At 71.0% G+C, this 110,696-nt stretch carries 116 protein-coding genes and 1 other RNA gene (1 of these 117 running past the window's edge); 70 read left to right on the top strand and 47 right to left on the bottom strand.

The features are described from left to right. Positions 1–156: 156 nt before the first annotated feature. The gene (locus tag DAETH_RS09220) at positions 157–1,377 is read right to left on the bottom strand and encodes a type II secretion system F family protein (RefSeq protein WP_264774606.1); all 1,221 of its coding nucleotides are present in this window, start codon (positions 1,375–1,377) and stop codon (positions 157–159) included. 70 nt (positions 1,378–1,447) lie between these two features. On the opposite strand from DAETH_RS09220, the gene DAETH_RS09215 reads away from it, so the two are divergent. The 4 genes from DAETH_RS09215 (at position 1,448) to gatA (ending at position 5,027) form a co-directional block, all read left to right on the top strand. After that, positions 1,448–2,059: an L-threonylcarbamoyladenylate synthase gene (locus tag DAETH_RS09215; protein ID WP_264774605.1), complete on the top strand. Its 612-nt coding sequence runs from the start codon at positions 1,448–1,450 to the stop codon at positions 2,057–2,059. After that, the gene (gene scpB / locus DAETH_RS09210; RefSeq protein WP_264774604.1) at positions 2,056–2,601 is read left to right on the top strand and encodes an SMC-Scp complex subunit ScpB; all 546 of its coding nucleotides are present in this window, start codon (positions 2,056–2,058) and stop codon (positions 2,599–2,601) included. The genes DAETH_RS09215 and scpB overlap by 4 nt, the downstream gene beginning before the upstream one ends. A gap of 112 nt (positions 2,602–2,713) precedes the next feature. Beyond that, positions 2,714–3,475, top strand: a complete 762-nt coding sequence (locus DAETH_RS09205) for a DUF4388 domain-containing protein (protein ID WP_264774603.1) — start codon at positions 2,714–2,716, stop codon at positions 3,473–3,475. A gap of 70 nt (positions 3,476–3,545) precedes the next feature. Further along, complete coding sequence (gene gatA, locus DAETH_RS09200; protein ID WP_264774602.1) at positions 3,546–5,027, top strand: Asp-tRNA(Asn)/Glu-tRNA(Gln) amidotransferase subunit GatA; 1,482 nt, start codon at positions 3,546–3,548, stop codon at positions 5,025–5,027. 6 nt (positions 5,028–5,033) lie between these two features. Here gatA and DAETH_RS09195 read toward each other — a convergent pair whose 3' ends face one another. Together DAETH_RS09195 and truB are read right to left on the bottom strand one after the other, a co-directional pair. Next, a complete protein-coding gene (locus tag DAETH_RS09195; protein WP_264774601.1) occupies positions 5,034–5,906 on the bottom strand; it encodes an alpha/beta fold hydrolase in 873 nt (290 codons plus the stop codon). A gap of 19 nt (positions 5,907–5,925) precedes the next feature. Continuing rightward, positions 5,926–6,858: a tRNA pseudouridine(55) synthase TruB gene (gene truB, locus DAETH_RS09190; protein ID WP_264774600.1), complete on the bottom strand. Its 933-nt coding sequence runs from the start codon at positions 6,856–6,858 to the stop codon at positions 5,926–5,928. A gap of 79 nt (positions 6,859–6,937) precedes the next feature. Between truB and DAETH_RS09185 the strand changes: the two genes are divergently transcribed. From DAETH_RS09185 to rnpB, 5 genes are all read left to right on the top strand, one after another. Continuing rightward, the gene (locus tag DAETH_RS09185; protein WP_264774599.1) at positions 6,938–7,786 is read left to right on the top strand and encodes an MFS transporter; all 849 of its coding nucleotides are present in this window, start codon (positions 6,938–6,940) and stop codon (positions 7,784–7,786) included. Beyond that, positions 7,723–8,154: an MFS transporter gene (locus DAETH_RS09180; protein WP_264774598.1), complete on the top strand. Its 432-nt coding sequence runs from the start codon at positions 7,723–7,725 to the stop codon at positions 8,152–8,154. Before DAETH_RS09185 ends, DAETH_RS09180 begins: the two co-directional genes overlap by 64 nt. Before the next feature lie 29 nt (positions 8,155–8,183). Then, a complete protein-coding gene (locus DAETH_RS09175) occupies positions 8,184–8,555 on the top strand; it encodes a hypothetical protein (protein ID WP_264774597.1) in 372 nt (123 codons plus the stop codon). Beyond that, entirely contained in the window at positions 8,552–9,319 is a 768-nt protein-coding gene (locus DAETH_RS09170; RefSeq protein WP_264774596.1) for a pseudouridine synthase, read from the top strand. The genes DAETH_RS09175 and DAETH_RS09170 overlap by 4 nt, the downstream gene beginning before the upstream one ends. Before the next feature lie 108 nt (positions 9,320–9,427). Further along, positions 9,428–9,875, top strand: an RNA gene (gene rnpB, locus DAETH_RS09165) — RNase P RNA component class A. A 115-nt stretch (positions 9,876–9,990) separates the two neighbouring features. On the opposite strand, the gene DAETH_RS09160 is transcribed toward rnpB, so the two are convergent. Together DAETH_RS09160 and DAETH_RS09155 are read right to left on the bottom strand one after the other, a co-directional pair. Then, positions 9,991–10,344 carry a DUF423 domain-containing protein gene (locus tag DAETH_RS09160; protein WP_264774595.1) on the bottom strand — a complete coding sequence of 118 codons (354 nt, stop codon included), beginning with the start codon at positions 10,342–10,344 and terminating at the stop codon, positions 9,991–9,993. A 53-nt stretch (positions 10,345–10,397) separates the two neighbouring features. Continuing rightward, the gene (locus DAETH_RS09155; RefSeq protein ID WP_264774594.1) at positions 10,398–11,138 is read right to left on the bottom strand and encodes an SGNH/GDSL hydrolase family protein; all 741 of its coding nucleotides are present in this window, start codon (positions 11,136–11,138) and stop codon (positions 10,398–10,400) included. Positions 11,139–11,636: 498 nt separating this feature from the next. Between DAETH_RS09155 and mraZ the strand changes: the two genes are divergently transcribed. The 7 genes from mraZ (at position 11,637) to DAETH_RS09120 (ending at position 18,521) form a co-directional block, all read left to right on the top strand. Further along, positions 11,637–12,065 (top strand): division/cell wall cluster transcriptional repressor MraZ, encoded by a 429-nt coding sequence (gene mraZ, locus DAETH_RS09150; protein ID WP_264774593.1) that lies wholly within the window; start codon positions 11,637–11,639, stop codon positions 12,063–12,065. Positions 12,066–12,070: 5 nt separating this feature from the next. Beyond that, positions 12,071–12,973 carry a 16S rRNA (cytosine(1402)-N(4))-methyltransferase RsmH gene (rsmH, locus tag DAETH_RS09145; protein WP_264777419.1) on the top strand — a complete coding sequence of 301 codons (903 nt, stop codon included), beginning with the start codon at positions 12,071–12,073 and terminating at the stop codon, positions 12,971–12,973. After that, positions 12,970–13,326, top strand: a complete 357-nt coding sequence (locus DAETH_RS09140) for a hypothetical protein (RefSeq protein ID WP_264774592.1) — start codon at positions 12,970–12,972, stop codon at positions 13,324–13,326. Before rsmH ends, DAETH_RS09140 begins: the two co-directional genes overlap by 4 nt. Then, positions 13,317–14,672 carry a peptidoglycan D,D-transpeptidase FtsI family protein gene (locus tag DAETH_RS09135; RefSeq protein WP_264774591.1) on the top strand — a complete coding sequence of 452 codons (1,356 nt, stop codon included), beginning with the start codon at positions 13,317–13,319 and terminating at the stop codon, positions 14,670–14,672. Before DAETH_RS09140 ends, DAETH_RS09135 begins: the two co-directional genes overlap by 10 nt. A gap of 416 nt (positions 14,673–15,088) precedes the next feature. Beyond that, entirely contained in the window at positions 15,089–15,778 is a 690-nt protein-coding gene (locus tag DAETH_RS09130) for a 3D domain-containing protein (RefSeq protein ID WP_264774590.1), read from the top strand. Positions 15,779–16,037: 259 nt separating this feature from the next. Next, positions 16,038–17,210 carry an ABC transporter permease gene (locus DAETH_RS09125; RefSeq protein WP_264774589.1) on the top strand — a complete coding sequence of 391 codons (1,173 nt, stop codon included), beginning with the start codon at positions 16,038–16,040 and terminating at the stop codon, positions 17,208–17,210. A 288-nt stretch (positions 17,211–17,498) separates the two neighbouring features. Then, the gene (locus tag DAETH_RS09120; RefSeq protein ID WP_264774588.1) at positions 17,499–18,521 is read left to right on the top strand and encodes a PEGA domain-containing protein; all 1,023 of its coding nucleotides are present in this window, start codon (positions 17,499–17,501) and stop codon (positions 18,519–18,521) included. 51 nt (positions 18,522–18,572) lie between these two features. On the opposite strand, the gene DAETH_RS09115 is transcribed toward DAETH_RS09120, so the two are convergent. Together DAETH_RS09115 and DAETH_RS09110 are read right to left on the bottom strand one after the other, a co-directional pair. Next, positions 18,573–19,196 (bottom strand): NUDIX hydrolase, encoded by a 624-nt coding sequence (locus DAETH_RS09115; RefSeq protein ID WP_264774587.1) that lies wholly within the window; start codon positions 19,194–19,196, stop codon positions 18,573–18,575. Further along, entirely contained in the window at positions 19,193–19,846 is a 654-nt protein-coding gene (locus DAETH_RS09110; RefSeq protein WP_264774586.1) for a MazG family protein, read from the bottom strand. Before DAETH_RS09110 ends, DAETH_RS09115 begins: the two co-directional genes overlap by 4 nt. Positions 19,847–19,974: 128 nt before the next feature. Between DAETH_RS09110 and DAETH_RS09105 the strand changes: the two genes are divergently transcribed. From DAETH_RS09105 to DAETH_RS09095, 3 genes are all read left to right on the top strand, one after another. Then, positions 19,975–20,466, top strand: coding sequence for a hypothetical protein (locus DAETH_RS09105; RefSeq protein WP_264774585.1), 492 nt, complete (start codon positions 19,975–19,977; stop codon positions 20,464–20,466). A 92-nt stretch (positions 20,467–20,558) separates the two neighbouring features. After that, a complete protein-coding gene (locus tag DAETH_RS09100; RefSeq protein ID WP_264774584.1) occupies positions 20,559–20,795 on the top strand; it encodes a hypothetical protein in 237 nt (78 codons plus the stop codon). Positions 20,796–20,872: 77 nt separating this feature from the next. After that, entirely contained in the window at positions 20,873–21,592 is a 720-nt protein-coding gene (locus DAETH_RS09095; protein ID WP_264774583.1) for an SDR family oxidoreductase, read from the top strand. Between the two features lie 149 nt (positions 21,593–21,741). On the opposite strand, the gene DAETH_RS09090 is transcribed toward DAETH_RS09095, so the two are convergent. The 4 genes from DAETH_RS09090 to DAETH_RS09075 form a co-directional block, all read right to left on the bottom strand. Further along, positions 21,742–24,546, bottom strand: a complete 2,805-nt coding sequence (locus tag DAETH_RS09090) for a M16 family metallopeptidase (RefSeq protein ID WP_264774582.1) — start codon at positions 24,544–24,546, stop codon at positions 21,742–21,744. 216 nt (positions 24,547–24,762) lie between these two features. Next, on the bottom strand, positions 24,763–26,415 hold the full coding sequence (locus DAETH_RS09085) for a VOC family protein (protein ID WP_264774581.1): 1,653 nt from the start codon (positions 26,413–26,415) through the stop codon (positions 24,763–24,765). A 52-nt stretch (positions 26,416–26,467) separates the two neighbouring features. Next, positions 26,468–26,974 carry a MarR family winged helix-turn-helix transcriptional regulator gene (locus tag DAETH_RS09080; RefSeq protein WP_264774580.1) on the bottom strand — a complete coding sequence of 169 codons (507 nt, stop codon included), beginning with the start codon at positions 26,972–26,974 and terminating at the stop codon, positions 26,468–26,470. A gap of 94 nt (positions 26,975–27,068) precedes the next feature. Next, entirely contained in the window at positions 27,069–28,361 is a 1,293-nt protein-coding gene (locus tag DAETH_RS09075) for an aminotransferase class I/II-fold pyridoxal phosphate-dependent enzyme (RefSeq protein WP_264774579.1), read from the bottom strand. Between the two features lie 174 nt (positions 28,362–28,535). Between DAETH_RS09075 and DAETH_RS09070 the strand changes: the two genes are divergently transcribed. Together DAETH_RS09070 and queA are read left to right on the top strand one after the other, a co-directional pair. After that, positions 28,536–29,090, top strand: a complete 555-nt coding sequence (locus DAETH_RS09070) for a LabA-like NYN domain-containing protein (protein ID WP_264774578.1) — start codon at positions 28,536–28,538, stop codon at positions 29,088–29,090. Positions 29,091–29,100: 10 nt separating this feature from the next. Further along, positions 29,101–30,210 (top strand): tRNA preQ1(34) S-adenosylmethionine ribosyltransferase-isomerase QueA, encoded by a 1,110-nt coding sequence (queA, locus tag DAETH_RS09065; protein ID WP_264774577.1) that lies wholly within the window; start codon positions 29,101–29,103, stop codon positions 30,208–30,210. A gap of 33 nt (positions 30,211–30,243) precedes the next feature. Here the strand turns inward: queA and DAETH_RS09060 are convergent, their stop codons facing one another. Then, on the bottom strand, positions 30,244–31,266 hold the full coding sequence (locus DAETH_RS09060) for a GNAT family N-acetyltransferase (RefSeq protein WP_264774576.1): 1,023 nt from the start codon (positions 31,264–31,266) through the stop codon (positions 30,244–30,246). A gap of 104 nt (positions 31,267–31,370) precedes the next feature. Between DAETH_RS09060 and DAETH_RS09055 the strand changes: the two genes are divergently transcribed. Both DAETH_RS09055 and DAETH_RS09050 read left to right on the top strand, forming a co-directional pair. Then, positions 31,371–33,431, top strand: coding sequence for a M3 family metallopeptidase (locus DAETH_RS09055; RefSeq protein WP_264774575.1), 2,061 nt, complete (start codon positions 31,371–31,373; stop codon positions 33,429–33,431). A 118-nt stretch (positions 33,432–33,549) separates the two neighbouring features. Further along, positions 33,550–34,041, top strand: a complete 492-nt coding sequence (locus DAETH_RS09050) for a CAP domain-containing protein (protein WP_264774574.1) — start codon at positions 33,550–33,552, stop codon at positions 34,039–34,041. Positions 34,042–34,079: 38 nt separating this feature from the next. Here DAETH_RS09050 and DAETH_RS09045 read toward each other — a convergent pair whose 3' ends face one another. The 6 genes from DAETH_RS09045 to DAETH_RS09020 all read right to left on the bottom strand — a co-directional run bounded on the left by DAETH_RS09045 (position 34,080) and on the right by DAETH_RS09020 (position 40,019). After that, complete coding sequence (locus tag DAETH_RS09045; RefSeq protein ID WP_264774573.1) at positions 34,080–34,847, bottom strand: 3-hydroxybutyrate dehydrogenase; 768 nt, start codon at positions 34,845–34,847, stop codon at positions 34,080–34,082. A 23-nt stretch (positions 34,848–34,870) separates the two neighbouring features. After that, positions 34,871–35,620, bottom strand: a complete 750-nt coding sequence (locus DAETH_RS09040; protein WP_264774572.1) for an AfsR/SARP family transcriptional regulator — start codon at positions 35,618–35,620, stop codon at positions 34,871–34,873. Between the two features lie 198 nt (positions 35,621–35,818). Further along, positions 35,819–37,852, bottom strand: coding sequence for a MalT transcriptional regulator family protein (locus tag DAETH_RS09035; protein WP_264774571.1), 2,034 nt, complete (start codon positions 37,850–37,852; stop codon positions 35,819–35,821). A gap of 217 nt (positions 37,853–38,069) precedes the next feature. After that, on the bottom strand, positions 38,070–38,594 hold the full coding sequence (locus DAETH_RS09030; protein WP_264774570.1) for a chromate transporter: 525 nt from the start codon (positions 38,592–38,594) through the stop codon (positions 38,070–38,072). Further along, positions 38,594–39,178 (bottom strand): chromate transporter, encoded by a 585-nt coding sequence (locus tag DAETH_RS09025; protein WP_264774569.1) that lies wholly within the window; start codon positions 39,176–39,178, stop codon positions 38,594–38,596. The genes DAETH_RS09030 and DAETH_RS09025 overlap by 1 nt, the downstream gene beginning before the upstream one ends. Positions 39,179–39,269: 91 nt before the next feature. Then, positions 39,270–40,019, bottom strand: coding sequence for a spermidine synthase (locus DAETH_RS09020; RefSeq protein WP_264774568.1), 750 nt, complete (start codon positions 40,017–40,019; stop codon positions 39,270–39,272). Positions 40,020–40,170: 151 nt separating this feature from the next. Here DAETH_RS09020 and DAETH_RS09015 point away from each other — a divergent pair, with 151 nt between their 5' ends. The 4 genes from DAETH_RS09015 (at position 40,171) to DAETH_RS09000 (ending at position 43,811) form a co-directional block, all read left to right on the top strand. Continuing rightward, entirely contained in the window at positions 40,171–41,181 is a 1,011-nt protein-coding gene (locus DAETH_RS09015) for an ABC transporter ATP-binding protein (RefSeq protein ID WP_264774567.1), read from the top strand. Positions 41,182–41,253: 72 nt separating this feature from the next. Further along, positions 41,254–42,051, top strand: coding sequence for an ABC transporter permease (locus tag DAETH_RS09010; protein WP_264774566.1), 798 nt, complete (start codon positions 41,254–41,256; stop codon positions 42,049–42,051). 67 nt (positions 42,052–42,118) lie between these two features. Then, entirely contained in the window at positions 42,119–42,922 is an 804-nt protein-coding gene (locus tag DAETH_RS09005; RefSeq protein ID WP_264774565.1) for an ABC transporter permease, read from the top strand. 100 nt (positions 42,923–43,022) lie between these two features. After that, positions 43,023–43,811: an ABC transporter permease gene (locus tag DAETH_RS09000; protein ID WP_264774564.1), complete on the top strand. Its 789-nt coding sequence runs from the start codon at positions 43,023–43,025 to the stop codon at positions 43,809–43,811. Between the two features lie 103 nt (positions 43,812–43,914). Here the strand turns inward: DAETH_RS09000 and DAETH_RS08995 are convergent, their stop codons facing one another. Continuing rightward, positions 43,915–44,331 carry a GNAT family N-acetyltransferase gene (locus tag DAETH_RS08995; RefSeq protein WP_264774563.1) on the bottom strand — a complete coding sequence of 139 codons (417 nt, stop codon included), beginning with the start codon at positions 44,329–44,331 and terminating at the stop codon, positions 43,915–43,917. Positions 44,332–44,410: 79 nt separating this feature from the next. Here DAETH_RS08995 and DAETH_RS08990 point away from each other — a divergent pair, with 79 nt between their 5' ends. Continuing rightward, entirely contained in the window at positions 44,411–45,538 is a 1,128-nt protein-coding gene (locus DAETH_RS08990; protein ID WP_264774562.1) for an NADH:flavin oxidoreductase/NADH oxidase, read from the top strand. Further along, positions 45,535–45,900 (top strand): hypothetical protein, encoded by a 366-nt coding sequence (locus DAETH_RS08985; protein ID WP_264774561.1) that lies wholly within the window; start codon positions 45,535–45,537, stop codon positions 45,898–45,900. The genes DAETH_RS08990 and DAETH_RS08985 overlap by 4 nt, the downstream gene beginning before the upstream one ends. 69 nt (positions 45,901–45,969) lie before the next feature. Here DAETH_RS08985 and DAETH_RS08980 read toward each other — a convergent pair whose 3' ends face one another. After that, positions 45,970–46,656, bottom strand: coding sequence for an ABC transporter ATP-binding protein (locus DAETH_RS08980; protein ID WP_264774560.1), 687 nt, complete (start codon positions 46,654–46,656; stop codon positions 45,970–45,972). A gap of 296 nt (positions 46,657–46,952) precedes the next feature. Next, positions 46,953–48,260 (bottom strand): S8 family serine peptidase, encoded by a 1,308-nt coding sequence (locus DAETH_RS08975; RefSeq protein WP_264774559.1) that lies wholly within the window; start codon positions 48,258–48,260, stop codon positions 46,953–46,955. 206 nt (positions 48,261–48,466) lie between these two features. On the opposite strand from DAETH_RS08975, the gene DAETH_RS08970 reads away from it, so the two are divergent. Continuing rightward, positions 48,467–49,159, top strand: a complete 693-nt coding sequence (locus DAETH_RS08970) for a Crp/Fnr family transcriptional regulator (protein WP_264774558.1) — start codon at positions 48,467–48,469, stop codon at positions 49,157–49,159. 63 nt (positions 49,160–49,222) lie between these two features. Here DAETH_RS08970 and DAETH_RS08965 read toward each other — a convergent pair whose 3' ends face one another. Beyond that, complete coding sequence (locus DAETH_RS08965) at positions 49,223–50,410, bottom strand: class I SAM-dependent rRNA methyltransferase (protein ID WP_264774557.1); 1,188 nt, start codon at positions 50,408–50,410, stop codon at positions 49,223–49,225. A gap of 97 nt (positions 50,411–50,507) precedes the next feature. Between DAETH_RS08965 and DAETH_RS08960 the strand changes: the two genes are divergently transcribed. From DAETH_RS08960 to DAETH_RS08925, 8 genes are all read left to right on the top strand, one after another. Beyond that, entirely contained in the window at positions 50,508–51,068 is a 561-nt protein-coding gene (locus DAETH_RS08960) for a hypothetical protein (protein WP_264774556.1), read from the top strand. A 38-nt stretch (positions 51,069–51,106) separates the two neighbouring features. Beyond that, complete coding sequence (locus DAETH_RS08955) at positions 51,107–51,409, top strand: inorganic pyrophosphatase (RefSeq protein WP_264774555.1); 303 nt, start codon at positions 51,107–51,109, stop codon at positions 51,407–51,409. 10 nt (positions 51,410–51,419) lie between these two features. Next, complete coding sequence (locus DAETH_RS08950) at positions 51,420–52,121, top strand: SDR family oxidoreductase (protein ID WP_264774554.1); 702 nt, start codon at positions 51,420–51,422, stop codon at positions 52,119–52,121. Between the two features lie 2 nt (positions 52,122–52,123). Next, positions 52,124–53,053, top strand: coding sequence for an NAD(P)/FAD-dependent oxidoreductase (locus DAETH_RS08945; protein ID WP_264774553.1), 930 nt, complete (start codon positions 52,124–52,126; stop codon positions 53,051–53,053). After that, complete coding sequence (locus tag DAETH_RS08940) at positions 53,050–53,709, top strand: HAD family hydrolase (RefSeq protein ID WP_264774552.1); 660 nt, start codon at positions 53,050–53,052, stop codon at positions 53,707–53,709. The genes DAETH_RS08945 and DAETH_RS08940 overlap by 4 nt, the downstream gene beginning before the upstream one ends. 111 nt (positions 53,710–53,820) lie before the next feature. Further along, a complete protein-coding gene (locus DAETH_RS08935; protein WP_264774551.1) occupies positions 53,821–54,381 on the top strand; it encodes a GNAT family N-acetyltransferase in 561 nt (186 codons plus the stop codon). Between the two features lie 78 nt (positions 54,382–54,459). Then, positions 54,460–56,961, top strand: a complete 2,502-nt coding sequence (hrpB, locus tag DAETH_RS08930; protein WP_264774550.1) for an ATP-dependent helicase HrpB — start codon at positions 54,460–54,462, stop codon at positions 56,959–56,961. A 1-nt stretch (position 56,962) separates the two neighbouring features. Continuing rightward, positions 56,963–57,484 carry an AAA family ATPase gene (locus tag DAETH_RS08925; protein WP_264774549.1) on the top strand — a complete coding sequence of 174 codons (522 nt, stop codon included), beginning with the start codon at positions 56,963–56,965 and terminating at the stop codon, positions 57,482–57,484. Between the two features lie 131 nt (positions 57,485–57,615). Here the strand turns inward: DAETH_RS08925 and ddrA are convergent, their stop codons facing one another. Both ddrA and DAETH_RS08915 read right to left on the bottom strand, forming a co-directional pair. Beyond that, positions 57,616–58,221, bottom strand: coding sequence for a single-stranded DNA-binding protein DdrA (gene ddrA / locus DAETH_RS08920; protein WP_264774548.1), 606 nt, complete (start codon positions 58,219–58,221; stop codon positions 57,616–57,618). 100 nt (positions 58,222–58,321) lie between these two features. Next, positions 58,322–59,566 carry an MFS transporter gene (locus DAETH_RS08915; RefSeq protein WP_264774547.1) on the bottom strand — a complete coding sequence of 415 codons (1,245 nt, stop codon included), beginning with the start codon at positions 59,564–59,566 and terminating at the stop codon, positions 58,322–58,324. 214 nt (positions 59,567–59,780) lie between these two features. On the opposite strand from DAETH_RS08915, the gene hisB reads away from it, so the two are divergent. The 5 genes from hisB (at position 59,781) to DAETH_RS08890 (ending at position 64,288) form a co-directional block, all read left to right on the top strand. After that, complete coding sequence (hisB, locus tag DAETH_RS08910) at positions 59,781–60,368, top strand: imidazoleglycerol-phosphate dehydratase HisB (protein WP_264774546.1); 588 nt, start codon at positions 59,781–59,783, stop codon at positions 60,366–60,368. A gap of 47 nt (positions 60,369–60,415) precedes the next feature. Further along, positions 60,416–61,249, top strand: coding sequence for a hypothetical protein (locus tag DAETH_RS08905; RefSeq protein ID WP_264774545.1), 834 nt, complete (start codon positions 60,416–60,418; stop codon positions 61,247–61,249). Continuing rightward, a complete protein-coding gene (gene hisH / locus DAETH_RS08900; protein WP_264774544.1) occupies positions 61,246–61,872 on the top strand; it encodes an imidazole glycerol phosphate synthase subunit HisH in 627 nt (208 codons plus the stop codon). Before DAETH_RS08905 ends, hisH begins: the two co-directional genes overlap by 4 nt. A gap of 113 nt (positions 61,873–61,985) precedes the next feature. After that, positions 61,986–64,028 carry a 1,4-alpha-glucan branching enzyme gene (locus DAETH_RS08895; protein WP_264774543.1) on the top strand — a complete coding sequence of 681 codons (2,043 nt, stop codon included), beginning with the start codon at positions 61,986–61,988 and terminating at the stop codon, positions 64,026–64,028. Continuing rightward, on the top strand, positions 64,025–64,288 hold the full coding sequence (locus tag DAETH_RS08890) for a hypothetical protein (protein ID WP_264774542.1): 264 nt from the start codon (positions 64,025–64,027) through the stop codon (positions 64,286–64,288). The genes DAETH_RS08895 and DAETH_RS08890 overlap by 4 nt, the downstream gene beginning before the upstream one ends. 135 nt (positions 64,289–64,423) lie before the next feature. Here the strand turns inward: DAETH_RS08890 and DAETH_RS08885 are convergent, their stop codons facing one another. Then, positions 64,424–64,558 carry an antibiotic biosynthesis monooxygenase gene (locus tag DAETH_RS08885; protein WP_264774541.1) on the bottom strand — a complete coding sequence of 45 codons (135 nt, stop codon included), beginning with the start codon at positions 64,556–64,558 and terminating at the stop codon, positions 64,424–64,426. 165 nt (positions 64,559–64,723) lie between these two features. Between DAETH_RS08885 and DAETH_RS08880 the strand changes: the two genes are divergently transcribed. The 8 genes from DAETH_RS08880 (at position 64,724) to DAETH_RS08845 (ending at position 71,725) form a co-directional block, all read left to right on the top strand. After that, complete coding sequence (locus DAETH_RS08880; RefSeq protein WP_264774540.1) at positions 64,724–65,695, top strand: FAD:protein FMN transferase; 972 nt, start codon at positions 64,724–64,726, stop codon at positions 65,693–65,695. A gap of 100 nt (positions 65,696–65,795) precedes the next feature. Then, complete coding sequence (locus DAETH_RS08875) at positions 65,796–66,362, top strand: DUF2271 domain-containing protein (RefSeq protein WP_264774539.1); 567 nt, start codon at positions 65,796–65,798, stop codon at positions 66,360–66,362. Beyond that, positions 66,340–66,978, top strand: coding sequence for a PepSY-associated TM helix domain-containing protein (locus DAETH_RS08870; RefSeq protein ID WP_264774538.1), 639 nt, complete (start codon positions 66,340–66,342; stop codon positions 66,976–66,978). The genes DAETH_RS08875 and DAETH_RS08870 overlap by 23 nt, the downstream gene beginning before the upstream one ends. A 175-nt stretch (positions 66,979–67,153) precedes the next feature. Beyond that, on the top strand, positions 67,154–68,596 hold the full coding sequence (trpE, locus tag DAETH_RS08865) for an anthranilate synthase component I (protein WP_264774537.1): 1,443 nt from the start codon (positions 67,154–67,156) through the stop codon (positions 68,594–68,596). Further along, the gene (locus DAETH_RS08860) at positions 68,596–69,060 is read left to right on the top strand and encodes a GNAT family N-acetyltransferase (RefSeq protein WP_264774536.1); all 465 of its coding nucleotides are present in this window, start codon (positions 68,596–68,598) and stop codon (positions 69,058–69,060) included. The genes trpE and DAETH_RS08860 overlap by 1 nt, the downstream gene beginning before the upstream one ends. Further along, a complete protein-coding gene (locus DAETH_RS08855) occupies positions 69,057–69,665 on the top strand; it encodes an anthranilate synthase component II (protein WP_264774535.1) in 609 nt (202 codons plus the stop codon). The genes DAETH_RS08860 and DAETH_RS08855 overlap by 4 nt, the downstream gene beginning before the upstream one ends. Beyond that, positions 69,665–70,678 (top strand): anthranilate phosphoribosyltransferase, encoded by a 1,014-nt coding sequence (gene trpD, locus DAETH_RS08850; protein ID WP_264774534.1) that lies wholly within the window; start codon positions 69,665–69,667, stop codon positions 70,676–70,678. The genes DAETH_RS08855 and trpD overlap by 1 nt, the downstream gene beginning before the upstream one ends. Positions 70,679–70,873: 195 nt before the next feature. Further along, positions 70,874–71,725, top strand: a complete 852-nt coding sequence (locus DAETH_RS08845; protein WP_264774533.1) for a HEAT repeat domain-containing protein — start codon at positions 70,874–70,876, stop codon at positions 71,723–71,725. Between the two features lie 6 nt (positions 71,726–71,731). On the opposite strand, the gene DAETH_RS08840 is transcribed toward DAETH_RS08845, so the two are convergent. Next, complete coding sequence (locus DAETH_RS08840) at positions 71,732–72,193, bottom strand: Lrp/AsnC family transcriptional regulator (protein WP_264774532.1); 462 nt, start codon at positions 72,191–72,193, stop codon at positions 71,732–71,734. 159 nt (positions 72,194–72,352) lie between these two features. Here DAETH_RS08840 and kamA point away from each other — a divergent pair, with 159 nt between their 5' ends. The 4 genes from kamA (at position 72,353) to DAETH_RS08820 (ending at position 76,318) form a co-directional block, all read left to right on the top strand. Then, positions 72,353–73,780 (top strand): lysine 2,3-aminomutase, encoded by a 1,428-nt coding sequence (kamA, locus tag DAETH_RS08835; RefSeq protein WP_264774531.1) that lies wholly within the window; start codon positions 72,353–72,355, stop codon positions 73,778–73,780. A 157-nt stretch (positions 73,781–73,937) separates the two neighbouring features. Next, entirely contained in the window at positions 73,938–75,296 is a 1,359-nt protein-coding gene (locus tag DAETH_RS08830) for an acetyl ornithine aminotransferase family protein (RefSeq protein WP_264774530.1), read from the top strand. Positions 75,297–75,404: 108 nt separating this feature from the next. Then, positions 75,405–75,893: a Panacea domain-containing protein gene (locus DAETH_RS08825; RefSeq protein ID WP_264774529.1), complete on the top strand. Its 489-nt coding sequence runs from the start codon at positions 75,405–75,407 to the stop codon at positions 75,891–75,893. Positions 75,894–75,910: 17 nt separating this feature from the next. Next, entirely contained in the window at positions 75,911–76,318 is a 408-nt protein-coding gene (locus DAETH_RS08820) for a hypothetical protein (protein ID WP_264774528.1), read from the top strand. Here DAETH_RS08820 and DAETH_RS08815 read toward each other — a convergent pair. Then, on the bottom strand, positions 76,305–76,784 hold the full coding sequence (locus tag DAETH_RS08815) for a peroxiredoxin (protein ID WP_264774527.1): 480 nt from the start codon (positions 76,782–76,784) through the stop codon (positions 76,305–76,307). The two genes, DAETH_RS08820 and DAETH_RS08815, sit on opposite strands and share 14 nt — an antisense overlap. Positions 76,785–76,819: 35 nt before the next feature. Here DAETH_RS08815 and tilS point away from each other — a divergent pair, with 35 nt between their 5' ends. Beyond that, complete coding sequence (gene tilS, locus DAETH_RS08810; protein WP_264774526.1) at positions 76,820–78,415, top strand: tRNA lysidine(34) synthetase TilS; 1,596 nt, start codon at positions 76,820–76,822, stop codon at positions 78,413–78,415. A gap of 9 nt (positions 78,416–78,424) precedes the next feature. On the opposite strand, the gene DAETH_RS08805 is transcribed toward tilS, so the two are convergent. Next, on the bottom strand, positions 78,425–78,739 hold the full coding sequence (locus tag DAETH_RS08805; RefSeq protein WP_264774525.1) for a hypothetical protein: 315 nt from the start codon (positions 78,737–78,739) through the stop codon (positions 78,425–78,427). Between the two features lie 192 nt (positions 78,740–78,931). Here DAETH_RS08805 and proB point away from each other — a divergent pair, with 192 nt between their 5' ends. The 6 genes from proB (at position 78,932) to DAETH_RS08775 (ending at position 84,485) form a co-directional block, all read left to right on the top strand. After that, entirely contained in the window at positions 78,932–80,023 is a 1,092-nt protein-coding gene (gene proB / locus DAETH_RS08800; RefSeq protein ID WP_264774524.1) for a glutamate 5-kinase, read from the top strand. 89 nt (positions 80,024–80,112) lie between these two features. Continuing rightward, positions 80,113–81,396: a glutamate-5-semialdehyde dehydrogenase gene (locus DAETH_RS08795; RefSeq protein ID WP_264774523.1), complete on the top strand. Its 1,284-nt coding sequence runs from the start codon at positions 80,113–80,115 to the stop codon at positions 81,394–81,396. Between the two features lie 124 nt (positions 81,397–81,520). Beyond that, positions 81,521–81,973 (top strand): hypothetical protein, encoded by a 453-nt coding sequence (locus DAETH_RS08790; RefSeq protein WP_264774522.1) that lies wholly within the window; start codon positions 81,521–81,523, stop codon positions 81,971–81,973. Between the two features lie 87 nt (positions 81,974–82,060). Then, positions 82,061–83,002 carry an SDR family oxidoreductase gene (locus DAETH_RS08785; protein WP_264774521.1) on the top strand — a complete coding sequence of 314 codons (942 nt, stop codon included), beginning with the start codon at positions 82,061–82,063 and terminating at the stop codon, positions 83,000–83,002. Then, positions 82,995–83,618 carry an MBL fold metallo-hydrolase gene (locus tag DAETH_RS08780; protein WP_264774520.1) on the top strand — a complete coding sequence of 208 codons (624 nt, stop codon included), beginning with the start codon at positions 82,995–82,997 and terminating at the stop codon, positions 83,616–83,618. Before DAETH_RS08785 ends, DAETH_RS08780 begins: the two co-directional genes overlap by 8 nt. 9 nt (positions 83,619–83,627) lie before the next feature. Next, positions 83,628–84,485: an SDR family oxidoreductase gene (locus tag DAETH_RS08775; RefSeq protein WP_264774519.1), complete on the top strand. Its 858-nt coding sequence runs from the start codon at positions 83,628–83,630 to the stop codon at positions 84,483–84,485. 61 nt (positions 84,486–84,546) lie between these two features. Here DAETH_RS08775 and dxs read toward each other — a convergent pair whose 3' ends face one another. From dxs to DAETH_RS08755, 4 genes are all read right to left on the bottom strand, one after another. Beyond that, positions 84,547–86,454, bottom strand: coding sequence for a 1-deoxy-D-xylulose-5-phosphate synthase (gene dxs, locus DAETH_RS08770; RefSeq protein ID WP_264774518.1), 1,908 nt, complete (start codon positions 86,452–86,454; stop codon positions 84,547–84,549). 72 nt (positions 86,455–86,526) lie between these two features. Continuing rightward, a complete protein-coding gene (locus DAETH_RS08765) occupies positions 86,527–87,198 on the bottom strand; it encodes a hypothetical protein (RefSeq protein WP_264774517.1) in 672 nt (223 codons plus the stop codon). A 128-nt stretch (positions 87,199–87,326) separates the two neighbouring features. Then, on the bottom strand, positions 87,327–88,004 hold the full coding sequence (locus DAETH_RS08760) for a PspA/IM30 family protein (RefSeq protein ID WP_264774516.1): 678 nt from the start codon (positions 88,002–88,004) through the stop codon (positions 87,327–87,329). A gap of 173 nt (positions 88,005–88,177) precedes the next feature. After that, complete coding sequence (locus DAETH_RS08755; RefSeq protein WP_264774515.1) at positions 88,178–88,987, bottom strand: hypothetical protein; 810 nt, start codon at positions 88,985–88,987, stop codon at positions 88,178–88,180. Positions 88,988–89,104: 117 nt separating this feature from the next. Here DAETH_RS08755 and DAETH_RS08750 point away from each other — a divergent pair, with 117 nt between their 5' ends. Beyond that, positions 89,105–90,133, top strand: coding sequence for a PIN/TRAM domain-containing protein (locus DAETH_RS08750; protein WP_264774514.1), 1,029 nt, complete (start codon positions 89,105–89,107; stop codon positions 90,131–90,133). A gap of 85 nt (positions 90,134–90,218) precedes the next feature. Here DAETH_RS08750 and DAETH_RS08745 read toward each other — a convergent pair whose 3' ends face one another. The 4 genes from DAETH_RS08745 to aroA form a co-directional block, all read right to left on the bottom strand. After that, positions 90,219–91,064 (bottom strand): DegV family protein, encoded by an 846-nt coding sequence (locus tag DAETH_RS08745; RefSeq protein WP_264774513.1) that lies wholly within the window; start codon positions 91,062–91,064, stop codon positions 90,219–90,221. 101 nt (positions 91,065–91,165) lie between these two features. Beyond that, on the bottom strand, positions 91,166–92,266 hold the full coding sequence (locus tag DAETH_RS08740) for a PQQ-dependent sugar dehydrogenase (RefSeq protein WP_264774512.1): 1,101 nt from the start codon (positions 92,264–92,266) through the stop codon (positions 91,166–91,168). A gap of 55 nt (positions 92,267–92,321) precedes the next feature. After that, the gene (locus tag DAETH_RS08735; protein ID WP_264774511.1) at positions 92,322–92,564 is read right to left on the bottom strand and encodes a hypothetical protein; all 243 of its coding nucleotides are present in this window, start codon (positions 92,562–92,564) and stop codon (positions 92,322–92,324) included. Positions 92,565–92,581: 17 nt separating this feature from the next. Then, positions 92,582–93,907, bottom strand: coding sequence for a 3-phosphoshikimate 1-carboxyvinyltransferase (gene aroA, locus DAETH_RS08730; protein WP_264774510.1), 1,326 nt, complete (start codon positions 93,905–93,907; stop codon positions 92,582–92,584). Between the two features lie 110 nt (positions 93,908–94,017). Between aroA and DAETH_RS08725 the strand changes: the two genes are divergently transcribed. After that, a complete protein-coding gene (locus tag DAETH_RS08725) occupies positions 94,018–94,272 on the top strand; it encodes a hypothetical protein (RefSeq protein WP_264774509.1) in 255 nt (84 codons plus the stop codon). 71 nt (positions 94,273–94,343) lie between these two features. Here DAETH_RS08725 and DAETH_RS08720 read toward each other — a convergent pair whose 3' ends face one another. Beyond that, positions 94,344–94,904 carry a DUF1572 domain-containing protein gene (locus tag DAETH_RS08720; protein ID WP_264774508.1) on the bottom strand — a complete coding sequence of 187 codons (561 nt, stop codon included), beginning with the start codon at positions 94,902–94,904 and terminating at the stop codon, positions 94,344–94,346. Positions 94,905–94,925: 21 nt separating this feature from the next. Beyond that, entirely contained in the window at positions 94,926–95,213 is a 288-nt protein-coding gene (locus tag DAETH_RS08715) for a hypothetical protein (RefSeq protein WP_264774507.1), read from the bottom strand. Positions 95,214–95,400: 187 nt separating this feature from the next. Between DAETH_RS08715 and DAETH_RS08710 the strand changes: the two genes are divergently transcribed. Next, a complete protein-coding gene (locus DAETH_RS08710) occupies positions 95,401–96,621 on the top strand; it encodes a saccharopine dehydrogenase family protein (RefSeq protein WP_264774506.1) in 1,221 nt (406 codons plus the stop codon). 130 nt (positions 96,622–96,751) lie between these two features. Here the strand turns inward: DAETH_RS08710 and DAETH_RS08705 are convergent, their stop codons facing one another. After that, positions 96,752–97,759 carry a DHH family phosphoesterase gene (locus DAETH_RS08705; RefSeq protein WP_264774505.1) on the bottom strand — a complete coding sequence of 336 codons (1,008 nt, stop codon included), beginning with the start codon at positions 97,757–97,759 and terminating at the stop codon, positions 96,752–96,754. 75 nt (positions 97,760–97,834) lie between these two features. Between DAETH_RS08705 and DAETH_RS08700 the strand changes: the two genes are divergently transcribed. From DAETH_RS08700 to aceA, 3 genes are all read left to right on the top strand, one after another. Beyond that, on the top strand, positions 97,835–98,497 hold the full coding sequence (locus DAETH_RS08700; protein ID WP_264774504.1) for a hypothetical protein: 663 nt from the start codon (positions 97,835–97,837) through the stop codon (positions 98,495–98,497). A 62-nt stretch (positions 98,498–98,559) separates the two neighbouring features. Beyond that, the gene (locus DAETH_RS08695; RefSeq protein ID WP_264774503.1) at positions 98,560–99,189 is read left to right on the top strand and encodes an HAD family hydrolase; all 630 of its coding nucleotides are present in this window, start codon (positions 98,560–98,562) and stop codon (positions 99,187–99,189) included. A 260-nt stretch (positions 99,190–99,449) separates the two neighbouring features. Further along, positions 99,450–100,760, top strand: coding sequence for an isocitrate lyase (gene aceA, locus DAETH_RS08690; RefSeq protein ID WP_264774502.1), 1,311 nt, complete (start codon positions 99,450–99,452; stop codon positions 100,758–100,760). Between the two features lie 856 nt (positions 100,761–101,616). Here aceA and DAETH_RS08685 read toward each other — a convergent pair. From DAETH_RS08685 to ybeY, 6 genes are all read right to left on the bottom strand, one after another. Beyond that, positions 101,617–101,880, bottom strand: coding sequence for an AbrB/MazE/SpoVT family DNA-binding domain-containing protein (locus tag DAETH_RS08685; protein ID WP_264774501.1), 264 nt, complete (start codon positions 101,878–101,880; stop codon positions 101,617–101,619). Between the two features lie 27 nt (positions 101,881–101,907). After that, positions 101,908–102,339: a cytidine deaminase gene (gene cdd, locus DAETH_RS08680; RefSeq protein WP_264774500.1), complete on the bottom strand. Its 432-nt coding sequence runs from the start codon at positions 102,337–102,339 to the stop codon at positions 101,908–101,910. Continuing rightward, complete coding sequence (locus DAETH_RS08675) at positions 102,332–103,678, bottom strand: hemolysin family protein (protein ID WP_264774499.1); 1,347 nt, start codon at positions 103,676–103,678, stop codon at positions 102,332–102,334. Before DAETH_RS08675 ends, cdd begins: the two co-directional genes overlap by 8 nt. Further along, positions 103,678–103,857 carry a hypothetical protein gene (locus tag DAETH_RS08670; protein ID WP_264774498.1) on the bottom strand — a complete coding sequence of 60 codons (180 nt, stop codon included), beginning with the start codon at positions 103,855–103,857 and terminating at the stop codon, positions 103,678–103,680. Before DAETH_RS08670 ends, DAETH_RS08675 begins: the two co-directional genes overlap by 1 nt. Before the next feature lie 96 nt (positions 103,858–103,953). Then, positions 103,954–104,331, bottom strand: a complete 378-nt coding sequence (locus DAETH_RS08665) for a diacylglycerol kinase (RefSeq protein WP_264774497.1) — start codon at positions 104,329–104,331, stop codon at positions 103,954–103,956. 10 nt (positions 104,332–104,341) lie between these two features. Then, entirely contained in the window at positions 104,342–104,809 is a 468-nt protein-coding gene (gene ybeY / locus DAETH_RS08660; RefSeq protein WP_264774496.1) for an rRNA maturation RNase YbeY, read from the bottom strand. 246 nt (positions 104,810–105,055) lie between these two features. Between ybeY and DAETH_RS08655 the strand changes: the two genes are divergently transcribed. After that, positions 105,056–106,264, top strand: coding sequence for a cysteine desulfurase-like protein (locus DAETH_RS08655; protein ID WP_264774495.1), 1,209 nt, complete (start codon positions 105,056–105,058; stop codon positions 106,262–106,264). 18 nt (positions 106,265–106,282) lie between these two features. Here DAETH_RS08655 and DAETH_RS08650 read toward each other — a convergent pair whose 3' ends face one another. Next, positions 106,283–107,191 carry a transglutaminase-like domain-containing protein gene (locus DAETH_RS08650; RefSeq protein WP_264774494.1) on the bottom strand — a complete coding sequence of 303 codons (909 nt, stop codon included), beginning with the start codon at positions 107,189–107,191 and terminating at the stop codon, positions 106,283–106,285. Between the two features lie 110 nt (positions 107,192–107,301). Here DAETH_RS08650 and DAETH_RS08645 point away from each other — a divergent pair, with 110 nt between their 5' ends. After that, on the top strand, positions 107,302–109,344 hold the full coding sequence (locus tag DAETH_RS08645; RefSeq protein WP_264774493.1) for a thioredoxin domain-containing protein: 2,043 nt from the start codon (positions 107,302–107,304) through the stop codon (positions 109,342–109,344). Positions 109,345–109,759: 415 nt separating this feature from the next. On the opposite strand, the gene DAETH_RS08640 is transcribed toward DAETH_RS08645, so the two are convergent. Further along, positions 109,760–110,696, bottom strand: the 3' portion of a protein-coding gene (locus DAETH_RS08640) for a PIG-L deacetylase family protein (protein WP_319993709.1). 32 nt of this gene lie beyond the right edge of the window; the window shows 937 of its 969 coding nt (coding positions 33–969); its start codon lies off the right edge, out of view; it ends in the stop codon at positions 109,760–109,762.

The raw sequence follows: 110,696 nt of genomic DNA, 5'->3' as shown, positions 1-110,696 counted from the left end.
GATCCCGCCGGTGAGCCTGGGCGGCTCCAGCGGGACGGGAGCAACTGACTTCCCATCGAGCCATGTTCTCTCGAACCTGCCGCCCGCTCAACTCGCCTCTTCTCTTAAACGAAGGAGGCTCCTCGCTCGCAAGTGGTGTCGTAAGAGCCGCTCAGTTCACTTGCTCAGCTGGCCGATGATGCTGAACATCGGAAGGAACATGCCCGCCACGATGGTTCCGACGATGCCGCCCAGGAAGACGATCATCAGGGGTTCGATGGCGGCGGTGAGGCTTTCGACGGCCTCGTCCACCTCGCGGTCGTAGAAGTCACCCACCTTGCCCAGCATGTCGTCGAGTGCGCCCGTCTCCTCGCCGATGGCGACCATGCTGACGACCATCGGCGGAAAGACCTTGCTCGTCGCCAGACTCGCGCTCATGGGGTCGCCGACCATCACGACGTTCTTGGCGTTCTCGATGGTCTCCTCCACGATGGCGTTGCCCGCCGTGCCCTTGGTGATCTCCAGGCTCTCGATGATGTTCACGCCCGAGCTGATCAGGAGCCCGAAGGTGCGCGCGAAGGAGCTGATCGCGCTCTTTTGCAGCAGGCCGCCGAAGACGGGCAACCGCAGCTTGAGGCGGTCCACGACCACGCGCCCCTTCGGCATCTTGTAAAACCAGCGGTAGGCGAACACGATGACGGCGATGAAGACGAAGATGAGCAGCCCGGAGTTCCTGAGGAAGTCCGAGACGGCCATCAGCATCTTGGTGATGAAGGGCAGCGGCGCGTTGAGCTGCGCGAGGATGCCCGCGAACTGCGGCACAATGGTGGTGAGCAGGAAGTACGTGATGCCGATGGCAAACACCAGCACGACCACCGGGTACGTCAGCGCGCTCTTGAGCTTGCCGCGCAGGGCGAGTTCCTTTTCCTGAAAGGCGGCGATGCGCTCCAGGATGCTGTCGAGCGTGCCGCTCGTCTCGCCCGCGCGCACGAGGTTGATGTACAGGCGGTTGAAGACCTTGGGGTGCTTGACGAGCGCCTCGCTGAGGGGGGTTCCGCTCTCCACGTCCGCGCGCAGACTCTTGATGATGCCCTGGAGGGTCTTGTTCTCGATCTGACGTTGCAGGATGGCGAGCGACTGCACGAGCGGCACGCCCGCGTTGATCAGGGTGGCGAGCTGCTTGGAAAACACCGCCACCTGCTTGAGGTTGGGCGGACGGTCGCTCATGCCGGGGATCTTGATATCGGCGTTCAGGCCGGTCTTGGGCGGCTTGATCTCGACGATGAGGAGGTTCTTGGCCCGCAGGGCGTCGCGCACCTGTGCCTGGGTCTCGGCCTCCATCTGGGACTTCAGGACCTTCCCGGAACGGTCCCGGACGCGGTATTCGTAGACCGGCATGGGCGCGAGTATAGTCAGGGGCGTCTTGCGTCCGCCTTACAGGCCGGGCGCGTGGGAAAGGTGCGGGAGCGTGAAGCAGGACTGGATACACGAGGTCGGGCGGGCCGCGCGGGTCGTCTCGGCGGGCGGGGTGGTGGGCTACCCCACCGAGACCGTCTGGGGGCTGGCCGCCCTGCCGGACAGGGTGGACCGCCTGTACGCCCTCAAGGGCCGCGACCCGGACAAACCCGTGCAGGTCTCGTGTGCGGACGCGGAACGTGCCCGCGCCCTGACCCTCGGCGGCGCGGCCTTCAACGCCCTGGTGGGGTTCTGGCCCGGTCCCGTCACGCTGGTGCTTCCCGCAAGTCCCGCCTGTCCGCCCGCGCTCTCGCCCGGGGGCTGGGTGGGGGTGCGGGTGCCCGACCACCCGGTCGCGCTCGCCCTGCTGCGGGAGTGCGGGGGCATCCTCGCCACGACCAGCCTCAACCCGAGTGGGGCGGAGGCGGCCCGGACCCCCGAGCAGGCCCGGGCGTATGCGTTGGCGGACCTCCTGTTGCCGGAGGGGGCCGTTCCCGCCTCGGGGAGGGCGAGCACCGTCGTCCGGGTGTGGCCGCAGGGCGGGGAGGTCGAGGTGCTGCGCGAGGGGGTCGTGCCCGCCGCCCTCGTTCGGGAGCGGCTGGGGGCCTGCGGGGTGGGCCCTTGACGGCCCCAGAGCGGCCCCCAACTCCCTACGCCCTGATCGGTGCCGCGCTTCTCGCCGCCGGTCGTCCGGTCACCCGGCGCGAGGTCGCCGAGCTGCTCGGCCTGCCCGAGGAGGCTGCCGAGCGGGCGGTGCAGGCCTTCGGCGAGGCCGTGGAGGGGGCGGGCCTGGGCTTCGTGGTGGAGGCGGTGGCGGGGGGCTACCGGCTGGTCGTGCCGCCGGGGCTGGCGGGGCACCTCGCGCCCCTTCTCGCGCCGCCGCCGCTGCCCCCCCTCAGCCCCGCCGCGCTGGAGGTGCTCGCGGTGATCGCCTACCGCCAGCCGGTCACCCGCGCGGAGATCGAGGCGATGCGCGGCGGCAGCGCGGGCACGGTCGTCACCCTTCAGGAGCGCGAACTCGTGAAGGTTGTGGGCCGCAGCCCGGCCGTGGGGGGGCCCCTGCTCTACGGCACGACCGAGAAGTTCCTGCTGGAGTTCGGCTTGAGGAGCCTGCACGACCTCCCGCCCCTCGACGGCTCGGACTTCTCGCACCTGCTGCGCGGGTAGGAGGCCCGGGACCGGGGCGTCACCCCCCCCGTCGGGCCGATTGTGTGTCCCCGGCCCGCGTGCGAGAACTGGGAGTCGCCGGAAGGGGCCCGCGCCCCGCCCCCATTCACCCATGACCCAGTCCTCGGCCAACCTCGAAACCTTCGACTTCCTGGAGTTGCTCGTGCTGCTCGCCGGGCAGGGCCGCACGGGCGCGCTGCGGGTGGAGCGCCCCGACGGGACCTTCCAGGCATGGCTGGAGGGTGGGCGCCTGCGCCACCTAGGGTTCGGGGAGCGGCAGGGCGCCGCCGCGCTCGTGCACCTGCTGCGCGAGCCCCGGGGCCGCTTCGGGTTCGACGAGGGCCTGCGGCATCTCGGCCCCGGCCTCGACCTGAGTGTGGACGAGGTCGCGCTGGAGGCGCTGACGGCCCTGCCCGTCCCCGAACTGCCCTTCGGCGGCCCGGCGCGCGTCACCTCCCCGGAGCGCCTGGCGCGGCTGCGCATGACCCTCCGGGAGCAGGCCCTGCTCGGGCAGATCGAGCGGGGCCGCCCCCTGTCGGAACTCGCGGGGGACCCGGCGGCCCGGGGCCTGATCGCGGGGCTGGTGCGGCTGGGGCTCCTCGCCCGCCGGGAGGTGCGAGTCGCCCGCCTGACCGTCACCGTGACGCGGGAGGTGACGGGCGTCGCCGTGCTCGACGGCGTGATCTGGGACCGCTGGCGGGACGATCTCGGGCGCCCCTTCGCCCACGTGGCGGTGCGCGCCCCGGCGGGCGCGGTCGTCACCCTGCCCGTGCGCGGGGGGGCGAGCCTCGGCGCCCAGCTTCTCGTGCCGCCCGAGGTGCTCCTGCGAGCCGGGTGGCGGGCGGGGGAGAGCGTGCTCGTGCGGCCCATCTGAGCGGGCAGGCCTGCGGCCGTCTGAGGTGCGCCCGGCCGCGCTTCCCGGCGGCGCGGCTAGACTGGGCCCCATGCCCGAGGCCCCCCCCACCGCCGCCGACCTCGCCCGCGCCGTGCGGGCGCGCGAGACGACCCCGCAGGCCCTCCTGGAGGCCGCCCGTGCCCGCGCCGAGGCCGTCCGCGACCTGAACGCCCTGATCAGCCTCAACGAGCGGGCGGGCGAGGGGGCCGAGCGGGTCCGGGCCCGGCTGGAGGCGGGGGAGACCCTGCCCCTCGCGGGCGTGCCCGTCGTCGTCAAGGACAACATCAACGTGACGGGCACCCGCACGACCTGCGGCAGCCGCCTCCTGGCGAACTACGTCTCGCCCTACGACGCGACCGTCGTGGAGCGTCTGACCGCCGCCGGGGCCGTGATCGTCGCCAAGGCGAACATGGACGAGTTCGCGATGGGGTCGAGCAACGAGAGCAGCGCCGCCGGGCCCGCCCTCAACCCCTGGGACAGGGCGCGCGTGCCGGGCGGCAGCAGCGGGGGAAGCGCGGTCGCCGTCGCCGCCACCATCACGCCCGTCAGCCTCGGCAGCGACACCGGGGGCAGTGTCCGCCAGCCCGCCGCCTTCACCGGGGTGTACGGCCTCAAGCCCACCTACGGGCGGGTCAGCCGCTACGGCCTCGTCGCCTTCGCCAGCAGCCTCGACCAGATCGGCCCCTTCGCGCGCACGGCGGAAGACCTGGCCCTGATGATGAATGTGATCGCCGGGCACGACCCCCGGGACGCGACCAGCCTGGGCGCGCCCCCCGCCTTTCGCGCGGGAACCCCGGACGACCTGCGGGGGTTGCGGGTCGGTGTGGTCCGCGAGAGCCTGAACGGCAACACGCCGGGGGTGGAGGCCATGCTGGAGGAGACGCTGGCCGCCCTGCGGGGCGCGGGCGCGAGCGTCACTGAGGTGAGCGTCCCCACCGTGCGGCACGCCATCGCCGCCTACTACCTGATCGCCACCCCCGAGGCGAGTTCCAACCTCGCCCGCTACGACGGCATGGTGTACGGCGAGCGAGTTCCGGCCCCCGACGTGGTGACCAGCATGACGAGGGCGCGCGAGCAGGGCTTCGGGCCCGAGGTCAAACGCCGCATCCTGCTGGGCACCTACGCGCTCTCCAGCGGGTATTACGACGCCTACTACTCCAAGGCGATGAAGGTCCGGCGCCTGATCGCGGGGGACTTCGCCCGGGCGCTGGCGGACGTGGACCTCCTCGTCACCCCGACGAGCCCCTTCCCCGCCTTCCGGCGCGGCGAGAAGACGAACGACCCGCTCGCCATGTATGCCGCCGACGTGGACACGGTGGCGATCAACCTCGCGGGATTGCCTGCGCTGAGCGTCCCCGCCGGGTTCGAGACGGTGGACGGGGTGAGGCTCCCCGTCGGCATCCAGTTCATCGCCCCCGCCCTCAAGGATGAACTGCTGATCACGCTGGCGGGCGGGCTGGAGGGCGTGGGAGCGGTGCGGGCGGAGGTGGCGCCGGGGTACGCGCTCACGTCCAACGCGGTGGGCGGGTAGACCTGCTCAGGCCAGACTGCGGCGCAGGAAGTTCCGCACCACGTCCAGGAACGCTTCCGGTTCCTCCACAAAGGGCATGTGGCCGCTTTCCTCGAAGACGTGACCTTCTCCCCGGGGGACGCGGGAGGCGATCAGCTCGCTCGCCCCCGGCGGGCAGGTGCGGTCGTGCCGCCCGGCGAGGACGAGCAATGGCTGGGTCACCCGGCCCAGGCGGTCCTCCACCTCGATCCCGCCGTACCCGGCCACGCTGAACCGGCGCAGGACGTCCGGCGCGTAGCGGGGCCCGGCGGCCTCCACCCTCGCCTCGTAGTCCGCGATGCGGGGGTCGCGCGGGTCGGCGAAGTGCCAGAGCATCTGCTCGTGCATCAGGCGGGCGAGGTCGGCCTCGGTCTGCACGTCCGCCTCGCTCGCCCACGAGGTCCGCACCTGCTCTCTCAGGTCGGGGGGCTCGAAGGCCTGGAGCCGTCCGGGCAGGTCGTCCAGCCAGCGGGCCGACCCCAGGCCACAGCAGACGACCGTGGTCGTGGCGGCGCCGGGAGACTCTACGGCGTGTTGCAGGGCGACGAAGGCCCCGAACGAGTGTCCGAACACGGCGTAGCGGGGAGCGCTCAGCGCGCGGGCGACGGCGCTCACGTCGGCGGCCATCTGCCCCAGGGTCCAGGTCTCGGCGGGGGCGTCCCGGTCGCTGCGGCCCTGCGCCCGCTCGTCGAGCAGCACCAGCCGCACGGTGTCGGTGAGGGGGTCCAGATAGTCGGCGAACTCGGTGTGGTCCAGCCCCGGCCCGCCGTGCAGCACGATCAGGGGAGGCAGGTCCTCAGGTCCCCGCAAGACGGCGTGCAGCCAGGTGTCACCCACGTCGAGCCGCCGAAGTTCATCCATGCTGCCAGTGTAAGGGCCGCTAGGCCCACGCCCGCACCACCCGCAGCACCTCCCCGTCCCCGTCCACCACCGCGACGAGCGCGCCGTTCAGCGTGACGACGTGCCTGCCCACCGCCGCGTGCCCCGGCCGTTTGCCCTGTCGCAACTCGCGGGCCAGCCGCTCGTCCGCCTCGATGCGGGGGAAGTCGAGCGCGGCGAGGTCGGGGAGGCCTGCGGCGTCTGCCAGATGCTCGACGCTCACCCCGTCCGCAAGGTCGTAGCGGCCCACCCGCGTGCGGACCAGACCTGCCAGATGGGCGGGAACGCCGAGCGCCGCCCCCACGTCCCGGGCGAGCGAGCGGAGGTAGGTCCCGCTTCCCACACTCGCCCGCACGAGCAGGGTGGGAAACCGGCCCAGCGGCGGCGGCAGGGTGAAGGTCCGTCCGTCCGAGTCCGGTGTCCAGCCTGCCGCACCCCGCGAGAAGGTGCGGGGCGCCTCCTCCACGCTGCCGTACACGCCCAGCAACTCCAGCGAGTGAATGACGACGCTCCGGGCGGGCAGATCGAGTTCGCCTCCCGAGCGCGCGACCGCGTACGCCCGCCTGCCCCCCACCTGCACCGCGCTGTACTGCGGTGGCACCTGCGCCTGCGGCCCGAGAAAGCCCGCCAGCACGGCCCTCACTTCCGCCTCGGGGGGCAGAGCGACCTCCACCACCTCCCCGAGCGGCCCCTCGGCGTCGAGGGTGGGGGAGGCGCCACCGAGCGCGATCCAGGCGAGGTAGTCCTTGGAATCGGCCTCCATGAATTGCACGAGCTTGGTGGAGTCGTCCACGCACAGGACGAGGACCCCGGTCGCCAGCGGGTCGAGGGTGCCCGTGTGGCCCACCCGCCGGGTGCCCAGCGCACGCCGGGCCCGGTTCACCACGTCGTGCGAGGTCAGGCCCAGGGGTTTGTCCACGGCGATCACCGGCATGGGAGGCAGGGTAGCAGGGGCGAGTAGGCCGTGCCGCCGCTCCTGTCCGCCGCCGCGTCCCCCGTCATACTGGGCCCCCATGTCCCGCGTCTCCCTTTTCGAAGTCCTCCGAACCCGCCCCACCTTCGCGCGGCTGTGGCTCGGGGCGCTCGTCTCGGGGCTGGGGGACACGCTGAGCTGGCTCGCCCTGACGTGGTTCGTGCTGGAGCGCGAAGGCGGCGGGGCGGCGGTGGGAGTCCTGCTGCTGTGCTTCGCGCTTCCCGCCGTCGTCACGGGTCCGCTGTGGGGGCGGGCCCTCGACCGGCGGCAGCCCGCGTCCCTGATGCGACTCGACAACCTCGCCCGGGCCGGACTCATCGGCCTGATCCCGCTCCTGGACGCCCTGGGGACACTGGAACTGTGGATGGTCTTCGGGGTGGCGCTTCTCATGGGCGCCCTCGCCCCCGCCACGGGGATCGGCGCGCGACTCTTCGTGCCCGTCCTCCTCCCCGACGACGAGTTGGAGCAGGGCAACGCCGTGTACGGGCTCACGACCCAGGTGCCCACCGTCCTCGGCCCGGCGCTCGCGGGGCTGCTCGTGGCGGCGTGGGGAGCGCCGCGTGCCCTGCTCGTGGACGCCCTGACCTTCGTGTTCATGGCGTGGGCCCTGCGGGGCTTGCCGCGCCTGCCCCGGGGTGGACGGGCCGAGGACTGCAGGGGGGCCGCCCGCCGCCCGCGCTGGACCCCCGCCGTGCTGGCGACGCTCGGCCTGACCACGCTCTTCTACTTCGTCTACGGACCGCTGGAGGCGGCGTTGCCGTGTTCGCCCGGGAGAGCCTCGGCACCGGGCCGCAGGGGTACGGGGCGCTATGGTCGGCGCTGGGGGTGGGGAGCCTCTTCGGGACCCTGCTCGTCGGTCCTCTCGGGCGGGCCTTTCCGGTCAGCCTGACGCTCGCGGGCATCATGGCGCTGTGGGGGGTGGCGGTGGTAGGGCTCTCCCTCACGCCGGGCGTCGCCCCCGCGCTGGCGGTGATGTTCGCGGGCGGGCTGATCTGGGGACCGTACACGGCGCTCGAAACTACCCTGCTTCAGCGCGGGGTGCCCTCCGGGGAACACGGGCGTCTCTTCGGCGTGCGGGCGATGCTGCTCGGCCCGGCGGCGCCCCTGGGGACCGCGCTGGGCGGCCTGCTGCTGATCGGGCTGCGGGCGGAGTGGGTGATCGCCCTGTCGGGGCTGGGCTGTGTGCTGGGGGCCCTCGCGGCCCTGCCGTGGCTGCGGCGCCGGGGGGAGGAGCGGGCGGACGCGGCGGCAGGCTGAGCCCGGCTCCCCCGCGTACACTGACGGGCGTGTTGCGGGCCGCGTTCTGGTTGACCGCGCTGGTGTTCTTGCCAGTCGGATTGTTCCTGTACTTCCTTTCCCCCTCGGCGGCGACCCTGCTGGGAGTCTCGCCCCTGTGGCTGGCGCGGGTGGCGGGCGGGGTGATCACCGCCTGGGGAGCCTTCCTGCTCGTGTCGGGCGTCCGCGCCGACGAGGGCTCGGTCTTCCCCCTCGCCGCCGGGAACCTCCTCACCGTCGCCGCGCTCGTGCCGCCCGCGCTGCGCCTTCAGGACACCCTGCCCGCCCCCATCCGCACCGCGATGCTCGCCCTGTCGCTCGCCCTGACCCTGCTCGCGGTGGTGGGGCTCCTCGCCGTGCCCCCCCACCGGAGCCGCCTGTGACGGGGGAGGCCGAGCGGCTCCAGAAACGCCTCGCGCGGGCCGGGGTCGCCTCGCGTCGCGCCGCCGAGGACCTGATCACGGCGGGCCGCGTCACCGTGAACGGGGAGGTCGCCACGCTCGGCCGCACCGTCACCCCCGGCGACGAGGTGCGGGTGGACGGGGCGTTGATCGAGACCGCCGCCCTGGAGAAGGTCACCTTCCTGCTCCACAAGCCCGCCGGGTACGTCACGACTGCCCGCGACGAGTACGGGCGGCGCAATGTTCTCTCCGCCATGCCCCCGGTGCCCGGCCTCCACCCGGTCGGCCGCCTCGACAAGGACTCCGAGGGCCTGCTGCTCCTCACCACCGACGGCGACCTCACCCTCACCCTCACCCACCCCCGCTACGGCCACGAGAAGGTGTACCGCGCCTGGACGGTGGGGGAGGACGACCCCAGCGACGCCGAGCTGCGGCGCCTCGTGGACGGCATCGAGCTGGACGACGGCCCCGCCCGCGCTCTGGACGCTCGCCCTGTCCCCGGCGGCGCCCTGGTCACCCTCGGCGAGGGCCGCAACCGCCAGGTGCGCCGGATGCTGGAGGCCCTGGGGCACCCCGTCGCCCGATTGCTGCGCCTGCGGGTGGGCGGGTTGTGGCTCGGCGATCTCGACCCCGGCGAGTACCGCGAACTCTCCGAGCGTGATCTCCACGATCTCCTCCACCCCGCCGAGGTGCCCCGCCGCCTGTGGGAGCGGGCGGAGCGGGAGACGCTGGAGCGGTGGGGGTAACAGGTGAGTGGGAAGTGGTTCGTGGTCAGTGGAGCATGGGCCCGAGCCCCAGCTTTTGCCGCGCTTTCCCCCTCACCACTGACCACTCACCCCTGCTACACTTCCCGTGCGGGGGGGTCCACGGTCGCGCCCTGCCACTCCTAACGGTAGGGCAGGGTGAGGAAAGTCCGGGCACCGCAGGGCAGGATGCCAGCTAACGGCTGGTCGGCGAGCCAAAGCGCCCGCGTGAGCGCCACGTCACGCGGAAGGCGGCGAAGCCGAAGGACAGTGCCACAGAAACGAGACCGCCATCCCCAGCGTGAAGAACGCAGGGCCCGGGCGCGGGCGGGGGTGGTGAGGGTGAAACGGTGCGGTAAGAGCGCACCAGGCTCCCGGGAGACCGGGCGGCGCTGGTAAACCCCATCCGGTGCAAGACCCGACAGCGCGCGAGGGACGGCTCGTCCCGCTGACCGCCAGGATGGTCGCTTGAGGCGCACGGTGACGTGCGTCCCAGAGAGATGACCGTGCCCCGCCCCCGGGCGGGAGACAGAACCCGGCTTACCGCCCCCCCGCACCAGCAGAACCCGCCGTCCCGCAGCAAGGGGGCGGCGGGTTCGGGTTGTGGGTTGACGAATGTGGAGTGTGGGAAAAGAGGCGGGGCCCGATCCTTCCGACACCCTACGGCCCACAACCTACCTCCCGCGCGCGTCGAGCGCCGCCACCACGAAGCCCGCGATCAGGAGCGCCCCGCCCACCGGCGTGACCGCGCCCAGCCAACGCTCCCCGGTCAGCGAGAGGACGTACAGGGTGCCGCTGAAGATCACGGCGCCCGACAGCAGCAGTCCCGGGGCGCGCCGCTGCCCGGGCCGCCCTCCCAGGGCGAGGAGGGCCAGGGCGGCGTACATCTGGTAGCGCGCTCCCGTCTCGAAGTTGGCGAGCGCGGCCGGGTCGAGCCGCTCGCGCAGGGCGTGGGCGCCGAAGGCCCCGAGGGCCACGCCGACGGCTGCGAGGATGGCGCCCGCCACGGTGGGGTTGAGGTTCCGCATGGGCCGAGGCTACGTGGGGGCGGGTGGGAGATTGTCCCCGCGCCCGCCCCGGCTCAGGGGGTGAGCGCGCCCGGGGTGTTCAGCAGCGCCTGTTCCCACACGTCGGCGAGCTTGCTGTACCCACCCGCGTCGGGATGGACCCCGTCGGCGAGGTCGGCGAGGGTGAGCGCCGCGCCCACGTCCACGAAAGCCACCTTCTTGCCCTGATCCGCCCGCGTCTTGACGACCCCGGGGAGGGCCGCGTTGAACCGCTCGACCCAGGCATTCTGGGCCGCGTTCGCCAGCGGCGGAAGGGAGGCCACCAGAATGCGGGCCTCTGGCCGCCGGGCGCTCATCTGGTCGAGCAGGGCGCCCAGGCGGGCGGGAGCGTTCGCCGGGTCGCGGTTCTGGATGAGGTCGTTCGTGCCGATCATCAGCAGGATGGTGTGCGGCGGGTGACCGTCGAGCCAGCCGTCCACCTGCGCGGCGAGTTGGTCGATGCGCCAGCCGCTGTGCCCCTCGTGGTCGCGGTCGAGCAGGGCACTCGGGCCGTTCTCCTGCGAGCCCACGAAGTCCAGCCCGGCAACCCGGGCCGAGAGCTTGCGGAACAGTTCGATCCTGTAGCCGCCCGGAATGCTGTAGCCGTCGGTGATCGAGTCTCCCAGCGGCATGAGCTGCAAGGCACCGGAAGCAGGAGGGGCGGGAGGAGAGACGGCCTCACCCGGACCCATGCAGCCGCTGAGCAGCAGGCCCAGCGCGAGTGAGACGGAACCGGCCACGGTTTTGAAAGCCCGGCGCTTGAACAAAGTAGTCATATTTCCTCCCCAGCCGAATGACACGACCCCCCGCTCCCCAGGCGCGTGTTCTCGCGGGGAATCAATAGACGTTGAACGACTCAACGGCGAGCACCGTAACTCAGCCGTTGGAGGCGATTCAAGCTTGCGGTGAGTGACCGGCCGTTCAGCCTCCCTCCCCGGTGCTCCCCATCCACCGGGAACGTCTTGGTTGGGCCGCGTGTCACTCCGTAGTTTTCAGGTTCGGTGGCCGACGAAATCCTTCTAGACAAGCTCTGCGAGTGGTGACCTCGGGGATTGCGAGCGGATGACCCTGGATTCAGGGGAGGATCGGTGGGAAGCCGGGGTCTTTGTGGGGAGGAAGTGGGGAGAATTGTGGGAACAGGTGGTAATTCGTGGGTGGGGCTGTTACACTCCGCGCACAGCCCAGAATTAGCGTCCACAGCGCGGGAATGGGCTGTCACACCTGTGAGTTTTCCGGCTTTGTCCGGTGGGTCGCGGGTGGGAACCGAGGAGCGCTTGCCGTTTGGAGAGTACCCCTACACCATCGACGACAAGGGGCGTGTGGTCATGCCGCCGCCCTTTCGGGACTTTGTCGAGGACGGGATGATCCTGACGCGCGGCATGGAGGGCTGTCTCTACGTCTTTCCGCTGGCGAGCTGGCGGCGGGTGGAGGAACAGCTCGAAAACCTCCCCCTCACGGACGCGGCGTCGCGGGCGTTCGTGCGCTTTTTCTACTCCGGCGCGAACAAGGCGCGGCTCGACAACCAGAGCCGCGTGTCGGTGCCGCAGACGCTGCGCGCGTTTGCCGCGCTGGAGAGCGACGTGATCGTGGCGGGCGCCCCTGGCCGCCTGGAACTGTGGAACCCGGCCCGCTGGGAGGCCGCCATCCAGGCCGTTCAGAGCGACCCGCCCAACCCCGACCTTCTCGCCAACTTCGTGGCGTGACCAACATGAACATTGCCCCAGGCATCCCCACCCCTGACCCCCTCTCCCACACCCCCGTCCTCGCCGCCGAAGTCGTAGAGGCTCTCGCCCCCGCCCCCGGCCGATTGATCGTGGACGGCACCCTCGGCGGCGCCGGGCACACCCGCCTGCTGCTGGAGGCGGGCGCCCGCGTCATCGGCATCGACCAGGACCCCTATGCGCTGGACCGCGCCCGCAGCGAGCACCTCCCCGGCCTCACCGCCCTTGAGGGCAACTACCGCGACATGCAAGAACTCCTCGCCCCCCTCGGCGTGACGCGGGTGGACGGCGTGCTCCTCGACATCGGCGTGAGCAGCTTTCAGCTCGACGACGCCGAGCGGGGATTCTCCTACCACACGGAGGCGCCCCTCGACATGCGCATGAGTCAGGCGGGCGAGAGCGCCGCCGACGTGGTGAATACTTCCCCGGAAGAGGAACTCGCCGCGATCATCTACGAGTACGGCGAGGAGCGCCACTCGCGCCGGATCGCCCGCGCCATCGTTCAGGCGCGCGAGGGGGCCCCCATCGAGACCACCGTGCGCCTCGCCGAGATCGTCAAGCGGGCGTACCCGGGGTTCTCGAAGGGCATCCACCCCGCCCGCCGGACCTTCCAGGCACTGCGAATTCACGTCAACGACGAACTCGGCGCCCTGCGCGACGGGCTCCAGGCCGCCGAGGCCCTGCTCGCGCCGGGGGGGCGGCTGGCCGTGATCTCCTTTCACTCGCTCGAAGACCGCATCGTGAAGCGTTTCCTGCGGGGCAGTTCCACCCTGACGCCGCTCACGAAGCGGCCCGTGGAGGCGTCCGAGGAGGAGCAGGCCCGCAACCCCCGCGCCCGCAGCGCCAAGCTCCGCGCCGCCGAGAAGCGGGCCCCGGAGGTGGCCGCGTGACCGCCCGGCTCGACCTCAGCGCCGCGACGTGGCGGGCCCGCGCGATCCGCTACGTGGGCATCTACCTGCTCCTCGCGCTCGCCCTGGTCGCGGCGCGGTACCTCACCCAGGACGTGCGGCCTGACCTGCGCGCCGCCCAGGAACGCGAGGCCGCCCTGACCACCCAGCGTGACGAACTCGAGCTGCGGGTGCAGGCCCTCGGGAACCCCCAGCGTGTGCGCGACTGGGCCTTTGCCAACGGGATGCGCCGCTTCGCGGAGGCCTCCAAGACGACCGCCGAGTTGACGGGGGTGCCCGCCCCCGCTCCCCTTCCCGCCAGGACGACCGTGGAGGTGACGACCGTATGGAGGTAAAGATCCGCCACCGCTCCCGCCTGATGCAGCTCATCGCGCTGGCGATGTTCCTGACGCTGGTGTGGGCCTACGCGCAGCTCGAATGGGGGGTGCCGCAGGGAGTCAAGAAGACCGCCGTGCAGTCGCGCGGCGCGATCCTCGCCGCCGACGGCCGCGTCCTGGCGGGCAGCGTGAACGGCAAGCGCGTCTACCCGATGGGCCCGCTCGCCGGTCAGGTGGTCGGGATGCTGGGGGCGACCGAGGGCCTGGAGGGGCTGGAGTACGCCTACGACCGCAGGCTGGCGGCGGGGGAGGACCTGCGGCTCACCCTCGATCCCGGTGTGCAGTCGGCTGCCGAGAGGGCGCTCGCCACCGCCATTCCCAAGCACCAGGCCGAATACGGCTCGGTTGTCGTGCTCGAAACCCGCACGGGCCGGGTGCTGGCCGCCGCGAGCTACCCGCCCTTCGACCCCAACCGCTGGCGCGAGTACAGCGGGGACGACCGCCGCAACCGCCCCTTCCTCGACGTGTTCGAGCCGGGCTCGACGGTCAAGGGGCTCGTCGTGGCGGCGGCCCTGAACGAGGGCCTCACCACCCCGAACACGAAGTACGAGACGCCCATGCACCGCTTCGTGGGGGGCCGCTGGGGCAGCACGATCCGGGACGCGGTGGCGCACCCGAAGGCGCTGACCACCCGGCAGGTGTTGCGCTACAGCAGCAACGTGGGCATGAGCCACCTCGTCGAGCACTTCCCCGCCGAGAAGATGCGGGGCTACCTGGGCCGCTACGGCTTCGGGGAGGACGTGAATATCCCCACCGTCATGACGAGCACGGGCAGGCTCCAGCCCCTGCGCAAGTGGGACGACCTCGTGCGCGCCACGAACGCCTTCGGCCAGGGCATGAGCAGCACCACCCTGCAACTCGCCGCCGCCTACAACGCGGTCGCCAACGACGGGCTCTACGTCTCGCCCCGCCTGGTGGAGGGCGAGCCTGCGGGCGAGCGCCGCGAGGTCCTGCGCCCCGAGACCGCCCGCATCACCCGAGCCATGCTCCAGGCCGTCATCGAGGAGGGCATCCCCCACCAGGCAGGCCTCAAGGGCTACGCGCTCGCGGGCAAGACGGGCACCGCCCAGGTTTCGGAGGGCGCCAAGGGCTACGCGAGCGACATCTACGACAGCGTCTTCGCCGGGTTCTTCCCCGCCGACGCCCCCCGCGTCACGGTCGCCGTGATGGTCCACGGCGCCAAGCTGGAATACCACGGCTCCCAGCTCGCCGCGCCCATCTACCGCGACATCGCCTCCGAGATTCTTTCGCGCTGGGCCACCGCACCTCTGCCTCCCACGAAAACGCCCGAAGACCAGAAATAAGAGAAGAATTAGAGGTTGCCGAGGATGACCCGGCGTTACCGGGGGGGAGACAAACTCCGAGAGTCTTATCAGGCCAGGAAGCGTAAGCAAAAGTACGCTTCCTGGTTCTTCTTAGTCCTGTGTAACCCTCCGACATCTCAACTCGCCCCGCAGCCATCCTCCTATGATGAGAAAATAAATGAGAGCATTAGAATTCTACTCATTTCTCTTTGGTCGTCCAGAGCTGCGAAATCAGTGTCTCTGTCATGATCGCCTCTCCAAACCCGGATTCTTAAATGAGGGAGGAAGTCGTTTCTTCCAATAATTCGCTTAAGACCTCCTCTTAATCTCAGTTAGAGAGAAGCGGCCTGAGGGGCCGGGATTCAACTCACCCAACCACGAACGGACGTGCCGAGAGGGACGTTCGCAGGAGACTCATGCCTCAACACTTCAACCGCTGGATGCCCGTTGTTCTTCTCGGCGTGTTCGGCGTCGCCGGTGCCACCCCCGCCCTTCCTGCCGCCTCCTTCGCCGAGGCGGCGGTCCGTGACGCCCTGACGCCCGCCCTCCCCGCCGCGCGGCCCGTCCCGCAGGCTTCGGCGCCGCAGGCCGCCGCCCCGGCCCCGTTCGTTCCCGTCCGGAGCGTCCGTGCGCAATCGGCACCCGCCCGGCCCTCCGCCACCCAGGTCCGGGAGGCGGAGGTGAGCCGTGCCCAAGCTCAGGCTACCCAGGCGGCGCAGGCACGCGCCCGGGCGATCCAGGCGGCCGAGGCAGGGGTGGCTCGCGGCACGACGCGCACCGGCCGCAGCGTGATCGCGCGGGCGACGGCGTACAACAGCACGCCCGGCCAGACCGACAGCACGCCCTTCATCACGGCGACGGGCACCCGGGTTCGCAACGGTGTGGTGGCACTCAGCCGCGATCTGCTGCGCGTCTTCCCCTACGGCAGCAAGGTCACCATCGAGGACGTCAGCGGGAGGACGGGAAACTTGCTGCGCGGCCAGGTCTTCAGCGTGGAGGACACGATGGCCGCCCGCAAGACGAACAGCATCGACATCTGGATGCCCAGCCGCAGCCAGGCGATCCGCTTCGGCGCCCGCCAGGTGCGCGTCACCGCCGTGCGCTGAGCACAGGACGATCAGAACAGAAGTGCGTGGGCGGCCCGGGGGGCACAGCCCACGCTCCGTCTTTGGGCTGGAATCCTCGGTGTAAGACAACCCGTCCCCCTGCCCGTCCCCTTGCCCGTCCCCCTGACAAGTGGAGTCGCGAAAGGCCGGGCTCCGCCGTCCTGCCGACGCTTCGCCTCGCTTCCTTTCGTCGAATGCACGGGAATCCGCTGCCACGTCCTCCGGGCGCCCCGGGCCCCTCTGTTATCCTCCCCGGAACGTGGCCCGCACTCCTCCCGACCTCGCCTGGACCCTCGCCCGCGCGCACCTCGCCCGGCGGCGCACCCAGAACCTCCTCACCGTGCTGGGCATCGCCGTCGGCGTGATGGTCCTGATCGCGGCACTCAGCCTGACGAACGGCTTCACCCGGGCCCTCGTGGACGCGACCCTGCGCGCGAGCCCCCACCTCAGCCTGACCGCCTTCACGCCCACCCCGCGTGACGCGGCGCTGGAGGCCGCCATGCGCGCCGACCCCCGGGTCCAGGCGTTCGTGCCCTTTCTGGGAGACAAGGGCCTGCTCACCCGCCCGGCGAGCGCGGGCCGGGGCGCCGGGGTCGATTTCACCACCCTCTTCGGCGTGACGGAAGGCGCGGCGCGCGTCCTGGAACTCGCCCCCGAGGAGGGCGCCCTCCTGCGCGGTCTGGGGGAGGGCGAGGTGCTTCTCGGCTCGGCCCTCGCCCGCAGCGTGGGGGCCTTCACGGGCGACGAGGTGCGCCTGCTGAACAGCGCCCAGCGCCGCACGAGCCTGCGCGTGAAGGGCGTGTTCACGACCGGGAACTTCCTGATCGACTCCGGGTACGCCTTTACCAGCCTGGGCACTCTCCAGCGCCTTCAGGGGACACGGAACATCACCGGCTACCAGCTCCGCCTTCACGACCCGACTCTGGCTCCCCAGGTCGGCAACGACCTCACCCGCACCCGGCCCTACACCTCGGTTCCCTGGCAGAGCCTGTACGGCACGCTGCTCGACCAGCTCGCCCTCCAGAAGCGGGTGATCGGCTTCGTGGTGTTCCTGATCGTGATCGTGGCGGCCTTCGGGATTGCCAACGTGCTGACGCTCGCCGTGTTCGAGAAGACGCAGGAGATCGCCATCCTGCGCGCCATCGGGGCCACACGGGGGGTCATCACCCGCACCTTCCTGCTGGAGGGGGCCGCGCTCGGGCTGGCCGGCCTCGTGCTCGGCAACCTGCTGGGGCTGGTGATCAGCGCGTATTTCACGGTGCGGCCCTTCCAGCTTCCGGGCGACCTGTACTTCATCACGGCGCTTCCCGTCGAGGTGCGGTTCACCGACCTGCTGTGGGTAAACGCGGTCGGCCTGGGCACCACCCTGCTCGCCGCCCTGATCCCGGCGCGGCGGGCGGCGAACGTCGAGCCCGCCCGGATCATCCGCTGACGGATCACCACGGCGGGTGTCCGTGTTCTGCCTGTGCCCCCCAGCCCGAAAAGAGGAGAGGGAGGGGAGGTGTGGCGTCCCGGGGGAATACTCTGTTCAATTCCTGTGAGCGTCCACCGGGCTCGACCTTCATGCTGGCGAACTCGGCTCCGCTCCTGGGATGTGAAAAATGCCGTGTCAGACGGGGGTCACCTTCCTGACGGTGGGCTGAACCCCTATTAACGTTCCGCGCTGGCCCGCTCATGGCCCGTCAAGTTGCTCCCCGTAGGCTTCTTCTCGGAGGTACCCATGAAGAAGTTCCTGATGATCCCCGCCGCGATGCTGCTCGGCACCGCCGCTGCGGCCCCCCGAATCAGCGCCCAGAGCATCATCGTGAACCCCGCGCAGCCCGACCTCGCGGTGAACGTGCGGGTGGACAAGGACGCCAGCGGCAACTCGAACCCCGTCTACCGCGCGGGCGAGAACATCCGTATCACCACGAGCGTGAACCGTGACGCCTACGTGTACCTCTTCAACGTGGACGCGAACGGCGAGGTCACGCAGATCCTCCCCAACCGCCTGAGCACGAGCAACTTCGTGAAGGCGAACACCACGACCGTCTTCCCCGCCGAGGGCGCGGGCTTCACCTTCACGGTGGGTGAGGACGTCGGCCTGAACAAGGTGCTCGCCCTCGCCAGCCTGACGCCGCTGAACCTCGACCAGATCAGCTCCTTCAAGACGGGTCAGGACCAGTTCGCCACCGTGACGGCGCGCGGCCAGCAGCAGCTCGCCCAGGCGCTCAGCATCGTGGTAAACCCCATCCCCCAGAACAGCTGGGTCAGCGATACCGCCTTCTTCACCGTCACCGCGCAGAACCCGGTGCAGACCGGCAGCCTCTTCGTGGGCACGAACGTCGCCAACGCGACCGTAATCCTGAACGGCCAGCGGCTCGGCGGCGCGAACGTCACCTACAGCAACATCGCCCCCGGCACCTACCCCGTGCGCGTGCAGGCCCCCGGCTTCCGCGACTACACCACGACCATCTCGGTTCGTGCGGGCAGCACCACCAACCTGAACGTCGAGTTCGCCCAGGCCGTCACGCCCGCGCCCGTGGTGAGCAACCAGTACACCCTCTCGATCCGCAGCCGCGTCGAGGGCGCCCGGGTCTTCGTGGACGGCCAGGAGGTCGGCACCATTCGCGGCGGCGTGCTGAGCGTCACCGTGCCCCGGGGTGGCCGCGAGGTCGTCCTGATCGCCCCCGGCTACCGCACCTTCGTCGGCAACTACAACGTCAACCGCGACGCGCAGATCACCATCAGCCCGGCCCGCTAAACCCAGCCGAGTCACAGAGGCCCTCACCCCCGTGGTGGGGGCTTCTGGTTTTTATCCGCCGCCCCGCCGCTGGGTCTCCGCCGGCCCGTGGGTGAGGAGGTCGTGGAGGACCCGCGCCGTCATGCCCCAGATGTCGTGGCCGCGCCAGGGGTAGCGGTAGAGGGGCACCCGCTCGCCGCCCGGCAGGGTGCGCAACTCACGGATGACGGGCACGGCGCGCAACTCGCCCAGCGTCGGGGTGATGATCTGCGCGACCTCGGCGCTGGCGCTGAGCCGGGGAGCGGGGGGGATGCGCGCGAGCACCGGCGTGACGTGGAAGCCGATGGGGGTGAACACGTCGTCCAGCTCGCCGAGCACGCCCACCGAGGCGGGGTCGAGGCCCACCTCCTCCTGCGCCTCGCGCAGCGCCCCCTGCACCGGGGTCTCGCCCGGCTCCAGGCTGCCGCCCGGGAAGCTGATCTGTCCCCGGTGGGTCGGCAACTCGCTCGACCGCACGGTGAGCAGCACGCGCGGGTCGGGCTCGCGGGTCAGGGCCACGAGGACGGCGGCGCGGCGGTACTCGGGCAGGTCCAGCGGAATGCGGGTGCGCTCCCCCACCCACACCGCCCACGGGTCCGCCTGCGCGGCGTCGAGCGGGTCGGGCACCTCGCCGGAATTGCCCGGCAGAGGACTCACGCGCCCGCCTGCACGGCCTGCTTGGGGCTCTCGGGGTCGGGCAGCGCCGTGAGGACCCCGTGCGTCCGCTCGCGCAGGGCGACCTCCGCGTCCACGCCCTGCCCGCGCGCCCAGGCGACGACCGCCGCGAGCACGTCCGCGACGCCCTCGGCGGTGTCGGAGGCGGCGTCCAGGGCCTCCCGCACCCCGGCCCGGTTCCCCTTCGCGCGCCCAGCGAGCTTCTGGGCCTGCGTCTCGCGGGCGAGGGCTCCCAGCGCGGCGGGCACCCGCTCGGCGGCGCTGCGGGGCCTGCCCCCGCGCTCGGCGGCCTTGATCGCCTGCCAGTTCGTCACGACCTCGTCCGAACCCGAGACCTCCACCTCCCCGAAGACGTGCGGGTGGCGCCGCACGAGCTTCTCCACGATCAGCCTCTCGATGTCCGCGTACGTGAAGCCCCCCGCCTCCTCAGCGATCACCGAATGGAAGGCGACCTGAAGGAGCACGTCCCCGAGTTCCCCGGCAAGGGCCTCCCCGCCCTCTGGCACGGCGTCCACTGCCTCGGCGGCCTCCTCCAGCAGGTAGGGGCGCAGGGACTCGTGGGTTTGTTCGCGGTCCCAAGGGCAACCGTCGGGGGCCCGCAGTCGGCGCAGGGTCAGCAGCAGCTCTTGCATGGCCCATGCTAGGGCGAATCGCGCGAAGGGTGCGGGGCGGCGGCGACCTTTCCGCACGGGTGGAGGGCCGCCGCCCCGCTCACGGCGGATTCATGGTGCGTCAGCCGTGGTGTGCTGCACTGTTCGGCATGACTGTGACCGCCCGCCACCCAGGCCTGACCTTCCTCGCCCTCGGCACCCTGACGGGGTTGACCGCCGCCCTTGCCGGAGCTGCCCCGACTCCGCCCGCCTCCGCCTGGAACGCCCGGACGCTGGGCACCGCCACCTACGTGATTCTCGACCCGCGCATCGAGGGCAACCCGAACATCTTGAACCCCGAGCAGCGCGCCGGAATCTTGGGGGCCATGCAGCGCGACTCGGGAAGCGCTATCAAGCGGCGCTACCCCGGGGCCACCGTTGCTGCCGATTCCGGGACCCCGGGGGCCATCCGGGTCACGCCCGTCCTCGTCGCGCCGGGCGCCCTGGTGCCCTGGGCCAAGCTGAACGCCCGCCTCGACTTCGACCTGCCGGGCGGTGAGCGCGTCAGCCTCAACGAAACTTTCGGCCTGCTCACCCTCTGGCAGTACCAGGCGGAGGCCGCCAACTACGTGTACGGCGAACTCGCCAAGCGACTGCCCTAGAGGCCCCCGTGTCCTCAGGCCGAGGGTGGGCGATATGACGAATTTCTCACAAAGTCCCCTCATAATTAAGAAACGATATGGAGGGGACAGAGATGAACAGAGCGGCTCACCTTCGGTACTGCGCCTATGTCAGCGTACGTAAACGGGCCTACTGGATCGTGCCGCTGGCCCTGCTGCTGGGGCTGGTGGCCTTTGTGCTCGGCGGGGGGCTGGAACTGGCCCTCGTTACGTTCGGGCTGGTGCTGGTGATCTCCGTGCTGGCGGTGGCGCTCGACTCGGTGCGCCGCCACTCCGGCGACCCGGAGGCGCAACCCTTCCTCGGCTCCTGAGGACGGGGGCAGGCGCGGGGGTTGAGGGCCCCTTCACCTGCCCCCGTCCCTAGCTCGGGGCGTGTTAGCGTTCCCGGATGACGCAGAATGGTTCGGGAGCGATGGCAAAAAGCGCGTTCGTGACGGGAGCGAGCAAGGGTATCGGCCTCGCGGTCGCGCGCTCACTTGCGGTGGCGGGGTACGGGGTGACCCTCACCAGCCGCAACCAGGACGAGGTCGAGGCCGCCGCCCGGAGCATCGGCCAGGGTGCCCGGGGGGTGGTGTGCGACGTGCGCGATCCTCAGGCGCTCCAGCGTGAGGTGGACGCCCATGTCGAGGCTTTCGGCGGTCTCGACGTGCTGTTCGTGAACGCGGGCGTCGGGCACTTCGCCAACGTCGCCGACCTGACCGTCCAGCAGTGGCAGGACGTGATCGACACCAACCTAAGCGGCGCCTTCTACACGGTCAAGGCCGCCATCCCGGCTCTCAAGGCGCGCGGCGGGTACATCTTCACGCTCTCCAGCCTCGCGGGACGCAACCCCTTCGCGGGCGGCGGGGCATACAACGCGAGCAAATTCGGTCTCAACGGCCTCTCCGAGGTCCTGACCCTCGACCTGCGCCAGCACGACATCAAGGTCACCCAGATCATGCCTGGCAGCGTCGCCACCCACTTCGCCGGGCACACGCCGAGCGAGGCCGACGCCTGGAAGATCCAGCCGGAAGACATCGCCCAGCTCACCCTCGACCTGCTGGAGATGCCCGCCCGGACCCTTCCCAGCCGGATCGAGGTGCGCCCGAGCAGGCCGCCGCAGAAGTAAGGCGGGCCCACAGGGGCGCGTCGTGATCGTGCTTGCCGTGTCCAACGAAGCGCAGCGTCTCGTGACCAAAGCGAGACGCTGCGCTTCACTTGGAGAGCCCCTTTTCACTCGTCAGACGCTTGGCCGGGAAGCACCAGACGGCCCCAGTCTCAGTCGAACTTCACCTCGACCGGCGCGGGCAGGCCGAGTCCCTGCAATTGCGGCACGATCTTGGCGCGGTCCCCGACGAGGACGAGCACGCCCTGCTCGTAGGGGAGGGCCGCCGGGGCGAGGCGGTTGAGGTCGGCGGCCCCGAAGCGCCCGAGTTGCTCCAGCTCCTGCCCCAGGGCCGAGAAGGGCTTGCCCTGCGCGTACAGCCCCGCCGCCGTACTCACCAGCCCCTCCAGCGTGCCGAGCGAGGCGACCGTGTCTGCCCGGCGGGTGGCGGCCGTCTTGGCGGCCTCGTCGGCGGTCACGTCGCCCTGGCGCAGGCGGGTGAATTCGTTCAGGAACTCCCGCACGGCGGGGCCGGTGACGCCCGTCTCGACGTTGGCGGTGGTGACGAGGTAGCCGGTGCCCACATCCTGAAGCAGGCCGCTGCCCGCCCCGTAGGTGTAGCCCTTGTCCTCCCGCAGGTTCTGCTGAAGGCGGCTGGTGAAGCTGCCGCCCAGCAGGGTGTTGAGACTCCTCAGGGCGTTACTGCGCGCGTCCTGAACGGGCGGCGCGGGCATCACGAAGCGCACGACCGTCTGGGGAGCGCCCGGCTTGTCCACCACGAGCACCCGCAGTGCCCTGTTGGCGGGGGCCGGATAGGTGGGCGAGGTGTAGGCGGAGCCGGTGTTCTTCCAGGTGCCGAGGGCCTGTTCGAGGCTTGCCTTGAACTCCTCGGGGCTCAGGCTGCCCGCCGCGAAGATGGCCGCGTTCTGTGGCTGGAAGAGGCGGGTGTGCAGGGCCCTCAGGTCGGCCAGCTTCAAGTTGCCCACCGTGTTCGCGTAGCCGCTCAGGGGCCGCCCGTAGGGGTGGTTTTGCCCGAAGAACTCGCGCTGCGAGACGATGCTCGCCACGGTGCCCGGATTGTCGCGCGCCCGCTCCAGGGCCTGCACGTTCACCCGCTGCACCCGGGCGAACTCGGCCTCGTCGAGGCGGGGGCGGGTCAGGGCGTCGGCGTACAGCCGCAGCGCGGGCGCGAGGTTCTCGGCCGTCACCGACAGGCTCGCCGTCGTGTACCGGCGGGCCGCGCTCGCCCCGAACTGCGCCCCGAGTTGATCGAGGGCACTCTGGAAGCCCCGCGCGTCGAGGTTGCCCGCGCCCTCGTCGAGCATGTCCGCGAGCGTCGCGGCGCGGCCCGCCGTCGCGGGCGTGTCGAGTTCGCTCCCGCCGCGTACGACCGTCTGGATGCTCACCAGGGGCACTGTCCCGCGCTGCCAGTACTGCACCTTGACGCCGTTGGAGAGGGTGAACTCGGTGGGGGCGGGCGGGGTGAAGGCACGCGGCGCAAGGTCCGCCGGGCGCTGGTCGCGCGGGTTGACGCCGCTCCGCAGGGTCTGGGGCGGGGTGGGTGGCGCCTGGGGCACCTGGGCCTGAGTCGGGGCCTGGGGAGGCTGGGACGCGGCTTGAGTGGCCTGAGCCTGAGGTGCGCTCTGCTGCGCCTGACCCTGCGCCGCCTGGGTCTGGGGCACCACCCGCAGGATCACGCGGTTTTGCGGGTTGAGGACCCGGGCCACCGTCGCGCGCACGCTCTCCGGGGTCGCGTTACGGTAACGGTCGAGGTCACGCTTGAAACCGTCCGGCTGCCCGAAGTAGAAGGCGTAGGCGTTCAGCGAATCCGCCTTGTCCTCCACCGCTTGCAGGGAACTCAGCGTGGCGAACTCGTACTTCTCCACCTGCCGCCTCAGTTCGGCGGCGTCCACGGGCCTTGCGCTGAAGTCGCGCAGCACCTCGTCGATGGCCGCCTCCAGGGCGTCCTGACTCTTCCCGGGCGCGAGGGTCGCCTCGATCACGAAGACCGAGCCGAGCAGTTGCGACTGCTGGTAGGCGCTGACATCGGACGCCAGCCCCGTCTCGGCCACCAGTTTCTGGTACAGGCGGCTCGTCACGCCGTCCGAGAGCAGCAGGGAGGCGAGGTCGAGTTCCGCGTCGCCGGGCCCCATGATCGCCGGACTGTGCCACGCCATCACGGTCTTGGCGGCCTGCACGCGGTCGGTGAGGGTGGAGCGTTTCACCCCCTGGAAGTTGACGGGGGGCACGGGCTTGCGCACGACCGGCTGGCCGCCCGGCAGGTCGCCGAACAGCCGCGCGATCAGGGGCTTGACCACCGCCGGGTCGAAGTCGCCCGCCACCACCAGGGAGGCGTTGCTCGGCACGTAGTACGTCTGGAAGAAGCTCCTCACGTCGTTGACGGTGGCCGCGTCGATGTCCTGGGTGGTCCCGATGGGAATCTGGTAGTAGGGGTGGCCCTGGGGGTAGAGCAGGCGGCTCAGCGTCTCGGGCACCAGGCCGTAGGGGGCGTTCTCGTACCGCTGGCGGCGCTCGTTTTTCACCACGTCGCGCTGGAGGCCCAGCTTTTCCTGGGTCATGCTCGCGCCCAGGGCCTCCATCCGGTCCGCCTCCAGCCACAGCAGCGTGGGCAGGAAGGAACTCGGGCCGCTGGAGTAGTAGTTCGTGCGGTCGCGCGAGGTGCTCGCGTTGTTGCTGCCGCCGCCCGCCTCCATGATGTCGTCGAAGTTGGGGGCACGCTTAGTCCCCATGAACATCAGGTGTTCGAAGAGGTGCGCGAAGCCCGAGCGGCCCGCCACCTCGTCCTTGCTGCCCACCCGGTACCAGACGTTCACCGACGCCACCGGCAGGGTCCTGTCCACGTGGAGCACCACGTTCAGGCCGTTGGGCAGCCGGTACTGCTCGGCGGCGACACTCTGCGCCGCGCCGAGGGAGAGGGTGGAGAGCAGGAGGAGCGCCGCCAGCGAGCGTTTCATCATCTCGAACCTCTGGGAATAGGGCGAGGGTGCGAACAAAGGCCAGACCACGTTCCGCCCTTGGGGGCGCCTGCCGTGGACGTGTGGGTGTGCCCGGATTATAGGTGGCGCGAGATGTGGAGTTCCGCGTGATCCGGAGCCCCGGCCACCTTGTCGGCAGCCTGGGAGGATCGGGGGTGGACCGGGGCCGTAGTTTTTCCAGACCTGTCCGCCCATTCCCTACAGGCTCCCGCCAACCACCCTCTGCATGATCTCCCGCGCCGCGTCGAGTTCGTCCTTGTTGATCGCGTGCCCCAGCCCGGGGTACACGCGGGCGTCCACCGCCGCCCCCCGCTCGCGCAGGTGCGCCGCGCTCTCCTGGAAGCGGGAGAGGGGGATGTGCGCGTCGTCGGGCGCGACCCCCATGAAGACGGGCGTGCCGCCGAGGTCTCCGCGCTGGTCGAGGGTGATCAGACTGCCGCTGAGGGCGATCACCCCGCCCAGCCGCCGCCCCGCCCGGCTGGCGTACTCCAGAGCTAGGCACGCGCCCTGCGAGAAGCCGCCGACCACGACGTTGTGGGGAGGAATGCCGCGTGATTCCAATTCGCCCAGCACCCCGTCCACCGTGGCGAGGGCGCGGTCGAGGTGGGGCTGGTTGCGCTCCACGGGCGCGAGGAAGGAGAGGGGATACCACGAGTTCCCCTCCGCCTGCGGGGCCAGGTAGGCGAAGGCGCTCAGGTTGAATTCCTCGGCTAGCCCCAGGATGTCCTGGGCGGTCCCGCCCCGCCCGTGGAGGAGCACCATCGCCACTCGCGCCTCCTCCAGGGGGCGGCCCGCCGTGTAGACCTCCACGCCGTTCACCTCGGGCGCGGGCTGGGGGGCGGCCCCCAGGTCCCGCGTGCCTATGGTCACCCCGTACTCGCGGTTCACGATCTTCGGGACGTGGGCCTCGATGGTCGCGCGCCGGGACTCGAACCACGCGGGGAGCTTGAGGTGCCTGCCCAGTTCCTCCACGGGCTCGTCGGCGGGGAAGCCGGGGGCGTCGGTGGCGATCTCGAAGAGCACCCCGTTCGGCTCGCGGAAGTAGATCGAGTGGAAGTACTGGCGGTCCTGCACGGGAGTCGGGCGGTATCCGGCGGCCTCCAGCCCCGCCAGGTACGCCTCCTGCTCGGCGTCGTTTCGGGTCCGCAGGGCGACGTGGTGGACGCTCCCCGCGCCGAAATTCCCGCGCCCTTTCCCGGGCCGCTCGACCACGTCCACGAAGAGGCCCAGCCCCTCGCCGCTCCCCTTGAACCGCGTGCGCCTTCCCTCCGCGTCCGGCTCGCTCCCTTCCTCGGTGAAGCCGAGCTGCCCCACCAGGAGGTCGCGCACCCCGCCCGTGTCCCGCACCCAGGCGGTGACCGAGTGAAAGCCGCGCAGGGCGTGCTCCTGCGGCACCGGGCTCGCGGGCCAGGGCTGGACGGGCTGGCCGCCCTCGAAGATCAGCTCGACCCAGGTGCCGTCCGGGTCCTCCAGGGTCAGGATCGTCTCGCCGAAGCGCGTCCCCTCGCGGAACGTGAAACCGTGCTCGCTCAGGCGGTCTTGCCAGTAGCCCAGGCTCTCACGGGGGGCGCTGTAGGCCGTCGCCACGACCTCGCCGTTGCCCCGCGTGCCCCTTTTGGCACCCGGCCAGGGGAAGTGGGTCATGATCGTGCCCGGCTGCCCGGTGAGGTCGCCGTAGTAGAAATGGTACGTGCCCGGGTCGTCGAAGTTCACGGTGACCTTGACGAGCCGCTGCCCCAGCGTCTGGGAGTAGAAGTCGATGTTGCGCTGCGGGTCTTGCGCCATCACCGTGACGTGATGCAGGCCCTTCACGGGCGTCGTGCCGGGGATGCGGGGGGTGGGGGAGGTCATGGCACCATGGTAGCTCGATGTTAAACGAATGGGCGTGTGGTTGGCCGGGGCCTTACCCGTCCACGCGCGCCCGGGCCCGGAAGGCGAGCCGTTCCTCCTCGCGTTCTCTCTCCATCACTGCCAGGCCGAGCTTGCGGGTCAGCTCGGTGAGCTGGGCCATCTCGGCGGGGTCGAGCACCTGGAAGACCCGGCGGATGCCGCGCACGTGGGCGGGCAGCACGCGGTCCACCAGGGCCTCGCCCGAGTCGGTGAGGAAGACGTTCATCACGCGGCGGTCCTGGAGGTCGCGCTCGCGGCGCACCAGGCCGTCGCGCTCCAGGTTGTCGATCACCATCGTGAGGTTGCCGCTGGAGCGCAGGATCTTCTCGGCGAGCTGGCGCTGGCTCAGCGGCCCCAGGTGGTAGAGCGCCTCGATCACCCCGAACTGGCTGATCGTCAGCCCGTGGTCGCCCAGGTGGCGGTTGGCGGCCATCTCGACGGCGTGGGCCGCTCGCCATAATTTGATATACGCGTCCAGCGCGGCGCGCTCCTCGGCCGAGCCGGAGTAACGGGTGGGCATGAGAATATGGTCGGTGCCCCGGGGGGGGAAATCAAGCGTCCGGGGGGAGCCTTTCGCTCATCGTCCAGAGGAGCCGGGCGGGACAGGTCGCCGTCTACCCCCGCCGCCCCGCCCGGTATTCCTCCGTCGCCAGCCGGATGCACGCGGCGACCCCCTGCATCGCCGTGTAGACCTCCTCCACTGGCGGCCGGGTCGGCGCGAGGCGGATGTTGCGTCCCGTTGGGTCCTGCCCGTCCGGATACGTCGCCCCGGCGGGCGTGAGGCTGATCCCCGCCTCACCCGCGAGCTGCACCACCCGCGCCGCCACCGGCTCCGCCGTGTCCAGGCTGATGAAGTACCCGCCCTTCGGTGAGGTCCAGGTCGCGTACTCGCCGTTCCCGCCCAGTTCCGCCCGCAGCGTCTCGTCCACGGCCCGGAACTTGGGGGCGATGAGCCGCGCGTGGGCCTGCATCAGCCCCTCCAAGCCGCCGGGATAGGCCTCCAGGAAGCGGACGTGCCGCGCCTGCTCCAGCTTGTTCGGGCCGATGCTCTGGGCGCCCAGGTACTTCGAGAGCCACTTGACGTTGTCCTCGCTGCTCGCCACGAAGCCCAGCCCCGCCCCCGCGAAGGTGACCTTGCTCGTGCTGGCGAAGACGAAGGCGCGGTCGGGGTAGCCCGCGTCCCGGGCGAGCACCACGAAGTTCACGGGCTCGTCGCGGTCCTCCTCGTCGAGGTGGTGCACCCGGTAAGCGTCGTCCGCGAAGATCGTGAAGTCGGGGGCCGCCGCCTTCAGTCCCGCCAGGCGCCGCGCCTTCTCCGGGCTGATCGACTCGCCGCCGGGGTTGGAGTAGGTCGGCACGAACAGCACGCCCTTGACCGTGGGGTCCGCCGCCAGCCGCTCGATGGCCTCCACGTCGGGGCCGTCGGGCTGCATGGGGACGGTGAGCAGCGTAAAGCCCAGCGTTTGCAGCAGCAGGAAGTGGCGGTCGTAGCCCGGGACGGTGACGATCATCCTGGGTTGCTGCGTGAACCACGGCCCGGTGCTGTTCCGCACCCCGTGCAGTTGGGCGAAGGAGAGCACCAACCCCTGCAACTCCAGGCTGGCGTTGTTCCACACGACGACGTTCTCCGCCTTCACGTCGAGGAAGTGGGCGAACATCGCCCGGGCGGAGGGTAGGCCCGTCACGCCGCCCGTGTAGTTCCGCAGGTCGAGGCCGTCCATACGGAGGTCGCCCTCGCCGAGCACGGTCAGCAGGCCGTTCGAGAGGTCGAAGTCGGCGTCACTCGGCTGGCCGCGCTGCATGTTGAGCCCCAGGCGGCGCGCCTTGAGGGCGTCGTACGCCGCCTGCGCCGCCGCGAGGGCGTCACTCGGTTGCCCGGGGCCGGGTTGCACGGTGTCGGTCGTCATGCCCCCACGTTACCCGCGCCGCCCCCAGCGGGGGAGGGGGGTTGGTTAGCGGGGCGGACAAGGAGGGGCGCTGCTACACTGCGGGCGGCCCGGTGAGCATCCCCGGACGCCTTCTTTTCAGCACCCCGCCTTTGATCCCGCCCCTTTCCGGCACGTCCAACAGGAGAACCCCCAATGCAGTACGTCGTTTCCCGCCCCCGCGTGGGCGTCTTCATCGACACCCAGAACCTCTACCACTCGGCGCGCGACCTGCTGGAGCGCACGGTCAACTTCGAGACGATCCTGCGGTCCGCCACCGGGGGGCGCGAACTCGTCCACGCCATCGCCTACACCGTCGAGCGCGAGGGTGAGGCGACGGCGCGGCCCTTCATCTACAAGCTCAGCACGCTGGGCTTCAAGGTCCGGCGGATGAACCTGACCCTGCACCATGTCACCGAGGGCGGGCGGCCGATCTACGAAGGCAACTGGGACATGGGCATCGTGGCCGACATGGTGCGGCTGATCGACCACCTCGACGTGGCCGTGCTGGGTAGCGGCGACGGCGACTTCACCGACATCGTGGAGGTGCTTCAGGAGCGCGGCAAGCGGGTGGAGGTCATCGCCTTCCGCGAGCATACCGCCCAGAAGCTCATCGACGCCGCCGACCGCTTCACCCACCTCCCCGACCTGGAGGACGCCCTGATGCCCGCCCGCCAGAAGGTCGAGAAGGCCGCTCGCCCCGAGGAGTGAGCACCGAGGAATGACCCCTTCCAGCAACAACGACGCGGACGCCGTGCTCGCCCGCCTCGCCTTCGAGTTGCCCCCGGAACGCATCGCCCAGACGGGCGCCGAACCCCGCGACTCCTCCCGGCTGATGGTGGTGGGGGAGGGAATCGAGCACCGCGTCTTCCGCGATCTCCCCGAACTCCTGCGCCCCGGCGACGTGCTCGTCTTCAACGAGAGCCGCGTCATTCCAGCCCGCGTCATGGCCCGCAAGCCTGTGGTCAACGCCCCAGACGGCAAGCACAGCGGCGGCGGCCAGGTCGAGGTTCTGCTCCTGCGGGAAGAAGAGGCGAACGTCTGGTCCGCCTACCTCAAACCCGCGAAACGGGCCGGGAAGGAGTTGTGGCTGGGGGAGCACCGCGCCGAGGTCGTCGGCATTCTGGAGGACGGTGCCCGTCTGCTGCGCTTCGACCACGACATCAAAGCACACCTCGATGAAATCGGTCGGCTGCCCCTTCCCCCCTACATCAACGCCGGGGACAGCGACGAGCGGTGGCGCGAGCGGTATCAGACGGTATACGCACGTGAACCCGGCAGCGTCGCCGCTCCGACGGCGGGGTTGCACTTCACACCGGAACTCCTGAGTCGGCTGGACGGGATGGGCGTGGAGCGCCACACCCTGACCCTGCATGTCGGCGCGGGCACCTTCCGCCCGATCACGGGCAGCGTGGCCGACCACGTGATGCACGCCGAGCGGTACGCCGTCGGCGAGGAGACGGCGCGGGCGATCAACGCGGCGAAGTCGGAGGGCCGCCGTGTCGTCGCCGTGGGCACCACGACCGTACGCGCCCTGGAGAGCAGCGCGAACGAGGACGGGACTGTGAGCCCAGGCGAGGGCGACACCCGCATCTTCATCACGCCGGGAACAGCCGTGCGGGTGCCCGACCTCCTGATCACCAACCTGCACCTCCCCGGCTCCACCCTGCTCCTGCTGGTGGCGGCCTTCGCGGGCGAGGCGAGGATCAAGGCGGCCTACGACGCGGCGCTCGCCCGGGGGTATAGGTTCTACTCACTGGGGGACGCGATGCTGCTGGAGAGGGCAGTGGGGAGTGGTCAGTGGTCAGTGGGACAGGAAGGCCAGGGCTGAGGCTGTAGCCTGTCCCTTTCCACTGACCACTTCCTACGAACCACTCACCTCCCGCGTCAGCGTCACCGTCGCCGTCTCACGCACGAAGCCCAGGCGGGCGTTGACCGCGAGCATGGGCGCGTTGACGCTGTGGTTGCTCGTGCGCGCGTGGGTGAAGCCCCGCTCCAGCGCGGCGCGGGCGGCGGCGAGCTTGAGGGCGTACGCGATGCTGCGCCCCCGCCACCCGGGCAGCACTCCCGTCAGGCCGTTGTGGAGGGTGCCGGGCCGGGTGGGGATGGGCAGGTGCAATTCGCTCAGGCCCACCCACTCCCCGTCCGGCGTCACGGCGACGAAGAGGCCCGCCGGGTTGAGGCGGTCCATCACGCGGCGCTGCCACAGCTCGAAGGGCCACACGTCAACCGGCGTGGCGCTCGGCACGTCGCGCAGGAGGGCGGCGATCAGCATGTAGAGGCGGCGTTGCTGCCCCTCGTCGAGGTCGCCCAACTCGCTGAGTGGGCGGATACGGACCCCCGCCGCCCGCGCCTGCTCCTCGTGGCGGGCGAGACCAGCGAAGTCGAGGGTCCGCAGGTCGAGGGTGCTCGGCCACATGCGGTCGTGTTCGCGGTAGCCGCGCGCCTCCAGGAAGGGCTTCTCCCACCAGTCCTCGCGCACGCGGGTGACGAGGGTGTGGGCGCCGGAGTCCAGGGCCGCCGCCTCAGCGTGGGCGAGCAGGGCCTCGGCGAGGGGGCTGCCCGCCCACCGGGGCAGGGTCCGCACGGTCACGTCGAGCCAGCCCGGGTGTCCGTCCATGCGCGGCACGCCCACCTCGGCCAGGCCCACGATCTCGCCCCCCGCCAGGGCCAGCAGGCGGAGGTGGAATTCGCCCGTCACCCGGCCCGCGTCCAGCCGCCTCAGGTCCTCGGGGGCGACGGGCGACTCGGGGTGCGCGGCCGTCAGGAAGGCGGCGACCCGGGCGGTATCGGCGGGTGTGGCGGGGTGCAATGTCACGCCGGGGGGCAGCGGGGGAAGGGGGCGCGTTTGAACCTGCGGGGACTCGTCCATGTGAGAGTTCAGCACGCCCCCTCCCGCCGCGTCATCCGCCCTTTGGCGGGGGGAGGGGGCGTGCTTTCGCACGGCAGGTGCGCCTCCCTCTCATCCCGCCGCTCTCTATACTCCGGGCTATGACCTCCCTCCAGGACGCGCCGGTTCAGAGTGAGAACCCGCTGCTGAACGTCGGCTTCCGCATCCCCTTCGACCGCATCCGGCCCGAGCACGCCGAGCCCGCCGTCGACGCCCTGCTCGCGGCGACGCGGGAACGCCTGGAGCAGTTGGCGCGGTCGGGCGAGCGCGACTACGCGAACTTCATGGCGGACCTCGACACGCTGACCGAGCAACTCGACACCGTGCGGGTCATCGTCTCGCACCTCGACGGCGTGGTGAGCAGCCCCGAGTGGCAGGCGGCCAAGCGCGCCATCCTCCCCAAGGTCACCGAGTTCTACACCGGGCTCAGCCTCCACTCCGGCCTCTGGGCGGCCCTGAAGGGCTTCGCGCAGACGGAGGGGGCCCGGTCGCTCGACCCCGTGCGCGCCCGGCACCTCAGGTTGACGATAGACGACTTCCGCCGCGAGGGCGCCGACCTGCCGGGGGACCAGAAGGCGCGGCTGCTGGAGGTGAACACCCGACTCGCGGGGGTCACGAACGACTTCTCGAAGAACGTTCTGGAAGCGACCGCCGCCTTTGAACTGTATGTGGACGGGTCGCGCCTGGCGGGCGTGCCCGAGCGGGTGAAGGAGGCCACCCGGCGCGACGCCGAGGCCCACGGCAAGGAGGGCCACCGCCTCACCCTGCACCAGCCCGTCGCCGAGCCGATCCTGACCTACGCCGACGACCGCGAGCTGCGCCGCGAACTCTGGCTCGCGCAGAACTCGGTGGGCAGCCAGCCGGGGCGCGACAACCGCCCGCTCGTCCTCGATATCCTGCGGCTCCGCCGCGAGCAGGCCCGCATCCTGGGCTTCCGCGACTTCGCCGACTACGTGCTCGAAGACCGCATGGCGGGCGGGGGAGAGCGGGCCCTGACCTTCGAGCGTGACCTGGAACAGCGCGTCCGCCCCTTCTTCGAGCGCGAGAACGCCGAGCTGGAGGCTTTCTACCGGGAGCAAGCCGGGCCCGACGCGCCCCCCCTCGAAGCCTGGGACGTGGCCTACTGGGCGGAAAAGCAGCGCCAGGCGAAATACGACTTCGACGAGGAGGCCCTGCGGCCCTACTTCGAGCTGGACCGGGTGCTCGCGGGGTTGTTCGAGATCGTGAACCGCGTTTTCGGGATCACGGTGCGTGAGACGCGGGCCCCCGGCTGGCACCCCGAGGTGCGGTACTACGACATCCTCGACGAGGGGGGAACGCACGTCGCTTCCTTCTACACCGACTGGTTCCCGCGCGACACCAAGCGCAGCGGCGCCTGGATGAACGGCTTCGTGACGGGCGGGCCCCGTGAGCACGGCGTAGAGCCCCACCTCGGCCTGATGTGCGGCAACATGACGCCGCCCTCGGGTGACACGCCCGCCCTGCTCTCCCTGCGCGAGGTCGAGACGGTCTTCCACGAGTTCGGCCACCTGCTCCACCACGCCCTCTCGCGGGTCCCGGTTCGCAGCTTGAGCGGCACGCGCGTCGCCTGGGACTTCGTGGAACTGCCCTCGCAGATCATGGAGAACTGGGTGACCGAGCGGGAGGCGCTGGACCTCTTCGCCCGGCACTACCAGACGGGGAAGCGGTTGCCGGGCGAACTCTTCGAGCGACTGATCGCCGCCCGCAACTACCGCGCCGCGAACGCCACGATGCGCCAGCTCTCCTTCGGCACGGTGGACCTCGTGCTCCACGTCGAGTTCGACCCCGAGGTGCCCGGCGCCGATCCCATCCGGGTCGCCCGCGAGGTGATGGGCCGCTTCTCCCCCTACCGCCTCCCGGAAGGCTACGCCCGGATCGCCCAGTTCACCCACCTGTTCTCCAACCCGGTGGGCTACGGGGCGGGGTACTACTCCTACAAGTGGGCGGAGGTGCTGGACGCCGACGCCTTCTCCCGCTTCGCGCGTGAGGGCGTCTTCAACCGCGAGACGGGCCGCGCGTTCTTCACCGCCATCCTCAGCCGGGGCAACAGCGCCGACGCCGCCGACCTCTACCGTGAGTTCATGGGCCGCGACCCCGACGCCGAGGCGCTGCTCAGGCGCAGCGGACTCGTCGAGGCGTAGGCGGGGGAAACAGGAACCGGTTCCCGACTCCCGGGGGCCGGTCCTCCCCCTGTTCCTGGCCGTGCTACCCCCCCGGTGACGCCCGCTTCTCCCCCGACCCCTTTATGCTGCCCTCACCATGCCTCGTGCCAAAATCACGTTTCTGGCGGCGACCCTCGTGGCGCTGACGTCCGTGCCTGCCGGTGCCCAGTCCCCCGCCGAGGCGCGGGTGCTCGCCGGGTTGAACGTTCTGCGCGCCGGGGGCATCTCGTGTCCGGGGCTGGGCCGCCGCCCGGTCGCCGCCCCGCTGCGGGCGAGCGGGGAACATGCCCTCGCCGCGCGGATGCAGGCGGGCTACCTGGGGGGCAGCGGGCGCATCACCCACACCGGCGTGAACGGGAGCACGCCCCGGGTGCGGGCGGCGAGTACGGGCGTGCGGGCCGTCAGCGTCACCGAGATCATCTACCTGGGGGCGGGCCTGAGTCCGGCCGGGGCCGTGGGGTGGTGGCGGGGGTCCGCCGTCCACTGCGCCGTGCTCACCGACCCGCGCTACACCCACGCCGGGGCGGCGGTGGTGCAGGGCTCACGCGGGACAGCGTACGTGGTCGTCCTGAGCAGCGAGCCGCGCTGAGGTGGTCGCAGCAGGGTGACCGCCGCCCTCCAGCCTCCTCACCGCGCCGTCCACCCCAGGTCGAGGTCGAGCACCGCCCCCGTCATTCCCCACGCGGCGGGGCTGGCGACGTAGCCCACGAGCGCGGCCACGTCCTCCGGGTCGAGCAATCTCTTGATGGCGGCGGCCTCCAGCAGGACTTTGCCCTCGACCTCCTCCTCGCTCATGCCGCGCGTGCGGGCCTGGTCCCGGATCTGGTTCTCCACCAGGGGAGTGCGGACGTAGGCCGGGCAGATCGCGTTGACGGTGAGGCCCTGGTCCCCCGCCTCCAGCGCCGCCGTGCGCGTCAGGCCGATCAGACCGTGCTTGGCGCTGACGTACGCGCTCTTGTAGGGGCTGGCGACGTGTCCGTGGATGCTCGCCACGTTGATGATGCGGCCCTGCCCGGAGCGGGTGAGGTGGGCCCAGGCGTACTTGCTGAGCAGGAAGGGCGCGGTGAGCATCACGTGCAGCATGGCGTCCCAGGTGTCCTCGGGAAAGTCGGCCAGGGGCGCGATGTGCTGGAACCCCGCGTTGTTCACGAGCACGTCGAGCCCGCCGAGGGCCGCCACCGTCCCCTCGACCGCCCGCGCGCAGTCCTCGCGGCGGGTGAGGTCGCCGGGAATGAAGGTCAAGCCGTGCCCGGCGGCGACCTCACGGGCATGGGGACGGTCGAGGTCGAGCACGGCGACGCGCAGGCCGTCACTTTGCAGGCGGCGGGCGATGGCGAGGCCGATGCCGCTCGTGCCGCCGGTGACGAGGGCGGCGCGGGTTTCGGGGGCAATCATGCGGGGAGTCTAGGGCGGGCGCGTCACGGCGCGGTTTCAGCGGGGAGAGGAGGGTCTCCCGGCCCTTCCCTCATCACTCCCGTCAGCGCCCGGTGCAGCGCCTCCGTCTCGGGCAGGGGCGTGAGGCCCAGCTCCGCGAGGGCGGCGCGCAGGGCCGCGTAGGTGCGCGCGGCGGCGGCGGGGTGGGCGCGGGCGTGCCAGGCGCGCATCAGGGCGCGGGCGGCGGGCTCATGGGCGGGGTCGAGGCTCAGGGCCCGCCCCGCCAGCCGGGCGGCGAGGTCGAGCTGGCCCACCCGCAGGGCGTGGCCCGCCTCCGACGCCAGCGCCTCGGGAAGCAGGGCGGCGTGGCGTTCGGCCTCGGCCTGCACGGCTTCCAGGTCGGTGTCGGCCATCTGTCCCGGCATATCGAGCAGGGCTGCGGGGCGGCCCGGGGTGCCGGGAGGGGCGCCCAGGTGCGCGCGGGCCTCCCACAGGTCCACGCTCAGGTCGGGGCCGCCCCGCAGCCGCAGCCACTCGCCGCGCTCCAGGAAGGTGCCGCGCGCCACCCCCTCCTCCAGCACCTGCCCCAGCGCGTGCAGGGTCACCCGGAAGTTGCGCTCGCCCACCTGGGGGTCGGCGCCGGGGAAGAGGGCCTCCTGCGCGGCCTCGCGGGCCAGCCCCGCGTCGTGGACGGCGAGCAGGGCGAGGAGGTCACGGGCGCGGGCGCGGCCCCACTCGCGGGCGGGCTGGCCGCCGCGCGTCACCGCCACCCGCCCGAGCACTTGAACCCGCACGTCTGCGCCGGGCACCTCGGCGGGCCGGGGGAGCGTGCCGTACCCCAGCGCGTGCGCGACGGGCAGGAGCCCGGTCCCGGCACCGGGCGCGTGGGCGGCGAGCCGGGCGAGGAGAGCCGCGCGGGCCGCCCGCTCCGGGGCGGGGGAGAGCAGCGAGCGCCGGGCGAGGAGGAAGGGGGAGGAGGAAGGGGAAGGCGGTCACGGCCCGCGCCGCCGCCGGGGCGTCCCCCGCCTCCCCGGTCGCCGCGTACACGGCGAGCGCCGCCGGGTCCCCCCGTGCAGCCGCCCGAGCGCCGCCACGAGCCGGGTCAGCCCCCCCACGTAGCGGTCGCCGCCCGCGTGGGCGAGGGCCCGGGCCTCGTGCTCGGCGGCGGGAACGGGGTGGTTCAGGGCGGCCTCCAGGTACGCCAGTCCCAGTCGGGGCTCGACCTGGAGGCGGGGCACCACGTCCTGCGCGAGGGTCAGCGCCCCCTCGTAGGCCGCCCGTGCCTGCGCCGGGTGCCCGGCCGCGACCTCCGCGTGGCCCAGCCGTACCAGGGCGAGCGAGCGCACGAAGAGGCTCTCCAGCCGCTCGCCCTCCGCCAGCCCCTCGCGGGCGCGGCGGGCGGCCTCCCCCGGCTCGCCGAGGACCGCGTGGAGAAAACTGGCGAGCAAGAGGCCCTCGCGGTGGTTCTGCGCCGCCCGCGCGCCCCCCGCCTCGCCCCGGGCGGCGTGCAGCGCGAGCCCCAGGGCGTCCCCCAGCCGCCCCGAGCGCAGGGCGTACCGTGCCCCGTGCGCCAGCTCGGGGTGCAGGGCGAGTGAGTGCGCCGGGTCGCCCGCGTTGAGGTAGTTCTCGGCCCGCATCCGTTCCACCCGCGCCGCCTCCGGCCCCTCCGCCAGGGCCCCGGCCGCGTCCAGCGGCCCCCAGGCGAGGTCCGGCTGCACGGTGTCGAGGGCGACCTGCGCCTCCCCGAGTGAGCGCGCCAGGGGGTCCGCCTGCGCGTAGGCCGCCAGCGCCTCCCCGTACCGCGACGAGAGCCGCAGGGCGTCCCCCGCGAGGGCGTGCAGGGCGGGCGTCCAGGCGGCGGGCGGCACCCGCGCGAGGCTGCGCTCCACCAGCGTCACCCGGCCCCCGTCGAGCCAGCGGCCCCCGTGCCGGGCGAGGAGTTCGGCCGCCCGGGCCGTGTTCCCCGCCGCGAGGTGGGCGGCGAGTGCTCGCCGGGGCCGCCCCGTCCGCTCGAAGTAGGCCGCGCCCCGCGCCGCGAGTCGGTGCGCCTCGCCGGGGGCGAGCAGGCCCCGCAGGTGCGCCCGCAGCAGGGGATGGGCGCGAAAAGCGTCTCCCGTCCGGGTCAGGAAGGTGCCGCCGCTCGCTAGGGCGCTCAGCAGCGTGCCCGCCTGGGTCTCCTCCAGCACGTCCGCGATCAACTCGGGCGTGAGTTCCTCGAAGACGCTCCCGCGCGTGAGCAGCGCCCGCAGGCTGGGGTCGAGCGGGCCCAGCACCTCCTGCGCGAGGTAGGTAAAGAGGGTGCCGAGCTGCGCCTCCCCGCCGTCGAGGTCGGCGAGCGCGGAGAGGGCCACCCGCCCCTGCGCCGCCGCCTGCGCGAGAAAGCGCGCCGCGATGGGCCACCCCTCCGTGACCGCGTGGGCGAGCCGGACCTCCGCGCCCGTCGCCCGCACCCCCTGCGCCGCGAGCAGCTCGGCGAGTTCGGCGGGGGTAAACGCCAGGTCGAGGGCCGAGACGCGGGTGAGGTCGCCGCCTGGCTCCAGCCGGGTGAGGTCGGGGCTCGTGAGCGGCGTGCGGGAGAGCAGGGCCACCCGGCCCCCCAGCAGCTCGCGCAGCACGTCCTCCGTCAGCCCCCCGCCCAGGTGCTGCACCTCGTCGAGCACGAGCAGGGCGCCCGCTCGGTCGAGCACGTCGGCCACCCTCGCCGCGACCCGCCGGGGGGCCGCGCCCGCGTCGAGGAGCGCCCCCGGCCCCTCGCCCCCCGGCAGCCCCGCCACCGCCACCGCCAGCCCCGCCGCCAGGACCTGTGGGTCGGCGTCGTCGGCGTCCAGGGTCAGCCACGCGGCCCGCCCGAGGTCCGGCAGCCCGGCGGCGAGCGCCGTCGTCTTGCCGTACCCCGCCGGGGCGACCACCGTGACCACCCGCGCCGCCCCCAGCAGGGCCAGCAGCCGGGGCCGCGCGACCGCCCCCCGCACCTGGGGAGGCCGCGCCCGCCGCAAGGGGGCGTGTTCACGCCATTCTGTCGCCACGGACGCCATGCTAGGGCATGGGCGGGAGGTGACGGAGCAAAACTCGGCTGTCTGCCCCTGCTCGCAGCCTGTTCGGGAAGTGGCCCGGGATTCCCCATGCGCCCGGTGAAAACTTGGTTTTTGCCCCTCCCCCCTCGTGGGGGAGGCTGGGAGGGGGGAGTGCCCACGCCATCCCGGCCCGCTCGGTTGCGTACGACAGCCTTTCCCAACCACGCCCCTACAGCCCCAGCAGCGCCCCCACCGCCGCCGCCCCCAGCACCACCACGGCGCTGTTCACCCGCGTCTGCCACAGCAGCCCGAAGGCGAGGACCGCGAGCACGGCGGCGGGCCAGGAGGTGACCGAGGTGCGGGCCAGCACGAGCGCCCCGGCGAGGATCACCCCGCCCCCGAAAGGCAGCAGGGCGTTGCGGAAGGCGGCCACCCAAGGGTGCGCGCTGTGCCGCTGCCACACCAGGGCGGCCACGGCGCTCAGGAGCGCGGTCGGGCCGTAGAAGCCCAGGGTGGCGGCCAGGGCCCCCGCCAGCCCGGCGGCGGCGTACCCGTAGTGGGTCACGGCGAGCATGTTCGGCCCCGGCATGAGCTGCCCGAGCGCGAAGCCGTTCGCCAGCGTCCGCGCGTCGATCCAGCCGTGCTCCAGCACCAGCGAACGCTCCATCTCGGCCACGTTCGTTCCCCCGAAGCTGATCAGCCCCAGGCGGGCGAAGGCCAGAATCAGCTCCCAGAGATTTGGCAGGTCGCCCATCACGCGGCCCCGCGCGGCCGGTGCAGGAGCAACCCCGCCCCCACGAGCACGAGGAACACGGGCAGGAGGTCGAGCCGCCCCACCCCCAGCGCCAGGAAGGTGAGCACGGTCAGGAGGGGACCACCCCGCACCCCCCACCCCACCCGCACGACGGGCAGCGCCGCCGTGAGGAGCACCGCGAGCGCCGCGCAGGCCGCCCCGTGCAGCGCGCTTTGCAGGGCGGGCGGCAGTCCCCCGGGAAGCCCGAGCGTCACGGCGCTCACCGCGAGCATGGCGACCAGACCGGGCGTGAGGACCCCGACCGTCGAGGCCACCGCCCCCAGCCGCCCGCTGAGGCGCGCCCCCACCATCGCGGCGAGGTTCACGGCATTCGGCCCCGGCGTGAGCTGCGCCAGGGTGAAGGTCTCCGCGAAGGCCTCGTCCGTCATCCACCCTCGCGTGGTCAGCGCCCGTCGGGTGTGTGCGGGCAGCCCCCCGCCGATGCCTGCCAGCGCCACGCCCACGAACATCCGGGCCAGCGCGAGCGGGGTGGGGGAGAGCGCGGGCGGGTCGTCCTCGGGCGTGGTGGCGTGGGCGCGGGTCATGCCCGGAGGGTAAGCCCGGGCCCGCTCACCTTCCCCGTGACTGGTGGGGGAACACGCGCGCACGCAACGCACAAAAGGCGGAAGGGGCGGCTCAGGTGCTCCGCGTTCCCGCCGGGCGTCCAGACTTGCGGGCTGGTTCGCCCCACGGGGCATGGCTCGCAGGCGCGTGCGCCAGCCAGATCGTGTGGTGCGCGCCCTTGCCGGGGCGGGCGCGGGCGGTGCGGACCTCGACCCTGAAGCCCGCCCGGCGCAGCCGGTTCGTGAAGCGCGGGTCGGGTGTGGCCGACCAGACGGCCAGCACGCCGCCGGGGCGCAGGGTTCGCCGGGCGGCGGCGAGTCCGCCGGGCGAGTACAGCCAGCTATTCGCCTGGTGCGTCATGCCCTCCGGGCCGTTGTCCACGTCGAGCAGCACGGCGTCGAAGGCGGCCTCCCGCGTCCGCAGCAGTTCGGCCACGTCCCCCACGTGCACGCGGGTGCGCGGGTCCTCCAGCGGGCGGCCCGCGCAGTCGCCCAAGGGGCCCCTATTCCACTCCACGACCTCCGGCACGAGTTCGGCCACCGTCACCGTCGCCCCCGGCCCCAGCGATCCCAGCGCGGCGGCGAGCGTGAAGCCCATGCCCAGCCCGCCCACCAGCACGTGCGGGGACGAACGACCGGCGATCACGGCGCAGGCCAGGTGCGCCAGCGCGTCCTCAGAGGCGTGCTGGCGGCTGTTCATCAGCTCGCTGACGTATCCCGAAATCTGGATCGAATACTCGGGCAACTCGCCCCGGCGGTACAGGCACAGCGACTGGTCGGTGCCGGGAATGGGGGCGCGGCCCAGGGGAACCCAGGGAATCAAGCGGTCCCCCTGCGGGGAGGGTGGAAGAGCCTCATGAGCCGAATCTACCCGGCCCGGCGATGGGTAAAGGTTCCTCCATTCTCCCGCACCCCTCCAACCCCGCCATTTCGCCTATTCGCTCCCTGCCCCCCCGCCTTACCCTGAGGGTCAGATGACAGCATCCATACCGGACGCCGCCGTGCATGTCCGAACCCTGCGCAAGAGCTACACGGTCCACGACAAGGAGCCGGGCTTCATGGGCAGCCTGCGTTCCTTCGTGCGGCGCAAGACCCACCAGGTCGAGGCCGTGCGGGGCGTGTCCTTCGATCTGGAGCCCGGCGAGGTGGTCGGCTTCCTGGGACCCAACGGGGCGGGCAAGACGACCACCCTCAAGATGCTCTCGGGCCTGCTGCACCCCTCGGGCGGCGAGGTGCGGGTGGCAGGCTTCGAGCCCCGGCGCCGGGAGGCGGCTTTCCTGAAAAGGATCACCCTCGTTATGGGGCAGAAGCAGCAACTCATCTGGGACCTTCCTGCGCTGGACTCCTTCCTCGTCAACCAGGCGATCTACGAGATCCCCGACGCCCAGTACCGCGCCACCATGCGTGAGTTCACCGAGGTCCTGGGCCTGGAGGGCATCCTGAAAAAGCAGGTCCGTAAGCTCTCCCTGGGCGAGCGGATGAAGTGCGAACTCGCCGCCGCCCTGCTCCACCGCCCCCGGGTGCTCTTCCTCGACGAGCCCACCATCGGCCTCGACGTGAACATGCAGGAGTCGGTGCGCGCCTTCATCCGCGACTACAACGAGCGGTATGGGGCCACCGTGATCCTCACGAGTCACTACATGGCCGACGTGACGGCCCTCGCCCGCCGCATCCTCGTGATCGACCGGGGCGAACTCGTCTTCGACGGCGACCTCGCCCACCTCGCCGCCCAGGGAAGCGCGGGCAAGACCGTGAGGTTGCAACTGCGCCAGCCCGTCACCGAGGCCCACCTCGCCCGCTACGGCTCGGACGTGCGCGTGGACGGCCTGAGCGCCGAACTCACCGTCCCCCGCGCCGAGGTGAGCGTGCGGGCCGCGCGCCTCCTCGCCGACCTCGACGTCGCCGACCTGACGGTGGAGGACCCGCCCATCGAGCAGGTGATGGGGCAACTGTTCGGGCGGGGGCGGGAGGTGGAGCGTGTGTAGGCTGATGGTTCGTCGCGGATGGCCTATGGGGAGGGTCCCCTTCCACAAGCCGCCCGCCGAAAGCGGCACCCAATGACCTGGCGCAAGCTCCGCACTCTCTTTGCCGCCGGGTTCGCCGAGATGACCGAGTACCGGGCGGAGGTCATGATCTGGATGCTGTCGAGCACCCTCAGCCTCGTGATGATGCTGGTGTGGATGGCGCAGGCCTCGGCGGCGCCGGGCGGGCAGATTCGCGGGTACAGCCCCCAGGAGTTCGCGGGGTACTTCCTCGCCACCTGGGTCATGTCACAGCTTCTCGTCGTCTGGGTCGCCTTCGACCTTGACTTCGACATCCGGCAGGGGACCCTCTCGCCCAAACTGCTGCGGCCCCTCGATCCGCTGTGGCTGCGGTACATGGACCATCTCGCCGGGCGGATCGTGCGGCTGCCCGCCCTGCTCGCGCTCGCGGCCCTCTTCGCGTGGATCGCGGGCGCCCGCCTCACGACCGACCCCGCCGCCTACCTCACCGCGTTCGGCCTCGCCTTCCTGGGCTTCAACACCCGCTTCCTGTGGGAGTACTGCCTCGGCCTGCTCGCCTTCTGGACCGAGTCGAGCACCAGCTTCCAGGAGGTCGTGTGGCTCGTGTACGCCGCGCTGGGCGGGATGTTCGCGCCCCTCGCCTTTTACCCCGAGTGGGTGCAGCGGGTCGCCGTCTGGACGCCCTTCCCCTACATGCTCGGCCTGCCCTCGCAACTCCTGGCGGGCAAGGCGACGTTGAGTGACGCCGGACGGGGCGCCCTCGTCCTCGCCCTCTGGCTGGCCGTCTTCTGGGTCTTGCGGCTGGCCGTGTGGCGGCGGGGACTCAGGCGGTATGGGGCGGTGGGAGCGTGAAGGGGTGGAGGACGGTCCCCCTTCCTTTCCCGCATCCGCCAGCCCACGACCCCAGCGGAGGCCTCCCATGACCGCCACCTGGCGCAAGGTCCGCACCCTCTTCGCCACCCAGTTCGCCGAGATGACCGAGTTCCGCGCCGAGATCGTCATCTGGATGCTCTCGGGAACCCTCAGCCTGGTGATGATGCTCGTGTGGATGGCGCAGGCAGGAAACGCGCCCGGTGGGCAGATCGGCGGGTACTCGTCCGCCGAGTTCGCCACCTACTTCCTCTCGACCTGGCTGATCTCGCAACTCATGGTCGTCTGGGTGGCCTGGGAACTCGACCTCGACATCCGGCAGGGCACCCTGTCCCCGAAGCTGTTGCGCCCCCTCGATCCCCTGTGGATGTGGTACGCCAGCCACCTCGCCGAGCGGGTGGTGCGCTTTCCCGCCCTGCTCGGCCTCGTCGCCCTCTTCGCGTGGCTCGCCGGGGCACGGTTCACCACCAACCCCACCGCCTACCTCGCCGCCCTCGGCCTCGCCTTCCTGGGCTTTTGCGCCCGCTTCCTGTGGGAGTACACCATTGGGCTGCTCGCCTTCTGGACGGAATCGAGCACGAGTTTTCAGGAGGTCGTGTGGCTCGTCTATGCCGCGCTGGGCGGGATGTTCGCGCCCCTCGCCTTCTATCCCGAGTGGGTGCAGCGCGTGGCGGTCTGGACGCCTTTCCCCTACATGCTCGGTCTCCCCGCGCAGCTTCTCGCCGGGAAAGCGACGCTGGGCGACGCCGGACGGGGGGCCCTCGTCCTGACTCTCTGGCTGGTCGTCTTCTGGGCCCTGCGGCTGGCCGTGTGGCGCCGGGGCCTGCGGAAATACGGGGCGGTGGGAGCGTGAGGGGACGGTCAGTGGTGAGTGGTCAGTGGTTCGTGGATCGGGGGCCTGTCTTTTTCCACGCACCACTCACCACTTCCCACTCACCGCGCCGGGGGCACGGGTGACCCGCTACCTCCGCCTCATCCGCATCTTCACGGGCGCGACCCTCGCCGCGCAGCTCGAATACCGGGCGAACTTCGTGGGGGCCGTGCTCGCCTCCCTGGGCGAGGTGGGCGTGGCGCTGCTGGGGATCGCGGTGCTGTTCGGGCAGCCGGGGACGACCGCCGTGGGGGGCTGGTCCTTCCACGAGGCGCTGCTCGTCGTGGGGCTCTTCACGCTCACCGAGGGCTTCATCAGCGTGTTCATCCAGCCCAACCTCTCCAAGATCGCCGAGGCGGTGCGCACGGGCAGCATGGACTTCACCCTCCTCAAGCCCATCGACGCGCAGTTCGGGGTGAGCACCCGCAACATGAACGTCCTGCGGGTGACCGACCTCCTGATCGGTCTGGGCCTGACCGTCTACGCCGCCTCGCACCTCACCGTGACCCTCGCCGGAGTGCTGGGGGCCGCCGCGCTGTACGCCTCCGCGCTCGTCATCGTGTACTGCATCTGGCTCGTGCTCTCGACCACCGCCTTCTGGTTCGTGAAGACGCAGAACGTCACCGAACTGTTCAACGGCGTCTTCGGCGCGGCCCGCTTTCCGGTCACGGCTTTCCCGCTCCCCATCCGCGCGTTCCTCACCTTCGTCGTGCCCGTCGCCTTCATCACGACGGTGCCCGCGCAGGCGCTCACCGGGGAACTCACGCCCGCCCTCGCCCTCGCCTCGCCGCTCGTCGCCGCCGTGTTCTTCGTGGGCGCGCGGCTGTTCTGGCTCAAGGCGGTGGGAAGCTACACGAGCGCGAGCAGTTGAGGAGCGGGGGAACGGATTGGAGCGCCGGAGCGTCTGCCCCCCCAGGCGTTGCCTCTCGGAGAGGCGGGCTCCGCATGAGCCTGCGCCTCGTCCGGCGTTCCGGTCAGCCCTGATCCGCAGGCGCCCCGTTCTGGAGGGCGTAGTTCCGCAGGACCATCGCGTTGGCCTTCCTGAATCCCAGCCGCTCGTAAAACGGCACGAGGTCGTCGTCGCAGCTCAGGTCCACCGCGTACAGGTGTTCCAGCTGTCCAAGCAGATGACGCATCAGGGCTTGGCCCAGCCCCCGCCCCCGGTGCTCCGGCAGGACTTCGAGCAGGGGGATGAAAGCGGTGAGCACCCCGTCGCTGATCGCCTGGGCGATGCCCACGACCCGGCCCTGCCCGTCCACGGCGAGCGAGACGCGGTACGACTGCGCGAGGAGGCGGTGTAGCGTCCCCGGCGAGGGCGGGTTCGGCCACCCCTCGAAGAAGCCCTGCAGTTGTGTGGGGCCGATGCCATTCAGACTGTCGCGGAGTTCCATGTCCTCAGCTTCGCCGCCGCCCCCTCATGAAGCGTCCGCCATCTGGCGCACCTGCGCGGGGGTGGCTAGATTCGGAGGCATGACCCAGCCCGGCACCACCGTGACCGCCACGACCCCCACGTCCGGCGGGGACACGACCACCCCCCTGCTGTTCACGCCGCTGAGGCTCCGCAGCCTGACGCTTCCCAACCGCGCGGTGGTCTCGCCCATGTGCATGTACAGCGCCCAGAACGGGCTGGCGAACGACTTCCACCTCACCCACCTGGGGCAGTTCGCGCTCGGTGGGGCCGGGCTGATCTTCACCGAGGCGACGGCCGTGTCCCCGGAAGGCCGCATCAGCCCCGAGGACCTGGGGCTGTGGACCGACGAGCAGATCGTGCCGCTGGGGCACATCACCGACTTCGTGCACCGCTACGGCGGGCTGATCGGGGTGCAGCTCGCCCATGCGGGCCGCAAGGCGAGCACCTATGCCCCGTGGCGCGGCCGGGGCGTGGTGCCCGCCGAGGCGGGAGGCTGGCCGGTGATCGGCCCCAGCGACGAGGCCTACAACGTCTTCTACCCGCACCCCACCGCCCTGACCGTGGACGACATCCGCCGGGTGACCGCCGACTTCGCGGTCGCCGCCCGCCGCGCGCAGATGGCGGGCTTCGACGTGGTCGAGGTTCACGCCGCGCACGGTTACCTCCTCCACCAGTTCCTCTCGCCCCTCGCCAACGCGCGCACGGACGAGTACGGCGGCTCCTTCGAGAACCGGACGCGCTTCCTGCTGGAGGTCGTGCGGGCCGTGCGGACGGCGTGGCCGATGCACCTGCCCCTCTTCGTGCGCGTCAGCGCGACCGACTGGGCGCCCGGCGGCTGGGACCTGGACCAGACCGTCGCCCTGGCGAACCTCCTGCGCTTCGAGGGGGTGGACGTGCTCGACGTGAGCAGCGGCGGCCTCACGCCCGTGCAGCAGATCACCCCCGGCCCGCTCTACCAGACGCCCTTCGCCGCCCGGGTCAGGCGCGAGGTGCCCGACCTGCTCACGATGGCGGTGGGCATGATCGACACCCCCGCCCAGGCGGAGGGCATCCTCCACGAGGGCGCCGCCGACCTCGTCGCCCTCGCTCGCGCCTTCCTGCGCGACCCCCACTGGCCGCAGCGGGCGGCGCGCGAGTTCGGCCTCACCCCCGCGCTGCCGGACGTGTACGCGCGAGCCGGGTGGTGAGGATCGAGAAAGGGCCGCTGCCGAAGGGGATGAGCTTCATTCTGAAGTCCTCGACCCTTGAGCGGGCACTTACCGAGGCGGACATCAAAATAGACACCCATCTCATTCACGGGGCGGGAGGCATCTTCTTTGACGCCCACTTCTGGCCGCCGAACGCGAATGTGGGCTACGAGCGGCTTTACGTGCGTGCTGGCGCCGTACCCAGTGGTGTCGGTCAGGCAGCCCGTATCTACGTCGAAGGTTCGGTGTTGCCTGATCTCATGGATTGGCTCGCTGGAATCCTGGCGCTGCCAAAGAACTCGCCCATTCGACGAGAGAAACAGTATTTTGGCCGTTCTCGGCCTGAGCACTTCGCTTTCTGACGGGGGAGTCCGGAGTACAGGGCCCGGAGGAGTCATCTCCGGGCCCGAGAGCCACGGTCTGAACTCCTTCTAACCCGCCTCCCCCTCCTCGATCCGCCCGTCGAGCAGGTGCAGCGCCCGGTCGGCCCGCGCCGCCAGCCGCTCGTCGTGCGTGACGAGGAGGACCCCGGCGCCGTCCTCGCGGGCAAGGTCGAGGAGCAGCCCGGCCACGACCTCCGCGTTGGCGCGGTCGAGGCTGCCGGTGGGCTCGTCGGCGAGGACCACGGCGGGGCGGGAGGCGAGCGCGCGGGCGACGGCCACCCGCTGACGCTCGCCGCCGCTCAGGACCCCCGGCAGGTCCCGCTCGCGGCCCGCCAGCCCCACCCGCGCGAGCAGGGTCCGGGCCCGCGCGGCGCCGTCCTGCCCGGTGAGGAGCGCGGGGACGAGGACGTTGTGCAGCACGCTGAGGTCTTCGAGGAGGTAGTGGTGCTGGAAGACCAGCCCGACCCGGCCTGCCCGCCGCCCCGCGCGGGCCTGGGTGCCCAGGGTGTCCACCCGCTCGCCCGCCCACCACACCTCGCCGTCCCGGGGGGTGTCCAGGCCCCCCAGGAGGTGAAGCAGGGTGCTCTTGCCGCTGCCGCTGGGCCCAGTCACGGCGACGACCTCGCCCGCGCCGACGCCGAGCGTGACGCCGTGCAGCACCTCCACCCCGCCGAACCCGTGGCGCAGGTCGCGGGCGAAGAGGGCGGGGACTGCGCCGGGGGCCGGGAAAGTCACGCGGGGAACTGTAGCGCAGCGGGCCGGGCTCCGGTGTTCGGCCCCGCTGCCCAGGCGGGTTCTACGAACGGGCGACCGGCGGGGCAGACCCCGTTTCGCCCCGCAGTGGTTGAGGAAAATCCACCCGCATGAAGACGGGCGGGCTGGCATCGACGACGTGGGGCCACCTTCCCCATTCCGTCGAGCGGCCCTGACACGGGGCCATGTTCTCCCCCCGGGCTTGACGTGCCCCGACAGACGAGAAGACGGGGAAGCGCCTCCCCGTCCTCTTCGTCACCGCCTCTCCGTACGTGCTCTCAGTACTTGATGGTGTTCCTCAGGAACAGGTCGAGGTCGAGGCGCCGCTTGCCCAGCCTGTCCTTGTAAGCCGAGTTGAGCCCGCCCGCGTACAGATCGAAGCCGTTCTCGGCCATCTTCCTCGTGACGTCCCTGATGTCCACCGCGAGCGTCTGCCCGAGGGCGAGCGCCAGCCCACCCGCCGCCATCGGCGCCGCCATCGACGTGCCGCTCCACGCGACCAGCAGGCCCCCCGGCCCCGCCGCGTAGATGTTCTCGCCCGGCGCGCTGAGTTCGAGGTCGGGCGCGTAGTTGGAGAACGAGGACTTGAGGTCGAGGCTGTTCACGCTGCCCACGCTGAGGCTGCGCTCGCCCAGGATGCCCTTGTCGTTGGCGGTCATCGCCGGGTAGGTGATGACCGGCGTGTTGTCGTTGCCCGCTGAGGACACGACCAGGACCCCCGCGTCCGTAGCCGTCTTCACGGCGGTCTGGACAGTGTCGGACCTGGTGGTGCTGCCCAGGCTGAGGTTGATGACCCTCGCCCCCTTGGTGACGGCGTACCGAATGGCGTTGGCGACCTGGAGCGTGTCGCCTTCCCCGTTCGGGCCCAGGACACGCAGCGGCAGGATCGTCGCCTTGGGCGCGACCTGCAAGACGATGCTGGCGACCGCCGTGCCGTGGCCGTACCCGCCGACCCCGAGGGTGCCCTCCTCCTGCGGCAGGTTGTCGTTGCCGTAGAAGTCCTTCCACTCGCCCGAGGGGGCGAGGGCGCCGTTGAAAGCGGGGTGGGCAAGGTCGATGCCCGTGTCGATGACCGCCACCTTCACGCCCGCGCCCAGGTTCGGGGCGAGCTTGTGGGCGCTCTCCAGCTTGATCTGCTGGAGGGGCTGACTGTTCTGGATGATGGGGCCGTAGAGCCCGCCCATCCACATGCTCCGGGAACCGCCCGCCCAGGCCTGCCACTCGCCGCCCATCCACATGCTGCGGCTGCCCGCCATCAGCGCCAGCGCGCCCCCCTGGAACTGATTGAGGTTGGGCTCGGCGACGGGCCCGGTTCCAAGTGCCTGTGCGCGCAGGTTCTGGGCCTTCGCCGCGCGGGCGTCCAGCCCCACGACGGCGTACCCCTCGCCCGCGTTCCACTCGACGACCTGGCCGCCGTAGCGCCCCTCCACGTCCCCCTGGGTCTGCGCCGTGGTGACGGGCACGCTCATGATGTAGGCCGGGCGGTCCACCTGGGCCGCCGGGGCGCCGGGCGACTGCGAGCAACCCGCGATCAGCGCCGCCGTCGTCATCGCCAGGGCCGTTTGAACCAGAATTCTAGGCTTCATGCTGCTCCTTTCGGGAAGGGGGCATCTCCGCCCCCGGGACGGCACACCCCTTCACGGGCATCGTGGTCGACGACCTTTGAAAGATTTCTTACATGAAGAGTTTTTAACGACCTTCATCGTTCCTGGGTTCGGGGGGAGGTCTGAACCGGGGCCGAAGCTGTCACGCCTTCCAGACCGGCGGCGGGGGATGCTCTAGCATGACGCGGATGTCGCGCCTGGACGATCTTCAACGCTCCCCACTCTTCCAGAACGTCCCCGACGACGCCGTGCGTGAGGCAGCCCGGGCTGTCACCGAGCAGACCTTCCCGCCCGGCCGGGTGCTGATCGAGCAGGACGCTCCCGGCGAGGCCCTGCACCTCATCGTCAGCGGGGTCGTGCGCGTCAGCCGGGTCAGCCTGGGCACCCGCGAGCGCGTGATGGGCGACCTTTACGCGCCCGGCGTGGTGGGTGAGACCGCCGTGCTCTCGCGCCGGGAGCGCAGCGCGACCGTACGCGCCCTGACCGAGGTGCGGACGCTGATGCTCTACCGCGACCACTTCGAGGCCATCCTGAAGCGCCACCCGCGCGTGTTGTGGAACCTCGCCGCCCTGCTCGCCGAGCGCGTCACTGTCCTCAACGACGAGCTGATCGCCTTCGGGCAGAACACGGAGTCAGCCCTGGCGCACGTCTTCTCGCACCTCCACCAGCAGCGCGTGCGGGCCGGCGTGCCGAACCCCCAGGAGTTGCCGCTGACTCCCCACGACATCATGCAGCGCGTGAGCAGCAGCCGCGAGACCGTCGCCCGCGTCCTGCGGCGGCTGGAGGACAGGGGCGTCCTGCGCTCCACGGCCCAGGGGGTCACCCTGCTCGATCCCGGCGCCCTGGAGGCCGTCGCCGTCGAGGAAGCCGACCCCGCCTGAGGGTGGGCCGGGAGGAGGAGGGGGAGGTGGCCCGCGCGGCTCCTCCCCCTCCTCCTCCCCCCGTCACGCCTCCTTGCGCAGGAGCAGGCTCTTGAGGTAGAGGCTTTCGGGCACGCTCAGCAGGTGCGGGTGGTCGGCGGGCTGGTAGGTCACGGTCACGACCTCGGCGTCGCACTCGGCCTCCCCGGCGGCCACCCGAGCGGCGTCGAGGAGGTCGTCCACCCGGAGGTAGTGGGCGCAGGTGCTCACGAGGAGGTGGCCGCCGGGCCGCAGCATCCGCAGGGCGCGGGCCGTGCCGTCCGTGAAGATGCGCTTGGCGCGCGGCACGTCCTCCCGGCGCTTGGCGAGGGTCGGCGGGTCGAACACCGCCGCGCCGAAAGTGCGTTTCTCGCGCTCCAGGGCCGTCAGCGTCTCCAGCGCGTCCCCCCAGCGCACGCCGACCTCCACCCCGTTCTCGCGCGCCTCGCGCTCCAGCACCCCGAGGGCCTTGTCATCCTTGTCGAGCGCGACAGGTCTCGCCCCCGCCCGCGCCGCGTGCAGGCTGAAGCCCCCAGTGTACGAGTACACGTCGAGAAAACCCTCGCCGGGCCGCACGAGGGAGCGCATCAATCGGCGGTTGTCGCGCTGGTCGAGGAAAAAGCCCGTCTTCTGCGCGTCGAGGGGATTGAAGTGCAGGGCGAGGTCGTCCTCGTGAAAGGTCACGCGCTCCGGCACGTCGCCCCACAGGGTGCCCGTGCGGAGGGCCAGCCCCTCCCGGCGGCGCTCGCCCGTGTCGCTGCGCTCGAAGGCGGCACTCGCCCCCGTCTCCTCGCGCAGGGCCCGCAGGATCAGGTCGCGGTGGCGCTCCACCCCCGCGTTGCGAAGCTGCACCCCCAGCACGTCCCCGAAGCGGTCGGCGATCACGCCGGGCAGCCCGTCCGCCTCGGCGTGCAGCACCCGCAGGGCGTCGGTGTCCTGAATCCGGCCCGCCCGCCGCGCCAGCGCCGCCCGCACCCGCGCGCGGTAGAAGTTCAGGTCGATCTCCTCGCGCGTCCAGGTCAGCATCCGCAGCGGAGTGGCGCCCTCCGGGTTGAAGTACCCGCGCCCGACGAGCTTGCCGTCCGGTCCCCGCACGTCCACGACCTGCCCCGGGTTGATCCCGGCGTCGGCCTTCTCGATGTCCCCGGCGTGTCCGAACGGATAGCGGCCCGCGACACGCCGCACCGCGCCCGGTTTGAGGGTCACGCTCGCCTGTTTGCTCGCCTTCGTCATCCGGGCAGGGTAGCAGGGGGCGGCAGCGGCTTTTGAAATGGGGGGAGGGGAGGGGGGCCCCCGCCCGCGTGAGGGCCCCACGCTCTACACTCCGCCCATGACACGACGAGCAGAAGGTGGGCGCGCGGGCAGGGGGACCGGGTGGCGGCTCACCCTGGGAGGCGTCATGCTGGCGGTAACGTCCTGCGGCGTCATTCCCACGCCCCCCGTCGCCCTGCCCGACGTGACGCTCGACCTCCCGGCGAGCGCGGCGGCGCAGGGCCGGGTGATCTACCTGCGGCAGGACGCGCTCGCCGGGGCGTCCCTGCCCTCCGCCCTCCAGCGTCTCAGCCTGACGGGCAGGGCGACCTACCGGGCGAACGGTGGGACCCTGCGGCAGGTAGGCGTCTACGTCCGTTCCAGCCTGAACGACCTCCCGGGCACCTGCACGTCCCTCGGTGCCGTGGTCGCGTGCGAGGCGGCGGGGGAGGCGGCCCAGGCGGTCGGCACCTTACCACTGACCCCGGGTGTGGGCGTGAACTTCGCGCTCTCGGGCGCGGCCCTCGACACCGCCGCGCGCGGGGGACACGGCTACTTCGGGGTGCGGGCGGTGGAGGGCGACAGCCTGGCGGGTGAGCAGGTCGGGCTCACCGACCTCCAGGCCCGCGCGAGGTTCTGAGGCCCGACCTCACCCCCTTCCTCGGGCGGCGGGTACGCGTGGTCGTGGACCGCCCGCTGGGAAGCGTCCACCCGCGCTGGCCGAACCTCGTGTACGGAGTCAACTCCGGCGAACTCCCCGGAACGGTCAGCGGCGACGGCGAGCCCATCGACGCCTATCTGCTGGGCTGGCCCGGGCCCGTCCGGGAGGTGGAGGGGGTCGTCGCCGCCCTGATCGTCCGCGCGGACGACCTGGAGGACAAACTGGTCGTGGTGCGGGAAGGGGCGAGCCCCACGGATGGGGAGATCATGAAGGCCGTGTGGTTCCAGGAGCGGTATTTCGACTCGCGGGTGATGCGTTAGCCTGCCGGGCATGACGGCTCCAGACAGACCCGTGACGCTGATCACCGGGGCGACGGGCGGGATCGGAGCGGCGCTCGCGCGGGAACTGGCGGGGATGCACAGCCTGATCCTCCAGGGACGAGACCAGGGACGGCTCGCGGCTCTGTGTGCCGAACTCGGCGGGGCGAGTCCGCTCACGCTCGACCTGACCCACCCGGAGACCTTCGAGGCGGCCCTCGCGGACCTCGGGCGGGTGACGAACGTGATCCACAACGCGGGGGTCGTGGAGCTGGGCGCCGTCGCCGAGCAGGGGCACGCGGTCTGGACGCACACCCTCGCGGTGAACGTGGTCGCTCCCGCCGAGATCACTCGCCTGCTGCTGCCGCGCGTGCGGGCCGAGCGGGGCACCGTCGTCTTCGTGAACAGCGGCGCCGGGCTGCGGGCGAACCCGGAGTGGAGCAGCTACGCGGCGAGCAAGTTCGCCCTGAGGGCCCTCGCCGACGCCCTGCGCGACGAGGAGGCCCGGCACGGCGTGCGGGTGACGACCGTCTACCCGGGCCGCACCGCCACCCCCATGCAGCAGAAGGTGCGGACACAGGAGGGCGCCCCCTACGATCCCGGCGAGTTCATCGACCCGGCGACGGTCGCCTCCACCATCCGCTTCGTGCTGGAGGCGCCGCGCGACGCCACCCTGCCCGACGTGAGCGTGCGGCCCGGGCCGCGCGGGGCCTGAGCATGGAGACCTTCGACGTGATCGTGGTCGGGGCCGGGGCGGCGGGCGTGAACGCGGCCCTCGTGCTGGGGCGGGCCCGGCGCAAGGTTCTCCTCCTCGACGGCGGCCCGCCCCGCAACGCCCCGGCGGGGGAGGCTCACGGGCTGCTCACCCGCGACGGGATCCGCCCCCTGGACCTCAAGGCCCGGGCGCTCGCCGACCTCGCCCCGTACCCGGTGACGGTGCGTGCGGGAGTGGCGCGGGAGGCGAGGCGGCTGCCGGAGGGCTTCGCGGTGCGGCACGACGGGGGGTGGGCCCTGGGGCGCCGCCTGCTCCTCGCCTCCGGGGTGCGGGACGTGTTGCCCCCGGTCGCGGGGCTGCGCGAACGCTGGGGCCACCTCGTCCACCACTGCCCGTACTGCGACGGCTGGGAGCACCGGGGCCGCCCGCTCGGGGTGCTGGGGGTCGGGGACGCCGGGCACCACCTCGCCCTCAACATGCGTGCGTGGTCGGAGTGGGTCACCCTCTTCACCGACGGACCCGACGGCCTGACGGGCGTGCAGCGCCGGGACCTCGCCCGGCTGGGGGTCGGGGTCGTCACGGCGCCGCTCGCCCGGTTGACGGGGCGGGACCGGCTGTGCCTCCACCTGCGTTCCCGGGAAACCCGTCTCCTCCACGCCCTCTTCCTCAGCCCGGAGCAGACACCCGGGAGCACCCTGCCCGCTTCTTTAGACTGCGCCCTGAATGCCAGGGGCCGGGTGATCGTGGACGAGCGCGGGGAGACCAGCGTGCCGGGCATCTTCGCGGCCGGTGACCTCGTCGGGGCGCCCCAGTACGTCGTGAACGCCGCCGCGAGCGGGATGACTGCCGCCGTGGGGATCAACACCGCCCTGATCCACGAGGAGGTGGAGGCGCTGGGCGCGGCGTTTCATAAGCACCGGAGCAGTGTTTGAAGGCCGTCCTCTTCGACCTCGACGGGACGCTACACGACCGGGCCGCAACGGTGCGTGGCTGGCTCGCCGGGCATATGGAGCGGCACGGGTTGCCGGACGGGTACGCCGAACGGTTCACCGTGCTCGACGACCTCGGCTACCGTCCCAAGCGCGAGGTCATTCCCCTCCTCGTGAGCGAGTTCGCCCTGACGCACGACCCGCAGACGCTCCTCGACGACTTCTCGGCACACTCGCTCGCCGCCCCCGTCGCCATGCTCCACGCCCATGACGTGCTGCGGGAGTTGCGGCGGCGCGGCGTTCTGGTCGGCGTCGTGACGAACGGCTGGGTGGAGGCGCAGACCGCCTGCCTGGAGCGCACCGGCCTCGCCGGGCTGGTGGACGATGTAGTCATCAGCAGGGGAGTGGGTCTGAGCAAACCTGACCCCGCCATCTACACCCTCGCCCTGGGTCGTCTCGGTGTCGGCGTGGCGGACGCCTGGTTCGTGGGTGACTCGCCCCGCAACGACGTGTGGGGGCCGCAGCAGGTGGGGCTCCGCGCTGCCTACCTCCCCACCGGGCACCCGCTGGAGGGGGAGGTGCCCGACGCGGTGCTGGGCGATCTGCGGGACGTGCTGGGCCTTGCCGGGCTGAGCGCGGAATGTGGAGAGAGATCGTGACGGGTCTCGCCCACGGCTTCGTCCGGATCCCCTGCCTCCTCGTCCGGCCACCCCGGGTTAGGCCACCTGGCCCAAGGTCGAGTGCCACCGGACGTTGATAGAACGTCGGTCATGATCTCCACCGCCGCGCTCGTCCCACCGGCTTCCCTGACCACCGCCCGTCTCCGCCTCGTACCCCTGGGCGCCGAGCACCTCGACCACGTGATGGACGGACTCCAGCACGAGGAGTTCATGCGGCTCACCGGGACTCACGGCAGCTTCACCCGTGAGGACGTGGAACGTTTCCTGGGAAGGATCACCGGGGCGGACGACCGCGCCGACTGGGCCATCCTCCGCTCGTCGGACGACGTGTACCTGGGCGAGGTCGTGCTGAACCTGCTGGACCGGGACAACCGCAGCATGAACTTCCGCATCGCGCTGAACAGCCCGGCTGTCGTCGGGCAGGGCTACGGCACCGAGGCCACCCGGGCGGCTGTACAGTACGGCTTCGACGTGGTCGGGCTCCACCGAATCAGCCTGGGCGTGTACGCCTTTAATCCGCGTGCCCGGCATGTCTACGAGAAGTGCGGCTTCGTGCATGAGGGCACGCAGCGGGACGCCCTGTACTGGCAGGGCGCGTGGGTGGACCAGCACAGCATGTCCATCCTGGAGACCGATCCACGGCCCCGGTGAGGGCCGTTCTCTGAAAGTCTCCCGCCCGGTGGTGGACGAAGCGTCGCACCCTGACCGCCCGACTCGGCTCCCGCTACCATGCCCCCTGTGACCCTCTCCGACCTCCCCGCCCTGGAGGTGCTGCCCGAGCTGCGCGCGGCGCTTGCCCGGCACCCGCTCGTCGTGCTTCAGGCGCCGCCCGGGGCAGGGAAAAGCACCGGCCTCCCCCTCGAACTCCTGAGCGAGCCCTGGCTGGCGGGCCAGACCATCGTGATGCTCCAGCCCCGGCGGGTGGCGGCGCGGGCGGTCGCGGCCCGGCTCGCCGAGGGGCTGGGCGAGGAGGTCGGGGAGACGGTGGGCTACCGGGTCCGCTTCGAGTCGCGCGTGTCCTCCCGCACCCGCATCGAGGTCGTCACCGAGGGCATCCTTACCCGCCGGTTGCAACACGACCCGGAACTGCACGGCGTCGGCCTCGTCATCCTCGACGAGTTCCACGAACGCTCGCTGAACGCCGACCTCGCCCTGGCCCTGCTGCGCGAGGTGCAGGGCGCCCTGCGTGACGACCTGCGCGTCCTCGTGATGAGCGCGACCCTCGACCCGGCCCTCCCCGGGCGGCTCGACGCACCCCTGGTGCAGGGCGCGGGGCGGGCCTACCCGGTGGAGGTGCGTTACCTGAACGCCGACCCCGCTGGCCGCGTAGAGGACACCGTGGCCCGGGCGGTGCGCGAGGCGCTGGCGGCCCACCCCGAGGGGGACTTCCTCGCCTTCCTGCCCGGTGTGCGCGAGATTCGCGGGGCGCAGGCGGCCCTCGCCGACATAGACGCGGTCGTGCTCCCCCTCTACGGCGACCTGCCCCTCGCCGAGCAGCGCCGCGCCCTCGTCCCCGATCCTGCCGGGCGGCGCAAGGTCGTGCTGGCGACCTCCATCGCGGAGACGAGCCTGACGCTGGCGGGCGTGCGCGTGGTGGTGGACGGCGGGCTCAGCCGGACGCAACGCTTCGACCCCGGCACCGGCCTCACCCGCATGGTGACGGAACGGGTCACGCGCGACGCCGCCGAGCAGCGGGCGGGCCGGGCAGGACGCACCGCGCCGGGCACCGCCTACCGCCTCTGGAGCGAGCGCACCCACGCCCTGCTGCCCGCCGCCCGCCCCCCCGAAATCCAGGAGGCCGACCTCGCCCCCCTCACCCTCGAACTCGCCGGGTGGGGCGCCCCCGACCCCCGGACGCTCGCCTGGCTGGACCCGCCCCCCGAGCCGCGCGTGACCGTCGCCCGGAGCCTGCTGCGGGACCTCGACGCCCTGGACGACGCGGGCCGCATCACCGGGCGCGGCGCGGCCCTCCTCGAATTGCCCACCCACCCCCGCCTCGCGCACCTCTTGCACGACGGGGCGGCGCTCGGCCTGGGCGCCCTCGCCGCCGACGTGGCCGCCCTGCTGGAGGAACGTGACCCCCTCGGCAGCGGAGCCGGGGCGGACCTCGCGGACCGGGTGGCGGCGCTGCGGGCGTGGCGGCGGCGAGAACGGGGTGGGGAAGAGGTCGCCGTGCTGGAGCGCGCCGAGCGCCTGTCGCGCCAGTGGCGCGCGGCCCTGCGCGTCCGGCCCGACGACACACCCCCCGACGCCTTCGCGGTGGGGCGGCTGGTCGCCCTCGCCTACCCCGAGCGGGTGGCGTTGAGCCGGGAGGGGGGAGGGGGCCGCTACCTCCTCGCGGGCGGGCAGGGCGCCCGGCTGCCGGAGGGGGACCCGCTCGCGGGCAGCCCCGCCCTCGCCGTCGCCCACCTCGACGCCGTGAGCTGGAAGGGGACGGGGGAAGGCCGCATCCACCTCGCCGCGCCCCTCGACCCCGCCGTGCTGGACGAACGGGCGGGGACACGGGACCTGGTGCGCTGGGACGCCCGCACCGGGACCCTCGTCGCGCAGCGGGAGAGGCACGTCGGCGCCCTCGTGCTCGACGCACGGCCCCTGCGTGACCTGCCGCATGGGGCGCGGGTGGAGGCCGTCGCCGGGGCCATCCGCTCCGAGGGTCCGCACCTCCTGAACTGGACCCCCGAGGCCGAGGCCCTGCGCGCCCGCGTGGAGTCCCTGCGACGCTGGCGACCCGAGGAGACCGAGTGGCCCGACCTCTCCGACCCGGCCCTCCTCGACACCCTGGAGGACTGGCTCGGCCCCCATCTGGAAGGCGTCCGCAGCCGCGAGGACCTGAAGAGGGTGAACCTCGTCCCGGCCCTGGGCGCGCTCCTCCCCTGGCCGCTTCCGGCACGGCTCGACGAGCTGGCGCCCACGCACCTCACCGTTCCCACCGGCTCGCGCATCCGGCTCACGTACCACCAAGGCGGCCCGCCCGTCCTCGCCGTGAAGTTGCAGGAACTGTTCGGCCTCGCCGAGACGCCGACCGTGAACGGGGGCCGGACGCCCGTGCTGCTGCACCTGCTGAGCCCTGCCGGGCGGCCCGTGCAGGTCACCCAGGACCTGAGGTCGTTCTGGAACTCCTCGTACTTCGAGGTCCGCAAGGACCTGCGGGGCCGCTACCCCAGGCACCCCTGGCCGGACGATCCCTGGACCCACGCGCCGATGCGCGGGACGAAGAGGCGGGGCGAGTAGCGTGCCTCCCGTCTACCTCATCACCGGCATCATGGCCTCGGGCAAGTCCACGGTGGCGCAAGCCCTCGCGGAAAGCTTGCCCCGCAGCGTGCATGTGCGCGGCGACCTCTTCCGCCGCATGATCGTCTCGGGCCGGGTGGACATGACGCCCGGCGCGGGCGAGGAGGCGACGGCCCAGCTTGCCCTGCGTTACCGGCTCGCCGCCCGGACCGCGCTGGCCTACCGGGCGGCGGGTTTCACCCCGGTCGTGCAGGACGTGATCCTCGGGCCCCTGCTGGAGGACGTGGTCGCGCTGTACGCCGCCGTCCCCCTGCGGCTGGTGGTGCTGTGCCCCGCCCCGGAGGTCGTCACGGCGCGCGAGGCCGGGCGCCACAAGCGCGGCTACGGCGCCTTCACCCCGGGGGACCTCGACCGCGTGCTGCGGGAGGAAACCCCGCGCCTGGGCCTGTGGCTGGATTCCTCCGCTCTGACGGTCACCGAAACCGTGCAGGCCATCCTGCGGCACTTCGCCCCGACAGATTGAAAACCCGCCCTGGTGTGGGCGGGCCTTTGAAGAAGCAGAAGTTCAGAACAGCCGGGCGAGCGCCCCGCCGATCAATGTGATGGCGAGGACGGCGGCCATCACGGCGGCGAGCCTCTGGGGGTTGACCGGGTTCACGCGGCCCGCCCGTGCCCACCCTGCGAGGCGGGGTGGATGCTGCTCAGGGCGGCCTTGAGGTGCTTGTACACCTCGCGCTGGAGTTCGAGGTCCTCGGGCAGCTCGTACTTGAGCTGCTCCATCGCCTGCACGATGTGCGCGCCGCCGGGGCTGCGCTCGTGGTCGGGCCGCGCCCACTCGGGCAGTTCGGGCGTGGTGGCGGGCTCGCGCCGCGCGTCGTTCCAGTCCACCCACTGCTTGGGCAGGTCGTACAGGTAGCGCCCGATGCCGAACTGCACCGCGCAACGCTTCAGCGCGTCCGAGGAGGCGGCCTTCAGGGTGCCGTACTCGCCCTCACCCGCCTCGCCGATGTCCTCGCGCGTCACACCCAGCACGGTCAGGCGGCCCTTGACGGTGGGCGTCGCGGTGCCCGGGATCACCTCGATCTCGAAGGACCACGCGTCGGGGCAGATGGCGTCCAGGCGGTCCTGCACGGCGCGGGCGTCCACGTAGGCGAGCAGCAGCGCGCGGTTGCGTTCCTTGTTGAACGCCTGGGGCTTCCAGCCCACCAGGTGAGCGGGAAACGGAGCCTGGAGTCGTTTCTGAACATCGCTCAACTTCATGGATTTAGTCTATAACAGAACACAATTACGGTCAAGGCGTAATGAGCGGGCGTGAAGTTGGGGTGTAGGCTAACTATCGCCCGACTGGGAGGAAGGCGCGTCAGCCCTCGGCCTCGCCCCGCAAGTGTCGGCACCGCGCCCTGCCGACGGCAGGGAGGAGCCAGCCACAGGCGCCCAGCCCCGTCACGCCGATCCCCCACAGAGCCGCGCTCGTCCCGAAATGCTCTGCAGTGAGTCCGCCCAGCCAGGCGCCGAGCGGGAGGGGGAGCCCGGCCAGAAAACCCGCGCTCGCGTGGACCCGGCTTTGCAGGGCGGGCGGCGTGAGGGCCTGCCGCAGGCTGACGTGCTGGATGCCCCAGACCACCACGCCCACCCCCTGCACGGCGAGGGTGAGGGCGAACAGCGGGACGGCGATGAGGTTCCCTCCACCCAGCCCGCCCACCAGCGGCACGCCGAGCAGACCTGCCCCGGCGAGGAGCGGCGCGAGGACGGCGGGCGGCGTTGTGGCAGGCAGCACTGTTCCCAGCCGCGTGCCTGAGCGGGCCGCCCACGCCCCCACCAAAAACCCAACGTTGCCAACCGTGAACACCACGCCGATACTGATGACCCCCAGCCCGATCTCCCGGGCAAGGTACAGCACGAATACGGCCTCAAAGGCGCCCCGCGCCAGGTTAAGGGTCGCCGCCGTGAGGACGTGGCATTGCAGCAGGCCGTGGTTCCAGACGAAGGCCAGACCCTCACGCGTCTCCTGCCAGGCCGGGCGTGTCATACCTCTCGTACGGTGCGGTTCCTCGGGGAGCCCTCCCAGGGCCACCGCCGACCCGAGGAAAGCGGCGACGCCGCCCAGCAGGGCCAGGGGAGCGCCGAGCGCCGTCACGAGGCCACCCGCGACCCCTGGCCCGACGACCTCGACCCCGGAGCGGACGACCTCCAACCTGCCGTTCGCCTCCGTGAGCGCGCTCGGCGGCACCACGTCCGGCAACAGGGATTGCCGCGCGAGAGTGCAGGCGAGGCCCAGCGTACCCAGGGCGAAGCTCACGAGATACAGCCCTTCCAGACGCAGGCCGCCGAGCAAGGGGGCGAGGGGCAGGGCTGCCAGGACAGCGCCGCGCAGGGCGCTGCCCCACACCAGGACGCGGCGGTGGGAACATTCCTCCAGCCAGGTCCCCAGGGGCAGGCTGAGGAGCACCACGGGAAGGAGTTCGGCGGTGACGAGCAGACCTACCTGGGCGGGTGAGGCGTGCAGAACCTGCGCGGCGGTGAGGGGGAGGGCGAGGAGGTAGACCTGCTCCCCGAGGGCGGACCAGCCTTCGGCGCGCCCGAGGAGGGTGAGGGGGGTGGGCATGGGAACCTCGCTGGGCCGTCCGGAGGACGTGAACGGAGAGTTCACCCCCGAAACGGCTGGGTTGGAGTGTTCCGCGCGGTGAGGTCAGCCTAGCGGGGCCGGGAGGCCGGGGCATTGCGAGAAGTCCTACCCAACGGCTACCCGCCCCTTACCCGATGTCCTGTCCTAGAGCGCCGCACGATTCCCCGGCCCTCCACGCCGTACCATGCCCCGTATGGCCCGCACCGCCTCCGTTCACCGCGCCACCAGCGAGACGGACGTCATCGTGACGCTCGACCTCGACTCGGCCACCTACGAGCCGCCCGCGACCGGGCACGGCTTCCTCGACCACATGCTCGACGCCCTCGCCCGCCATGCCCGCGTCGGCCTGAGCGTGCGGGCGCGGGGGGACCTCCACGTCGAGCCGCACCACCTGATCGAGGACGTGGGAATCACGCTGGGGCAGGCGCTGACGCAGGCGCTTGGCGACCGCCGGGGCATCGAGCGGTACGGCAGCGCCTTCGTGCCGATGGACGAGACGCTCGCCCACGTCGTTCTCGACCTCTCGGGCCGCGCCCACCTCGCCTTCGAGCCCGAGCGGCTGGACGTGTGGGGCGATGCGGGCGGCATGACCCACTACCACCTGCGCGAGTTCCTGCGGGGACTGTGCAACCACGCCGGGGTGACCCTACACGTCCGCCTCCTCGCGGGCCGCGAGGCTCACCACGTCATCGAGGCGGTCGTGAAGGCGTTCGCGCGGGCGCTGCGGGACGCGATGCGGGTGACCTCGGACGACCTGGCGAGCACGAAGGGGGTGTTGTGAGCGCCGCTTCTCACCGCTCATCGGGGCCACGCCGCCAGACGGCCGGAGTGAACAAGGGACTCACGCTGCTGGCTCTCCTGACCCCTGGCTTTGCGGGAGCGCAATTCTCCGGCCCCAGCGAAAGCCACGTTCCCCGCGCGGCCGAAGCGGATGCCATCATCCGCGCCGTTTGTAGCAGTGGGACCAAGTTGGGCCGCCTCACCGGGTGCAGGCAGGTCGTCTACGAAGGCCGCCCGAGTCCCGAAATCCTCGGTCCGCAGACGCGCTTGACGCTCTCCACGGTTCGTTCCGGCTCGTTTACCGCTGCGAACCAAAAGGAGCTCCTTGCCACCTTCTGCACCGAAACCGAAAGCTGCTCGGGCGAGACCGTCCTGTTGCGGCACACGCGGGGGCAGTGGCAGGCCGTCGGGCTCGTCCCTGACTTCCTCCCCGGCACCTGCTTGACCTACCCGAAGCCCGGCGGTGCCCAGGCGGCAGTGTGCCTGAGCGAGAATGCGAGGAACGAACCGATAGGCAGTGCCCTCAAAATCGCGTCGTGGACGGGCGGCAAGCTGAAGGTGGAAACGGTGGCGCTGTTTCCGCTGCTCGCCTTCCGCGACTGGTTCAAGCCCCGTTCCGCCCAGTGCGCGGGCCGCTGGCAGCTCGATCCCTTCTCCTGGGATGACCGCGACCGCAACGCCGACCGGGTGCCCGACCTGACCATCTTGGCGTCAAGGACGACGTACCAAGGGGGATCGGAACTCTGCAAAGGAGGCATGGCCTTCAACGCGCAGGCCAGCGGCTCGGTTCGCAACGACCTCACCTTTGTCTGGACGGGCGAAACGTTGCGGCCCACCGGCAACACCGCCGCCATCCGCGACAAGTACGCGAGGGGTCAGTGACCCCCGAAGTCCTCCTCCTCGACTACGGCGCCGGGAACGTCCGCAGCGCCGCCAAGGCGCTGGAGCGCGCCGGAATGACCGTTCGCGTCTCCGACTCGCCCGCCGACGTGCCCCACGCGCCCGCCCTCGTCGTACCCGGGCAGGGCCACTTCCGGCAGGTCATGGAGGCTTTCGACACGAGCGGCTTCCACGGCCCGGTCATGGACGCCACCCGTGCGGGCACGCCCCTCCTGGGCATCTGCGTGGGGATGCAGATGCTCCTGTCGGGCTCGGAGGAGGCGCCCGGCACCCCGGGGCTGAACCTCGTGCCCGGCACGGTGCGGAGGTTCGAGGCCGCCCCTGACCGCAAGGTGCCCCAGATGGGCTGGAACAGCCTCGACAAGGTGGGCGACTCGCCCCTGCTGCGGGACCTCGCCTGCCCCGCCTACGCCTACTTCGTCCACTCGTACTACGTGCCGCTGGGCGTGGACGTGGACGCGGGCGCGATCACCGAGTACGGGGTGCCCTTCTGGGCCGCCTTCAGCCACGGCAATCTCCATGCCACCCAGTTCCACCCGGAAAAGAGCGGGGCGGTGGGGCTCGCCATCCTGGAACGGTTTCGGCGGCATGTGCTGGGGGGGTAGGGGAAGGTCGTCCTGCGCGACCCCCGGCCCCCGGCTCCAGGCTTCCTTCATGTGACCTCCCCGGTCTGGACCCCCCGTCCTCGCCGCCCGACCCCACCCGGTAGACTCGTCTCATGAACGATCTGCTCCCGCCGGGTGTGCTGCCCCTCGATCACGGCCACCTGCAAAAGCTCGCCACCGCCGACCTGGTGCGGCCCGACCACCTGCTCGGCGCGCACCCGGTCACGGAGGACGGGGTGGAGGGCGTGCGCTTCGCGGTGTGGGCGCCGAATGCCCAGCACGTCAGCGTTGTGGGGGACTTCAACGGCTGGAACGGCTTCGACAACGCCATGCAAAGGCTCGACTTCGGCTTCTGGAGGGCCTTCGTGGCTGAAGCGCGGCACGGGCAGCGCTACAAGTTCCGGGTGACGGGGGCGGACGGGCGCACGGTCGACAAGATGGACCCCTACGGCACCTTCTTCGAGGCGCGCCCCAACACGGCCAGCATCGTCTGGGACCAGCCCTTCACGTGGACCGACCAGACCTGGATGCAGGAACGCCGGGCCGGGTACGACCGCCCCATCTCCGTGTACGAGGTCCACGTCGAGTCCTGGGCGCGGCAGGAGGGCGGCTGGTTCCTCAATTACCGCGACCTCGCCCACCGCCTCGCCGAGTACGTGGGTTACCTCGGCTACACCCACGTCGAGCTGATGGGCGTGATGGAGCACCCCTTCGACGGCTCCTGGGGCTATCAGGTGACGGGCTACTACGCCCCGACGAGCCGCATGGGCAGCCCCGAGGACTTCAAGTACCTCGTCAACCACCTCCACGAGAAGGGGATCGGCGTGTACCTCGACTGGGTGCCCGGCCACTTCCCGACGGACGAGGTGGGCTTGGCGCACTTCGACGGCGGGCCGCTCTACGAGTATTCGGATCCCCGCAAGGGTTTCCACAACGACTGGAACACCTACATCTTCGACTACGGCCGCAACGAGGTCGTGATGTTTCTGATCGGCTCGGCGCTCAAATGGCTCCAGGATTTCCACATCGACGGGCTGCGGGTGGACGCGGTGGCCTCGATGCTCTACCTCGACTTCTCGCGCACCGAGTGGGTGCCGAACGTCCACGGCGGGCGCGAGAACCTGGAGGCCATCGCCTTTCTCAGGCGGCTGAACGAGGTGACGCACCACATGGCGCCCGGAAGCGTGACCATCGCCGAGGAGAGCACGGCCTTCTCCGGCGTGACGAAGCCGACGCCGGGCGGTCTGGGCTTCGACTACAAGTGGGCGATGGGCTGGATGAACGACACCCTGCGCTACTTCGAGGAAGATCCCCTCTGGCGCAAGTACCACCACCACGCGCTGACCTTTTTCAACGTGTACCGAGCCACCGAGAACTACGTCCTGGCGATCAGCCACGACGAGGTCGTCCACCTCAAGAAGTCGATGATCATGAAGATGCCCGGCGACTGGTACGCCCAGCGGGCGAACTACCGCTCCTTTCTGGCCCTGATGTGGACCACGCCGGGCAAGAAGCTCCTCTTCATGGGGCAGGAGTTCGCCCAGCCGACCGAGTGGAGCTTCGAACAGGGCCTGCCGTGGCACCTCGCGGACATCCCCGACCACCGGGGCATCATGAACCTCGTGCGGCGGCTCAATACCCTCTACCGCGAGCGCCCCGACTGGCACGTCGGCGACGTGGGCTCCGAGGGGCAGGTGTGGGTGAGCGGCGACGACGCCGACAACAGCGTGTACGCCTACCTCCGCCGCGACCCGCAGGGAGGTGCGTGGAGCCTTGTCGTCGCCAACCTGACCCCGGTGTACCGTGACCTGTACCCCATCGGCGTGCCGCAGAGGGGCCAGTACCGGGTGCTGCTCTCCACCGACGACGGCGAGTACGGCGGTTTCGGCACCCAGCAGCCCGACCTGACCACCAAGGACGAGGGGTGGCACGGTCAGCCCTGCCACCTGCGGCTGAACCTCCCGCCCACCAGCGTGCTCGTCCTCGAATACGCGGGGGAGACGGGTCAGGCCGTGCCCACCGGGCCCCAGGCCCAAGCGCAGACGACGGAGGCCGACGCCCGGGAGGACGTAGCCGATCCTGAGCTGAAGGAGACGGCGCCGCCCGTGACGCCGCCCACCGGGGACAGTGGGACCGGGAACAGCGAGGAGCGTTGACCCCGCCCGAACGCCCCCGCCCCGACGCTCTGACTATCGTCAGTTTCGCATTGCTGGCGGTGGTTGCCGTGCTGCTGCTCCTGCCGCTGCTGGGGGGACCGCTGCCGAGCCCCTACCTCGTGGCCCTGCTCCTCGTGGCTCGGCTGGGGGTGCAGTTCCTGCGGGCGCGGCGTGACCCTGCCCTCCGGCGCCCGGCGAGCTGGGCCCTCGACCTCATCCTGATTGGGCTGCTGTTCTATTCCGCGTCCAATCGGTCCTGACGGGAGCGCCCCTCAGGAAGGGAGCACTTGCGCCTCCCCCCGGGGCAGACCCCGCCCGTCGACCGGCTTGGTGGGGACGGAGGGCAGGGTCAGGGACGCCCGGTGGCCCTCCTGTCTGTCCCAGACCTCGGTGATTCACGGCCCGTCCAGGTCAGCGAGGTCGCGGGCGACGACGTAGCCCTGGCACCCCGGCATCTCCTCCAGCCCGGCGAGCAGCAGGTCGTCCCGCGCACCGGGCACGGCCCGGAGTTTGCCGATCAGCCGGAACATCCGGGGTCCTGCTGGTCCGGGCTCGTGTGGTCCGGGCCCGTGGTCGGCAGCGCCCCAGCGTAACCGGCCCTCCTGTCAGGGGCTAACGTTCGCCCTCATGCCGCCGCCTGCGGGAGGGAAACGACCTTCGACAAACCTTCAACGTCGAGCGGCATCATCTCCACGATGTCGTTCGCCCGGTGGTTCCTCCCCCGACTCGCGCGCCGCCTGATCCCGCCGCACCGCCTGCGGAGCGTGTACGAGCGCGTGCTGGGCACCGAGCTGGAGGTGCAGGTCGTGGCGGACACCCGCGCCCGGGCCGGGGAAGCCGAACGCGCCGCATTGGACGAGATCGACCGCCTGACCCCCCTTCTGACTCGCTTCGACCCGGCAAGCGAGTTGCGGCGGTGGCTGACGCGGCCGGGAGAACGGGTGACGCTCAGCCCCGACCTCCTCCACGTCCTTCGGGCGGCGGACCGCTGGCGGGAGGCGACGGGCGGCGCGTTCCACCCCGGCGCGGACGCCCTCGGCGCCGTGTGGAAGCGGGCCGAGGAGGCGGGATGTGCCCCCGACGCCGCCGAGTTGGCCGCGCTCGCCGGGCGGTTGCGGGATTCCCCGTGGACCCTGCACCAGGGCGGCGCGGCCACCCTGCACGCCACCTTTCCCCTCGGCCTGAACGCGCTGGCGAAGGGGTACGTCGTGGACCACGCTGCCGAGGCCGCGTTCGCGTCCCCGGGGGTGCGAGCCGTCCTGGTGAACGCCGGGGGCGACCTGCGCACGCTGGGGGGAACCGGGCTCACGGTCGCCGTCGCCGACCCCTTCGGCCGCCGGGACGACCTGCCGCCCCTCTGCCGGGTTCACGTGCGGGGCGGCGCCCTCGCCACCAGCGGGGACACGCACCGGGGCTACCGGGTGGGGGAGACGTGGTACTCGCACCTCCTCGACCCGCGCACGGGCCGCCCGGTCGCCGACGTTCCCGGCGTGACCGTCACCGCCCCCGACTGCCTGACCGCCGACGCGCTCGCCACAGCCCTCAGCGTGCTGGACGTGGCAGAGGGACTGGCCCTGGTGGATGCCACGCCGGGCGCGTCGGCCCTGATCGTCACGCGGGACGGGACGGGGCACGCCAGCGCTCGCTGGGCGGCCCGGCCGCCTTAACCCCCGGCCAACCCGATCACGCCAACCTCGGTTACGGTCGGCACCCCCTGCCAGACGCCAAGCTCAGGCCCTACGATTCCTGCCCCTGGAGAGACTCACCATGACCTTTGACACCCGCCGTTCCGTCCTCCGCAAGCTCGCGCTCGGCACCGCCGCCCTCGTCCTCTCCCGCCTCGCGCCCGCCGGGGCCGCCGCCGTCACTCCCGCCACGGGCAAGCGGTGGGTGGCGGGCCAGGCGCTCGACATCACCTTCACCGTTGCCACCCAGGCCGGGGGCCGGGTGCGGCGCCCCTACGTCGCCGTCTGGATCGAGGACGCCCAGGGCAACCCGGTGCGGACGCTGACCGTCTGGGCGCAGACCACCGGGCGCGGCCCGCGCTGGATTCCCGACCTGCGCCGCTGGTACCGCGAGAACGGCGAGCTGCTGGACACGGTCAGCGGCCCCACCCGCAACCCCGGCACCTACGCCGTCGTTTGGGACGGCAAGACCGACCGGGGCGTGCTCGCCCCGCAGGGCGACTACTACGTGTGCATCGAGACCGCCCGCGAGCACGGCCCCTACAGCCTGGTGCGCGAGAAGGTGACGGTGGGCGCCACCGCCTTCAAGAAGACCCTGACGGCGGACAACGACATCGAGGCGGCCAGTGTCTCTTTCGGCAAAGCCTGAGTCTGCCGCCCGGGCTTCCCGCCGCCCCCGTTCACTCAAGGCCAGGACGCACGTCTGGCTGCGCTGGCTCCATACCTACACCAGCATGGTCAGCCTCCTCGTCGTGCTGTTCTTCAGCCTGACGGGCATCACCCTCAACCATCCCGACTGGGCTTTCGGAAGCGCCGAGACCCGGCGCGAGGTGACGGGGACCCTGCCTGCCGGGTGGATTCGGGACGGGGAAGTGAACTGGCTGACCGTCGCCGAGGAATTGCGCGCCCGGCAGGGGCTGCACGGCCGCGCCGAGGACACGCGCTTGGACGGAAACGAGGCCAGCCTGTCCTTCCGCGCGCCCGGTTACAGCGCGGACGCCTTCATCGACACGGGGACGGGGCGGTACACCGTGAACGTGGAGGCGCAGGGCGCCGTCGCGGTGCTCAACGACCTGCACCGGGGCCGGGACGCGGGCGGGGCGTGGGCGTGGTTGATCGACCTCAGCGGCATCTTCCTGACGCTCGTGTCGCTGACTGGGCTCGGCATCCTGCTGTACCTGAAAAAGACGCGGGTAAAGGCGCTGGCGGCCATGCTGGGCGCGAGCGCGCTCGTCGCCGTGCTCGCCCGCCTCGCCATCCGGTAGGCGGACTTGAGGGCCCGGCCCCGCTCGCGCTATGCTCCTCCCATGACCGTGAACGGCGCGTGGTGGTGGCCTGGCTTCGCCTGGGCCTAACCCGCGCCGTTTCCCCTCCCAGACCGGACGCGCCCAGGTGGAAGCCCCTCCACCGGGCGCGTCTCCTTTTGCCCCCAGGAGCCCCATGACCCAGCCCACTCCTCAACCCGCGCCGCTCCCGAGGCCCCCCGCCGCCGTCGCCGTCCACGAGCTGAATGCCGACCTCGACACGCCCGTCACCGCGTACCTCAAGGTCGCGCGCGGGCACGCGGTCAGCTTCCTGCTGGAGAGCGTGGAGGCGGGCGAGAAACTGGGCCGCTACTCCTTCATCGGCGTGGGCGAGGCGGGCCGCTTCACCTACCGCGCCGGGCGGGTGACGATGACGGGCACCTTGGGCCGCTTTGACGGGCCGGAGGCCGACCCCCTCGCCCGCCTGTACCACGCGACGACGCGGCCCGTGGCCCTGCCGCCCGGCCTGCCCGCCTTCGTCGGCGGGGCGGTCGGGTACGCGGCCTACGACCTCATCCGCGCCTACGAACGTCTCCCCGACGCCAACCGCGACGAGCTGAACGTCCCCGACGCCCTCTTCATCGCGCCCGAGGGCATGGTCGTTTACGACCACCTCAAGCACCGATTGATCGCGGTCGCCACCGCCGACACCCAGGAGTGGGCAGACGCGACCGTCGCCGATCTGACCGCCCGGCTGCGTGGCCCGCTGCCCGAGGAGGTGCCCGGACGCGAGCCCACCCCCGCGCCCCACTTCACGAGCAACTTCACCCCGCAGGGCTATATGGAGGCAGTCGAGCGCAGCCTGGAGTACATCCGCGCCGGGGACATCTTCCAGGTCGTGCCCTCGCAGCGGTTCAGCGCTGACCTGGAAACGCACCCCTTCGCCCTCTACCGCGCCCTGCGGCGGGTCAATCCCAGCCCCTACCTCGGCTATCTCGCCCTGGGGGACGTGACGCTGGTGGCCTCCAGCCCCGAGAGCCTGCTGCGGAGTGACGGGCACACGGTCATCACCCGCCCCATCGCCGGAACCCGCCCGCGCGGCTCGACTCCCGAGACCGACGACGCCCTCGCTGCCGAACTCCTTGCGGACGAGAAGGAGCGGGCCGAGCACCTGATGCTGGTGGACCTCGGGCGCAACGATCTCGGGCGGGTGAGCGGGTACGGGACGGTGCGGGTCGAGGACGCCTTTTCGGTCGAGCGCTACAGCCACGTCATGCACATCGTCTCCACCGTGACGGGCGAGTTGCGGGAAGGCCAGACACCGCTGCACGCCCTCGCCTCCGTCCTCCCGATGGGCACGGTCTCGGGCGCCCCCAAGATTCGCGCGATGGAGATCATCGACGAACTCGAACCCGTGAGGCGCGGCCCCTACGGCGGAGCGTTCGGCTACATCGCCTTCGACGGCAGCCTCGACATGGCCCTGACCTTGAGGACGATGGTCATCGCTCACGGCAAGGTCCACATCCAGGCCGGGGCGGGCATCGTGGCGGACAGCGACCCGGCGAGCGAGGAACTGGAGACGCGGAACAAGGCGGCGGCCTTAATGCGGGCGGTGGAGATGGCGGCGGGGGGGTTGTGATGGTTATTGAACCCGTTGTCCCGGACGACCTCCCCGCCATTCTCGACTTGCAACGCCGCGCCTATACGTACGAGGCGGCCCTGTACCCAGAAGCGACTCTCCCCGCCATGACGCAGACTTTGGAGGAGTTGCAGGCAGAGGCTGAAAGACAGACCCTCTTAAAGGGCACGCTGAACGGACGGCTCATCGCCTCCGTGCGGGGCTTTGTCGATGAGGCGGGAGTGGGGCAGATCGGGCGCCTGATCGTGGACCCCTCCGAGCCGGGCCGAGGTTATGGTCCTCGCCTCCTGCACGCCATCGAGGCCACGCTTCCTGCCCCTACCCTGGAACTGTTCACGGGCGAGCGCAGCACGCGTAACCTCTGGCTCTATGAGCGCCTGGGCTACATGCGCGACCGCTCCGAGCGGCACGGCGACGTGACCCTGATCTACTTGCGCAAAGAGAAAGCGAAGGTGACGGCATGACTCCGCGAATCCTCCTTATCGACAACTACGACTCCTTCACCTACAACCTCGTCCAATACTTCGGCGAGTTGGGCTGTGACCTCACTGTCTGGCGCAATGATCAGTTCACCCTCGATGACGTGCGGATGCTCAACCCCGACGCCATCGTCGTTTCCCCCGGTCCCTGCACGCCGCTCGAAGCGGGGATGAGCGTCGAGGTGGTGCGCGAACTCGGACCCCAGTTTCCCACCCTCGGCGTCTGCCTGGGCCACCAGAGCATCGGCGAGGCGTTCGGGGCGCGGGTGGGGCGGGCGCTGCAACCAGTCCACGGCAAGACGAGCCCGTTGCGGCACGACGGCTCGGGCCTCTTCGCGGGAGTTGACGACGACGTGCGCGTGACCCGCTACCACTCCCTCGTGGTGCGCGACCTGCCGCCGGAACTCGTGCCCGTCGCCTGGACGGCCGACCCCGGTGAGGAGGTGCTGATGGCCCTGCGCCACCGCGACTATCCCGTCTTCGGCGTCCAGTTCCACCCCGAGTCCATCGCCACCGAGGACGGCATGGCGATGCTGCGCAACTTCCTGAACGTGGTCCGCGAGCACCGGGCGCAAAAGGAACTCGCGTGATGCACGCCCGGCTGATGAACGGCGAAACCCTAACCCAGCCCGAGGCGGCGGCCTTCATGCGGCAGGTCATGGACGGGGACGTGAGCGGCGTGCGCCTCGCGGCGGCCCTGGCGGCGTTGCGGGTGCGGGGCGAGACGCCGGAGGAGATCGCGGGGTTCGCTCAGGCCATGCGCGAACACGCGGTTCGGGTGGAGGTCGAGCCGCGCGACGTGCTTCTCGACGTGGTGGGCACCGGGGGCGATGGGGCGCACACCTTCAACATTTCCACGACGACCGCCTTCGTGGTCGCGGCGGCGGGCGTGCCGGTCGCCAAGCACGGCAACCGCGCCGCGAGCAGCCGGGCGGGCAGCGCGGATGTGCTCGAATCCCTCGGCGTGAATCTCGACGCCTCCCCGGAAGTCGTCGCGGAGGGCATCAACTCCTTGGGCATCGGCTTCATGTTCGCGCGCAACTACCACCCCGCGCTGCGGCACGCCGCCTCCGTCCGCGCCGACCTCGCCGCCCGGACGGTGTTCAATATCCTGGGGCCGCTTTCCAACCCCGCCGGGGCCACCCACCTCGTCGTGGGCGTCTTCAAGCCGGAGCTGACCCGTATCCTGGCCGAGGTGTTGCGTCTGCTGGGGGCGAAGGGGGCGACCGTCGTCCACGGCAACGGCCTCGACGAATTCACCGTCTGCGGCGAGAACACCGTCACGGGCCTGCGGAACGGCGAGGTGATCGACCGCGCCGTGCATCCCGAGGAGGCGGGCGTGGGCCTGCACCCCCGCGAGGCCATCGTGGGCGGCACCCCCGCCGAGAACGCCGAGATCACCCGCGCCCTGCTGACGGGCGGCGGCACCCCCGCCCAGCGCGACATCGTGGCGCTGAACGCCGGGGCGGCCCTGCGGACGGCGGAGCGGGTGGGGAGCATCCGCGAGGGGGTCGAGCAGGCCCGCGAGGTCATGGCGAGCGGGGCCGCGTGGGAGTTGCTGGAGCGGTACGCGGCGCTGACCCGGCGGGGTGCGGGAGACTGAGGGCGAGCTGGGCGCCGCCAGGTCCGCCATTTCGCTGACCCGGATTCGGGAGGACGCGGTGTAGGCTGGCCCCAGCGCGGTCCGGCCGCCTCCCGTCCACGGAAAGGGCACAGCCCACCCGCACGCCTCCCCGCAACCCAGACCTTCCTTTCGGCCCGACGAGGTGGACTCGGGGCCCGACGAAAGGGAGCCGTCATGCCTCAACTGCCATCCTCGCCCAGCCTCGATTACCTCAGGGGGCAGGCCAAGCGCCTGCTGAAAGCTTTTCTCGGCGGAGATGTTCAGGCACGGGAACGCTTCGCCGCCCACCTGAACCGCCGTGCCCCAGCCACGACCGACGAGCGGCGCGTTCGGTTGGCGGATGCCCAATTCGTCCTCGCCCGCGAGTTCGGCTTTCCGAGTTGGGCGAGGCTGGCGGCGTATGTGGAGGCGGCGCAGGCGCCCTCCGCCCCGGCCTCACCCGCTGATCGGCGCTCGATGCGGCGGCGGTTTCTGGACGAGTTGGCTGCCTCGCTGCTCGCCTGGTCGCATGCCCATGACACTCAATCCCTGGGCGCCCGCTTCGCGCTTATGCCCCTGCGGGACATCCTGGCCGTTCGGGAACAGTTGAACGCCACGGGCGAACTTCCTCTCGTTGTTGACGGCCTCATCCAGGGCCTGAGCCACCGCCAGCCCCGGGTCCGCTTCGACTGCGCGGGTGCCCTGGACCACATGGCGGACGGCCGTTGCGCCGTGCCCCTGCGGCGGCTCCTGAACGACCCCGTGCCCCGGGTGCGCCGCGCGGCCCTGCACTCACTGACCTGCGACGCCTGCAAACTCAGCCCGCTCGGCTCGGAGGGCGACCTCGTGCCCGTCATGCTCGATGTGGCGCTGAATGACCCCAGCATCCGCGTTCGGCGCTCCGCCGTGCCGCTGCTCGAAAGTCACGCTGACGCGCGGGTAGAGGAGACGTTGCAGACGCTGGCCCTAAGCGACGACCTCATCCTCAGCCGCACCGCTCAGCAGGTGTTGCGGCGGCAGGGTGTCCGGGTTGAGGAAGAAGGTTGATCCCCCTCATTTGGGAGGCAGCAGCACCTTCCCCTCCAGCGGCGTGCTCAGCACGATGCTCGTGTCGCAGGTGAAACCCATCCCGATCAGGTCGCCCAGCATCGTTTCAAGCGCCCCCACGTCGGGCACGGCCACCTTCAGGATGCAGGAGTTGTCCCCGGTGACGCTGTGGCACTCCAGCACCCCATCGTGTTTTTTTGCCCAGCGCACGAGCGTCGGGTCGTTGCGTCCCGAGTCCTGCACCCCGATGAAGGCGGTGATCGTCCGCCCCAGGGGTTTGCTCGCCACCCGCACCCCGTAGCCCAGGATCACGCCCGCATCCTCCAGCCGCCGCACCCGCTCGGTCACGGCGGGAGCCGAGAGCCCCACCCGCCGCCCGAGTTCCCTCATGCTCAGCCGCGAGTCGGTCTGGAGTTCTTCGAGGATGCGGTGGTCGAGGGGGTCGAGGTTGCCGCCGTGCTGCTTCATGGAGGCATCTTATCAATTGCAAGGTCGTGAGTAGCGTTTGACAGCCTCCCTCACGCCTCGACGTGGCACTTGAACAGCCCCCACGTATTCCAAATGCTGTCCCTAAGCCCAACAATGAGAGGGAAGAGATCACATTTCATTCTGTAACAGGAGAGCCACATGACCCGTGCAACGACACTGCACCCGCAGGCGACCGTCCGGTCTCAGCAGATGCTGCCCCGCAACCACCGCGCCCCGAAGTGGGCCAGCGTGCCCGACGAGCAGTGGTACGACTGGAAGTGGCAGCTCAAGAACCGCATCAACTCGGTCGAGGAGTTGGAGGAAGTCATCCGCCTCACCGAGAGCGAGCGACTGGGGGCCTCGGCCAAGGGCATCTTCCGCCTCGACATCACCCCGTATTTCGCCTCGTTGATGGACCCGGAGGACCCCACCTGCCCCGTGCGGCGCCAGGTGATCCCCACCCACCACGAGCTGGAGCCCTTCACCGCGATGATGGAGGACTCGCTCGCCGAGGACAAGCACAGCCCGGTGCCCGGCCTCGTCCACCGCTACCCCGACCGGGTGCTGATGCTGGTGACGACCCAGTGCGCGTCGTACTGCCGTTACTGCACCCGCTCGCGCATCGTGGGCGACCCTTCCGAGACCTTCAACCCCGCCGAGTACGAGGCGCAACTCGACTACCTGCGAAAGACTCCCCAGGTGCGCGACGTGCTGCTTTCTGGCGGCGACCCGCTGACCCTCGCCCCGAAGGTGCTGGGCCGCCTGCTTTCCGAACTGCGCAAGATCGAGCACATCGAGATCATCCGCATCGGCACGCGCGTCCCGGTCTTCATGCCCATGCGCGTGACCCAGGAACTGTGCGACGTGCTGGCCGAGAACCATCCGCTGTGGATGAATATCCACGTCAACCACCCCAAGGAGATCACGCCGGAGGTGGCGGAGGCCTGCGACCGCCTCACCCGCGCGGGCGTACCGTTGGGCAACCAGAGCGTCCTGCTGCGCGGGGTGAACGACCATCCCGTGATCATGCAAAAGCTCCTGCGCGAACTCGTCAAGATTCGTGTGCGGCCCTACTACATCTACCAGTGCGACCTCGTGCACGGGGCGGGGCACCTGCGGACCACGGTGAGCAAGGGCCTGGAGATCATGGAGAGCCTGCGCGGGCACACGAGCGGCTACTCCATTCCGACCTATGTGGTGGACGCGCCCGGCGGCGGCGGCAAGATTCCGGTCGCGCCCAACTACGTGCTCTCGCACTCGCCCGAAAAGCTGATCCTCCGCAACTTCGAGGGCTACATCGCCGCTTACTCCGAGCCGACCGACTACAGCGGCCCTGACATGGCTGTCCCAGAGGACTGGCAGCGCAAGGAGCCCGGCCAGAGCGGCATCTACGGCCTCCTCGAAGGCGAGCGCATCTCCATCGAGCCGAAGGAGTTCAGCGAGAGCCGCAACCGCCCCGGTGCCGTTCAACACCGCCTCAACAGCCGCGAGGACAAGTGGGCGGCGTATGGGGTGGGGAGTGCGACCGTCACCGACACCGCGCCGGACGGGATGGTGCAGGTGCCGGAGCCGGTAAGCGGGGATTGAGCGGTGGGCGAACCCCTCCGCCCCTTCGGGGCACCTCCCCTTAAGGGGAGGCAAATTCTTAGGCTCCCCTTGAGGGGAGCTGTCCGCGAAGCGGACTGAGGGGTTCACCCACCGCCTCAACGTCCAAAAAAACATTCAACTCGCAGGAGACCCATCCATGACCGCCCTCCCCAAACCCCGCCAGCCCGAACTCAAGACCGCCCTCCCCGGCCCCAAGACGAAAGCCATCATGGAGCGCGACTCTCGGCACCTCTCCACCTCCTACATGAGGCCCTATCCCTTCGTGCCGGAGCGCGGCGAGGGCGTGTGGCTGACCGACGTGGACGGGAACACCATGCTCGACTTCTTCGCGGGGATCGCGGTCAGCACGACCGGGCACGCGCACCCGCATGTGGTGAAGGCCGTTCAGGAGCAGGTCACGCGCTTCTCGCACGTCTGCCTCACCGACTACCCGCAGGAGATCACCACGAGCCTGGCCGAGCGGCTGGTCGCCCACATCGAGCGGCCCGCCGAGAAGTGGCGCGTGTTCTTCGGCAACTCCGGCGCGGAGGCGGTCGAGGCGGCGGTCAAGCTCGCGCGCAACCACACCGGGCGCAGCCACATCATCTCCACGCTGGGCTCCTTCCACGGGCGGACGTACGGGGCGATCACGCTGACGGGCTCCAAGACGAAGTACAAGCGCGGCTTCGGCCCGCTCCTGCCGAACGTCTCGCACGTCCCCTACCCCAACCCCTTCCGCCCGCCGTTGGGCAGCACGCCGGAGACCTGCGGGCAGGCGGTTCTCGACCACATCGAACTGCTGTTCCAGACGGTCATCCCCGCCGACGAGGTCGCCGCCTTCATCATCGAGCCCATGCAGGGCGAGGGCGGGTACATCGTGCCGCCTGCGAACTTCCTGCCGAAACTGCGCGAACTCTGCGACCGGCACGGCATTCTCCTGATCTTCGACGAGGTGCAGGCGGGCATGGGCCGCACGGGGAAGATGTTCTCGTTCCAGAATTTCGACGTTCAACCGGACATCGTCACCCTCGCCAAGGGCATCGCCTCGGGCCTGCCCATCTCCGCGATGCTCGCCAAGGAGTCGGTCATGACCTGGCCCGTCGGCTCGCACGGCTCGACCTTCGGCGGCAACCCGGTGGCAGCGGCGGCGGCGCACGCCACCCTCGACCTGCTGGAGGGCGTGGTGAAGCACCCCGGCTGCGGCGAGAGCCTGATGGAGAACGCCCGTGAGGTCGGCGCCTTCATCCTGGCCGAGGTGCGGAAGATGCAACCGGACTTCCCCTTCCTGGGGGACGTACGCGGCGAGGGCCTGTTCATCGGCCTGGAGTTCGTGAAACCGGACGGGAGCCCCGACGGGAAGCTCCGCGACGCGGCGAGTCTGGCGATCTTCGAGCGTGGCCTCCTCAACCTCGACTGCGGCGAGGCGGTCATCCGCATCAGCCCGCCGCTGATCCTGACCCGCGAGGAGGCGGCCACCGGGCTCTCGATCATGCGGGAGGCGCTGGCGACGCTGTAGGTTGCGGCGTGACGGAGGTGGACCGTGACGTGTAAAACTTCACGGTCCACCTCCCACAGTTCACACTCCTCCCGGCGTGTTACGCTGTGATCAGAAAGGAGGCCGACGTTGACGGTCACCATCGACGATCCGACCAAGACCGGGTACGCCGCCGAGGTGGTGGCGAACGCCTTCCTCGACCTCGCGCGGGCGGAGGGGCGGACCCTCACGCAGATGCAGGTGCACAAGCTGGTCTACATCGCGCACGGGTGGACGCTGGCGCTGCTGGGACGGCCCCTGATCTACAACACGGTCCACGCCTGGCAACGCGGCCCGGTCGTCCGCCGCCTGTGGGACTACTGGGGGGGCCGGGGGCGCACGCCCATCGCGGAGCCGCTCGACGTGTCGCCGGGCGAGCCCGACCTGAGGGGCGACTCTGCCGCCCAGGAGGTCATCCGCAGCGTGTGGACGACCTACGGGCAGATGGACGGCGATGAACTCTCGCGCCTGACCCACCTGAGGGGCAGTCCCTGGACCCAGGTGTACGGGAGGCCGAACGACCTGATCCCCAACGAGGTCACCCGCGAGTACTACACCACGCTCGCCCGCAGCGCCTGAGTGGGACCCATGACTCCATGACCACTCCCCGGCCTGACCCCGTCATCCCGACGAGCGCCATCCAGGCCCGGGTGGAGGGCGGCCTGGAAAACGAGCGCCGCCAACGGGCCGACGAGGATTACCTGCGCCAGCGTCAGGCCCTCTCGCTCAGCGAGGCCCGGGCGCAGCAGCGGTGGCGCGGCTGGGCGGGCTTCGCGGTGTTCACGCTGGCGACCCTCTGGCTCGTCGCCGACGTGATCCTCACCGTCGCGGTGGGGTGGGGCACGCTGGGGGGCCGCCCCTTCCGGCTGGAGGCCGGGGTGATCATCGCCTTCCTGACGACGAGCACGGCGACGGTGATCGGCCTGTTCCTGGTCTTCCTGCGCTGGCTCTATCCCCAGGAACCCGAGCGGGTGGTCCAGACGCCGGACGCTAGGACACGCTGACGACGGAGGCCGCCCTTTCCTCCAGCAGGCGCAGCACGTCGGCGGCGTGGGTGGCCGGGTTCACCCCGCGCCAGTGGTGGGCGAGCTGGCCCCCCGGGTCGATCAGGAAGGTCTCGCGCGCCGCCATCCCCAGCAGCCCGCCCAGTCCCCCGATCACCCCGTAGGCGCGGCTGATCGCCCGGTCGCCGTCGGGAATCAGGGGGAAACTCAGCGAGCAGGTGTCGCGGAAGCTGGCCTGCCGGGCCTCGGTGTCGGTGCTCACGCCGATCACGGTCGCGTTCAGGCGCTCGAACTCGGGCAGGGCGGCCTCGAAGCGCCGGGCCTCGACGGAGCAGCCGGGCGTGTTCGCGCGGGGGTAGAAGTACAGCACCACCCAGTACCCGCGCAACTCGGCGAGCCGCACGGGGCGGCCGTCGTCGCTGCGCGCGTCGAAATCGGGGGCGGGTTGACCGACACGGGGGCTCATGCGCCGATTCTACGGCCCGCCCCTACAATGCCCGCGTGCCCCGCCCCACGGTCCCCGACCTCACCGCGTCACTGCTGCCCTTTGCGGAGCGCGTGGTCGTCGTCGGCGTGTCGGGCGGTGCGGACAGCGTGGCGCTGCTGCGGGCCCTGGTGATCGCCCACGCGCGGCCCGTCGCGGCCCACCTCGACCACGCCCTGCGCGAGGGGTCGGGGGAGGACGCCGGGTGGGTGCGCGCCCTTGCGGAGGAGCTGGGCGTGCCCTTCGAGACGACAAGGGTGGATGTGGCGGTGGTCGCCGGGCGGCGCGGCTGGAACCTGGAGGACGCGGCCCGCCGGGTGCGTTACGAGTTCCTGGGCCGGATGGCGAAGCGGCACGGCGCGTCCACGGTCCTCACCGCCCACACCCGTCGCGACCAGGCGGAGACGGTGCTGGGGCAACTCCTGCGCGGCGAGGCAGTCCTGAACGGCATTCCCCCCGTCCGGGGCCGGGTGCGCCGCCCCTGGCTGGACGTGCCCCGCGCCGAGGTCGAGGCCTTCCTGTGTTCCCTCGGGCAGGGCTGGCGCGAGGACCCCACGAACGCCGACCTGGCCCAGACGCGCGCCTGGTTGCGGACGGTCGTCCTCCCACTCCTGGCGGGGCGCTTCCCCGAGGTCGAGTCGGCCCTCGCCCGCGTCGCCGCCTTCGCCCGCGAGGACGACGCGGCGCTGGGGGAGCGGGCCTCACGTCTCACCGACCACGCGCCCCTCGCCGCCCAGCCGCCCGCCGTGCTGCGGCGGTACGTCACCGGGGCGTTGAAGGAAGCCGGTCTGCCGTACCACGCCGAACACGTCGCCACGCTCGCCGACGCGCTCTCGGGGGGACGGACGGCCCACGTCACCCTCCCCGGTGCGCGGGACGTGACGGCGACGGGGGGCAGGCTGCACCTCGCGCCGCAAGCCTGGTCCGCCCCCACCTTTCCGCTTCCCGAGGGCTGGACTCTCCGCACCCGGCAGGACGGCGACCGCCTCCGTCTCCCCGGCGGCACGCGCAAGCTCAGCGACGTGCTCACCGACGCGAAGGTGCCGCGCGAGGAGCGGGACCGGGTGCCCCTCCTCGTGGTGGGCCAGGACGTGCGGTGGGTGGGCTTGCGCCCTCCCCTCTGGGCGGTGGGGGCGCGCGAGGCGGCGGGCCAGCCGCCCGACCCCCTCCACACCGCGATGGGGGGGGCGCTCGCCCTGGCCCGCGAGGCGGCCTCGGCGGGCGAGGTGCCGGTCGGCGCGGTCGTCCTCGGGCCGGACGGGGCGGTCGTCGGGCGTGGGCGCAACACCAGCCGCGAGGCGGGGGACATGACCCGCCACGCCGAACTCGGGGCGCTGCGGGAGGCGGCCCGCACCCTCGCCACCCCCTACCTCACGGGCTGCACCCTCGTCGTCACGCTCGAACCCTGCCCGATGTGCCTGGGCGCGGCGGTCGAGGCGCGGGTGGGCCACGTCGTGTTCGGGGCGCGCAATCCCAAGGCGGGGGCGCTGGGGGGCGTCACCGACCTGCTCGCCCAGCCCTGGGGCCACGTCCCGCGAGTGACGGGCGGCGTCCGGGAGGGCGAGGCGGCCCGGCTGCTGCGCGAAACCTTCCGCTCGTGGCGGGGCGGGTAGGGGAGGGCCCTACTCGCCGCCGCACCCGCCGCCGTCACTTCCCCCGCCCTCGCCCCCGCCGCCAGCGTCGCAATCCTCCCCGCTCCCGCCGGAGTCGCCGGGGCCCCAGACCCAGGCGCCGCCGTCCGTCCCGCCCGACCTGCCCCTGCCGCCCCGCCGTTCTCGCTCGCGCCCGTAGGCCGTGGTGAGAAGGAGCAGGGCGAGCACGAGGACCACGCCCCCCGCCACCCACCCGGCCAGGAGGACGACCAGGGCGGACAGCAGGCCGAGGGTGACCAGGAGGGGCGTGAGGGGAGAGGCGGGGCGGTGCGGCTGGATTCGCATGGGGACCTCCGGCGAGTGGGGTGTTCGGGGATGAGGGCTCCTGCCCCCAGCGTTCGCCCCCGCCATCAGCCGCCCGTCAGTGCAGGGCCAAGCCGGTCTTGTTCCCGGCGTCATCCACGTCGGGACCGCGCCCGGTACGCTGGTGGAGTTGTGGAGTTGGGGCCGCCCGCCGCTGCCCCTATCCTGGGCCCCATGCGCGTCGTCCTCAAGCTCGGCACCAGCGTCCTCACGGCGGGCAGCGACCGCCTGCACCGCCCCCGGCTGGTGGACCTGATCCGCGACGTGGCGGCGGTGAGGCGCGCCGGGCACGAGGTCGTCCTCGTCACCAGCGGCGCGGTGCTCGCGGGCTGGGAGGCGCTGGGCTTCCCGCCGCGCGACCGGACGCTCGCCGAGAAGCAACTCCTCGCGGCGGTCGGGCAGGGGCGGCTGATGCACACCTACGCCTCCCTGGCCGACCTCTACGGGGTCAGCGTCGCGCAGGTGCTCCTGACCGCCGACGACTTCCGGGACCGCACCCGCTACCTCAACGCCCGCACCACCCTGGAGGGGTGTCTCACCCGGGGCGTCCTGCCGATCATCAACGAGAACGACGCGGTGGCGACCGGGCAGCTCAAGGTGGGCGACAACGATACCCTCTCGGCCTTCGTGGCGAACCTCGTGGAGGCCGACCTGCTGGTGATCCTGACCGACGCGCCGGGCCTGTACACCGCCGACCCGCGCACCCACCCGGACGCCACCCTGATCCCGGTCGTCGAACGGGTGACCCCCGAGGTCTGGGCGCTCGCGGGCGGGGCGGGCAGCCACCGGGGCACGGGCGGGATGCACACCAAGATTCAGGCCGCCGAGATCGCCACCCGCGCGGGCACACCCGTCGTGATCGCCCCCGGCGACGCCGAGAACGCCCTCACCCGGCTGGTGGGCGGCGGGGGGATCGGCACCCGTTTTCTCGCGCACGGCTCGCGGCTGGAGGCCCGCAAACGTTGGATTCTCGCCGAGATCGCCACGGGCCGGGTCACGCTCGACGAGGGGGCCGCCCGGGCGGTGCGCGAGCGCGGGGGCAGCCTCCTCCCCGCCGGGATCGCCGCCGTCCACGGCCCCTTCGAGCGCGGCCACACCGTCCGCCTCCTCGCCCCCGACGGCTCCGAGGTCGCGCGGGGCCTGACCCGCTACCGCGCCGCCGACCTCGCCCGGATCGCGGGCCGCCACTCGCGCGACATCGAGGCGGTGCTGGGCTTCACCTACGGGCCCGAGGCGGTCCACCGGGACGATCTGGTGAGGCTGTAGCGGGCGGGAGCGCCCCGCCTCTTCCCCCTCTCCCAACAAGCTCGACAAGCCAAGGGCGACATGCCACCCGCCCCTGCTACCCTGCCCCCATGACGACCACCGGGACCCTCACCGTTCGGGAGATGGGCGTGCGGGCGCGGCGGGCGGCGCGGGTGCTGCGCTCGCTCCCCACCGCGCGCAAGGCGTCGGCCCTGCACGCCGTCGCGCGGGAACTGCGGGCCCGCGAGGCCGACATCCTCGCGGCGAACGCGCGGGACGTGGCGGCGGCCGAAGGAGCGGGCCTCCCCGCCCACATGGTCGCCCGCCTGCGGCTCGACGCGCCCTCGCTGGCAGCCATCGCCTCGGACGTGGAGGCCGTTGCCCGCCTGCCCGACCCGGTGGGGGAGACCACGCCCGAGGAGGTGCGCCCCACCGGCATCCGCGTCTCGCGCCGCCGGGTGCCCCTCGGGGTCCTCGGCGTGATCTACGAGAGCCGCCCGAACGTGACCGTGGACGTCTCGGCCCTCGCCCTGATGAGCGGTAACGCGGCCATCCTGCGCGGGGGCAAGGAGACGGTGAACAGCAACGCGGCGCTGGAGGCTGCCATCCGCGCGGCGCTGGAGGCGGAGGGCCTGCCGGGCGACGCCATTCAGGTTATCCGCGACCCCGCCCGCGAGCGGATGCTCGAACTCCTGCGGCTCGACGACCTCGTGGACGCGATCATCCCCCGGGGCGGGGCGGGCCTCCACCGTTACTGCGTCGAGAACGCCACCGTCCCCGTCATCGTGGGCGGGATCGGCGTCGTCCACATCTACCTCGACGAGAGCTTCACCCGCGACCCCGCCGACGTGGAGCGGGCCGTGGCGATCATCCGCAACGCCAAGGTCCAGAAGCCCAGCGCCTGCAACGCCCTCGACACGCTGCTCATCCACGAGGGGGCGCTGCCCGCCCTACCCGCCATCGCGCGGAACCTCACCTTGCACGGCGTCACCCTGCGTGCCGATCCTCCCGCCCTCGCCACTTTGCAGGGGGCCGGGGTCCAGGCCGAACTCGCTACAGACGCGGATTACGGCACCGAGTTCCTGGCCCTGACCGCCAGCATTCGCACCGTCTCCGGGCTGGGCGAGGCCCTCGACTTCATCGCCGCGCACGGCAACCACACTGACGTGATCCTGACCCGCGACTCCGCCCAGGCCGAGCGTTTCGTTCAGGACGTGGACAGCGCCGCCGTCATGGTGAACGCCAGCCCCCGCTTCAACGACGGCGGGCAACTCGGCCTCGGCGCGGAGGTCGCCATCAGCACCCAGAAGCTCCACGCCCGGGGCCCGATGGGCCTGCGCGAACTGACGACGACGAAGTGGGTCGTGGTGGGGGAGGGGCAGGTGCGGGAGTAGGCGGCGCAAATCTTCTCGCTGAGCCCTCTGCGAAGGAGTACAAGGAGGACAGATGATCCGTTCACCTCGGGCGTGCGAGGGTGATCGTCTGTCATGCTGTGGCTGAAAAGGGAGAGCTTTAAAGATGAAATTTAGTGAATTGAAGAAGTTCGCGGTCTCCTCAGTTGCCTTTGCAATCTCCTCGCTGATGCTCTCCTCGTGTAACCGTGGAGGATCGTCTCCGGGGTTCTTGGGCATCAGTGTGCATATTTCAGGAGGAGAAGTATTCCAACAGGAAATTAACTTTCCCGCTGTACAGATGTTGACACTCTACACCCACCCAAAAAGCTCTGCGTTAGCATCCAGAGCCACGGGCGGTTATGTGAATGTGGGCACCAAACAATATCCCGGTGTTCTGGTTGTTTCTGACAATGCTTTGAGCCATAAAGGTGACTTGGAGCTGGGGCTGGTACTTTGCCAGGATGTTAAACCAGGCCAGAACATCGAAGTAGGGTACGCTTTCACCGGAGCGGGAGGCATGCTCCTTGAGCAAGGCGTTGTCACCCTCGCTTCGGTGACGGGAACGTGCCCTGGGTAACCCCGGCTCCAATTCCCGTCCCCCTGCCTCAACCCCCGCTAAGGTTCCTCTTGCCCCCTCACCCCGCGCCCCGGGCACACTCGCGGGATGACGACTACAGGAGGGCAAAAGATAACCACGATTCTGGTGTACGGGGCCACGGGTTCCCAGGGCGAGCCGGTCGCGCGCCGCTTGCTGGAGGCGGGCCACCGGGTCAGGATTCTGGTCCGCCAACCCGAGCGGGCCGGGGACCTGCGGGCGCTGGGGGCCGAGGTGATGCAGGGCGACCTGAGCGACGCCGAGGCCACCCGCCGGGCGAGCACGGGCGCGGATGGGGTGGTCTTCCACCTGCCGTTCGCGGGCGGGAACCCGATGGACCGCCCCACGCAGGCACGCAATGTGATCGACGCGGCACGGGAGGCGGGCGTGCGCCTCCTGGTGTGGAACGCGAGCGGGGAGATCGCCCCCGCGGGAACGGGCAACCCGGGCCTGGACGTGCGGCTCGACGTGCTGGAGGTCATCCAGGCGAGCAGGCTGCCGTACGTCGTCTTGCAACCAACCGGGTACATGGAGAACTTCCTCGGCCCCTGGACAGCTCCCGAGGTGGCCTCCAGAAACGTCTTCACCTACCCCGTGCCCAACGAGGTGCGGATGCAGTGGATCGCGTCGGACGACCTGGGGAAGTTCGCCGCCTACGCCTTCGCTCACCCCGACCTCGCGCCGCTCAACCTCAAGGTGGCGGGGCCCGAGAGCCTCAGCGGCGAGGAGGTGGCCGAGCGCTTCAGCCGCGCTCTGGGCCGTGCGATCAGGTTCGAGCCGCTTTCCCCCGAGGTCTTCGGGCAGAAGATGGACACGATCTACCCGGGCATGGGCCGGTTCGCGGCGATGGCGTACGCGCGGGCCTTCGCCGACCCGCCGAGCATGTCGAGCAATGTGGACGTGGATTCGGCCCTGCAAAAGATGCCGGTCCCGCTCACCCCGCTGGAAGACTGGGTGCGGGAGCACGCGGACGCCTTCGGAACGCGAGAGGCCGCCGACCAACATGCTTGAGTACCGCACCTTCGGGGCGAACACCTACTTGCTCCAGACCGACGAGGGCCCCCTTCTGGTGGACAGCGGCCTCGCCGGAACGCGCGAGAAGGTCCTCCACTGGGCGCGGGAGGCGGGGGTGAAGGCGGTCCTCCTCACCCACCACCACCCCGACCACGCGGGCGGCGCGCGGTTCCTGTGGGAGTCGCTCGGCCTGCCCATGTACGCTCATCCCCTCGACCTGCCCTACCTCACCGGGGAAACGCCGCGCCCGACGTTGCCCGTTCCCGTGATCGGTCGCTTCCTCAGCTTCCCCGTGCCGCCCGTGCCGAGGGCCGCCCTGCAGACGCTCGACGAGGGCGACACGCTGATGGGCTGGCAGGTCGTCCACCTCCCCGGGCACACGCCGGGGCAGATCGGGCTGCTGCGGGACGGGGTGCTCGTCGCGGCGGACGCCATCGCCTCACGTCGCGGGCAGGCGGTGATGGGGCCGCCCTTCTTCACCGCCGACATGGCGCAGGCCCATCGCACCGTCCGCAAGATCGCCGACCTCGCCCCGCGCGAGGTGTACGTGGGCCACGGCCCGGTCACGACCGCCGACGCGGTGCGGGCCCTGGCCGACAAGCTGGGCGTCTAAGGAGACCGCATGATCTTTCTGACCGGAGTGTCCGGACAACTCTCGGGCCGCATCGCGCGCCTCCTGCTCGACCGGGGCGTCCCTTTTCGCGCCTCCACCCGTGATCCGGGTCAGGTCCCCTGGCTCACCGAGCGGGGCGTGGAGGTCGTGGCGACCGAGTACGAGGCGCCGGGTTTCGCGGACGCCGTGCGGGGAAGCACTCACCTCCTGCTGCTCTCCACGCCCGCCCACGACGAAGCTGCGCGCGTGCGCCAGCACCTGCGGGCGATCCAGGCCGCCCGCGAGGCCGGCGTGGAGCGCATCTCGTACACCTCCTTCCTGGATGTGGACCCGACCTCCCCCTTCCGGGCGGCGGCGACCCACGCGGCGACCGAGCAGGCCCTGCGGGGGAGCGGCGCCCGCTTCACGATCCTGCGGCCCAGCCTGTACCTCGACAGCCTCGGGATGACCCTGCGGCAGGCGGCGCAAAGTGGCGTCCACCGCGCCCCCACCGGCGACGCCCGGGCCACCTACGTCTCGCGCGACGACATCGCCGCCGTAGCCGCCGCCCTCCTCGAAGGAGGCGGGCACGAGGGCGAGGTGCTGGAGATCACCGGGTCGGAGTCGCTGACCCAGGCGGAGGTCGCCGAACGGCTCGGACGGGTCACCGGGCGCGAGGTGCGGTACGAGGCCGTCTCGCTGGAAGAGTTCCAGGCAGGACTCGCCGCCGCAGGCTTCCCACCCCCCGCCGTGGCGGGCGTCGGCGGCATCTACGCCGCGATTGCCGCCGGGCACTTCGACCGGGTGACGGACGTGGTGGAGCGGATGACGGGCCAGCCCGCGACGGGCTTGGAGGCGTATCTGCGCGGGGTGTTCCCGGCGACCTGAGCGGCGAAAGGAGAAGGCGGGGGACAGGTTCCCGGCCCGCCCCCGCCCTCCTCGTTCGCCCCTATACCTCGATGGGCACGTTCACGCCGAGTTCGGCGAGCACCGTGCGGATCGCCTGCGCGTCGATTCCCGCCCGCGCGTGGACGCTCTCCACCGTCGCGTGGTCCTGGAACTCGTCGGGGATGCCGAGCACCCGCACGGGCGTCCGCAGCCCCATCCTACTCAGCGCCTCCAGGACCGCGCTCCCGAAGCCGCCGACGACGGTGTTGTCCTCCACCGTGATCAGCGCCCGCGCCTTCCCGGCCACCTCGCGCAGCATCCTCTCGTCGAGCGGCTTCACGAAGCGGGCGTTCACCACGCCGACGCCGGGCAGGTCGGCACTCGCCCGCAGGGCGTACTCCAGCGCCTTGCCGCCCGCCAGGATCACCACGCCGTCGCCCTCCCGCAGCCGCTCCCAGGTGCCCCACTTCAACTCCGGCCACGTTCCTTCCGGCACGCGCTCCGTGTTGCCGCGCGGGTAGCGGATGGCGAAGGGGCCGGGCTGTTCCTGCGCCGCCTTCAGCATTCCGCGCAGCTCGGCGGCGTCCTTCGGCAGACCGATGTGGACGTTCGGGATGGACCGCAGGTAACTCAGGTCGAACACGCCGTTGTGCGTCGCCCCGTCCGCCCCCACGATGCCGCCCCGGTCGATGGCGAAGGTGACGTTCAGGTTCTCGATGGCGACGTCGTGCAGCACCTGATCGTACGCCCGTTGCAGGAAGGTCGAGTAGATCGCCACGATGGGCCGCAGGCCTTGTAGCGCCATCCCGGCGGCGGTCGTCACCGCCACGTCCTCGGCGATCCCCACGTCGAGGTAACGGTGGGGGTGAACCTGGCTGTACTTCACGAGGCCGCTCCCCTCGCGCATGGCGGGGGTGATCACGAAGGTGCGCGGGTCCTGCTTCGCCAGCTCGGTCACCGCGTCCCCGAAGGCCGCGCTCCAGGAGTAGGCGTCGCTCGGTTTGAACTCGCCGGTCGCCGGGTCGAACTTGCCGGGGCCGTGCCAGTAGATGGGATCGGCCTCCGCGTAGCTCAGTCCCTTGCCCTTCTTCGTGACGACGTGGAGGATGGTCGGCCCGTCGAGATCTGAGAGCCGCTCGATCAGCCACACGAGTTCCTGAACGTTATGACCGTCCACCGGGCCCACGTACCGCACGCCCATCGCCGCGAAGGGGTTCACGCTCGCGGGGTCGAAGAAGTGCCGGGTGCTGCTCTTGGCGCGGCTCATGAAGTCGGCGAGGGGCTTGCTGACGGCCTGCATGGCCTTTTTCCCGGCGCCCTCGCCCTCCTGGAACCACTTCTGGACCTGGAGGCCGCGCATGAACTTGTTGATGGCGCCCACGTTCTCGGAGATGCTCATCTCGTTGTCGTTGAGAATGATCAGCATCTTGCGCCCCATGTCGCCGATGGTGTTCAGCGCGGCGAGGGCCATGCCGCCCGTGAGGGACCCGTCCCCGATCACGGCGGCGACCTTGTAGTCCTGCCCCATCGCGTCGCGGGCGAGCGCCATGCCGAGCGCGTTGGCAAGCGAGGTGCTCGCGTGCCCCACCGTGATCGCGTCGTGCTCGCTCTCGCTGACCTTGGTGAAGCCGCTGAGGCCGCCCTCCTTCTTCACCGTGGGCATCCGCGAGCGGCGCCCGGTGAGCATCTTGTGCGCGTAGGCCTGGTGCCCCACGTCGAAGAGGATGCGGTCGCGCGGGGAATTCAGGACATAATGGAGCGCCACGATCAGGTCGGTCGCGCCGAGAGAGCTCGCCAGGTGCAGGCCACCCACCGAGCACACGCGCACGATCTCGTCCCGCAGCTCCGCCGCGAGCCCCGGAAGCTGGTCGCGGGAAAGTTTCTTGAGATCCTCCGGGCTGTTCACCCGGTCGAGGAGCGGTGTGCGGCTGGCCGGGGACAGGCTGGAGGTGGTCGTTGGCTCGCTCAAGGCTGGCCTCCCTTGGGCATGAGCTTAGGGGCGGGGGGCACTCCGAATGTCCCGCCCGGGCCGCCTGATCCCTTAACGTGCATTGAAGTTCCTCCCCGTGAGGAGCAGGCCCTCCGGCGTCCGCACGTCGCCCACGAAGGGCGCGAACCACAGTTGCTGCGCCTGCGGGAAGAGGCCGCCCACGTCGTCCGTAATCTGGCGGGTCACGACCCACACGTCGAAGGTCCCGCCCGGGGTGGTCACCCGGCGGCGGTCCTGCACGTCGTAGCGGTAACGCAGGGTGCCCTGCGCCTGGACCCGGCCGTCGTCGCTCGTGACGGTCACGCGGCTCTCGCCCTGCCAGGAAAGGCCCACCCGCCACGCGCCCTCGGTGGGGGCCTCCACCCAGGCGGGTTCCAGGCCCACGGTGACGCCCGGCTTGCGGAAGCCCAGCAGCCGCACCCCGGAGGCGTCCACCTGCCGGTACCACGTCTGCTCGGCGCCGCGCCCGGTGAGCTGCGAGGCGAGGACGGTCTGCCCGGCGAAGACGGTCGGGCCCAGCGCCCGCAGGGTGTAAGGGGCGCCGCCTGCCGTCTCCCCCTCCGGGAGGTAGGTCCAGGCCAGGCCCGTCTCCTGGGGGTAGAACGACACGCGGCCGACCGGGGTGCTGGCCTGAACGGGGGGCGCGCTCCTGGTGACGGCGGGCGTGCAGGCCCCCAGCGCCGCCATGAGCGGGAGGGCGAGGAGGGGGAAGCGGCCTCGCATGGTGGAGAGGGTAAGGCAGGGCATCCATACCATTCTGTCAGCATTCCTGAAGTCAGGCTGACCGGAGTCGCAAGATAAAAGAGAGAAAGGGCGCCCAGGGCGCCCCTTCCCCGTCGAGCCGGGACACCTCAACCCTGCTTGTCCCCGCCCTGTACCCGGGCCTTGAGGGCGGTGAAGGCGTCGTCGAGTTCGCGGTCCCGGCCCAGGTCGCGGAGCTGGGCGTCGATGTCGTTCCCCTCGCGCAGTTCGGTCATCGCGCGGTTGCGGTCCTCCATGCCCGACACCTTCTGCTCCATCTCCTCGAAGGCGTTCATCGCGCCCCCCGCCTTGTCGAAGCCACTCACCCGGTCGAGGGTCGCGCCCGCCTGGGCGGTCTTCTGCCGGGCGGCGAGCAGGGACTTCCTGGACTCCAGCTCGTCGATCTTGGCCTCCAACGCGCGCAGTTGCGTCTTGAGCTGATCGACGGTGCCGCGCTGAATGCCAAGCTGTTCCTCGAACCCCTTGGCGAGGTCCTTGTGGTTCTGAGCACGGCGCAGCGCCTCGCGGGCGAGTTCCTCGCTGCCGCCGCGCAGGGCCTCCTCGGCCTTCTTCTCGTACTCCTCGGAGAGCCTGCGGTTGGTGTTCGCCTCGCGCTCCAGCCTGGCGCCCTGGCTCATCGCCTCGGCCACCTCGGCCCGCGCCTCGCCGTACGCCGCACGCATGTCGCGCAGGGCCTGGTCGATAACCTTGCCGGGGTCCTCCGCCCGGCTGATGAGGTCGTTGACGTTGGCGCGCAGCAGTCTGGACAGTCGGTCAAGAATACTCATGTGTGGTGTGCCTCCTTGGCGGCTATGATTACGCACCCGGCCCCCCCGAAGTTGCCCCGAAGTCCGACCCTCAAGACGAGGTAAACGTCAGAGGGGGAAACAAGGAGAGAGGGAGACGCCCATCCTCGGACGCCTCCCCTCCCTGCTGACGGCTGACCGCCGAAAGCTGATCGCTAAAACACGATGGGCTTGAGCCCCACGCTCGCCGTTCCACACGCGACCGTCACGTTCGCCCCCGCCGGAGTCAGGGTGCAGCCCAGCGAACGCAGCCCGGCGAGCGGGAAGATCAGGTTGCGCCCGTCGGTGGCCGGGATCAGGGGCAGCTCCACGTTGCCGCTCCCCAGTTGCGCCGTCTTCTGCCCCACGGTGACGGTGAGGGGCTGCCCACCACTGCCCAGCAGGCGGAATTTGCCCGCCCCCAGCGAGGTCACGCTCACCACGCCGACGAGGTCGCGCCCCAGGACGTACGGCTGACCCTTCACGACGCCGACGGGCGCGGTGCTGGCCGAGGCCGCCTGGGCGACGGCCGGGTTCGCCGCGTCCACGACGACCAGCGTCTCGCGGTCGCTCAGCCCTGTCAGCAGCACGTAAGCGCTTACCGGGCCGTTCGGGGTGGAGGACACGAGGAGCGAGCTGGCCTTACCGCTGGGGGTCGTCTTCCAGTCGCCCAGCGCCCGGGCGCCGAGTTTGCCGCGCACCAGGGGACGCAGGGAGGCGGGCGCGTTCTGCACGTACAGGCACACGGCGGACGCGCTGACCCGCAGCGCCCCCGGGCAGGACACGATCTGGCCCCGGACGGTGCCGCTGACCTCCACGGCCAGGCGGCTCGCCGCCTTGGCGGTCGCGGCGGACACGGACGCGGCGGGGCGGGCGGGGGTCGCCGGGGTGGAGGCGGGTGCGGCCGTGCCCTGGGCGCTGGCGGCTCCCGAAAGGCCCGCGAGAAGCAGACCCGCGACGCGGAGTGCTGGGGAAATTTGAAGCATGGCGCCCATCCTACCCGCCTCCCATGAGCGTCAACTTTGTGCTTCTCATGGCGTGCGGCTCCCGCGCGGTCGCAGATGGACACCGTCCGGGCCGCCGTGCGCGGTAGACTCGGGGGCGTGCTCGTGCTGCGGCTGTGTCTTATTGCTCTCGGACTGCTCGCCGGACTGGGGGTGGGCCGGATGCTGGAGGCAGGCGCCGGCGACCCCGATATGGCGCGCGTCAACACCCTCAGCCTGGGGCTGGCGGGGGCGCTCGCCGCCCTGCTGCTGGCCCCCCGCGCCGAACGTCTCGCCGCCGGGTGGACCGCGAGGGTGGGCCGCTGGTACGGCGGGCTCTCCCCCCGCACGGTGGCGGCGGCGACCTTCGGCCTGATGGTCGCCCTGCTTCTGAGCGTGCTGCTGGGGAACCTGCTGCGCAGCCTGCCCTTCTACACCTGGGTCTGGAGCGTGCTCGCCACCGCCCTGCTCGCGGCCTTTTTCGTGCCCTTCGCGGTGCGCCACGCGGGCGCCTTCGCGCCCCTGGCCCTGCCGCCCGCCCGCCGCCCCTCGGGGGGCAAGATTCTCGACACCAACGTCATCATCGACGGGCGCGTCCTCGACCTCGCCCGCTCCGGCTTCCTGGAGGGCGACCTGATCGTGCCGGGCTTCGTGCTCCGCGAGCTGCAACTTCTCGCCGACCACGGCGACCCGCAGAAGCGCACGCGCGGCAAGCGCGGCCTGGGCGTTCTGGAAGAACTGCGCGAGGTCCGTTCCCTGCGCGTCGAGGACTGGGACGACCCCAGCCTCCCCACCGTGGACGACAAGCTCGTGCGGCTCGCCCGGCAGACGGGGGCCGTTCTCCTCACCAACGACGGCAACCTGGGCAAGATCGCCCGGCTGCACGGGGTCACCGTCCTGAGCCTCCACGCCCTCGCCGTCGCCCTGCGGCCCCAGGTCCAGGCCGGGGACTACCTTACCGTCACGGTCACCAAGGGTGGGCAGCAGCAGGGGCAGGGGGTCGGCTACCTGGAGGACGGCACGATGGTCGTCGTGGAGGACGGCCTGAAGTACCGGGGCAAGCCCACCCGCGTCCTCGTGGTGAACAACGTGCAGACGAATGTGGGCCGCATGATCTTCGCCCGGGCGGAGAAAAGCGACGCGGCGTGACAGATCAAAACCACCCTCTGGGAGAGCCCCGAAGGTTCCTCTGCCTGGAGGGGAGAGGGGCGAAAAGCTCAAGATACAGCTTGCTTTACGCCGTCAGCGGCTCCAGCGTCGCCCCCATCGTGCCCGGCCCGGCGTGGGTGGCGATGACGGCGCCGATCTGGTGGTCGCCCATGTCCACCAAGTTCACTCCGCGCAGCCCTTCCCGAATTTCCCGCAGGTAGTCCTCGCCGCCCGGGGTGGAGAGGAAGGCCACCCGCGCCCCGCCGTGCGCGTCCACGTACCGGCGGACGTGCTCGACGATGTCCGCCAGCGCCTTCTTGTGCCCGCGCACCCGCCCCGCCGACTCGACCCGCCCGTTCTTGACGGTCAGGATCGGCTTGATGTTGAGCAGGCTGCCGAGGAGGGCCTGCGCCCCCCCGATCCGCCCGTTGATCCGCAGGAATTCGAGGGTGTCCACCGTGAAGCGGATGTCGGCCTTGGCGGCGACCCGCTCCAGCTCGGCGACGATCTCGGCGGCGGGGCGGCCCTCGCGGGCCCGCTCGGCGGCGCGCAGAGCCTGCATTCCCAGGCCCAGGCTCGCCGAGCGGCTGTCCACCACCGTCACCCGGCCCCCGAAGTCCTGTGCCGCCAGCCGCGCGCTTCCCACCGTCCCCGAGAGCTGCCCGCTGATGTGGACGCTGATCACCTCGTCGGCACCCTGAAGCGCCTCGCGGTAGACAGCGGCGAACTCGGCGGGGCTGGGCTGGGAGGTGCTGGGCGTCTTCTTGCCCTCCTTGAGGCCCCGGAAAAGGTCGCTCGGCGTGATGTCGACGCCGTCCTTGTGCATCTTGCCGTCGAACAGCACGTACAGCGGCACGCTCCGAATGCCGTGCTGGGCGCGCAGCTCGGGTTCGAGGTCGCTGGTCGAGTCCGTCACGATGGCGATGGTCATGGGCCGATCTTAGCGCGGCGCTTGCGGCCCTCCCTGACGCACGGGGAACGCGAAAGCCAGACGGGGGCCACCCACACCGCCGTCCGGCCCCCTGGTGCCCCTCAGCCCCCCGTGTACTGAATACGCCAGATCCGCCCCTCGCCGTCGTCCGTCAGGAGGAGCGAGCCGTCGGGCGCCACCACGAGGTCCACCGGGCGGCCCAGCACGTTCTGCCCGCTCAGGAAGCCCGTCAGGAAGTCGCTGACCTTGCCCGTCTGCGGGTCCACCGTCACGACCTTGTAGCCGCTCTTGGTGCTGCGGTTCCACGAGCCGTGCAGGGCGGCGAACATCTTCCCCCGGTACTCGCTCGGGAAGGTCTTACCGTCGTAGAAGGCCAGCCCCAGCGGCGCCGAGTGAGCGGTCGTCAGGGCGAAGGCGGGCGTGGCGGTCTTGCAGGTGTCGGCATTCTTGCGCCCGAAGTCCTTGTCCCAGACCTGGGGCTGCCCGGGCCGCGTCGTGTAGCAGTACGGCCAGCCGTAGAAGCCGCCCGCCTTCGTCCGGTAGAAGCCCTCGGGCGGGATGTTGTCGCCCAGCATGTCGCGCCCGTTGTTGGTGGCGTAGAGGGCGCCGCCGTACCACTCCAGCCCGACCGCGTTTCGCAGGCCCGTCGCGTAGGGCTTGCCGTTCTTCCCGTCCGCGTCGTAGACCCACACGGCGGCGCGGCGCCCGTCCTCCTCCTCGCAGACGTTGCAGGTGGAGCCCGTCGAGACGTACATCTTCCCGTCCGGCCCGAAAGTCACCGTGCGCGTCCAGTGCCCGCCGTTGGGGGGCAGGCTGACGATCCTCTGCGGGCCGCCGCTCGCCTTCGTGTCGCCCGTCTTGTACGGAAAGCGCACCACGCCGTCCGTGTTCGCCACGTACAGATGCCCGTTACGGAAGGCGAGGCCGTGCGGGCGGTTGAGGCCCGAGGCGAAGACCGTCTTGCCGTCCGCCTGCCCGTTCCCGTTGCGGTCGGGAAGCACCGTCACCGTCCCCGCACCCGGGTCAGAGACGAACACGTCCCCGTTCGGCGCGACCGCCATGAAGCGCGGCTGCTCGAAGCCCTCGGCGAAGACCGTCACCTTGAAGCCGTTCGGCACCTGAAGGTCCGGCGTCTGCGCCCCCGCCCATCCCGCCAGGGCCAGGCCCGCCGCCAGGACCCACGTCTTTTTTCTGCTCAGCATGAAAAAAGTCCAGCATACCGGGGTGAGAACAGACGGGGAGAAGGATGAGGGTGGGTCAGAACCGTCCAACCACCCCGGCGGCGAGCTGGAAGAGGGCGGCGATCAGGATCACGAGGAGAACCCCTTGCAAGAAGGTCCGCCCGACCCACGCGAGGCTCCGCGCCCGCTGGGGGTGCGTGTCCCGGAACCAGAAGAACGCCAGCGCCCAGACGAACAGCAGGAACGGGAAAAACAACGTCAGCACCAGCAGCACGAACCGTTGCCCCGATGTGAGCGGGGCGTCGTGGGACGGGAACACAGCTCAGCCTAACCGCCTCAGCGCGCCTCCGTCTCCGCATACTCGAACCGCGCCCCCAACTCCTCCAGGTGCCGGAAGAAGCCCGGGTAGCTCTTGCGGATGTGGTGCGCGCCCGTGATGCGGATGGGGGCTTCGGCACGCAGGCCGAGCAGGGTGAGCAGCATGATCATCCGGTGGTCGCCGTGCCCGTCAGCCGTGATACCACCGGCAATTCGGGACGTTCCCGTCACCGTCAGGCTGTCTTGCGTCTCGCCCGCCGTCACGCCCAGCCGTTCGAGTTCCCGCCGCGTGTCACTGATGCGGTCGCACTCCTTGAGGCGCAGCGTTTCCACGTTCTCCCAGGTCGTCGTCCCCTGGGCGGATGCGGCGGCGGCGGTGAGGGCCTGCACCGCGTCGGTGAAGCCGTCCCCGTCACGCGTGACGCCGTGCAGGGGCCGCCCGCCGCGCACCGTCACCCGGTCCCCCTCGCGCACGATGTCGGCCCCCATCCCGCGCAGCACGTCCACCGCCTCGCGCTCGCCCTGGAGGTCGTTCGCCCGCAGGTTTGTCACCGTCACCTCGCCGGGGAGGAGGGCGGCGGCGGCCAGGATCGCCGCGCTGCCGGGGTAGTCGCCGGGGACGAGCACGCGGCCCGCCCGGTACGTCTGCCCGCCGGGAATGCTGACGCGGCTCAGGTCGTCCGAGGCACTCGCCGTGACGCCGAACGCCGCCAGCGTGTCGAGGGTCTGCCGCAGCGGCGCGTGGCTCTTGATGTCGCCCGTCAGCCGCAGGTCGAGGCCGCCTTGCAGCAAGGGCGCGAGGAACATCAACGCCGAGGCGTACTGGCTGGAGCGTTCCGCGCTCACCTGCACGAGCCCGTCGCGCACCGGGCCGCTGATGGTGATGGGCAACTTGCCGTCCCGGCTGGTCACCCGCGCCCCCAGCCGTTCCAGCGCCTCCAGCAGATCGCCCTGCGGTCGCCGCCCCAGCGAGTCGGCATAGTCCGTGACGAAGGTCGTGTCCTCGGTCAGCGCCGCCACCCCCATTAGGAACCGGGCGACGGCGCCCGCGTTGCCGGGGTTGAGGGTTATGCCCGGGCGAGGATGAGCCCCGAAGCCGCGCACCACGGCATCCTCCCCGACCAGCTCCACCCCCGCGCCCCAGTCGCGCAGGCAGCGAATCATCGCCTCCGCGTCCTCGCTCGTCGCCACGCCGACCACGCGGGTTTCGCCCTGGGCGAGCGCCGCCGCGAGCAGGTACCGGGTCGTGTAGTTCTTGCTCGGCTGCGCCCGCAGCTCCCCGCGCAACTCGCGGGCAGGGTGGACCAGGATGTCGAAACGCTCGGGCAGGCCGCCTTGGGTCATGGCCGCAGGCTAACGTCCCGCAGCATTGGGCATAGGGTGGAGGCAAGACAGGTATGCTCTTTGCGCAATTTTTGGTGGCGCTGATTTCGGTATGAGCTAGCATTAACCCAATGTTTGAAGCCGTCTGTTATGCAATTCTTGCTCTGATCAATTCCACGGTTGTTGTGTGGGCTACCGTTATACTCGTCCGTAATGATGAAGGATGGGGAGTTGTTGAGCAGTTGGGTCGGTCGGTCTACATCCTACCATTCTTTATCTGGGCGTTTCGCTATGCGGGAAAGGCAATGGGGGACGTAAAATATCATGTGCAAGCAAAGTCTTTGGAGAGGGAAACCATCCTAGAGTTGCGACGTGGCAAGCAGTAGCAGTCAAATTACTTTTCGGTGTCTTCATTCATAGAAGCAATGAGTGGGGGTACTTAGAATGAGCCGGAGGGCTAACTCTTTTCTCCAGGTGGGCTCTGCTGCATCCTCGTATTGAACGCCGCCGAGCCGCCGCGCGGAATGCTCAGCGTCTCCCACCCTTCCCCCCGTAACGTCTTGACCAGAAAAACGAGCTGGTAGACGTGGCCGCTGTAGTGCGCCACCTGCCGCTGAATGGCCGACAGAACGCTGTGTGACTCGCCCCGGATGGTCAGCGTTCGGGTGAGGTCGCCGGGTGTCAGGTGGTCGAGTGCGCCCAGGAACACAGTCCAGCCGTTCTCCCACTCCGCCCACAACTCCGCCAGGCTCAGCTCGCGCTCCTCGAACTCGGCGTCGCGGTCACGGGTGCCCGTCTCGCCCTCCATCCCCTCGGCGAAGCCCGACCGCAGGCCGCCCCAGCGGGAGCGCATGTTTCCGGCGAGATGCCGCACGAGGACTCCCGCGCTGTTCCCGCCCGGCGAGAGTACGGCGCCCACCTCGTCCTCTCGAAGTTGGGCGAGGGCGCCCTCACCGAGCGCCTTCACGCCCCGCATTCGCTCCCGCACGTCGGTCAGGTAGAGATCGGCGAGGTCCATGCCCGGAGCTTAAACCGTTGCTCAGGGCGCCACCCGAAACACCCGCCCCCCTTCCACCGTCAGCGTCGCCGCCAGCCGCCCGCTTTCCACCCGCACCACGCACCGCTCGACGTTGGAGGGTGGCTGACGCCCCAGCAACTCCGCGCAGTTCACCCCGGCGGGCGTGTTCGGTGAGAGGCCCCCTTGCTGTGCCGCCCGCACCGCCTCCAGCCCGTAGTCGCGCACCGCGCGTCCCTGGGAGAAGAAGTAAACCACCAGGATGCCGACGAGCACGACAAAGGCCATCAGGATGCCCACGAAGGTCCGCATGGCGGGCAGGCTACAGCACCCCACCCAACAGGAAAGGCCGCGCCAGGAGGAGGGGGGACGGCGCGGCCCGGGACACGAGCGGCAACCTCGGGGGGGCCAGGACCGCTCGACCGTCATTCTGGGCGGCGAACCTGACGCGGTCGTGACCGGGCGACGCCGGAAGGGGCGGGGTACACTGGCTCCCGACATGAGCCGAGTCATCATCATCGGAGCGGGCGGCGTGGGCAACGTCGTCGCCAAGAAGTGCGCCCAGAACGACGAAGTGTTCACCGAGGTCCTGCTCGCCAGCCGCACGGTGAGCAAGTGCGACAAGATCGTCGCCGAGATTCACGAGCACTTCCCGCAGAGCCGCACCAGATTCACGACCGCCGCCGTGGACGCCGACAATGTGCCCGAACTCGTGGCCTTGATCCGCTCCTTCGGGCCGGAACTGGTCATCAACGTGGCCCTGCCGTACCAGGACCTCACGATCATGGACGCCTGCCTGGAAACGGGCGTGCACTACCTCGACACGGCGAACTACGAGCCGCGCGACGAGGCGAAGTTCGAATACAAGTGGCAGTGGGCGTACCGCGAACGCTTCGAGCAGGCGGGGCTCATGGCCCTCCTGGGCTGCGGCTTCGATCCCGGCGCCACGAACGTCTTCACGGCGCACCACGCCAAGCACCACTTCTCCGAAATCCACTACCTCGACATCGTGGACTGCAACAACGGCAACCACGGCAAGGCCTTCGCCACGAACTTCAACCCGGAAATCAACATCCGTGAGATCACCGCAAACGGGCGTTACTGGGAAAACGGGCAGTGGATCGAGACCCAGCCCCTCGAAATCTCGCAGGACATCTACTACCCCAACGTGACGACCCGCAAGAGCTTCGTCCTCTATCACGAGGAACTCGAATCGCTCGTCGTCAACTTCCCGACCATCAGGCGGGCCCGCTTCTGGATGACCTTCGGGGAAGCGTACATCAAGCACCTCACCGTGCTGGAGGCGGTGGGCATGACGAGCATCGAGCCCATCAACTTCCGGGGGCAACAGATCGCGCCCATCGAGTTCCTGAAGGCCGTGCTGCCCGCCCCCGAGTCGCTGGCCGCCAACTACACCGGCCAGACCTGCATCGGCGTGCAGGCGCGCGGCGTCGGCAAAGATGGCGAGCCGAACAAAGTCCACTTCGTCTACAACGTCAAGGACCACGCCGAGTGCTACCGCGAGGTGCAGGCCCAGGGCGTGAGCTACACGACCGGCGTGCCCGCCATGATCGGCGCCATGCTGATGCTGCAAAAGACGTGGTTCAAGCCGGGCGTCTACAACGTCGAGGAGTTCGACCCCGACCCCTTCATTGCCGGGATGAATCGGTGGGGCCTACCGGTGGACGAACTGGGCGGAATTCAGCTCGTGCTGGACTGAATGAGGACATGAAGAGGGGGCGTGGCCGCGTGGGTCCGCCCCCTTTCTTTTTCCCTGCTCGAAGGCCGCCGACCGCAACCCTGCCCGAGCGGCTCCCGGCGACCGGAAGCTGGCGACTGGCGACTCCCCCTCAGCCCCCCGCGTCCACCCGCGCGAGTTCGGCGCCCATCGCCTCGTCCAGCCGTGCCCGCACCTCGGGGTAGGGGAGGGGTACCGTCGCCCCCGCCGCCGGGACGTGCCCGCCTCCCCCTAAAGCGACGGCGATGTTCTGCGCGCTGACGGGCCCGCGCGAGCGCAGGGAGAGCTTCACCCGGTCGCCGTAATCCTTGGCGATGACGGCGAGTTCGGCGCCCTCCGCGCTTCGCAGGAGTCCGGCATATGACTCCACATCCTCCCAGGTCGCGCCCGCCCGCGTCAGCATCGCCTCGTCCACCCGGGCGAGGACCACCCGCCCGCCGTGCAGGAATTCGAGGGTCCCCAGCACCTCGCGCAGCAGCAGGTAATAGGTGCGTGGGTTCTGGCCGAGCTGGTCGTTGAGCCAGCCGAGCCTTGCCCCGTGCGCGAGGAGCCGGGCGGCGGTCTCGAAGGTCGTCGGGGTCACGCTGTTGAAGCGGAACGAGCCCGTGTCGGTAATCATCCCGAGCATAAGGGGGGTGGCAATCGCCTCCGACCACGGCGCCCCGAGCGCGTCCACGAGGTCGGCGACCATCATCGCGGTCGCGGGCTGGGCGGGGTCCACCATCAGGGCTGCCGCCCGCCTGCGGTTGGTGCCGTGGTGGTCCACGTTGACGACCTCGCCTGTAAAGGTCGTCAGGTCGGCGCCTGCCACCCGCCCCGGGTCGTTGTTGTCCACATCGAGGACGGCGGCGAGGGGGTTCCCGGGCCAGTTCGTGAGGGGTTCGCTCAGCTCTCCGGGCTCGGGCAGGAAACGCAGGTAGCGGGGCACGTCCATCGGGGCGATCACCGTCTTGCCCAGTGCCCGCAGCGCCCGCGCGAGGCCGAGGACGCTGCCCAGGGCGTCGCCGTCGGGGTTCTCGTGGCTGAGGACGACGATGGGGCCGGGATGGTTGCCGAGTTTGGCCGCGACCGCCTCGACATCCTGGGCGTAGGTCGGGGCGGTGCTGTTCATGCCGGTCATGGCGGGAGTATAGGCGGGGTGGTCAATCGTGGCCGTGGGCCTCCCCCGGTGTGGGGGTCACGTTATGCTGCCGGGATGCCCGCCCGGCTCAACCTCTGTGCCCTGACCGCCGACGAGCTGGAGACGCTGCTCGGCGGGGGGGCCGCGCAGGGCAGGCTCCCCGACGTGAGCCGCGCCCGCCTGGAAGGCCGCCCGCTGCCCGGTCCCCCCATCCACACCGCCCTCAGCTTCGAGGCGTTAGAGGAACGTGCCTGGGGCTCCAGCCCGGAGCAGGCCCGCACCCTCGCCGCCCTCGACGCCGAACTGCGTGGGGGAGGGGCCGAACCGCTCGGCGTGTACTACGCCCCGGCCCTCCCCGACCTGCGCCACCTGCGCGCCTACCTGTGGGGCCCGGACGTGGCCCTCGCCCTGCGCTGGAGCGAGACGCCGGACTCGCCCCGCCCCGCCCCGCCGCTCGTGCAGGCCGTGACCTGGCTGCGTGACCGGGCCAGCGGCGTCGCCTGTGTCCTGAGCACGACCGCCGAGCCCCCCGCCCCCGCCCTCAGCGAGGAGGTGGACGTGCGCGCCCTGCCGGGTGCCCCGCCACCCGACCTCCTCACCGCCCACCGCGCGGGAGTGTTGCGCCACGGGCGAGGGGGCAGGCTGACGGGCGAGGGCGGGTGGTTGCGCGCCTGGCAGGAACTCCACGCGCTGAACGTCGCCGCCTGGACGCGCCGGGGCCTGTTGCTGGAGGACTGAGGGGCCCCGTCCGTCTGCACAGCCGCCCGCCGGGGCGAGGAAAGCTGCGTCAGAATCGCCCCATGACCGATTCGACCCTGGCTCCCCGCCACGTCGCCTTCGACTGGGGCGGCGTCTTCACCATCGGGACCTTCGACGGGCGTTCCACCCAGAACATCGCGGATCGAAGCGGCGTGCCCGTCGAGCGTGTGCGGGAGAGCTACTTCCGGCACGTCCGGCAACTGGAGGTCGGGGAGTGGACTCTGCCCCAATTCTGGTCCGTCATGCAGGAGGAGACGGGGATCACCCTGCCCTACGACGAGTTCGAGGCGCTGTACCTCGGCAGCGTCCACGACAACCTGCCCATGTACGCCACCCTCGCCGCGCTGCCCCGCTCCGTGCGGGTGGGCCTGCTGAGCAACAACTACCCCGTCGTCAGCGACCACCTGCGCCGCGACCCGCGCTTCGCCCGCTTCGACGCCCTGGTCTTCAGCAACGAGCTGCGGCAGAAAAAACCCCACCCCGACGCCTTCGCCGCCCTGCAAGGCGCGATGGAGGTGCCCGCCTCCGGGGTCGCCTTCGTGGACGATGTTCAGGAGAACATCGACGCCGCCCGGATCGCGGGGTTCCACGGCCTGCTCTATGACCACGACCGGCACACCGAGTTCGAGCGGGAGTTGGAGGCCTGGCTGGGCGTGAGCGTCAAGGTTTAAAGCCAGTCCTCCCCAGCGCCCCATCTCCGCGTCGAGGTGGGGCGTTCGTCTTTTGGGTCGATGGGTGGTGTACCTGCCGAAGTGGTGTACCTCCCCGTGCGCCGGGTACACCACCTCCGGGCCACGCCGGGGGGAGGCACAATGCCCTCATCCAGCCCATCCCACCGGATCGGGAATAGAAGTCGCCGCTTCCAGCAGCCGCTCACCCCGCCCCGCTCGGGCGAGGGCCGCTCCTCACACCCCTTCACAGGAGGAACGCCATGACCCCCAACACCCAGCAGCACGGCCCCCGCACCCACGCCGAGATTCTGGAGAAGACCTGGAAGACCGAGGAACGCTGGCAGGGCATCCGGCGCAACTACTCCGCCGACGAGGTGGTGCGGCTGCGCGGGAGCCTGCCCATCGAGCACACGCTGGCCCGGCACGGGGCGCAGAAACTCTGGCGCCTGATGAGGGAAGAGCCCTTCGTGAACGCCCTCGGCGCGCTCACGGGCAACCAGGCGATGCAGCAGGTGAAGGCGGGCCTGAGGGCGATCTACCTCAGCGGCTGGCAGGTCGCTGCCGACGCGAACAACGCCGGGCAGATGTACCCCGACCAGAGCCTCTACCCGGCCTCCTCGGTGCCCGACGTGGTGCGGCGGATCAACAACACCCTGCGGCGGGCCGACCAGATTCAGCACGCCGAGGGCAAGGACGACGTGGACTACTTCGTGCCCATCGTGGCCGACGCGGAGGCGGGGTTCGGCGGCCCCCTGAACGCCTTCGAGCTGATGAAGGCGATGATCGAGGCGGGCGCGGCGGGCGTCCACTTCGAGGACCAGCTCGCCTCCGAGAAGAAGTGCGGTCACCTGGGCGGCAAGGTGCTGGTGCCCACCTCCCAGTTCATCCGCACCCTCAACGCCGCCCGCCTCGCCGCCGACGTGTGCGGGGTGCCTACCGTCCTGATCGCCCGCACCGACGCGGACGCCGCCAACCTCCTGACCAGCGACATCGACGACAACGACAGGCCCTTCACGACGGGCGAGCGCACCCCGGAAGGCTTCTTCTACGTCCGCCCCGGCATCGAGCAGGCGATCAGCCGGGCGCTGGCCTACGCCCCCTACGCCGACGTGATCTGGTGCGAGACCTCGGTGCCCAACCTGGAGGACGCGCGCCGCTTCGCCGAGGCGGTCCACGAGAAGTTCCCCGGCAAGCTCCTCGCCTACAACTGCTCGCCCTCCTTCAACTGGAGGAAGAACCTCGACGACGAGACCATCGCGCGCTTCCAGCGCGAACTCGGCGCGATGGGGTACAAGTTCCAGTTCATCACGCTGGCGGGCTTCCACAGCCTCAACTACTCGATGTTCGAGCTGGCCCACGGCTACGCCCGCCACCAGATGAGCGCCTTCGTCGAGCTTCAGGAGAAGGAATTCGCCGCGCAGGACCGGGGCTTCACCGCCGTCAAGCACCAGCGCGAGGTGGGGACCGGGTACTTCGACCTTGTGGCGAACGCGGCGGGCGGCGGCCAGAGCAGCACGACGGCGCTGGCGGGGAGCACGGAGGCGCAGCAGTTCGCGGCGGCGCACGACTGAGGGAGAGCTGGAGGAAGTCGTGTCATGACTGCCGGGGAGGGGAGAGCCGAGGAGGTTCTCCCCCTTCGGCGTTCTTTCCTCGCTACCAGGGGACGGAGTTAAAATGGGGCGTGCTGGCCTTTCTTCTTGTGGCGGGCCTGATCCATACGGTGCCGTTTCCAGGAGGGCAGGCTGTGACGGTGGCCCCTCCCACCGAACCAGACCACTCGGACGTCAACTGGTACCACGTAGAGACCCTGTACTCGCCAGGACATAGGGCCGCTGCGGTGCGCTTCTGTTGGGAGGTGCCGAAGTTTATGGGCTGCGCCGTGCGGCTGGCACGGCCTGACGGGTCGGTGTTGGACTTGGAGAACAGTGATGTTCTGGGCCTGCTCTGGACCACGGACGGAAAGTACCTGCTGGGCGCGAGTCACAACACGTTGCGGCTCTGGAACCCTGTGGGAGGTGTGCGCACCGTCACGCCGGGAACGGAGATTGACGGTGATCCTCCCTTAAGGCTGGGTGTTCGGAGTGTGTGCGTCAGGACTGGGGGAGAAGTCACACGCTACGCCCTGCCCAGCCTGAAGCTCCTCGGTCGTCAGACCGTCTTTTCCGACAACTGGACCTGTCGTTGACATCATGGACGTGCCCCGGGGACATCGGAGGGTGTTCTGCTCCTCCTCCTCTTCGTTTCAGCGCGCGACGACCAACCGCTCCACGTCCGCCCTAAGCCGCCGGAAGTGCTTGGAATTCAGGGTGACGAGGGCCGTCGCACTCGCCTCAAGGGCAGCTTCGGCGCCCTTGCCACTGGACCGAGCTGGTTGCCCATAACCTCACGAATGTGCCGCCAGAACGGTGCCGGTGGCGAAAACATATATCACTTGCTTCGCGCGATCAGCTCCCGTAACCGCTGCTCGCGCATTTCCTGCACCGGGTCGCGAGTAATAGGTGCCCCACCCACAAAGACCAAACGGCCCTCGAACTCCACCAGACGGGCCTCACTCACGGCGGGGCGAATGACCAACCGTCCCCCCTCCACCTCGGCGTCCAGCGTCTCACCGGGCCGCAAGCCCAAGGCCTCCCGGAGTTCCTGCGGAATCAGGACCCGGCCCTGCTCGTCCATCTGGAGGTGAGCGGTCATGCCCCAGTGTAGCTATTCGCTCCCCATCTACTCCGTCCCCACCGGGTGCCCGTCGTCCCGCTGCTCCAGCCGGAAGCCGTGCGGCAGGAAGTCCGCTACGCGCCCGCTCACCACGTCGCCGTGCTGGTTGACGCACACCACCCGGCCGCCCGGGGCGAACTCGAAGAGGATCTGGCGGCACGCCCCGCACGGGCTGGCGGGCGGGCTGGCCTCCGAGTACACCACGAGGTCCGTGAACTCGCGTGCCCCGGCGGTCGCCATCGCCTGCACGGCGCTCTGCTCGGCGCAGCGGCCCAGGCCGTACGAGGCGTTCTCGACGTTAGCGCCGAAAAAGACCCGCCCGTCGGGCGTCCGCAGCGCCGCGCCGACGCGGAACTTGCTGTAAGGGGCATAGGCCTGCCGGAAGGCCACCCTGGCGGCCTCCAGGAGTTGCGGGTCGGGGGTCACGGCCTCACTCACGCGCGCTCTCCTCCTGCACCTGCGGCTCCAGGGCGTCCACGTAGGGCGCGTGCTCGACCCGCACCCGGTTGACCCGGCGCCGGTCGGCGTCCTCGACGGTGAAGACCCAGCCCCCGTGGATGAAGCTCTGGCCGATCTCCGGGATGTCGCCGAAGTGGCTCGTCATGAAGCCCGACAGGGTGTCGTACTCGCCCTCGCCGTCCTCCAGGTTGGTGCCCAGGCGCTCTTCGACCTCGCCGACCGTGAGGCTCGCGTTCATCAGGTACACGCCCTCGCCGATCACCTCGATCAGGGGCACCTCGTCCTCGTCGGTCTCGTCGTAGATCTCGCCCACGATCTCCTCCAGGGCGTCCTCCAGCGTGACCAGGCCCGAGGTTCCGCCGAACTCGTCCACCACGATGCTCATGTGCGACTTCTTCTCGCGCATCTTGGCGAGGAGATCCTTGATCTTCATGCCCTCGGGGACGAAGAAGACCGGGCGCATGCTGTCGGCGATGCGGATGGTGTCGAGTTCCTGAAGGTGCCGCAGCATGTCGCCCGTGTGCGCGATCCCGACGATGTTGTCGGCGGTGTCCTGGTACACGGGCACGCGCGAGTAGCCGTGCTCGGTGTTGAGTTCCAGCAGGCGGCGCAGGGGAGCCGCCCCGTCCACCACCACCATGTCGATGCGGGGCGTCATCACCTCGCGCACGGTCGTGTCCGAGAGGTCGAAGACGTTGTAGACGAGTTCCTTCTCGTCCTCCTCCAGCACGCCCTCCTGGCTCGACGCGCTGACGATCATGCGGATTTCCTCTTCCGAGTGCGCCGTGTGGTGCCCCGCCACCGCCTTGAGGCCGATCAAGCGCAGCACGGCGCCGCCCAGCGCGTTCAGGCCCAGGATCACGGGCCGGAAGATCGCCGTGAAAAACACCAGGGGCCGCACGAGCGAGAGGGCCATCTGCTCGCTTCTTTGCAACGCCGCCGACTTCGGCACCAGTTCGCCCAGCACGATGTGGAAGGTGGTGGACAGGATGAAGGCGAGCGCGAAGGCCGCAGGCCGCTGGAAGTTCTCGGGCAGGCCCACCCCCGTGAACAGCGGCTCCGCGAGGTGCTCGATGGCAGGCTCGGCGATAAAGCCGATCAGCAGGCTCATCATCGAGACGCCGAGCTGCACGGCGGCGATGTAGAGGTCGAGCTTGCCCAGGACCCGCTGCACCATGCGCGCGGGCCGGTTGCCCTCCTCGACAAGTTGGTCAATTTTGGTGCGGCGTACGCTGACCAGCGCGTACTCGACCGCGACGAAGTACCCGTTGGCGAGTACCAGAAAGAGCAGCGAGGCCACTCCGATCCAATCATTCATCAGTTGGCGCGCTCCATCGCGCCCCGGCGTGCCGCGCGGCACAGGCTGCCCACCTCATCCCCACCCCTGGCGGGCAGGATCGAGGCGTCGGTCGCCGGTAAGGGGGGCCACAGCAAAAACGCCGCCCGCAGGCGGAGTTCACCGGGCGTCAGACCAGAGCCAGAACTGGGAGGCTCCATAAACAAACAGAAGTCTAACATACCCGACCCGGATTGGAAAAGGACGGAACGCAACCTTCTGAGGAACAGGCCGTGCGCCCGTGGCGCCGCTCCACCTCAACGAACCAGGGCCAGCAGCGGCGGCCCCAGCACGGTCACCCCGACGAGGAGTGCCCCCAGGCTCGCCACGAGCACCGCGCCCGCCGCCGCGTCCTTGGCGACCCTGGCGAGGGGATGCAGGCCCGGGCTCGCCAGGTCCACGAGCGCCTCCAGCGCCGTGTTCAGGAGTTCGAGGCTGAGCACCAGCGCGCACGCGAGCCCGATGGGGGCGAGGGGAGCGCGCAGGAACACGGCGAGCCCGAGGGCCAGCACCCCCGCCCACACCTCGATGCGGAAGTTGGCCTGCACCCGGTAGCTGTAGACGAGCCCCGCCCACGCGAAGCCCGCCGAGCGCCACCAACGGCGCCACGAGAGGGCCGAGCCGCCTGACCTCACTCGACCGGGCTCACGCCTCGGGGGGCAGGGCCGTTCGCGCGGCCTCCCAGGCGTCGTGGAAGACCTGCCACTCGGGCCCCGTCGCCCCCTCCTCGAAGCCCAGGCCCTCGGCGTGGGGGTGGTCGTGCCCGACGAGGTGGGCTAGGCCGTGGCTGGCGAGGAGGGCGACCTCGCGGGTCAGGGAGTGCCCGCGTGCCCCCGCCTGCCGCCCCGCCGTGTCCAGGCTGATGACGATGTCCCCCAGGTGCGGCGGCATGAAGGGGTCGCCGGGCTCCCAGGTGGGGAAGCTCAGCACGTCGGTCGGCGCGTCCTCGCCCCAGTGCTCGCGCTTGAGGGCCTGAATCGCCCGGTCGCCCACGAGCACCACCGTCACCTCCCGGTCCTCCACCCCGAAGTGCCGCATCGCCGCCGTAAGACTGGCGCGCAGGGCGGGCCGCAGTCCGGCGGGCGGGGTCTTGCGGGCGATGAGGTCGATCACGGGGACAAGAGTAATGCAGACGCGAGCAGGGGTTGTCCTCCGCGCGGGTGGGCCGAGTGCTGGACGCCCCCTTCGGCGGCGCGCGGAGGCGAGGCGTGCCATTCGCGGGTGCCGATGGTGGCATGGGTGGACGGGGAGGGCTCCGGCGCGTTGCTTCGGTCGAGTGGTTCCTGTGTCTCGGGCGGCTGGACAGGGGACCGGTCCACCGGCGTGAAGGGTGCTTCCCATCAGCCATAAACTGCCCCCATGACCTTGACCGCTCCCGACCCCGCCGCCCTCCGGGCGCAGTTCCCGCCCCTTGCCTCGGGCCGTGCGTACCTCGACAACGCGGCGGGAGGGTTGCTGCCCACCCGGTCCATTGTGGCGATCACCGAGCATCTGACCCGTTACGGCGCCACGAACGCTATGCCCGGCCACCTGCCAGGCCGGGACGTGCTCGTCCTCAAGAACCGGGCGCGGGAGGGCACCGCCCTCTTCCTGAACGCGAATCCCGAGGACGTGGCCCTGGGCCCGAGCGCGACCGCCCTCGCCTTCCGGCTCTCGGCGGCCTTCGCCCGGCTGTGGGGCCCCGGCGACGAGGTGATCCTCAGCGGTCTGGAGCATGAGGCGAACGCGAGCCCCTGGCGCGAGCTGGAGCGGGTGGGCGTGACCGTGAAGGTGTGGCACGCCCGGCTGCCGGAGATGCGGCTGCACGGGGATGACCTCGCCCCGCTGCTCTCCCCCCGCACCCGGCTGGTGGCCGTCACGGGGGCGAGCAATGTGCTGGGCGTGGCGGTGGACGTACCCGCCGTCGCGGCGCAGGTCCGGGCGGCGGGGGCGTGGACGGTCGTGGACGCGGTTCACACGGCCCCCCACTGCTTCCCCGACGTGCGGGCGTGGGGGGCGGACTTCGTGACCTTCAGCCCCTACAAGGTCTGGGGACCGCACCTCGGCGCCCTGTGGGTGAACCCGGAGTTGCGCCCCACGCTGCCCTGGCCCCGCCTGAGCTTCGTTCCCGAGGGCGACATCACCGGCCTGGAGTACGGCACGCCGCAGTTCGAGCTGCTCGCCGGGTGGCTGGGCACCCTCGACTACCTACGCGAACTCGGTGGGGGAGAGGCGCTGACCCGAGCGGCGCTGGAGACGGCCTCGGCCCGCATCGGGGAACTGGAGCGGCCCGTGGCGGGGCGGCTGCTGGGCGGGCTGCTGGACACCCCCGGCGTGACGGTCTACGGGCCCCGGACGATGGAAGGACGGATGGGGGCCGTCGCCTTCCGGGTGGAGGGGGAGGCGCCCCCGGAGACCGCCGACCGTCTCACCCGGCAGGGGGTGGACGTGGCGGCGGGGCACTTCTACGCCGTGCAGCCCCTCAGGGACCTGGGGCTCTACCCGGAGGGGGTGGTGCGGGCCAGCATCGCCCACTACACGACGGTCGAGGACGTGGAGCGGCTGCTCTCGGGCCTGCGCGGGGGCTGAGGAGCGTCCCCGCCCACCTCAGACACCGCGCGGCGCGGGCTCGTCGTCGAGCGTCTCGCCGGGGCGGGCCTCGTCGGCCCAGACTGTCATGCGCGTGAGGCGGGCGTTGCCGAAGGTGGTGGTGAAGGCCACGTCGCTGGCGTCGCGGCCCTGGGCGATCAGCACCCGGCCGATGCGCGGCTTGTTGTGCCGGGCGTCGAAGGTGCGCCACTGCCCGTCGAGGAACGCCTCGAACCAGGCGTGGAAGTCCATCGGCACGTCGCCGGAGTCGAACTCGATGTCGGGGAGGTAGCCGCAGACGTAGCGGGCGGGGATGTTCAGCGCCCGGCAGAAGGCGACGCCCATGTGCGCGAAGTCGCGGCACACCGCGCGCTTGCTGTCGAAGGCCTGCTTGGCGGTCGTGGTCGAGTTGCTGCCATACCCGTACACGCACTCGTCTTGCAGGAAGTCGCAGATCGCCTGCACCTGCGCCCAGCCCCCCTGGACGTGCCCGAAACGCTCCCACGCCTCGCCGCTGATCAGGTCGCTGTCCACGTAGCGGCTCGGCAGGAGGTAGGTGATGGTCTCGTCGGGCAGGTCCTCGACGAGGTGCTTGCGGAGACCGGGCAGCACCGGGTCGGGGTGGCGGGTCACCTCCGCGATCAGGTCGTGCCCGACCACGACCTGACCCGGCTGGGCGAGCGTGCGCCAGATCAGGTTGCCGTGCAGATCGGTGTAGGTGTGGATGCCCCGGGCCTCTCCCAGGGGCCGCTCGTCGAGGAGGCGCTGGCGGGTCCCGGTGGCCCCCAGGCGGTCTTTGGGCTGCACGACGAAGAGCATGGGCGTGGGGTACTTGACGTCGAAGGTCAGGGAAAAGCCAGCGCGGACGCGCACAGGCTGCTCGATGGGGCCGGTCGCGGGGTCCGTCTGTGCGTCGAGCTGGGCCATACGACGACATTGTGCCGCGCGGGCGCCATGAGCCGGATGTGTGGTCTATTCCACGCCTTTTTGAGACTTGACCGTGACACGCGGCCCCCGGGCCCCGCTAGCCTGCCCCCATGAACCGACTCGCCCAGGAGTCCAGCCCGTACCTCCTCCAGCACGCCGACAACCCGGTGGACTGGTGGCCGTGGGGCCCCGAAGCCCTCGCCGAGGCGCGGCGCCGGGACGTGCCCGTGCTGCTTTCCATCGGCTACTCCACCTGCCACTGGTGTCACGTCATGGCCCACGAGAGCTTCGAGGACGCGCAGACCGCCGAGTTCATGAACGAGCACTTCGTCAACATCAAGGTGGACCGCGAGGAGCGCCCCGACGTGGACGCGGTGTACATGACGGCGACCCAGGCCCTCACCGGGCAGGGCGGCTGGCCGATGACGGTCTTCCTGACCCCGGACGGCGAGCCCTTCTACGCGGGCACCTACTTCCCGCCCGTGGACCGTTACGGAATGCCCGGCTTCCGCCGTCTCCTCGCCAGCGTCGCCCACACCTGGCGCGAGGGCCGCGAGGGGCTGCTGAGCAACGCCCAGGCCCTCACCGAACATGTCCGTGAGGCGAGTCGCCCCCGCCCAGGTCAGGGGGAGGCCGACCTCCCCGCCGACTTCCTGCGCCGGGGTGTGGCGAACCTCCGCCGCGTGTTCGACGCCGACTGGGGGGGCTTCGGCCGGGCGCCCAAGTTCCCCGCGCCGACCACCCTCGACTTCCTGCTCACCCAGCCGGGTGGGCGCGACATGGCCCTCCACACCCTGCGGATGATGGGCCGGGGCGGCATCTACGACCAGCTCGGCGGCGGTTTCCACCGCTACTCCGTGGACGACCGCTGGCTGGTCCCCCACTTCGAGAAGATGCTCTACGACAACGCGCAGCTCACCCGGACCCTCCTGCGCGCCTACCAGTACACCGAGGACGAGGAGTTCGCCCGGCTGGCCCGTGAGACCCTGGCCTACCTGGAACGGGAGATGCTGTCGCCCGAGGGAGGGTTCTACTCCGCCCAGGACGCGGACACCCAGGGGGTCGAGGGCCTGACCTTTACCTGGACGCCCACCGAGATTCGGGAGGTGTTGGGCGAGGGGCCGGATACCGACCTCGTGCTGCGCGTGTACGGGGTGACCGAGGGGGGCAACTTCGAGGACCCCCACCGCCCGGAGGTGGGGCGGCGGAGCGTCCTGCACGTGCCCACGCCTGTCAGCACGCTGGCCCGTGATCTGGGGGAGTCCGAGGAAAGCCTCACCGTCCGGCTAGACGCCGCCCGCGCCCGCCTGCTCGCCACGCGGCAGGCCCGGCCCCAGCCCGGCACGGATACCAAAGTGCTCACCTCCTGGAACGGCCTGGCGCTCGCGGCTTTCGCGGACGCAGGGCGAATTCTTGGAGAGGCGCACTACCTGGAGCTAGCCCGCCGCAACGCGGATTTCGTGTGGGAGAGGCTGCGGCTCGAAGACGGCACCCTCTCCCATACCTTCAAGGACGGGGTGGCGCGGGTCGAGGGGTTGCTGGAAGATCACGCGCTGTACGCCCTGGGCCTGATTGCGCTGTACCAGGCGGGCGGTGACCTCGCGCACCTGAACTGGGCGCGGGAGCTGTGGGAGACCCTGCGCCGCGACTTCTGGGACGAGGAGGCGGGCCTCTTCCGCTCGACGGGGGGCCGGGCCGAGACGCTGCTCACCCGGCAGGCGCAGGGGTTCGACTCCGCCGTCCTGAGCGACAACGCCGCCGCCGCGCTCCTCGGGCTGCGGGTGGGGCGCTACTTCGGGGACGAGGAGGCCGAGCGGCTGGCGCGAGCGACGGTGCTGACGTACCGGAGCGACATGCTGGCCGCTGCGGGGGGCTTCGGTGGGCTCTGGCAGGCCGCCGCCTTCCTGGGGGCGCCGCACGTCGAGGTGGCGCTGATCGGGGCGGCGGGCGAGCGGGCGCCGCTGGAGAGGGTGGTCGCCCGGCATCCGCTGCCCTTCGCGGCGCTGGCGCCTGCCGAGCGCGGGGAGGGGTTGCCGGTGTTGGAGGGGCGACCCGGGGGGGGGACAGCCTATGTGTGCGTGGGGCACGCGTGCGACCTGCCGACGCGGGAGGCGGGGGTGCTGGAGGAACAGCTTCGGCGGCTGGAGGGGTGAGGTTCGTTGTTTCGTGGGGCAGGGTGTCTTGCTCCAGTTACCCCCACCCCCCTGCCCCCTACCCCCAGGGGGGCAGGGGGAGCTTGTCGCTGCGCTCGGCAAGGAGACACGGGCAGCGCGGGGGGTCGGGTTCTTCTGAACGCAAGGTGTGATCTTGTCGCGTCCTGTCTGCGGGCCCACCGTCTCGCTGCGCGAGCCGACGTGGTCGTGGGCCAGGAGCGTTGATGCGGCGTGCTCCTGTAGGGCGTCGGGGTCCGCGTTTTAAGAAGCGCGAAGGCTTCGGCTCTTTTTGCTCCTCCCCCTTGAGGGGGGAGGTTGGGAGGGGGTGCCCGCCCGCGACTCCCCTCCCTAACCCCACCTTCCGCCCGCCAACTCTGCTTGGCCTGCACCTGCACAGCAACCTCGACCCCTCCCCCTACCTCCCCGCCTCCGGCAGCGTGATCAGTTCGTTCTCGCGCACAAAGGCCTTCAGGAAGCGCGGCATCACCTCCATCTGGCTGGCGTGGGCCTGGAGGGCGCGGAGCTTGGTGTCCTGCTGTGCGGCGGTGAGGTCCAGGCGCGTCCAGGCAAGGTGGCGCCCGCGCGGGGGAATCAGGAGGGGGAAGCCCTCGTGCAGGCCCTTGGGAACGGGCCACTCGGCGCCGCCGTGGACGATCCAGAGGCGTGCGCGGTTTGTCTGGCCGCGTGCCGCGAGGAGCTGGGCCGTGACCAGGCTGGTCGCCCGGTGGTCGCGGTGGAAGTCGTGGGTGGAGGGCAGCAGCACCACGTCGGGCCGCACCCCGTCGAGGACGGTGGTCAGGTCGCGCCGGAGGCTGGCGGCGGTGTAGGGGGCGCCGGGGGAAAGGGCCTGCGGGTAGGGCACCCGGGTCGCCCCGGTGTGGGGGGAGACGGTGGGTGTGGTGGAGTTGGCCCGCAGCATCCGCAGCAGGGCGCCGTCGGGGTAGCCGAGGAAGAACAGGTGGCTGGCGGGCACCCCCAGCACGGCGGCGGCACGGGTGGCCTCGCCGATGCGGACGGTGCCGAGCGACTGGGCGGCGCGGCCCCTCGGCCTGGGCGTGCGTTCGAGCAGGGCCGCGTCCAGCTCGAAGCCGTCGCCGTTCGTGAGCCACACGATGTAGACCTGCGCCCCGGCGGCGAGAGCCTGCCGGAGGTTGCCCGCGCAGCACAGCGACTCGTCGTCGGGGTGGGGGCTCACCAGCAGCACCCGCTGCCCAGCGCGGTAGCCGGGAGCGGGGGGCAGCGCGGCGACCTCGGCGACGGCTCGGGGGTAGAGCAGCCGCAGGGCGGCGGGCGAGTTGATGGCGAAGGCGGCGAGCAGGGCGGCGAAAAGGAAGGCCCCCAGCCAGAGGTGA

It is taken from the genome of Deinococcus aetherius (assembly GCF_025997855.1).
Classification (GTDB): Bacteria; Deinococcota; Deinococci; order Deinococcales; family Deinococcaceae; genus Deinococcus; species Deinococcus aetherius.
Note: the sequence above shows the minus strand (reverse complement) of the source record. Positions and strands in the feature narration are given on the sequence as shown.

Coding starts and splice junctions, on each gene's coding strand:
- DAETH_RS09220 (WP_264774606.1), bottom strand. CDS start 1,377: ATGCCGGTCTACGAATACCGCGTCCGGGACCGTTCCGGGAAGGTCCTG.
- DAETH_RS09205 (WP_264774603.1), top strand. CDS start 2,714: ATGACCCAGTCCTCGGCCAACCTCGAAACCTTCGACTTCCTGGAGTTG.
- gatA (WP_264774602.1), top strand. CDS start 3,546: ATGCCCGAGGCCCCCCCCACCGCCGCCGACCTCGCCCGCGCCGTGCGG.
- DAETH_RS09195 (WP_264774601.1), bottom strand. CDS start 5,906: ATGGATGAACTTCGGCGGCTCGACGTGGGTGACACCTGGCTGCACGCC.
- truB (WP_264774600.1), bottom strand. CDS start 6,858: ATGCCGGTGATCGCCGTGGACAAACCCCTGGGCCTGACCTCGCACGAC.
- DAETH_RS09185 (WP_264774599.1), top strand. CDS start 6,938: ATGTCCCGCGTCTCCCTTTTCGAAGTCCTCCGAACCCGCCCCACCTTC.
- DAETH_RS09160 (WP_264774595.1), bottom strand. CDS start 10,344: ATGCGGAACCTCAACCCCACCGTGGCGGGCGCCATCCTCGCAGCCGTC.
- DAETH_RS09155 (WP_264774594.1), bottom strand. CDS start 11,138: ATGACTACTTTGTTCAAGCGCCGGGCTTTCAAAACCGTGGCCGGTTCC.
- rsmH (WP_264777419.1), top strand. CDS start 12,071: ATGAACATTGCCCCAGGCATCCCCACCCCTGACCCCCTCTCCCACACC.
- DAETH_RS09135 (WP_264774591.1), top strand. CDS start 13,317: ATGGAGGTAAAGATCCGCCACCGCTCCCGCCTGATGCAGCTCATCGCG.
- DAETH_RS09130 (WP_264774590.1), top strand. CDS start 15,089: ATGCCTCAACACTTCAACCGCTGGATGCCCGTTGTTCTTCTCGGCGTG.
- DAETH_RS09120 (WP_264774588.1), top strand. CDS start 17,499: ATGAAGAAGTTCCTGATGATCCCCGCCGCGATGCTGCTCGGCACCGCC.
- DAETH_RS09110 (WP_264774586.1), bottom strand. CDS start 19,846: ATGCAAGAGCTGCTGCTGACCCTGCGCCGACTGCGGGCCCCCGACGGT.
- DAETH_RS09105 (WP_264774585.1), top strand. CDS start 19,975: ATGACTGTGACCGCCCGCCACCCAGGCCTGACCTTCCTCGCCCTCGGC.
- DAETH_RS09100 (WP_264774584.1), top strand. CDS start 20,559: ATGAACAGAGCGGCTCACCTTCGGTACTGCGCCTATGTCAGCGTACGT.
- DAETH_RS09095 (WP_264774583.1), top strand. CDS start 20,873: ATGACGCAGAATGGTTCGGGAGCGATGGCAAAAAGCGCGTTCGTGACG.
- DAETH_RS09090 (WP_264774582.1), bottom strand. CDS start 24,546: ATGATGAAACGCTCGCTGGCGGCGCTCCTCCTGCTCTCCACCCTCTCC.
- DAETH_RS09085 (WP_264774581.1), bottom strand. CDS start 26,415: ATGACCTCCCCCACCCCCCGCATCCCCGGCACGACGCCCGTGAAGGGC.
- DAETH_RS09080 (WP_264774580.1), bottom strand. CDS start 26,974: ATGCCCACCCGTTACTCCGGCTCGGCCGAGGAGCGCGCCGCGCTGGAC.
- DAETH_RS09075 (WP_264774579.1), bottom strand. CDS start 28,361: ATGACGACCGACACCGTGCAACCCGGCCCCGGGCAACCGAGTGACGCC.
- DAETH_RS09070 (WP_264774578.1), top strand. CDS start 28,536: ATGCAGTACGTCGTTTCCCGCCCCCGCGTGGGCGTCTTCATCGACACC.
- queA (WP_264774577.1), top strand. CDS start 29,101: ATGACCCCTTCCAGCAACAACGACGCGGACGCCGTGCTCGCCCGCCTC.
- DAETH_RS09055 (WP_264774575.1), top strand. CDS start 31,371: ATGACCTCCCTCCAGGACGCGCCGGTTCAGAGTGAGAACCCGCTGCTG.
- DAETH_RS09050 (WP_264774574.1), top strand. CDS start 33,550: ATGCCTCGTGCCAAAATCACGTTTCTGGCGGCGACCCTCGTGGCGCTG.
- DAETH_RS09045 (WP_264774573.1), bottom strand. CDS start 34,847: ATGATTGCCCCCGAAACCCGCGCCGCCCTCGTCACCGGCGGCACGAGC.
- DAETH_RS09030 (WP_264774570.1), bottom strand. CDS start 38,594: ATGGGCGACCTGCCAAATCTCTGGGAGCTGATTCTGGCCTTCGCCCGC.
- DAETH_RS09025 (WP_264774569.1), bottom strand. CDS start 39,178: ATGACCCGCGCCCACGCCACCACGCCCGAGGACGACCCGCCCGCGCTC.
- DAETH_RS09015 (WP_264774567.1), top strand. CDS start 40,171: ATGACAGCATCCATACCGGACGCCGCCGTGCATGTCCGAACCCTGCGC.
- DAETH_RS09010 (WP_264774566.1), top strand. CDS start 41,254: ATGACCTGGCGCAAGCTCCGCACTCTCTTTGCCGCCGGGTTCGCCGAG.
- DAETH_RS09005 (WP_264774565.1), top strand. CDS start 42,119: ATGACCGCCACCTGGCGCAAGGTCCGCACCCTCTTCGCCACCCAGTTC.
- DAETH_RS08995 (WP_264774563.1), bottom strand. CDS start 44,331: ATGGAACTCCGCGACAGTCTGAATGGCATCGGCCCCACACAACTGCAG.
- DAETH_RS08990 (WP_264774562.1), top strand. CDS start 44,411: ATGACCCAGCCCGGCACCACCGTGACCGCCACGACCCCCACGTCCGGC.
- DAETH_RS08975 (WP_264774559.1), bottom strand. CDS start 48,260: ATGAAGCCTAGAATTCTGGTTCAAACGGCCCTGGCGATGACGACGGCG.
- DAETH_RS08970 (WP_264774558.1), top strand. CDS start 48,467: ATGTCGCGCCTGGACGATCTTCAACGCTCCCCACTCTTCCAGAACGTC.
- DAETH_RS08965 (WP_264774557.1), bottom strand. CDS start 50,410: ATGACGAAGGCGAGCAAACAGGCGAGCGTGACCCTCAAACCGGGCGCG.
- DAETH_RS08960 (WP_264774556.1), top strand. CDS start 50,508: ATGACACGACGAGCAGAAGGTGGGCGCGCGGGCAGGGGGACCGGGTGG.
- DAETH_RS08950 (WP_264774554.1), top strand. CDS start 51,420: ATGACGGCTCCAGACAGACCCGTGACGCTGATCACCGGGGCGACGGGC.
- DAETH_RS08945 (WP_264774553.1), top strand. CDS start 52,124: ATGGAGACCTTCGACGTGATCGTGGTCGGGGCCGGGGCGGCGGGCGTG.
- DAETH_RS08935 (WP_264774551.1), top strand. CDS start 53,821: ATGATCTCCACCGCCGCGCTCGTCCCACCGGCTTCCCTGACCACCGCC.
- hrpB (WP_264774550.1), top strand. CDS start 54,460: ATGCCCCCTGTGACCCTCTCCGACCTCCCCGCCCTGGAGGTGCTGCCC.
- ddrA (WP_264774548.1), bottom strand. CDS start 58,221: ATGAAGTTGAGCGATGTTCAGAAACGACTCCAGGCTCCGTTTCCCGCT.
- DAETH_RS08915 (WP_264774547.1), bottom strand. CDS start 59,566: ATGCCCACCCCCCTCACCCTCCTCGGGCGCGCCGAAGGCTGGTCCGCC.
- hisB (WP_264774546.1), top strand. CDS start 59,781: ATGGCCCGCACCGCCTCCGTTCACCGCGCCACCAGCGAGACGGACGTC.
- DAETH_RS08895 (WP_264774543.1), top strand. CDS start 61,986: ATGAACGATCTGCTCCCGCCGGGTGTGCTGCCCCTCGATCACGGCCAC.
- DAETH_RS08885 (WP_264774541.1), bottom strand. CDS start 64,558: ATGTTCCGGCTGATCGGCAAACTCCGGGCCGTGCCCGGTGCGCGGGAC.
- DAETH_RS08880 (WP_264774540.1), top strand. CDS start 64,724: ATGTCGTTCGCCCGGTGGTTCCTCCCCCGACTCGCGCGCCGCCTGATC.
- DAETH_RS08875 (WP_264774539.1), top strand. CDS start 65,796: ATGACCTTTGACACCCGCCGTTCCGTCCTCCGCAAGCTCGCGCTCGGC.
- trpE (WP_264774537.1), top strand. CDS start 67,154: ATGACCCAGCCCACTCCTCAACCCGCGCCGCTCCCGAGGCCCCCCGCC.
- DAETH_RS08860 (WP_264774536.1), top strand. CDS start 68,596: ATGGTTATTGAACCCGTTGTCCCGGACGACCTCCCCGCCATTCTCGAC.
- DAETH_RS08855 (WP_264774535.1), top strand. CDS start 69,057: ATGACTCCGCGAATCCTCCTTATCGACAACTACGACTCCTTCACCTAC.
- trpD (WP_264774534.1), top strand. CDS start 69,665: ATGCACGCCCGGCTGATGAACGGCGAAACCCTAACCCAGCCCGAGGCG.
- DAETH_RS08845 (WP_264774533.1), top strand. CDS start 70,874: ATGCCTCAACTGCCATCCTCGCCCAGCCTCGATTACCTCAGGGGGCAG.
- DAETH_RS08840 (WP_264774532.1), bottom strand. CDS start 72,193: ATGAAGCAGCACGGCGGCAACCTCGACCCCCTCGACCACCGCATCCTC.
- kamA (WP_264774531.1), top strand. CDS start 72,353: ATGACCCGTGCAACGACACTGCACCCGCAGGCGACCGTCCGGTCTCAG.
- DAETH_RS08830 (WP_264774530.1), top strand. CDS start 73,938: ATGACCGCCCTCCCCAAACCCCGCCAGCCCGAACTCAAGACCGCCCTC.
- DAETH_RS08820 (WP_264774528.1), top strand. CDS start 75,911: ATGACCACTCCCCGGCCTGACCCCGTCATCCCGACGAGCGCCATCCAG.
- DAETH_RS08815 (WP_264774527.1), bottom strand. CDS start 76,784: ATGAGCCCCCGTGTCGGTCAACCCGCCCCCGATTTCGACGCGCGCAGC.
- DAETH_RS08805 (WP_264774525.1), bottom strand. CDS start 78,739: ATGCGAATCCAGCCGCACCGCCCCGCCTCTCCCCTCACGCCCCTCCTG.
- proB (WP_264774524.1), top strand. CDS start 78,932: ATGCGCGTCGTCCTCAAGCTCGGCACCAGCGTCCTCACGGCGGGCAGC.
- DAETH_RS08795 (WP_264774523.1), top strand. CDS start 80,113: ATGACGACCACCGGGACCCTCACCGTTCGGGAGATGGGCGTGCGGGCG.
- DAETH_RS08790 (WP_264774522.1), top strand. CDS start 81,521: ATGAAATTTAGTGAATTGAAGAAGTTCGCGGTCTCCTCAGTTGCCTTT.
- DAETH_RS08785 (WP_264774521.1), top strand. CDS start 82,061: ATGACGACTACAGGAGGGCAAAAGATAACCACGATTCTGGTGTACGGG.
- DAETH_RS08780 (WP_264774520.1), top strand. CDS start 82,995: ATGCTTGAGTACCGCACCTTCGGGGCGAACACCTACTTGCTCCAGACC.
- DAETH_RS08775 (WP_264774519.1), top strand. CDS start 83,628: ATGATCTTTCTGACCGGAGTGTCCGGACAACTCTCGGGCCGCATCGCG.
- DAETH_RS08765 (WP_264774517.1), bottom strand. CDS start 87,198: ATGCGAGGCCGCTTCCCCCTCCTCGCCCTCCCGCTCATGGCGGCGCTG.
- DAETH_RS08760 (WP_264774516.1), bottom strand. CDS start 88,004: ATGAGTATTCTTGACCGACTGTCCAGACTGCTGCGCGCCAACGTCAAC.
- DAETH_RS08755 (WP_264774515.1), bottom strand. CDS start 88,987: ATGCTTCAAATTTCCCCAGCACTCCGCGTCGCGGGTCTGCTTCTCGCG.
- DAETH_RS08745 (WP_264774513.1), bottom strand. CDS start 91,064: ATGACCATCGCCATCGTGACGGACTCGACCAGCGACCTCGAACCCGAG.
- DAETH_RS08740 (WP_264774512.1), bottom strand. CDS start 92,266: ATGCTGAGCAGAAAAAAGACGTGGGTCCTGGCGGCGGGCCTGGCCCTG.
- aroA (WP_264774510.1), bottom strand. CDS start 93,907: ATGACCCAAGGCGGCCTGCCCGAGCGTTTCGACATCCTGGTCCACCCT.
- DAETH_RS08725 (WP_264774509.1), top strand. CDS start 94,018: ATGTTTGAAGCCGTCTGTTATGCAATTCTTGCTCTGATCAATTCCACG.
- DAETH_RS08720 (WP_264774508.1), bottom strand. CDS start 94,904: ATGGACCTCGCCGATCTCTACCTGACCGACGTGCGGGAGCGAATGCGG.
- DAETH_RS08715 (WP_264774507.1), bottom strand. CDS start 95,213: ATGCGGACCTTCGTGGGCATCCTGATGGCCTTTGTCGTGCTCGTCGGC.
- DAETH_RS08710 (WP_264774506.1), top strand. CDS start 95,401: ATGAGCCGAGTCATCATCATCGGAGCGGGCGGCGTGGGCAACGTCGTC.
- DAETH_RS08705 (WP_264774505.1), bottom strand. CDS start 97,759: ATGACCGGCATGAACAGCACCGCCCCGACCTACGCCCAGGATGTCGAG.
- DAETH_RS08700 (WP_264774504.1), top strand. CDS start 97,835: ATGCCCGCCCGGCTCAACCTCTGTGCCCTGACCGCCGACGAGCTGGAG.
- DAETH_RS08695 (WP_264774503.1), top strand. CDS start 98,560: ATGACCGATTCGACCCTGGCTCCCCGCCACGTCGCCTTCGACTGGGGC.
- aceA (WP_264774502.1), top strand. CDS start 99,450: ATGACCCCCAACACCCAGCAGCACGGCCCCCGCACCCACGCCGAGATT.
- DAETH_RS08685 (WP_264774501.1), bottom strand. CDS start 101,880: ATGACCGCTCACCTCCAGATGGACGAGCAGGGCCGGGTCCTGATTCCG.
- DAETH_RS08675 (WP_264774499.1), bottom strand. CDS start 103,678: ATGAATGATTGGATCGGAGTGGCCTCGCTGCTCTTTCTGGTACTCGCC.
- DAETH_RS08670 (WP_264774498.1), bottom strand. CDS start 103,857: ATGGAGCCTCCCAGTTCTGGCTCTGGTCTGACGCCCGGTGAACTCCGC.
- DAETH_RS08655 (WP_264774495.1), top strand. CDS start 105,056: ATGACCTTGACCGCTCCCGACCCCGCCGCCCTCCGGGCGCAGTTCCCG.
- DAETH_RS08650 (WP_264774494.1), bottom strand. CDS start 107,191: ATGGCCCAGCTCGACGCACAGACGGACCCCGCGACCGGCCCCATCGAG.
- DAETH_RS08645 (WP_264774493.1), top strand. CDS start 107,302: ATGAACCGACTCGCCCAGGAGTCCAGCCCGTACCTCCTCCAGCACGCC.